The sequence below is a fragment of the Serratia sp. PF-27 genome, from assembly GCF_030053255.1.
Lineage (GTDB): Bacteria > Pseudomonadota > Gammaproteobacteria > Enterobacterales > Enterobacteriaceae > Serratia > Serratia bockelmannii.
Genome location: NZ_JASGBT010000021.1, coordinates 602,040 through 715,986, shown reverse-complemented (window position 1 = coordinate 715,986; position 113,947 = coordinate 602,040). Strand labels below are relative to the sequence as shown.

101 protein-coding genes and 2 tRNA genes (2 of these 103 only partly in view) are annotated in these 113,947 nt (G+C 59.4%); 57 read left to right on the top strand and 46 right to left on the bottom strand.

Annotated elements, in window-relative coordinates; all coding sequences use genetic code 11:
- The 4 genes from fruB to QMZ29_RS18410 all read left to right on the top strand — a co-directional run.
- Positions 1 to 1,024, top strand: the 3' portion of a protein-coding gene (fruB, locus tag QMZ29_RS18425; protein WP_049294865.1) for a fused PTS fructose transporter subunit IIA/HPr protein. The gene continues 110 nt to the left of window position 1, outside the view; only the last 1,024 of its 1,134 coding nucleotides appear in the window; its start codon lies off the left edge, out of view; it ends in the stop codon at positions 1,022 to 1,024.
- Complete coding sequence (gene fruK / locus QMZ29_RS18420; RefSeq protein ID WP_043136417.1) at positions 1,021 to 1,962, top strand: 1-phosphofructokinase; 942 nt, start codon at positions 1,021 to 1,023, stop codon at positions 1,960 to 1,962. The genes fruB and fruK overlap by 4 nt, the downstream gene beginning before the upstream one ends.
- Before the next feature lie 11 nt (positions 1,963 to 1,973).
- A complete protein-coding gene (gene fruA / locus QMZ29_RS18415; protein WP_197780993.1) occupies positions 1,974 to 3,659 on the top strand; it encodes a PTS fructose transporter subunit IIBC in 1,686 nt (561 codons plus the stop codon).
- A gap of 160 nt (positions 3,660 to 3,819) precedes the next feature.
- Positions 3,820 to 4,413: a DJ-1/PfpI family protein gene (locus QMZ29_RS18410; protein ID WP_197780990.1), complete on the top strand. Its 594-nt coding sequence runs from the start codon at positions 3,820 to 3,822 to the stop codon at positions 4,411 to 4,413.
- A gap of 19 nt (positions 4,414 to 4,432) precedes the next feature.
- Here the strand turns inward: QMZ29_RS18410 and nfo are convergent, their stop codons facing one another.
- The gene (gene nfo / locus QMZ29_RS18405; RefSeq protein WP_049205268.1) at positions 4,433 to 5,272 is read right to left on the bottom strand and encodes a deoxyribonuclease IV; all 840 of its coding nucleotides are present in this window, start codon (positions 5,270 to 5,272) and stop codon (positions 4,433 to 4,435) included.
- A gap of 98 nt (positions 5,273 to 5,370) precedes the next feature.
- A complete protein-coding gene (locus tag QMZ29_RS18400; RefSeq protein ID WP_049205269.1) occupies positions 5,371 to 6,444 on the bottom strand; it encodes a YeiH family putative sulfate export transporter in 1,074 nt (357 codons plus the stop codon).
- Positions 6,445 to 6,636: 192 nt separating this feature from the next.
- Between QMZ29_RS18400 and QMZ29_RS18395 the strand changes: the two genes are divergently transcribed.
- The 3 genes from QMZ29_RS18395 to QMZ29_RS18385 all read left to right on the top strand — a co-directional run bounded on the left by QMZ29_RS18395 (position 6,637) and on the right by QMZ29_RS18385 (position 9,495).
- On the top strand, positions 6,637 to 6,834 hold the full coding sequence (locus QMZ29_RS18395) for a hypothetical protein (RefSeq protein ID WP_043136401.1): 198 nt from the start codon (positions 6,637 to 6,639) through the stop codon (positions 6,832 to 6,834).
- Between the two features lie 97 nt (positions 6,835 to 6,931).
- Positions 6,932 to 7,798 carry a DNA-binding transcriptional regulator YeiE gene (gene yieE / locus QMZ29_RS18390; RefSeq protein WP_025303536.1) on the top strand — a complete coding sequence of 289 codons (867 nt, stop codon included), beginning with the start codon at positions 6,932 to 6,934 and terminating at the stop codon, positions 7,796 to 7,798.
- Positions 7,799 to 8,016: 218 nt separating this feature from the next.
- Positions 8,017 to 9,495, top strand: a complete 1,479-nt coding sequence (locus QMZ29_RS18385) for an amino acid permease (RefSeq protein WP_025303535.1) — start codon at positions 8,017 to 8,019, stop codon at positions 9,493 to 9,495.
- Positions 9,496 to 9,540: 45 nt separating this feature from the next.
- Here QMZ29_RS18385 and QMZ29_RS18380 read toward each other — a convergent pair whose 3' ends face one another.
- Complete coding sequence (locus tag QMZ29_RS18380) at positions 9,541 to 10,641, bottom strand: GGDEF domain-containing protein (protein ID WP_060433633.1); 1,101 nt, start codon at positions 10,639 to 10,641, stop codon at positions 9,541 to 9,543.
- A 364-nt stretch (positions 10,642 to 11,005) separates the two neighbouring features.
- Here QMZ29_RS18380 and QMZ29_RS18375 point away from each other — a divergent pair, with 364 nt between their 5' ends.
- Entirely contained in the window at positions 11,006 to 12,088 is a 1,083-nt protein-coding gene (locus QMZ29_RS18375; RefSeq protein WP_025303533.1) for a FecCD family ABC transporter permease, read from the top strand.
- Positions 12,085 to 12,873, top strand: a complete 789-nt coding sequence (locus tag QMZ29_RS18370; protein ID WP_004935663.1) for an ABC transporter ATP-binding protein — start codon at positions 12,085 to 12,087, stop codon at positions 12,871 to 12,873. The genes QMZ29_RS18375 and QMZ29_RS18370 overlap by 4 nt, the downstream gene beginning before the upstream one ends.
- A gap of 33 nt (positions 12,874 to 12,906) precedes the next feature.
- Here the strand turns inward: QMZ29_RS18370 and QMZ29_RS18365 are convergent, their stop codons facing one another.
- The 5 genes from QMZ29_RS18365 to puuR all read right to left on the bottom strand — a co-directional run bounded on the left by QMZ29_RS18365 (position 12,907) and on the right by puuR (position 19,365).
- A complete protein-coding gene (locus QMZ29_RS18365; protein WP_261426202.1) occupies positions 12,907 to 13,860 on the bottom strand; it encodes a siderophore ABC transporter substrate-binding protein in 954 nt (317 codons plus the stop codon).
- A 55-nt stretch (positions 13,861 to 13,915) separates the two neighbouring features.
- Complete coding sequence (locus QMZ29_RS18360; RefSeq protein ID WP_060433631.1) at positions 13,916 to 15,904, bottom strand: ligand-gated channel protein; 1,989 nt, start codon at positions 15,902 to 15,904, stop codon at positions 13,916 to 13,918.
- Between the two features lie 244 nt (positions 15,905 to 16,148).
- Positions 16,149 to 17,144, bottom strand: a complete 996-nt coding sequence (locus QMZ29_RS18355) for an ABC transporter permease (protein ID WP_099817478.1) — start codon at positions 17,142 to 17,144, stop codon at positions 16,149 to 16,151.
- On the bottom strand, positions 17,141 to 18,652 hold the full coding sequence (locus QMZ29_RS18350) for a sugar ABC transporter ATP-binding protein (protein ID WP_060433629.1): 1,512 nt from the start codon (positions 18,650 to 18,652) through the stop codon (positions 17,141 to 17,143). Before QMZ29_RS18350 ends, QMZ29_RS18355 begins: the two co-directional genes overlap by 4 nt.
- Positions 18,653 to 18,807: 155 nt before the next feature.
- Entirely contained in the window at positions 18,808 to 19,365 is a 558-nt protein-coding gene (gene puuR, locus QMZ29_RS18345) for an HTH-type transcriptional regulator PuuR (RefSeq protein ID WP_025303528.1), read from the bottom strand.
- A gap of 395 nt (positions 19,366 to 19,760) precedes the next feature.
- Between puuR and QMZ29_RS18340 the strand changes: the two genes are divergently transcribed.
- On the top strand, positions 19,761 to 21,179 hold the full coding sequence (locus QMZ29_RS18340) for a glutamine synthetase family protein (RefSeq protein WP_060433627.1): 1,419 nt from the start codon (positions 19,761 to 19,763) through the stop codon (positions 21,177 to 21,179).
- Positions 21,180 to 21,714: 535 nt separating this feature from the next.
- Positions 21,715 to 23,082 carry an APC family permease gene (locus QMZ29_RS18335; protein WP_025303526.1) on the top strand — a complete coding sequence of 456 codons (1,368 nt, stop codon included), beginning with the start codon at positions 21,715 to 21,717 and terminating at the stop codon, positions 23,080 to 23,082.
- A gap of 71 nt (positions 23,083 to 23,153) precedes the next feature.
- Here QMZ29_RS18335 and sbcB read toward each other — a convergent pair whose 3' ends face one another.
- The 3 genes from sbcB to QMZ29_RS18320 form a co-directional block, all read right to left on the bottom strand.
- Positions 23,154 to 24,581 carry an exodeoxyribonuclease I gene (gene sbcB / locus QMZ29_RS18330; RefSeq protein ID WP_025303525.1) on the bottom strand — a complete coding sequence of 476 codons (1,428 nt, stop codon included), beginning with the start codon at positions 24,579 to 24,581 and terminating at the stop codon, positions 23,154 to 23,156.
- 90 nt (positions 24,582 to 24,671) lie between these two features.
- Entirely contained in the window at positions 24,672 to 24,860 is a 189-nt protein-coding gene (locus QMZ29_RS18325; protein WP_025303524.1) for a DNA polymerase III subunit theta, read from the bottom strand.
- A gap of 54 nt (positions 24,861 to 24,914) precedes the next feature.
- Positions 24,915 to 25,121: a hypothetical protein gene (locus QMZ29_RS18320; RefSeq protein ID WP_164063959.1), complete on the bottom strand. Its 207-nt coding sequence runs from the start codon at positions 25,119 to 25,121 to the stop codon at positions 24,915 to 24,917.
- Between the two features lie 258 nt (positions 25,122 to 25,379).
- On the opposite strand from QMZ29_RS18320, the gene QMZ29_RS18315 reads away from it, so the two are divergent.
- Complete coding sequence (locus QMZ29_RS18315; RefSeq protein ID WP_025303522.1) at positions 25,380 to 26,489, top strand: SDR family oxidoreductase; 1,110 nt, start codon at positions 25,380 to 25,382, stop codon at positions 26,487 to 26,489.
- Between the two features lie 36 nt (positions 26,490 to 26,525).
- Here QMZ29_RS18315 and QMZ29_RS18310 read toward each other — a convergent pair whose 3' ends face one another.
- Entirely contained in the window at positions 26,526 to 27,272 is a 747-nt protein-coding gene (locus QMZ29_RS18310) for a S24 family peptidase (RefSeq protein ID WP_019453597.1), read from the bottom strand.
- A 176-nt stretch (positions 27,273 to 27,448) separates the two neighbouring features.
- Here QMZ29_RS18310 and QMZ29_RS18305 point away from each other — a divergent pair, with 176 nt between their 5' ends.
- The 10 genes from QMZ29_RS18305 to araD all read left to right on the top strand — a co-directional run bounded on the left by QMZ29_RS18305 (position 27,449) and on the right by araD (position 37,901).
- The gene (locus QMZ29_RS18305; RefSeq protein WP_025303521.1) at positions 27,449 to 28,216 is read left to right on the top strand and encodes an N-acetylmuramoyl-L-alanine amidase; all 768 of its coding nucleotides are present in this window, start codon (positions 27,449 to 27,451) and stop codon (positions 28,214 to 28,216) included.
- A 94-nt stretch (positions 28,217 to 28,310) separates the two neighbouring features.
- Positions 28,311 to 29,378, top strand: a complete 1,068-nt coding sequence (locus tag QMZ29_RS18300; protein WP_089181126.1) for an FUSC family protein — start codon at positions 28,311 to 28,313, stop codon at positions 29,376 to 29,378.
- Between the two features lie 160 nt (positions 29,379 to 29,538).
- Positions 29,539 to 29,856 (top strand): PTS system regulator TmaR, encoded by a 318-nt coding sequence (tmaR, locus tag QMZ29_RS18295; protein WP_004935612.1) that lies wholly within the window; start codon positions 29,539 to 29,541, stop codon positions 29,854 to 29,856.
- A 354-nt stretch (positions 29,857 to 30,210) separates the two neighbouring features.
- The gene (locus QMZ29_RS18290) at positions 30,211 to 31,278 is read left to right on the top strand and encodes an erythritol/L-threitol dehydrogenase (protein ID WP_016927009.1); all 1,068 of its coding nucleotides are present in this window, start codon (positions 30,211 to 30,213) and stop codon (positions 31,276 to 31,278) included.
- Positions 31,279 to 31,414: 136 nt separating this feature from the next.
- Positions 31,415 to 32,332: an ABC transporter substrate-binding protein gene (locus QMZ29_RS18285; RefSeq protein WP_115436290.1), complete on the top strand. Its 918-nt coding sequence runs from the start codon at positions 31,415 to 31,417 to the stop codon at positions 32,330 to 32,332.
- 54 nt (positions 32,333 to 32,386) lie between these two features.
- Complete coding sequence (locus QMZ29_RS18280) at positions 32,387 to 33,877, top strand: sugar ABC transporter ATP-binding protein (protein ID WP_046896377.1); 1,491 nt, start codon at positions 32,387 to 32,389, stop codon at positions 33,875 to 33,877.
- Positions 33,874 to 34,863: an ABC transporter permease gene (locus tag QMZ29_RS18275; RefSeq protein WP_049205093.1), complete on the top strand. Its 990-nt coding sequence runs from the start codon at positions 33,874 to 33,876 to the stop codon at positions 34,861 to 34,863. Before QMZ29_RS18280 ends, QMZ29_RS18275 begins: the two co-directional genes overlap by 4 nt.
- 8 nt (positions 34,864 to 34,871) lie before the next feature.
- Positions 34,872 to 36,359, top strand: a complete 1,488-nt coding sequence (locus tag QMZ29_RS18270) for an FGGY-family carbohydrate kinase (RefSeq protein ID WP_261426203.1) — start codon at positions 34,872 to 34,874, stop codon at positions 36,357 to 36,359.
- Positions 36,346 to 37,215: an L-ribulose-5-phosphate 3-epimerase gene (locus QMZ29_RS18265; protein WP_261426204.1), complete on the top strand. Its 870-nt coding sequence runs from the start codon at positions 36,346 to 36,348 to the stop codon at positions 37,213 to 37,215. Before QMZ29_RS18270 ends, QMZ29_RS18265 begins: the two co-directional genes overlap by 14 nt.
- The gene (gene araD / locus QMZ29_RS18260) at positions 37,209 to 37,901 is read left to right on the top strand and encodes an L-ribulose-5-phosphate 4-epimerase (RefSeq protein WP_261426205.1); all 693 of its coding nucleotides are present in this window, start codon (positions 37,209 to 37,211) and stop codon (positions 37,899 to 37,901) included. The genes QMZ29_RS18265 and araD overlap by 7 nt, the downstream gene beginning before the upstream one ends.
- 6 nt (positions 37,902 to 37,907) lie before the next feature.
- On the opposite strand, the gene QMZ29_RS18255 is transcribed toward araD, so the two are convergent.
- Positions 37,908 to 38,912: a LacI family DNA-binding transcriptional regulator gene (locus QMZ29_RS18255; RefSeq protein WP_004935582.1), complete on the bottom strand. Its 1,005-nt coding sequence runs from the start codon at positions 38,910 to 38,912 to the stop codon at positions 37,908 to 37,910.
- 494 nt (positions 38,913 to 39,406) lie between these two features.
- On the opposite strand from QMZ29_RS18255, the gene QMZ29_RS18250 reads away from it, so the two are divergent.
- From QMZ29_RS18250 to QMZ29_RS18240, 3 genes are all read left to right on the top strand, one after another.
- A complete protein-coding gene (locus QMZ29_RS18250; protein ID WP_197785693.1) occupies positions 39,407 to 40,618 on the top strand; it encodes a DUF4297 family anti-phage-associated protein in 1,212 nt (403 codons plus the stop codon).
- Positions 40,619 to 40,634: 16 nt separating this feature from the next.
- The gene (locus tag QMZ29_RS18245; RefSeq protein ID WP_197785695.1) at positions 40,635 to 42,317 is read left to right on the top strand and encodes an ATP-binding protein; all 1,683 of its coding nucleotides are present in this window, start codon (positions 40,635 to 40,637) and stop codon (positions 42,315 to 42,317) included.
- Positions 42,318 to 42,437: 120 nt separating this feature from the next.
- A complete protein-coding gene (locus QMZ29_RS18240) occupies positions 42,438 to 43,346 on the top strand; it encodes an SIR2 family protein (protein ID WP_282994226.1) in 909 nt (302 codons plus the stop codon).
- Between the two features lie 266 nt (positions 43,347 to 43,612).
- Here the strand turns inward: QMZ29_RS18240 and QMZ29_RS18235 are convergent, their stop codons facing one another.
- Positions 43,613 to 44,506, bottom strand: coding sequence for a LysR family transcriptional regulator (locus QMZ29_RS18235; protein ID WP_261427058.1), 894 nt, complete (start codon positions 44,504 to 44,506; stop codon positions 43,613 to 43,615).
- A gap of 107 nt (positions 44,507 to 44,613) precedes the next feature.
- Between QMZ29_RS18235 and QMZ29_RS18230 the strand changes: the two genes are divergently transcribed.
- Positions 44,614 to 45,921, top strand: coding sequence for a serine hydrolase domain-containing protein (locus tag QMZ29_RS18230; RefSeq protein WP_261427059.1), 1,308 nt, complete (start codon positions 44,614 to 44,616; stop codon positions 45,919 to 45,921).
- A 67-nt stretch (positions 45,922 to 45,988) separates the two neighbouring features.
- On the opposite strand, the gene QMZ29_RS18225 is transcribed toward QMZ29_RS18230, so the two are convergent.
- The 8 genes from QMZ29_RS18225 to QMZ29_RS18190 all read right to left on the bottom strand — a co-directional run bounded on the left by QMZ29_RS18225 (position 45,989) and on the right by QMZ29_RS18190 (position 53,430).
- Positions 45,989 to 46,738 carry a glycosyltransferase family 2 protein gene (locus tag QMZ29_RS18225; protein ID WP_043143064.1) on the bottom strand — a complete coding sequence of 250 codons (750 nt, stop codon included), beginning with the start codon at positions 46,736 to 46,738 and terminating at the stop codon, positions 45,989 to 45,991.
- A 103-nt stretch (positions 46,739 to 46,841) separates the two neighbouring features.
- On the bottom strand, positions 46,842 to 47,921 hold the full coding sequence (gene lptG, locus QMZ29_RS18220) for an LPS export ABC transporter permease LptG (protein WP_261427061.1): 1,080 nt from the start codon (positions 47,919 to 47,921) through the stop codon (positions 46,842 to 46,844).
- Positions 47,918 to 48,988, bottom strand: coding sequence for an LPS export ABC transporter permease LptF (gene lptF, locus QMZ29_RS18215; protein ID WP_261427063.1), 1,071 nt, complete (start codon positions 48,986 to 48,988; stop codon positions 47,918 to 47,920). Before lptF ends, lptG begins: the two co-directional genes overlap by 4 nt.
- A gap of 28 nt (positions 48,989 to 49,016) precedes the next feature.
- Positions 49,017 to 49,583 (bottom strand): YtfJ family protein, encoded by a 567-nt coding sequence (locus QMZ29_RS18210; RefSeq protein WP_025303506.1) that lies wholly within the window; start codon positions 49,581 to 49,583, stop codon positions 49,017 to 49,019.
- Between the two features lie 20 nt (positions 49,584 to 49,603).
- Positions 49,604 to 50,473 carry a hypothetical protein gene (locus tag QMZ29_RS18205; protein ID WP_025303505.1) on the bottom strand — a complete coding sequence of 290 codons (870 nt, stop codon included), beginning with the start codon at positions 50,471 to 50,473 and terminating at the stop codon, positions 49,604 to 49,606.
- Positions 50,470 to 51,807, bottom strand: coding sequence for a lipopolysaccharide biosynthesis protein (locus QMZ29_RS18200; RefSeq protein WP_004935553.1), 1,338 nt, complete (start codon positions 51,805 to 51,807; stop codon positions 50,470 to 50,472). The genes QMZ29_RS18205 and QMZ29_RS18200 overlap by 4 nt, the downstream gene beginning before the upstream one ends.
- 72 nt (positions 51,808 to 51,879) lie before the next feature.
- Entirely contained in the window at positions 51,880 to 52,674 is a 795-nt protein-coding gene (locus tag QMZ29_RS18195) for a nucleoside/nucleotide kinase family protein (protein WP_043143074.1), read from the bottom strand.
- A 30-nt stretch (positions 52,675 to 52,704) separates the two neighbouring features.
- Positions 52,705 to 53,430: a nucleoside/nucleotide kinase family protein gene (locus QMZ29_RS18190; protein ID WP_145957810.1), complete on the bottom strand. Its 726-nt coding sequence runs from the start codon at positions 53,428 to 53,430 to the stop codon at positions 52,705 to 52,707.
- Positions 53,431 to 53,801: 371 nt separating this feature from the next.
- Here QMZ29_RS18190 and QMZ29_RS18185 point away from each other — a divergent pair, with 371 nt between their 5' ends.
- Entirely contained in the window at positions 53,802 to 54,533 is a 732-nt protein-coding gene (locus QMZ29_RS18185) for a nucleoside/nucleotide kinase family protein (RefSeq protein WP_261427065.1), read from the top strand.
- Positions 54,534 to 54,603: 70 nt separating this feature from the next.
- Here the strand turns inward: QMZ29_RS18185 and spt are convergent, their stop codons facing one another.
- The 4 genes from spt to QMZ29_RS18165 are packed head-to-tail and all read right to left on the bottom strand — an operon-like array spanning position 54,604 to position 58,705.
- Positions 54,604 to 55,776 carry a serine palmitoyltransferase gene (spt, locus tag QMZ29_RS18180; RefSeq protein ID WP_282981229.1) on the bottom strand — a complete coding sequence of 391 codons (1,173 nt, stop codon included), beginning with the start codon at positions 55,774 to 55,776 and terminating at the stop codon, positions 54,604 to 54,606.
- Positions 55,763 to 56,023: an acyl carrier protein gene (locus QMZ29_RS18175; RefSeq protein ID WP_015378483.1), complete on the bottom strand. Its 261-nt coding sequence runs from the start codon at positions 56,021 to 56,023 to the stop codon at positions 55,763 to 55,765. The genes spt and QMZ29_RS18175 overlap by 14 nt, the downstream gene beginning before the upstream one ends.
- 31 nt (positions 56,024 to 56,054) lie before the next feature.
- Positions 56,055 to 56,969 (bottom strand): NAD-dependent epimerase/dehydratase family protein, encoded by a 915-nt coding sequence (locus tag QMZ29_RS18170; protein WP_043143080.1) that lies wholly within the window; start codon positions 56,967 to 56,969, stop codon positions 56,055 to 56,057.
- Complete coding sequence (locus QMZ29_RS18165; protein ID WP_261427069.1) at positions 56,966 to 58,705, bottom strand: fatty acyl-AMP ligase; 1,740 nt, start codon at positions 58,703 to 58,705, stop codon at positions 56,966 to 56,968. Before QMZ29_RS18165 ends, QMZ29_RS18170 begins: the two co-directional genes overlap by 4 nt.
- A gap of 738 nt (positions 58,706 to 59,443) precedes the next feature.
- Here QMZ29_RS18165 and QMZ29_RS18160 point away from each other — a divergent pair.
- The 3 genes from QMZ29_RS18160 to psrA all read left to right on the top strand — a co-directional run bounded on the left by QMZ29_RS18160 (position 59,444) and on the right by psrA (position 62,156).
- Positions 59,444 to 60,568: a hypothetical protein gene (locus QMZ29_RS18160; protein ID WP_060433592.1), complete on the top strand. Its 1,125-nt coding sequence runs from the start codon at positions 59,444 to 59,446 to the stop codon at positions 60,566 to 60,568.
- A gap of 219 nt (positions 60,569 to 60,787) precedes the next feature.
- Positions 60,788 to 61,153, top strand: a complete 366-nt coding sequence (locus QMZ29_RS18155) for a diacylglycerol kinase (RefSeq protein ID WP_004935528.1) — start codon at positions 60,788 to 60,790, stop codon at positions 61,151 to 61,153.
- A gap of 103 nt (positions 61,154 to 61,256) precedes the next feature.
- A complete protein-coding gene (gene psrA, locus QMZ29_RS18150) occupies positions 61,257 to 62,156 on the top strand; it encodes an L-proline-binding transcription factor PsrA (RefSeq protein ID WP_043143085.1) in 900 nt (299 codons plus the stop codon).
- Here the strand turns inward: psrA and QMZ29_RS18145 are convergent.
- Positions 62,131 to 62,937, bottom strand: coding sequence for a substrate-binding domain-containing protein (locus tag QMZ29_RS18145; protein ID WP_261427087.1), 807 nt, complete (start codon positions 62,935 to 62,937; stop codon positions 62,131 to 62,133). The two genes, psrA and QMZ29_RS18145, sit on opposite strands and share 26 nt — an antisense overlap.
- Before the next feature lie 26 nt (positions 62,938 to 62,963).
- On the bottom strand, positions 62,964 to 64,259 hold the full coding sequence (locus QMZ29_RS18140) for an MFS transporter (RefSeq protein WP_261427089.1): 1,296 nt from the start codon (positions 64,257 to 64,259) through the stop codon (positions 62,964 to 62,966).
- A 438-nt stretch (positions 64,260 to 64,697) separates the two neighbouring features.
- On the opposite strand from QMZ29_RS18140, the gene QMZ29_RS18135 reads away from it, so the two are divergent.
- The 3 genes from QMZ29_RS18135 to QMZ29_RS18125 all read left to right on the top strand — a co-directional run bounded on the left by QMZ29_RS18135 (position 64,698) and on the right by QMZ29_RS18125 (position 66,992).
- Positions 64,698 to 65,051 carry a type II toxin-antitoxin system RelE/ParE family toxin gene (locus QMZ29_RS18135; RefSeq protein ID WP_025303493.1) on the top strand — a complete coding sequence of 118 codons (354 nt, stop codon included), beginning with the start codon at positions 64,698 to 64,700 and terminating at the stop codon, positions 65,049 to 65,051.
- Positions 65,052 to 65,055: 4 nt separating this feature from the next.
- On the top strand, positions 65,056 to 65,358 hold the full coding sequence (gene proR / locus QMZ29_RS18130) for a transcriptional regulator ProR (protein ID WP_016927038.1): 303 nt from the start codon (positions 65,056 to 65,058) through the stop codon (positions 65,356 to 65,358).
- 425 nt (positions 65,359 to 65,783) lie between these two features.
- Entirely contained in the window at positions 65,784 to 66,992 is a 1,209-nt protein-coding gene (locus QMZ29_RS18125; RefSeq protein ID WP_060433584.1) for an aldose 1-epimerase family protein, read from the top strand.
- A 73-nt stretch (positions 66,993 to 67,065) separates the two neighbouring features.
- Here the strand turns inward: QMZ29_RS18125 and QMZ29_RS18120 are convergent.
- A tRNA-Asn gene (locus QMZ29_RS18120) sits at positions 67,066 to 67,141 on the bottom strand.
- 456 nt (positions 67,142 to 67,597) lie between these two features.
- Here QMZ29_RS18120 and QMZ29_RS18115 point away from each other — a divergent pair.
- From QMZ29_RS18115 to QMZ29_RS18095, 5 genes are all read left to right on the top strand, one after another.
- Complete coding sequence (locus QMZ29_RS18115; RefSeq protein ID WP_197810485.1) at positions 67,598 to 68,716, top strand: branched-chain amino acid ABC transporter substrate-binding protein; 1,119 nt, start codon at positions 67,598 to 67,600, stop codon at positions 68,714 to 68,716.
- Positions 68,717 to 68,841: 125 nt separating this feature from the next.
- Positions 68,842 to 69,756 carry an ABC transporter permease subunit gene (locus QMZ29_RS18110; RefSeq protein WP_004928592.1) on the top strand — a complete coding sequence of 305 codons (915 nt, stop codon included), beginning with the start codon at positions 68,842 to 68,844 and terminating at the stop codon, positions 69,754 to 69,756.
- Positions 69,757 to 69,766: 10 nt separating this feature from the next.
- Positions 69,767 to 71,053 carry a high-affinity branched-chain amino acid ABC transporter permease LivM gene (gene livM, locus QMZ29_RS18105; RefSeq protein ID WP_261427094.1) on the top strand — a complete coding sequence of 429 codons (1,287 nt, stop codon included), beginning with the start codon at positions 69,767 to 69,769 and terminating at the stop codon, positions 71,051 to 71,053.
- On the top strand, positions 71,050 to 71,925 hold the full coding sequence (locus tag QMZ29_RS18100; protein ID WP_025303490.1) for an ABC transporter ATP-binding protein: 876 nt from the start codon (positions 71,050 to 71,052) through the stop codon (positions 71,923 to 71,925). Before livM ends, QMZ29_RS18100 begins: the two co-directional genes overlap by 4 nt.
- Complete coding sequence (locus QMZ29_RS18095; RefSeq protein ID WP_025303489.1) at positions 71,922 to 72,638, top strand: ABC transporter ATP-binding protein; 717 nt, start codon at positions 71,922 to 71,924, stop codon at positions 72,636 to 72,638. Before QMZ29_RS18100 ends, QMZ29_RS18095 begins: the two co-directional genes overlap by 4 nt.
- Positions 72,639 to 72,668: 30 nt before the next feature.
- On the opposite strand, the gene QMZ29_RS18090 is transcribed toward QMZ29_RS18095, so the two are convergent.
- Positions 72,669 to 73,091 (bottom strand): winged helix-turn-helix transcriptional regulator, encoded by a 423-nt coding sequence (locus tag QMZ29_RS18090; RefSeq protein ID WP_060433579.1) that lies wholly within the window; start codon positions 73,089 to 73,091, stop codon positions 72,669 to 72,671.
- 86 nt (positions 73,092 to 73,177) lie between these two features.
- Between QMZ29_RS18090 and QMZ29_RS18085 the strand changes: the two genes are divergently transcribed.
- Positions 73,178 to 74,125 carry an aromatic alcohol reductase gene (locus tag QMZ29_RS18085; protein WP_089196052.1) on the top strand — a complete coding sequence of 316 codons (948 nt, stop codon included), beginning with the start codon at positions 73,178 to 73,180 and terminating at the stop codon, positions 74,123 to 74,125.
- 17 nt (positions 74,126 to 74,142) lie between these two features.
- Here QMZ29_RS18085 and QMZ29_RS18080 read toward each other — a convergent pair whose 3' ends face one another.
- Positions 74,143 to 74,829, bottom strand: coding sequence for an aspartyl/asparaginyl beta-hydroxylase domain-containing protein (locus QMZ29_RS18080; RefSeq protein ID WP_060433575.1), 687 nt, complete (start codon positions 74,827 to 74,829; stop codon positions 74,143 to 74,145).
- Positions 74,830 to 75,097: 268 nt separating this feature from the next.
- On the opposite strand from QMZ29_RS18080, the gene QMZ29_RS18075 reads away from it, so the two are divergent.
- The 6 genes from QMZ29_RS18075 (at position 75,098) to QMZ29_RS18050 (ending at position 82,017) form a co-directional block, all read left to right on the top strand.
- Positions 75,098 to 76,288 (top strand): sugar transporter, encoded by a 1,191-nt coding sequence (locus tag QMZ29_RS18075; RefSeq protein WP_261427096.1) that lies wholly within the window; start codon positions 75,098 to 75,100, stop codon positions 76,286 to 76,288.
- Positions 76,289 to 76,462: 174 nt separating this feature from the next.
- Positions 76,463 to 77,857, top strand: a complete 1,395-nt coding sequence (locus QMZ29_RS18070) for an MFS transporter (protein ID WP_187181963.1) — start codon at positions 76,463 to 76,465, stop codon at positions 77,855 to 77,857.
- Positions 77,858 to 77,999: 142 nt separating this feature from the next.
- On the top strand, positions 78,000 to 78,830 hold the full coding sequence (locus QMZ29_RS18065) for an alpha/beta fold hydrolase (RefSeq protein WP_060433574.1): 831 nt from the start codon (positions 78,000 to 78,002) through the stop codon (positions 78,828 to 78,830).
- 9 nt (positions 78,831 to 78,839) lie between these two features.
- Positions 78,840 to 79,265 (top strand): DoxX family protein, encoded by a 426-nt coding sequence (locus QMZ29_RS18060; RefSeq protein ID WP_060433572.1) that lies wholly within the window; start codon positions 78,840 to 78,842, stop codon positions 79,263 to 79,265.
- Positions 79,258 to 80,868 (top strand): MFS transporter, encoded by a 1,611-nt coding sequence (locus QMZ29_RS18055; RefSeq protein WP_049203315.1) that lies wholly within the window; start codon positions 79,258 to 79,260, stop codon positions 80,866 to 80,868. The genes QMZ29_RS18060 and QMZ29_RS18055 overlap by 8 nt, the downstream gene beginning before the upstream one ends.
- Before the next feature lie 96 nt (positions 80,869 to 80,964).
- Complete coding sequence (locus QMZ29_RS18050; RefSeq protein ID WP_283225788.1) at positions 80,965 to 82,017, top strand: NAD(P)H-dependent flavin oxidoreductase; 1,053 nt, start codon at positions 80,965 to 80,967, stop codon at positions 82,015 to 82,017.
- Positions 82,018 to 82,184: 167 nt separating this feature from the next.
- Here QMZ29_RS18050 and QMZ29_RS18045 read toward each other — a convergent pair whose 3' ends face one another.
- The 8 genes from QMZ29_RS18045 to QMZ29_RS18010 form a co-directional block, all read right to left on the bottom strand.
- Entirely contained in the window at positions 82,185 to 82,460 is a 276-nt protein-coding gene (locus tag QMZ29_RS18045) for a hypothetical protein (protein WP_071796825.1), read from the bottom strand.
- Between the two features lie 15 nt (positions 82,461 to 82,475).
- Entirely contained in the window at positions 82,476 to 84,020 is a 1,545-nt protein-coding gene (locus QMZ29_RS18040) for an S-type pyocin domain-containing protein (RefSeq protein WP_502950684.1), read from the bottom strand.
- An 841-nt stretch (positions 84,021 to 84,861) separates the two neighbouring features.
- On the bottom strand, positions 84,862 to 86,022 hold the full coding sequence (locus tag QMZ29_RS18035) for a tail fiber domain-containing protein (protein ID WP_060433568.1): 1,161 nt from the start codon (positions 86,020 to 86,022) through the stop codon (positions 84,862 to 84,864).
- Positions 86,023 to 86,441: 419 nt separating this feature from the next.
- A complete protein-coding gene (locus tag QMZ29_RS18030) occupies positions 86,442 to 87,824 on the bottom strand; it encodes a serralysin family metalloprotease (RefSeq protein WP_261427097.1) in 1,383 nt (460 codons plus the stop codon).
- A gap of 502 nt (positions 87,825 to 88,326) precedes the next feature.
- Positions 88,327 to 89,616 carry an alginate export family protein gene (locus QMZ29_RS18025; RefSeq protein ID WP_060433564.1) on the bottom strand — a complete coding sequence of 430 codons (1,290 nt, stop codon included), beginning with the start codon at positions 89,614 to 89,616 and terminating at the stop codon, positions 88,327 to 88,329.
- Positions 89,617 to 89,657: 41 nt separating this feature from the next.
- Positions 89,658 to 90,455, bottom strand: a complete 798-nt coding sequence (locus QMZ29_RS18020) for a VOC family protein (RefSeq protein WP_222706560.1) — start codon at positions 90,453 to 90,455, stop codon at positions 89,658 to 89,660.
- A 630-nt stretch (positions 90,456 to 91,085) separates the two neighbouring features.
- Positions 91,086 to 93,281, bottom strand: a complete 2,196-nt coding sequence (gene katG, locus QMZ29_RS18015) for a catalase/peroxidase HPI (RefSeq protein WP_261427098.1) — start codon at positions 93,279 to 93,281, stop codon at positions 91,086 to 91,088.
- A gap of 259 nt (positions 93,282 to 93,540) precedes the next feature.
- Entirely contained in the window at positions 93,541 to 94,944 is a 1,404-nt protein-coding gene (locus tag QMZ29_RS18010; protein ID WP_261427099.1) for a coniferyl aldehyde dehydrogenase, read from the bottom strand.
- 220 nt (positions 94,945 to 95,164) lie between these two features.
- On the opposite strand from QMZ29_RS18010, the gene QMZ29_RS18005 reads away from it, so the two are divergent.
- Together QMZ29_RS18005 and QMZ29_RS18000 are read left to right on the top strand one after the other, a co-directional pair.
- The gene (locus QMZ29_RS18005) at positions 95,165 to 95,995 is read left to right on the top strand and encodes an alpha/beta fold hydrolase (RefSeq protein WP_025303474.1); all 831 of its coding nucleotides are present in this window, start codon (positions 95,165 to 95,167) and stop codon (positions 95,993 to 95,995) included.
- 67 nt (positions 95,996 to 96,062) lie between these two features.
- Positions 96,063 to 97,007 carry an NAD-dependent epimerase/dehydratase family protein gene (locus QMZ29_RS18000; protein ID WP_060433554.1) on the top strand — a complete coding sequence of 315 codons (945 nt, stop codon included), beginning with the start codon at positions 96,063 to 96,065 and terminating at the stop codon, positions 97,005 to 97,007.
- 120 nt (positions 97,008 to 97,127) lie between these two features.
- Here QMZ29_RS18000 and QMZ29_RS17995 read toward each other — a convergent pair whose 3' ends face one another.
- Both QMZ29_RS17995 and amiA read right to left on the bottom strand, forming a co-directional pair.
- Positions 97,128 to 98,180 (bottom strand): porin, encoded by a 1,053-nt coding sequence (locus tag QMZ29_RS17995; protein WP_060433552.1) that lies wholly within the window; start codon positions 98,178 to 98,180, stop codon positions 97,128 to 97,130.
- Between the two features lie 54 nt (positions 98,181 to 98,234).
- The gene (gene amiA, locus QMZ29_RS17990; RefSeq protein ID WP_043143191.1) at positions 98,235 to 99,077 is read right to left on the bottom strand and encodes an N-acetylmuramoyl-L-alanine amidase AmiA; all 843 of its coding nucleotides are present in this window, start codon (positions 99,075 to 99,077) and stop codon (positions 98,235 to 98,237) included.
- A 334-nt stretch (positions 99,078 to 99,411) separates the two neighbouring features.
- On the opposite strand from amiA, the gene QMZ29_RS17985 reads away from it, so the two are divergent.
- From QMZ29_RS17985 to QMZ29_RS17955, 7 genes are all read left to right on the top strand, one after another.
- Positions 99,412 to 100,782: an MFS transporter gene (locus tag QMZ29_RS17985; protein ID WP_049203302.1), complete on the top strand. Its 1,371-nt coding sequence runs from the start codon at positions 99,412 to 99,414 to the stop codon at positions 100,780 to 100,782.
- Positions 100,783 to 100,834: 52 nt separating this feature from the next.
- Complete coding sequence (locus tag QMZ29_RS17980) at positions 100,835 to 101,197, top strand: hypothetical protein (protein WP_016927066.1); 363 nt, start codon at positions 100,835 to 100,837, stop codon at positions 101,195 to 101,197.
- 46 nt (positions 101,198 to 101,243) lie between these two features.
- On the top strand, positions 101,244 to 102,320 hold the full coding sequence (locus QMZ29_RS17975) for an ABC transporter substrate-binding protein (protein WP_230201398.1): 1,077 nt from the start codon (positions 101,244 to 101,246) through the stop codon (positions 102,318 to 102,320).
- A gap of 42 nt (positions 102,321 to 102,362) precedes the next feature.
- Positions 102,363 to 103,373 (top strand): FecCD family ABC transporter permease, encoded by a 1,011-nt coding sequence (locus tag QMZ29_RS17970; RefSeq protein WP_060433550.1) that lies wholly within the window; start codon positions 102,363 to 102,365, stop codon positions 103,371 to 103,373.
- The gene (locus QMZ29_RS17965) at positions 103,360 to 104,127 is read left to right on the top strand and encodes an ABC transporter ATP-binding protein (RefSeq protein WP_025303466.1); all 768 of its coding nucleotides are present in this window, start codon (positions 103,360 to 103,362) and stop codon (positions 104,125 to 104,127) included. The genes QMZ29_RS17970 and QMZ29_RS17965 overlap by 14 nt, the downstream gene beginning before the upstream one ends.
- A 102-nt stretch (positions 104,128 to 104,229) precedes the next feature.
- Positions 104,230 to 105,105: a glyoxalase III HchA gene (hchA, locus tag QMZ29_RS17960; RefSeq protein ID WP_016927070.1), complete on the top strand. Its 876-nt coding sequence runs from the start codon at positions 104,230 to 104,232 to the stop codon at positions 105,103 to 105,105.
- On the top strand, positions 105,102 to 105,830 hold the full coding sequence (locus QMZ29_RS17955; RefSeq protein WP_261427100.1) for a PA1136 family autoinducer-binding transcriptional regulator: 729 nt from the start codon (positions 105,102 to 105,104) through the stop codon (positions 105,828 to 105,830). Before hchA ends, QMZ29_RS17955 begins: the two co-directional genes overlap by 4 nt.
- Here QMZ29_RS17955 and QMZ29_RS17950 read toward each other — a convergent pair.
- Positions 105,827 to 106,717, bottom strand: coding sequence for a LysR substrate-binding domain-containing protein (locus tag QMZ29_RS17950; protein WP_141998484.1), 891 nt, complete (start codon positions 106,715 to 106,717; stop codon positions 105,827 to 105,829). The two genes, QMZ29_RS17955 and QMZ29_RS17950, sit on opposite strands and share 4 nt — an antisense overlap.
- 129 nt (positions 106,718 to 106,846) lie before the next feature.
- Between QMZ29_RS17950 and QMZ29_RS17945 the strand changes: the two genes are divergently transcribed.
- Together QMZ29_RS17945 and QMZ29_RS17940 are read left to right on the top strand one after the other, a co-directional pair.
- A complete protein-coding gene (locus tag QMZ29_RS17945) occupies positions 106,847 to 107,419 on the top strand; it encodes a hypothetical protein (protein ID WP_261427101.1) in 573 nt (190 codons plus the stop codon).
- Between the two features lie 89 nt (positions 107,420 to 107,508).
- Entirely contained in the window at positions 107,509 to 108,111 is a 603-nt protein-coding gene (locus QMZ29_RS17940; protein ID WP_261427102.1) for a hypothetical protein, read from the top strand.
- Between the two features lie 112 nt (positions 108,112 to 108,223).
- On the opposite strand, the gene QMZ29_RS17935 is transcribed toward QMZ29_RS17940, so the two are convergent.
- Entirely contained in the window at positions 108,224 to 109,144 is a 921-nt protein-coding gene (locus tag QMZ29_RS17935) for an AraC family transcriptional regulator (protein WP_063989297.1), read from the bottom strand.
- 105 nt (positions 109,145 to 109,249) lie between these two features.
- Here QMZ29_RS17935 and QMZ29_RS17930 point away from each other — a divergent pair, with 105 nt between their 5' ends.
- Entirely contained in the window at positions 109,250 to 110,083 is an 834-nt protein-coding gene (locus QMZ29_RS17930) for an oxidoreductase (RefSeq protein ID WP_261427194.1), read from the top strand.
- A 96-nt stretch (positions 110,084 to 110,179) separates the two neighbouring features.
- On the opposite strand, the gene QMZ29_RS17925 is transcribed toward QMZ29_RS17930, so the two are convergent.
- The 3 genes from QMZ29_RS17925 to dpiA all read right to left on the bottom strand — a co-directional run.
- Positions 110,180 to 110,255, bottom strand: a tRNA-Asn gene (locus tag QMZ29_RS17925).
- A gap of 114 nt (positions 110,256 to 110,369) precedes the next feature.
- On the bottom strand, positions 110,370 to 113,459 hold the full coding sequence (locus QMZ29_RS17920) for a beta-galactosidase (protein WP_261427103.1): 3,090 nt from the start codon (positions 113,457 to 113,459) through the stop codon (positions 110,370 to 110,372).
- A 102-nt stretch (positions 113,460 to 113,561) separates the two neighbouring features.
- Positions 113,562 to 113,947: the 3' portion of a two-component response regulator DpiA gene (gene dpiA / locus QMZ29_RS17915; protein ID WP_021505854.1), read on the bottom strand. Its footprint extends 301 nt past the window's final position; the window shows 386 of its 687 coding nt (coding positions 302-687); its start codon lies off the right edge, out of view; its stop codon occupies positions 113,562 to 113,564.

The following is a 113,947-nucleotide window of genomic DNA, read 5'->3' as shown; positions in this document are numbered from 1 at the left end:
CGGTTACGTGGACGGCATGCTGCAGCGCGAACTGCAGACGTCCACCTACCTGGGCAACGGCATCGCCATTCCGCACGGCACCACCGATACCCGCGATCTGGTGTTGAAAACCGGCGTGCAGGTGTTCCAGTTCCCGCAGGGCATCGCGTGGGGGGAAGGCCAGACCGCCTATGTGGCGATCGGCATCGCCGCCCGTTCCGACGAGCATTTGGCACTGCTGCGTCAGCTCACCCACGTGCTGAGTGATGACAGCGTGGCGGAGCGGCTGGCGAAAACCACCTCCGCGGAAGAGCTGCGCAGCCTGTTGATGGGCGAACGGCAGAGCGCTGAATTCCAGTTCGACGTTTCGCTGATTGCGCTCGACGTCGCGGCCGACAGCCTGATGACGCTGCAGGCGCTGAACGCCGGCCGTTTGCAAAAAATCGGGGCGGTCAACGCGCAGTTCGTCAGCGATGTCATCACCCGCAGGCCGCTGAATCTGGGGCAGGGCATTTGGCTGAGCGACAGCGTTGAAGGCAACCTGGCCAGCGCGGCCACCGTCAGCCGCCCGGCGCAGGCTTTCGTGGAAGACGGCGAGCCGGTGGCGCTGCTGCTGACGGTGTCGGTCGCCGACGCGCAGCCGCTGGCGGTGCTCAACTACCTCAGCGATCTGCTGCTGGCCAACAAAGCTGAACGCTTGCTGAAGGCGGATGCCGCTGGGGTGCTGGCGCTGCTGACCAGCGACGTGGCGGAAGAGAGCAGCGTGCTGAGCGCCGAATTCGTGATCCGCAACGAGCACGGTCTGCACGCGCGGCCGGGCACGGCGCTGGTCAACGTGATCAAAAGTTTCAACAGTGACATCACCGTCACCAACCTGGACGGCAGCGGCAAGCCGGCCAACGGGCGCAGCCTGATGAAGGTGGTGGCGTTGGGCGTGAAGAAAGGGCATCACCTGCGCTTTACCGCCAATGGAGAAGATGCTGAAGCCGCGCTGAAGGCGATTGGCGAAGCGATTAATGAAGGACTGGGCGAGGGCGCAGCATGAGCAGAAGAGTAGCAACAATCACCCTGAACCCGGCGTACGATCTGGTGGGTTTCTGCCCGCAGATCGAGCGCGGGGAAGTCAACCGGGTAAAAACTGCCGGCCTGCACGCCGCCGGTAAGGGCATTAACGTCGCCAAAGTGTTGAAGGATTTAGGCATCGACGTCACCGTCGGCGGCTTCTTGGGCAAAGACAATCAGGACGGTTTCCAACTGCTGTTCAGCGATCTGGGGATCGCCAATCGCTTTCAGGTGGTGCCGGGCCGCACCCGCATCAACGTCAAGCTGACGGAAAAAGACGGCGAAGTGACCGATTTCAACTTCTCCGGTTTTGAAGTGACATCACAGGACTGGGATCGCTTCGTCAGCGACTCGCTGAGCTGGCTGGGCCAGTTCGACATGGTGGCGGTGAGCGGCAGTCTGCCAGCCGGCGTCGATCCCGACGCCTTTACCGACTGGATGACCCAGCTGCGCGCCAAGTGCCCGTGCATCATTTTCGACAGCAGCCGCGAAGCGCTGGTCGCCGGGCTGAAGGCCTCGCCGTGGCTGGTGAAGCCGAACCGCCGCGAGCTGGAAATCTGGGCCGGTCGCCCGCTGCCGACGCTGGCGGACGTGGTCGAGGCCGCGCATGCGCTGCGTGAACAGGGCATCGCCCACGTGGTCATCTCCCTCGGCGCGGAAGGCGCGCTGTGGGTTAACGCCTCCGGCGCCTGGATCGCCAAACCGCCGTCCTGTGAGGTGGTCAGCACCGTGGGCGCCGGCGATTCGATGGTCGGCGGCCTGATTTACGGCCTGCTGATGCGCGAATCCAGCGAACACACTCTGCGTCTGGCCACGGCGGTAGCGGCGCTGGCGGTCAGCCAAAGCAACGTCGGCGTGACCGATCGTCCCCAGTTGGCCGCGATGATGGCGCGCGTCGATCTGAAACCTTTCAATCAATAGCAGGAGGCAGAATGAAAACGCTGCTGATGGTAGACAGTTCGCTGGGGCAGGCCCGTGGCCACCTGGCGAAACGCATGCTGGAGGCCGCCGCGGCCAAAACTGGCCTGACGCTGGTCGAGTCACTGCAGGACGCCGAACTGGTGGTGGTGGCGGGGCAGGCTGCTCCTGCTGACGCCGGGCTGAACGGCAAATTGGTGTATGTGGGCGATGTCGAACAGGCGGTGCGGGAACCGGACGCTTTTCTGGCGCGTGCCAAGGCCGAAGCTGAAACCTATCAGGTGCCGCAGGCGGCGGCACCGGTGAAAGCCAATGGGCAAAAACGCATCGTGGCGATCACCGCTTGCCCAACCGGCGTGGCGCATACCTTTATGGCGGCCGAAGCCATTGAAAGTGAAGCCAAGAAACGCGGCTGGTGGGTGAAGGTGGAAACGCGCGGTTCCGTCGGCGCCGGCAACGCCATCACCCCGGAAGAAGTGGCGGCCGCGGATCTGGTGATCGTCGCGGCGGACATCGAAGTGGATCTGGACAAGTTTGCCGGTAAGCCGATGTATCGTACTTCCACCGGTCTGGCGCTGAAGAAAACCGCGCAGGAACTGGACAAGGCGCAGGCCGAGGCGGAGGTGTTCCAGCCGCAGCAGCGCGGTAGCGCGGCGCCGGCGGCGAAAAAGAAAGAGGGCAGCGGCCCGTATCGCCACCTGCTGACCGGCGTGTCCTACATGCTGCCGATGGTGGTGGCCGGCGGTCTGTGCATCGCGCTGTCGTTCGTGTTCGGCATCAAGGCGTTTGAAGTCAAAGGCACGTTGGCGGCGGCGCTGATGCAGATCGGCGGCGGCTCCGCCTTTGCGCTGATGGTGCCGGTGTTGGCCGGTTTTATCGCCTTCTCCATCGCGGATCGTCCGGGCCTGACGCCGGGCCTGATCGGCGGCATGCTGGCGGTGAGCACCGGCGCCGGGTTCCTCGGCGGCATCATCGCCGGCTTCCTGGCGGGTTATGTCGCCAAGGCGATCAGCAGCAAGCTGCGCCTGCCGCAAAGTATGGAAGCGCTGAAGCCCATCTTGATCATTCCGCTGGTCGCCAGCCTGATCACCGGCCTCATCATGATTTACGTGGTCGGCACGCCGGTGGCGAAAATCATGGAAGGTCTGACCCATTGGCTGCAATCGCTGGGCACCGCCAACGCCGTACTGCTGGGGGCAATCCTCGGCGGCATGATGTGTACCGACATGGGCGGCCCGGTGAACAAAGCGGCCTACGCGTTCGGCGTGGCGCTGCTCAGCTCTTCGGTGTATGCGCCGATGGCGGCGATCATGGCGGCGGGCATGGTGCCACCGCTGGCGATGGGTCTGGCGACACTGCTGGCGCGCCGCAAGTTCCCGAAATCCGAACAGGAAGGCGGCAAGGCGGCGTTGGTGCTGGGGCTGTGCTTCATCACCGAAGGGGCGATTCCGTTCGCCGCCCGCGACCCGATGCGCGTGCTGCCGTGCTGCATCGCCGGCGGGGCGCTGACCGGCGCGCTGTCGATGGCCTTCGGCGCCAAACTGATGGCACCGCACGGCGGGCTGTTCGTGCTGCTGATCCCGGGCGCGATTTCGCCGGTGTTGCTGTACCTGGTGGCGATCGCCGCCGGTACGCTGCTGGCGGGCGTAGCTTATGCCCTGCTGAAACGTGCTGAAGTACCGGTTACTGCCGCGGTGTAAGCCTCGCGATACCGCAAAACGCGCAGCCCCGAGCTGCGCGTTTTTGTTTGTGCCTTAGGCAGTTAGCACGATTTACCCCTGGTCAGAAACCACAACGCTTTCTAAGCTGATAGCGCGACTTTGTTCCTGCGAACAAGCAATGACTCAAGGAGATTCATCCGTGGCTAAAAAAGTGGCGATCGTACTGACACCCGGTTTCGCCGATTGGGAATACGCGCTGATTGCCGGCGTTGGCGGCCCGTTTTATGGGCTGGAGGTGGCGTTTTTTGCGCCGCAGGCCGGAACGTTTCGCTCACAGGGCGGGCTGACGGTAGAGGTTGAAAAAGGCGTGGCCGAATTGGCGGATTGGCGCCCCGAGGTGCTGGTGGTGGTCGGCGGCACTCTATGGGAAACCGAACGGGCACCGGATATCAGCGCATTGCTCAACGAGCAGTTTCAACGCGGCGCAACCCTGGCGGGCATTTGCGGCGGGACATTGGCGTTGGCGCGGACCGGCCTGTTGAACGGCAGGGCGCATACTTCCAACGCTGCCGAGTTCTTGACGCGCCATGTTGAGGGCTACACCGGGCAGCGCCATTTCGCGACGAGCGCCGCCGCCGTCGTGGATGACCGTGTCATTACGGCACCGGGCTCGGCGCCGGTCAGCTTTACCACCGCGGTGTTTAGGGCGGCGGGCCTGGATGAAGAAACGCTGCGTCAGTTCGGCGCCATGCTGGCGGCAGAGCACACGGTGGGGGAAACCGCTCGCGCATAGGCGAGCGGCCAAGGGAGGGTTACTGCTGTGCTTTCAGCCAGGCGATCTCTTCCGCCCAGATATCCGGGTTTACCGTTTCCAGAATCAGCGGAATATTGTCGAAGCGCGGATCGCGCATGATGTAGCTGAACACCGTTTTGCCGATGTTGCCTTCCCCCAGGCTGTGGTGGCGGTCGACGCGGCTGTTGAACTCGCTCTTGGCGTCATTCAGGTGCATGCCGCGCAGGTAGTTGAAGCCGACGATGTCGCCCAACTGCTTGAAGGTGTGCTCGCAGTCTTCTTCGGTACGCAGATCGTACCCGGCGGCGAAGGCGTGGCAGGTGTCGATGCAAACGCCGACGCGGCTCTTATCTTCCACGCCGTCGATGATCGCCGCCAGATGTTCGAATTTGAAGCCCAGGTTGCTGCCCTGGCCGGCGGTGTTCTCGATCACCGCCGTCACGCCAGCGGTTTTATCCAGCGCGATATTGATCGATTCGGCGATGCGCGCCAGGCACTTGTCTTCATCGATTTGCAGCAGGTGGCTGCCGGGATGGAAGTTCAGCAGCGTCAGCCCCAGCTGTTCGCAGCGCTGCAGTTCGTCGATAAACGCCTCGCGCGATTTTTCCAACGCCTCGGCCACCGGGTGGCCCAGATTGATCAGGTAGCTGTCGTGCGGCAGGATCTGCCCCGGCCCGAAGCCGTACTGGGCACATGCGCTCTTGAACTTATCGATCACGTCGGCGGCCAGCGGTGCGGCCTTCCATTGACGCTGATTTTTGGTGAACAGGGCGAACGCGGTCGCCTCCAATTCGTGCGCGCGGATAACCGCCTGATCCACGCCGCCTGACGCGCTGACATGTGCACCGACAAACTTCATCTTCATTCTCCTGTGTTATCGGTGACATTATGGCATTGATGGCGGGCGGATTGAATGGCGAAAAGCGGCGGCCCGCCGAAGCGGACCGCCGAGGGGGATTACAGCAGGTGTTGCACCAGTTGGTTTATCGCGCCGCCGCCGACCAGCAGCCAGACGAACAGCAGCGTCGCCAGCAGAATCGGTTTCATCCCGGCCTGGCGCACGGCGCTGATGTGGGTGGTCAACCCCAGCGCCGCCATCGCCATCGCCAGCATCCAGGTGTCGGCGGTGATCAGATGGCGCACCAGCGTGGCCGGCAGCAGGTTGAAGGAGTTCAGCCCGGCGACGGCGATAAACAGCACGGCGAACCACGGAATGGTGATGGCGGATTTTTCCGCCTTGCCTGCGCTGCCGCGGCTGATGTAGCCCGACAGCAGCAGCAGGAACGGCGCCAGCATCATCACGCGGATCATCTTGGCGATCACCGCCGCATTTTCGGCGTCCGGCCCGATGGCGTGCCCGGCGGCGACCACCTGAGCCACTTCGTGGATGGTGGAGCCGGCGTAAATGCCGAAGGTTTCCTGGCTGAACGGCAGCCACTGGAAGTGTTCATTCAACTGATACAGCCAGGGATAAACGAAAATAGCCAGGGTGCCGAATACCACCACGGTCGAGACCGCTACCGCCACTTTGCTGGAATCGGCCTTCAGCACCGGCTCGGTGGCCATCACCGCCGCCGCGCCGCAAATGCTGCTACCGGCGCCGATCAGTATCGCGGTCTGGCTGTCGATGCCGAACACTTTCTTGCCGAGCCAGCAGGCCAGCAGGAAAGTGGTGATCAGGGTCAGTGCGTCGATGATGATGCCGCTGGCGCCGACGTCGGCGATCTGCTGAAAGGTCAGCCGGAAGCCGTAAAGGATAATCCCCAGACGCAGCAGCCGCTGTTTGGCCAGCTGTACGCCGCTGTGACAAACGGTTTGCCAGTGGGGGTACAGCGTGTTGCCCACCAGAATGCCGAGCAGGATCGCCAGTGTCAGCGCCCCCAGCCCCAGCTCCGCCACCCAGGGAATATCGCCGGCCCAGACGGCCAACGCGGTGAGCGCGCCGGTCAGCGCCAGCCCCGGCACCAGCCGTGGCAGGCCAAACAGCGGAAAGCGTCGCTCGGGATAGGTGTGAGTGGTATCAGTCGCCATAAAAGTCAGTCCTTCAGTCTGTTTCTTGCTGCTAAGAGTACGTTTGGGCTGAATAAAAGAGAAATTGATTATATATTTATAACCTATCTGAATAAGTGGTATGGGATCAGGCATTGGCATAACGCCGCATTGCGGCTAGGGTGTGGAGGAGCGGCGAGCCGCCGTCAACTTTCCAACTAACAGGAGCAGGCGATGGATACCGACGATCAACGCAGAGAGCAGGTAGATCAGGAAGTGGGGCGCGCGGTGCGGCGGTTGATTGAAGAAAACAAGGCGATCGACCGCGATCACCTGGTGGCGATGCTGCAATTGATACTGCGGGACGAAGCCGGCACGCCGCGCGAGCCGGTGCTGGCCGCGGCGGCGCAGCTGGTCGCGTTGGGCAAATAGCGCGCCGATCTGGCCGCAAACAGGGTAGCCTGGCCGGGCTGCCCACATCACCATGTTGGGTTCTCTGGCAGAACCTTCTTTCAATACCGGGACGGCTATGCATATCACGTTGCGTCAACTGGAAGTTTTCACCGAAGTGCTGAAAAGCGGTTCGACCACTCAGGCCTCGGTGGTGCTGGCGCTGTCGCAGTCGGCGGTCAGCGCGGCGCTGGCGGATCTGGAGGGGCAGCTGGGCGTGCAGCTGTTCGATCGCGTCGGCAAACGGCTGGTGATCAACGAGCACGGCCGGTTGCTGTATCCCAAGGCGCTGGCGCTGTTGGAACAGGCGGGGGAGATAGAGCAGCTGTTCCGCCATGACGGCGGGGCGCTGCGCATCGCCGCCAGCAGCACCATCGGCAACTACATGCTGCCGGAGATGATCGCCCGTTACCGTCGGGATTTTCCGGCCACGCCGCTGGAGCTGAACGTTGGCAACAGCCAGGACGTGATCGTAGCGGTGGCGGATTTTCGCGTCGATTTGGGGCTGATCGAAGGGCCTTGCCATATGCCGGAGCTGGTGACGCAGCCGTGGCTGGAGGACGAGCTGGTGGTGTTTGCCGCGCCGGACAATCCCTTGACCCACCAACCGCCGACGCTGGAGGCGCTGGCCAATGCGCCTTGGATCCTGCGCGAGCGTGGTTCGGGCACCCGCGAGGTTCTGGATCATCTGCTGTTGGCGCACCTGCCGCACTTCCAGCTGGTGATGGAACTCGGCAACTCGGAGGCGATCAAGCACGCGGTGCGGCACGGTATCGGCATCAGCTGCCTGTCGCGGCGCGTGGTGGCAGAACAGCTGGCCAGCGGCGCACTGGTAGAACTGCCGGTGCCGCTGCCGCCGCTGCGGCGCACCCTGTACCTGATCCGCCATCGGCAAAAGCACATTTCCAACGCCTTGCAGCGTTTTCTCAGCTATTGCGCGCTGTAATCGACAGCGCGTCACGTCCTCTGCTGCTGCGCAGGCCGAAGAAAGCATAAAAACCTGCGCGCGCTCACATTAATGAGAGTAAGTAAGGCCATAAGGGCCGCGGCTAATAATTGCCTCTGAATTATGAAGCTATCTTATATCAGTGCAATGTTGCTAGTTCACCGGCGGGTATTTGTTACAATCCGCCCTCATTTTTTCAAAGAGCAGATAGGGTACGAATGGCTCAGCAGGATATAAAAACATCGGGGCAGCAAGCACCCGGATTGCGCCGCGAGCTGAAAGCCCGGCATTTGACCATGATCGCCATCGGCGGCTCCATCGGCACCGGCCTGTTTGTGGCCTCGGGGGCCACGGTTTCTCAGGCAGGCCCCGGCGGGGCGCTGCTGTCTTACGCTCTGATCGGTTTGATGGTGTACTTCCTGATGACCAGCTTGGGCGAACTGGCGGCCTTTATGCCGGTCTCCGGTTCATTCTCCACTTACGGCGCCAAATACGTGGAAGAAGGCTTCGGCTTCGCGCTGGGCTGGAACTACTGGTACAACTGGGCGGTGACCATCGCCGTTGACCTGGTGGCCTCGCAGTTGGTGATGAACTACTGGTTCCCGGACACCCCAGGTTGGATCTGGAGCGCCTTGTTCCTCGGTCTGATGTTCCTGCTGAACTACATTTCGGTGAAAGGGTTCGGCGAGGCGGAATACTGGTTCGCGTTAATCAAGGTCAGCACGGTGATTATCTTCATCGCCGTCGGTGTGCTGATGATCGTCGGCATTCTGAAGGGCGGCGAGCACGCCGGCTGGCAGAACTGGACGGTAGGAGACGCGCCGTTTGCCGGCGGCTTCTCGGCGATGATCGGCGTGGCCATGATCGTCGGCTTCTCGTTCCAGGGCACCGAGCTCATCGGTATCGCGGCCGGCGAATCGGAGAATCCGGGTAAAAACATCCCGCGCGCGGTGCGTCAGGTGTTCTGGCGTATCCTGCTGTTCTATATCTTCGCCATTCTGATCATCAGCCTGATCATTCCGTACACCGATCCGAGCCTGCTGCGCAACGACGTGAAAGACATCAGCGTCAGCCCGTTCACCCTGGTGTTCCAGCACGCCGGGCTGTTGTCGGCGGCGGCGGTGATGAACGCGGTGATCCTGACGGCGGTGCTGTCGGCCGGTAACTCGGGCATGTACGCATCGACCCGCATGTTGTACACCCTGGCGTCGGAAGGCAAGGCGCCGCGCATTTTCGCCAAGCTGTCGAAAGGCGGCGTGCCGCGTAACGCGCTGTATGCGACCTGCGTGGTGGCTGGCCTGTGCTTCCTGACGTCAATGTTCGGCAACCAGTCGGTTTACCTGTGGCTGCTCAATACCTCGGGCATGACCGGTTTCATCGCCTGGTTGGGCATCGCTATCAGCCACTACCGTTTCCGTCGCGGTTACATGCTGCAGGGGCGCGATCTGAACGATTTGCCGTACCGTTCCGGGTTCTTCCCACTGGGGCCGATCTTCGCCTTCGTGCTGTGCCTGATCATTACCCTGGGCCAGAACTACCAGGCCTTCCTGCAAGATAAGATCGACTGGTATGGCGTGACCGCGACCTACATCGGCATTCCATTGTTCCTGCTGATCTGGTTCGGTTACAAGCTGTCGCAAGGCACCCGTGTCGTGAAGTACAGCGAAATGGAATTCCCGAAGATGGACGTGAAGTAATTTTCGGTGAGTGATACGCGGCGGGGGTTCCCGCCGCGTTTGGCTTTACTTTTTCCCGCCTTTGGCTTCCGCCAGCGCCTGCTGCGCCGAACTCATCAAATCTTCCACCGTCGCATAATGCTGCGTCAGCGCCACAATGCCAGCGTTGAGCTGCATGTTCACCTCGCCGAACGCGCCAAAATCGTAAGGTGCCTCCAGCGGCGGCACGATGCGCGCCAGGAATTCGCTTTCCGCGCCGTAGGGCAGATCGTGCACCAGAATCAAAAACAGGCCGCCGGTATAGCGGCAGACGTAGTCGCTCGGGCGGATCAGCGTCTTGAGACGCTCGCCGACGGTGCGCAGTACGTCGTCGCCGATCTGGACGCCGTGGCTTTGGTAGAGCGCCGCCAGCGGACCGAACTCAAGAATGAACAGGTGAGAGATCGTCTGTGCCGCTGCGGGGCGGCAGATGCTGCGCATCACCACCTCGCCGCCCGCTCGGTTGAGGAAGCCGGTCAGGCGATCGCGGTGCGACGCCTGCTGCTTCTCCCAGGCCAGCGTGACGTGCTGCACCAGTTGGCGGTGGTAGCGTGCGATCATGCCATGGGCCAGCACCAGCCACAGCGGCGCGAGGTCCGCCAGGACAAACAGATTTTGCACGCGCGACAGCGGTGCCGCCAGCAGGTAAGGCAGCGTCAGCGCGATCACCTCAAGCAGCGCGAAGCGTGGCGCGGCGGCGTGGCGCTGCATCAGCCAGCAGGCCAGAGCGGTGATGGTGAGGCCGGCGAAAAGTATTAAAACGAAGCGGCCCGACAGCATCGCCAGCGCGGCGCTGGCGCCGACCAGCAGCGCCCACAGCAACACCGTCACCAGCATGGCGTCCGGCCAGGCGGGTTGACGCCGGCGCGCCAGCCAGGCTCGCCCGGCGGTCAACAGCAGCAACAGCAGCAGCAGGCCGATACCGACCAGCGGTCGGTTCAGCCAGGCGTACCCCACCAACAGCGCGACCGGCCCTGCGGCATTCAGCCAGGGAGTGAGAGGAGAGGGCGTCAGCGTGAGACGCAGCTGGCGTTGAAACGGCTCGTCATCGGCCTGCAGCGGGCTGTATAACAGCCAGTTCAGCAGCGCCGGACGTTTGGGCGTTGTCGCCGGAGATGGACTTCTCATTACAGCCTCGTCAATAAGGCCGCTCTTGCGGCGGCCTGAAGGTTTTTTGCACGCGCGGTGCTGTGGCTTTGGATTCTATGTGGTTTTGCCGTTATTTGTCAGAGTCTGGTCGGATCAGGGATCACTTTCAGAATAATGAACCTACTGGCCGCTGGCGGGGGTAAGCGTGGTGGTTTGAAAAATGGCGTGTAAAAACAAATTGTTACATTTCTATAACGCTGTTTTCACCGATTGATATGATTGATAAGTATTATCGTTTGCTTTATTGTGGACGGCTGCGCGCAGGCTGCTGCCGCACACTTTCCGGTTCACGGCGGACGCCTTCGCGCCGCTGTCATGATGGTTGTAACAGGTATCTTAACGAATGAGCGTATCCACCGATCCCATGACTGACGCCAAGGGGCAACCCAACGCCGGCGTGATGGGGCGTTATCAGCATATTCTTCGCCATCGCCTGATGATGATGGGCGTGTTGGCACTGGCGATCCTGGGCTCGCTGCTGCTGGATTTCACCATGGGGCCGTCCGGCCTGTCGCTGTCGTCTTTATGGCACACGCTGCTTGACCCCGCCGCGGCCGATGCCGGCACGCGGGTGATCGTCTGGGACATCCGATTGCCTTACGCGCTGATGGCGGTGGTGGTGGGCTTTGCGCTCGGCCTGGCCGGGGCGGAGATGCAGACCATCCTGAATAACCCGCTGGCCAGCCCCTTTACCCTCGGGGTCTCTTCCGCCGCGGCCTTTGGCGCCGCGCTGGCGATCGTGCTTGGCATCGGCATTCCGGGGATTCCCGACCAGTGGTTCATCTCCGCCAACGCCTTTATCTTCGCGCTGTTCGCTGCGCTGATGCTCGACGGCATCACGCGCTGGACGCGGGTCGCCACCTCCGGCGTGGTGCTGTTCGGCATCGCGCTGGTGTTTACCTTCAACGCGCTGGTCTCGATGATGCAATTTATCGCCAGCGAGGACACGCTGCAGGGGCTGGTGTTCTGGACCATGGGCAGCCTGGCGCGCGCCTCGTGGGACAAACTGGGCATTCTGTTCGGGGTGTTCGCCGTGCTGCTGCCGCTGTCGATGATGAGCTCGTGGAAACTGACCGCGCTGCGTCTGGGTGAAGACCGGGCGGTGAGCTTCGGCATCGACGTGCGTCGGCTGCGTTTGACCACGCTGCTGCGCATCAGCATGCTCTCGGCGCTGGCGGTGGCTTTCGTCGGGCCGATCGGCTTTATCGGTCTGGTGGCGCCGCACATCGCCCGCATGATCTTCGGCGAAGATCACCGTTTCTACCTGCCGGCCAGTGCGCTGATTGGCGCGCTGGTGTTGTCGATGGCCTCGGTGGCGTCGAAAAACCTGGTGCCTGGGGTAATCATCCCGGTGGGGATCGTCACGTCGCTGGTCGGGGTGCCGTTCTTCCTGAGCATTATTCTGCGCCACCGGGGGAACGTATGAGCCAGGGTTTACGGATAGAAAACTTCTCGGCGGGTTACCCGAAACGCCAGGTGATCGACAATCTCTCGGTGCCGATGCTGCCGCGCGGGCAAATCACCGTGCTGCTGGGGCCGAATGGCAGCGGCAAATCGACGCTGCTGCGCTCGCTGGCCGGGCTGAACCCGGCGCAGGGCAAGCTGTGGCTGGACGACGGCGATCTGATGCAGATGCCGTTCGCCCGTCGGGCGGAGAAAGTGGTGTACCTGCCGCAGTCGCTGCCCGCCGGAGTGCATCTGCACGTGCTGGAGTCGATCATCGTGGCGCAGCGCGCCTCGGGCGGCCGCAGCAACGCCGGCAGCGAAGCGGAAGTGATGGCTTTGCTGGAACAGCTGGGCATCGCCCACCTGGCGCTGAGCTATCTCGATCAGCTGTCCGGCGGCCAGAAACAGCTGGTGGGGTTGGCGCAGTCGCTGATCCGTCAGCCGTCGCTGCTGCTGCTGGATGAGCCGCTGAGCGCGCTCGATCTCAACTACCAGTTCCACGTGATGGATTTGGTGCGCCGCGAAACCCGCAAGCGCAATATCGTGACGGTGGTGGTGGTGCATGACATCAACATCGCGCTGCGTCACGGCGACCACGTGCTGATGCTGCAGGATGGCGATCTGATCGCCGATGGCGCGCCGGATCAGGTGATTACGCCGCAGAGCCTGGCGCGGGTCTACGGCGTGCGCGGGCGCATCGAGCGTTGCTCGCAGGGCACGCCGCAGGTGCTGATAGACGGTCTGGTGAACCAGCCGACGATTTAACCCAAGAAAAAGCCCGGCATCGCCGGGCTTTCTTTATCGCGCAGCGTGGTTTAGGGCCTCGCTCACGCGTTCGACGACGTGCTGGGCGGTGACGATGCCGCCGGACAGATACACCTCGGCTGCCGGCAGGTAGACCACCTGGCCTTTTTTCACCGCCGTGGTTTTCTTCAGCGCGGTGCCGGTGAGGATTTTCTGCGGTGCCACCGCGTTCGGCCGCCCGGTCGCGGCGTCTCTGTCGATGACGAACAGCCAGTCCGGATTCAGTTTGGCGACCTGCTCAGGTGTCAGCTTGTTGCCGCGCACGTCTTTTTCGTCGGACTGCAGCGCGGACGAGAAGCCGAGGGCGTCATAGACGAAGCTGAAACGGCTCTTGGGCGCGTAAGCGCTGATCTTGCCGCCGGAGAACAGCACCACCAGCCCAAGCCCGGCCTGGGTGGCCTGTGGTTTGACTGCGGCGATCTGCGCATCCAGCTTATCGATCGCCGCCTGCGCCTGTTGCTGCTTATCGAACAGCTCGCCCAACTGCAGGGTGCGCTGTTTCAGGCTGCCCAACTGATCCTGCTGATCGACGGACATGTTCAGCGTCGGTGCCAGCGCGTTCAGCTCGTCATAAGCTTTGGACGCCCGGCCGGCGATCAGGATCAGGTCCGGCTTGGCGGCGCGCAGCACGGCCATATCCGGTTCGAACAGGGTGCCGGCATTGAGGTATTTGTCATCCTGATAGCGCTTCAGGCTATCCGGCAAGTTCTTGCGGTTGCCGGGCAGCGCCAGCGGTTCGACGCCCAGCAGCTGCAGCGTTTCCAACGACGCGTAATCCAGCACCACGATGCGCTGCGGGTGCTTCTTCACCTCGGTGCTGCCGTTCAGGTGCTGGACGTTGACGGTGGCCGGGGTAGCGGCTACCGGCGTATCGGTTTTGCTGTGGCAACCCGCCAGCGCCATTGCGGCCAGCAGGGCGATCATCAGGGGGGAGCGGCGTAATCTCATGGAGCTTCCTCACGGTGATGGAATGAAAAGGGCGCGCAGTGCGCGCCCAAGGGCATCAGAAGTTGTAGGTCATGCCGACGGTGTAACGGCGGCCGTCCAGCGTGGTACGGTAGTGATCGTAATCCACGGTTTTGTCGAGGATGTTGTAAACCCCGCCGGTCAGCTGCAGGTTTTTCGCCGCCTGGTAGCTCAGGCCCGCATCGACGAAGGTGTAGGATGGCGTGCTGGTCGCCATCGAGGTGCGGCTCAGATATTGTGAGGTTTTGCTGCGGAAGTTAACGCGCGACCACAGGCTGAGGTCCTGCGTGGCACGCCAGTCCAGCACGGTATTCAGCATGTGCTTAGGCATCTGGTTGAGCGCCTTGCCCTGGAACTCGCCGCTCTTCTGCTCGGAAGAGGTGTAGGTGTAGTTGGTGTTCCACTTCCAGTCTTTGTTGATCTGCCAGCCGAAGGTGGCCTCTACGCCGCGCATATTGGCTTTGTCGACGTTGACGCGATCGCTGATAAAGTCGTAGGACGTGCCGCCGATGGTGCAATCCGGCGTGTCTTCACAGCGGCGCACTTCGGTGATTTTGTCTTTAAAGTCGGTGTTGAAGACCGTCACGCCGGCGTTAACGCCTTTCAGGCTATCCCACATCAGGCCGATTTCTTCGCTCAGGCTCTTCTCTGGCTGCAGATCCGGGTTGCCGACGATGATGCCTTTACGCACGCCGCCGCCGGTGACCTGCCCCCAGTTAGGGGAGGATTGGCGCAGATCCGGCGATTTGTAACCGGCGGAGACGCCGCCTTTCAGCGTCCACTGTTCGGTCAGGTGCCAGACACCGTACATGCGTGGGGTCCAGTGGCTGCCGAAGTTTTCATCACGGTCCATACGGATGCCGCTGGTCAGGCTAAAGTCGTTGGTCAGCGCCCATTCGTCTTCAGCGAACAATGCCCAGCTCCAGCGCGTCAGCTTGCTGAGACCTTGAGCCGATTCAAGCTGGTTGCCACCGTCGCCCAGTTTTTCATAGCGGTATTGGCCGCCGAGGTTCAGCATGTGGGAACCCAGCTCGAACTGGTTCTGGGTGTTGAAGATGGTGTTGTAGGCCTTCATGTTACGGCCCGGGTTACCGGTTTCTTCGCGCTGCACGTAGCTTGTGGAGTTGCCGAAGTCGTAATAGCCGTTGTGGGTCAGCGCGTAGTTGGTGCGAGTGTATAGGCTTTCGCTGACCTCGGTTGGTGTGCACTTGCCTTTGCTGCAGCGCTCCGCCACTACCGATTTGCCCGGCGTGCTGTTGCGATCCTGCAGCGAGCGGCCGATTTCGAAATCGAATTCGTTTTTCTCGTCCGGCGTCAGGGTGAACACCGCGGTGCCGCTGCGCATGCGCTGTTCGTTGTAACCGTTGACGATTTTATCTTCCGCGCGGCGCGACAGCAGGCCGTTGACCCGCAGGCCGAGCAGGCCTTCAACCAGCGGGCCGGAGGCGTAGGCGTTGGTCTGGAACAGATCGCCGGAATCGCGGTTTTCCTGAACGGTGGCGTCACCGTGCAGCGAGCCTTTCCACTCGGTGCGTGAGGTTTTGCGGGTGATGACGTTGATCACGCCGCCCATGGCGTCGGAACCGTACAGCGAAGACATCGGCCCGCGCACCACTTCGATGCGTTCGATGGCTTCCAGCGGCGGCAGCCAGCCCTGTTCGATGCCGGCGTTGTCGCTGTTCGGGCGGGTGCTGCGGGTGTCGACGCGCTTGCCGTCCACCAGGATCAGCGTGTACTTGGAGGACATGCCGCGGATGCTGATGTCACTGCTGCTGGCGCCGCCAGTGACCACCACGCCCGGCACGTCTTTCAGTGCATCGGTCACGTCGCGATAGGCCTTATCTTCGATCTGCTGGCGCGGGATCACCGAGATGGACGCGGCGGAGTCCTGAATTTTTTGCTGGAAGCCGGAGGCGGTGACGACCATGGTGTCCTGGGTGTCGTTCTGCGGCGCGGCCAGTGCGGCGGTGGCGCTGAGTGAGGCAATCACCAGAGCGGCGAGCTTGCTGTAACGTGGCGTTTCCATGAGGTGAACCTTTCCTGGATTGAAGTGAAAGTAATTAACCAATTGAATTTCTAATGAAATTATTCATCGTTCGCTGAGAAGTACTTCGCTTCGTCAGCGTTGCGTGAGGGTATTGTAAGGATTTTTTACTGAATGTAAACGCTAATGATAATTCATATCATTTGTATGCTTGTTATACTGACGGGAAAGGGTAACCGGATGAATTAAAGGGAAAAGCGGCGCAGCGGGCGTGCGCCGGGGAGGATCAGCGTTTCTGGATGTAGGTGATGGCCAGCGCCAGCGCCAGCACCAGGCCTTTGATAATATCCATGGCGTAGTAGGGCACCGACAGCATCACCAGGCCGTTTTGCAGCACGCCGAGGATCACTGCGCCGATCAGGGTGCCGAGCGCATTGGGTTTGCCGGAGCCCGCCAGCGAGAAACCGATATAGGCCGCCGCCACCGCATCCATCAGATAGCCGCCGCCGGCATTGACCTGCGAAGAGCCGATACGTGACGCCAGCAAGATGCCGCCAAGCGCCGCCAGCCAGGAAGAAATGACGTAAGCGGCAACCCTGTAACGTACGGTGCGGATACCCGACAGACGCGCAGCCTCGGGGTTGCCGCCGATGGCGTACATCCGGCGGCCGTGCTTGGTCAACGAGAGGAACAGCTGTACCGCCACGGTGACCGCCAACATGATCAGCACGATCACCGGCACCTGGCCGAGGGCGGAAAACACCTCTGGGATCAGGCCTTCCGCCATGTCGCCATTCGGCAGCACCATGTTTTGGGTGATGGAGCCGCCGTAGCTGTAGGTCATCGCCACGCCCTGGATCACGAACAGGCTGGCCAGCGTCGCCAGCATGTCGGGGATTTTGAGCACCACGATCAGCAGGGCGTTGAACAGGCCGACCAGCGTGCACAGCAGCAGCGTCACCACGATGGCGCCGGTGGTGCCGAACCCGTGCCAGACGAACAGTGAAATCACCAGCGCGTTGGCCAGCGAGGCGGTCGAGCCGACCGAAAGATCGAAACCGCCGACCGACAGCGAGATAGAGACGCCGATGGCGATCACCGTCACGATGGCGATCGAACGCAGGATATTGATGATGTTATTGGCATCGAGAAAGTTGTCCGACGCCAGGCCAAACAGGGCGATCAGTGCCGCGACGGTCAACAGCATGCCCCACTTGTAGAGGAAATCAAACAGCTGTTGACGCCAGGGCAGCGCAGGCCGCAAGGCAAATTCTTTACTCACGCAGGGGTTCCTCCGGTGGAATAGAGCAATAAGGTTTCTTCGTCGATGTCGGCGGCGTTCAACTCCGCCACGATGCGGCCGTCCCACAGCACGCAGATGCGATCGCACAGGCCAATCAGCTCGGCGAACTCGCCGGAGGCGTAAATCACGCCTTTGCCGGCGTGAGCCAGGCCGTCGATCAGGCTGAACAGCTCCTGCTTGGCCTTGATGTCCACGCCCTTGGTCGGCTCATCGAAGATCAGCACCTCGGCGTTGCCGCGCAGCCACTTGCCGATCGCCACTTTTTGCTGATTGCCGCCGGACAGGCGTGCCAGCCGCTGTTGCGGGCCGGAGGCGCGAATGTTCAGACGCTGCATGATCTCGCGCGCCCAGCGCAGCTCTTGCCGCCGGCTGAACAGGCTCCAGCGCGAGAAGCTGTCGTCGGCGCTGACGCTCAGGTTCATCGGGATCGCCTCATCGATGAAAATGCCCTCTTTGCGGCGCTCTTCCGGCACCAGCGCCAATCCTTGTTCGACCGACAGGTGCGGCGCGCGTGGCGCCCAGGGCTGCCCGCGCAGTTCGCCGCGCTCGAGCTGCACGGTGCTGGCGCCGAACAATGCCTTGCACAGTTCGGTTTTGCCCGCTCCGGCCAGCCCGGCGATGCCGAGGATCTCTCCTTCATGCAGCCGCAGCGAAACGTCGCGCAGCTTATAGCGATCGCGCAAGCCCTCCACCTGCAGCAGCTTACGCCCAGCGTGCGGCGGGCGCGGCGGCGGGAAAATGTCGTCCAGCCGATGGCCGAGCATTTTCTCGACGATCTGTTCGCCGCTCAGCCCGCGCATGGCGTCTTCGCTGACGCGCCGCCCGTCGCGCAGCACCGTCAGCCGATCGCAAATGTCGCTCAGTTCGTGGATGCGGTGAGAAATGAACACGATGCCGATGCCTTCGGATTGCAGGCGGCGCACCACGTTGAACAGGCGCTCGCTCTCGGCGCGATCGAGCGGCGCGGTCGGTTCATCGAGCACCAGAAAACGGCAGCGGTGCGACAGCGCGCGCGCCAGCAGCACCTGCTGTTTTTCCGCCAGCGTGCAGTCCGCCAGGCGTCTGCGCGGGTTGAGCGGCAGCGCCCATTGCTGCAGCAGCTGTGCGGCGCGGCGGTGCAGTTCCGCCCAGTTCAGCCAGTGGCCCGGTTCGTTCAGCCAGTCCAGCATGATGTTTTCCGCCACCGACAGCGTGGGGATCAGCGCGACGTCGACCTCTTGCTGTACCACGTGAATGCCGTGGCGGCGCGCCTGCAGCGGGGAATGAATTTCCACTGCCCGGCCGTCGATCAGGATCTCGCCGCGGTAGTGATCGTGGGCGCCGGAGAGGATCGCCATCAGCGTCGACTTGCCCGCGCCGTTGGCGCCGACCAGCGCATGGATTGAACCGCCCTGCAGCGTGAAGTCCACGTCCTGCAGCGCGTTGAAGCCGGCGAAGGCGATCGAGATATTGCGCATCTCGAGGCGTGAAGGCGTTGCGGTTGACATAGGGTAGTAAGGCCGTTTAGATGTTTAGATGGCTGTTTTGCTCTGTTGTAACACAGATTGCGCCGTTGGCAACCAACAAAATGGCATAACGGCGATGAAAAACGTGGAGAGGCAGGGGCGCAACCCGCGTCAGGCTGCGCCGGTGCGAGAAGCGGTCAGAAGGTGGTAGGGGTGTGTGCGCTGACGATGCGGCAAATGCGCGCCGAGGTATTGCTGAAGCTGTGCGGAATGCCGGTGTTGATGGCGTAACTCTGACCGGCGGTCAGGCAGTAGCTCTGGCCGTTGATGGTTAGCACAATCTCGCCCTCCAGCAGGGTGCCTATCTCTTCGCCCTGGTGCTTGATCTTTTCACCGGTGGTGGTGCCGGGCTGGTAGGTTTCCAGCATCATCGCCAGGTTGCGCGTCGGGCTGCCGTTGTGCACCAGCTTCATCGACACCCCCTGGCTGCCGATCTCAATCAGGTCCTCGGCGTCGATCACCACGCGCGGTTCGTCGGCGGCTTCCGGTTCGGCAAAGAATTCAGACAGCGACAGGCCATACACCTTCAGCAGCTTTTGCAGCGTGCTGATGGCCGGGCTGACCTTGTCCTGTTCGATGGTGCTGATCGCACTGTGGGTTAACCCGGACAGTTCGGCGACCCGGCGCTGTGACAAACCCAATTGCTGACGGATCTGCGACAGGCGTTTGCCCGGTGCCAAGCTGACTTCGCTCATAGCGGTACTTCCTTCTGGTAAGGGCGACAGGCAGAAATGAAGATCGCTATCGGGTGCCTGTCTGGTCGATAACGATACTGCATGATATCGGTAGTTAGGGTGGGTTTGGAAAATATATTGCCCATGTTCACTCTTGGTGCGTTGGACAAAATAGTTGACGTGAAAATGGCAGTAAGGCCTTTTCGGTCAATATTTTATCAATTTAGCAGTCGCTGGCGAATAATCAAACAGGATTGTAACATTTGCAAACCCATTCTGTTAATACTATGTTTCATATTGTGGATGTTATTTTGAGCGCCCGGCAGCGGCGCGGCCTGACGAGAAATCCAATCATGTGTTGAATCGAACGGTGGACGGGCGCCAACGCGCCTTCAGAGCATAATGGCGGGTGACGTATGCAAACCAATAGCGCAGCAGTTGAACATTTTGCACAGCATCATGAAGAGAGGCGAAGTAGCGCGTTCCAAAATGAGGTTGCTCATTATTTGGAACGCCATCCCGCCACGCAGTATGTCGATATCCTTCTCACCGATCTTAATGGTTCCTTCCGCGGCAAACGCATACCCGTCTCTGGGTTAAAAAAACTGGAAAAAGGCAGCTACTTCCCCGCGTCGGTGTTCGCCATGGACATCCTTGGCAACGTGGTGGAGGAGACCGGCCTTGGGCAGGAGCTCGGCGAACCGGACCGCATTTGCCTGCCGGTGCCCGGTTCGCTGACGCCGTCAGCCGCCGATCCGGAGCACATCGGCCAGGTGCTGCTCACCATGTTGGATGAAGATGGCACTCCCTTTGACGTTGAACCCCGCAATGTGCTGAACCGCGTGTGGCAGGCGCTGCGACAGCGCGGTTTGTTTCCGGTGGCAGCGGTAGAGCTGGAGTTTTATCTCATCGATAGGCTGCGCGACGCGGAAGGCGATCTGCAGCCGCCGTGTGCGCCCGGCACTCAGGAACGCAACACCCAAAGCCAGGTGTACTCCGTCGATAACCTGAACCATTTCGCCGAGGTGCTGAACGATATCGACGCGCTGGCGAAGCTGCAGGGGCTGCCGGCGGACGGCGCGGTGGCGGAGGCGTCGCCGGGGCAGTTCGAGGTCAACCTGCGTCATACCGACGACATCCTGCTGGCCTGCGACCACGCGCTGGCGCTGAAGCGGCTGGTGCGGCTGGTGGCCGAGAACCACGACATGCACGCCACCTTTATGGCCAAACCCTATGAGGATTACGCCGGTAGCGGCATGCACGTGCATGTCAGCATGCAGGATAGTGCGGGCAACAACCTGTTTGCCGACGCCAAAGGCGAGGATTCGCCGCTCTTGAAACAGGCATTGGCCGGGATGATCACCCTGATGCCGGCGTCGATGGCGCTGCTGGCGCCGAACGTCAACGCCTACCGGCGCTTCCAGCCGGGGATGTATGTGCCGATCCAGGCCGCCTGGGGCCACAACAACCGCACTGTGGCGCTGCGCATTCCCTGCGGCGAACCGGAGAACCACCGGGTGGAGTACCGCGTGGCCGGCGCCGATGCCAATCCTTATCTGGTGATGGCGGCGATCCTGGCCGGCATGCTGTACGGGCTGGACAACCTACTGCCGCTGCCTGAGCCGGTGACCGGCAACGGGCTGGAGCAGGAAGGGCTGCCGCTGCCGATCCGCCAGAGCGACGCGCTGTACGAGTTTGAACATCAGCACGCCCTGACGCACTATCTGGGCGAGCGTTTCACCCAGGTGTATCACGCCTGCAAGACCGACGAACTGCTGCAGTTTGAACGGCGGGTGACGGAAACCGAGATCGACTGGATGTTGAAAAATGCCTGAATGGGCGTATAAAGTAAGAGGTATGTGCGGGTGACTGGCCTGCCGGCAGCGGAATAATTCGCCTGCCGGGCTGGTTTTCCGTGCGATCGACAAAAAGAATTTGTATTTGAGGGTTTCCGGATCTTGTCATTCGGAGGCATTCTGGTGCAAAATATCTCAAATGCAGATAGCCGACGTTTTGAAAGCGTCGGTTATTTTTTTTGCATTATGTTTTACCAACGTAGCGTTTCATACACCAAGCGAGGCCGGACACCGATCCGGATAGATAAATAGTTTCGTGCACGATCAAACAAAACTTTATGGTCGTGACTCATGAGGATTAGAAAGATGGGGCAATTTTTCACTTTAGCGCCGGTGCCCGCCGGTTTCCGCTGTGGCCGCAGCGACTATGGAGCAGCCGAGGTTTCCTCGACCCGTTATCCAGCTTACAACCCCCTTCTTTTAGAATTAAGTCGCTCGTTGCGAAGTTTCCCCGCAACCTTAAGTCTTGGCGTGTCCGCCATCCGCAAGGCTCAAGGTAAGGGGGGGCTGACCAATGTCCGATAACACCATCAACGCCGCTCCGGCTCAGCGCACTCAGCTGCGTAAAACCCTGACATTAGTTCCGGTAGTGATGATGGGCTTGGCTTACCTGCAGCCAATGACCATTTTCGATACCTTCGGCATCGTATCCGGCTTGACCGATGGTCACGTCGCGACCGCGTACGCCTTCGCTCTGCTGGCGATCCTGTTTACCGCCCTGAGCTATGGCAAGCTGGTGAAGAAATTCCCTTCCGCCGGTTCCGCCTACACCTACGCCCAGAAAGCCATCAGCCCGCACGTCGGCTTTATGGTGGGCTGGTCATCGCTGCTGGACTACCTGTTCATGCCGATGATCAACATTTTGCTGGCCAAGATTTACCTGGAAGCGATCTTCCCGGGCGTACCGTCCTGGATCTTCGTGGCGGTGCTGGTCGGTTTGATGACGATTTTCAACCTGCGCGGCATCAAGCTGGTGGCCAACCTGAACTCCATCATCGTGGTGGTGCAGGTGGCGATCATGATCGTGTTCCTCGGCCTGGTGATCAACGGCATTTACCACGGCGAAGGCGCCGGTACGCTGGTCAGCAGCCGCCCGTTCTGGTCCGATAACGCCCACGTGGTGCCGATGATTACCGGCGCGACCATCCTGTGCTTCTCGTTCCTGGGCTTTGACGGCATCAGCTCGCTGTCCGAAGAGACCAAAGACGCAGAGAAAGTGATCCCGAAAGCCATTTTCCTGACGGCGCTGATCGGCGGCATCATCTTTATCGTGGTGTCTTACTTCGTGCAGCTGTACTTCCCGGACATCTCGCGCTTCAAGGATCCGGACGCCTCACAGCCTGAAATCATGCTGTACGTGGCAGGCAAGTTCTTCCAGTCGGTGATCCTGGTGTTCTCCTGCGTGACGGTATTGGCGTCGGGCATGGCGGCGCACGCGGGCGTTTCGCGTCTGATGTACGTGATGGGCCGCGACGGCGTGTTCCCGACTCGCTTCTTCGGCTATGTGCATCCGAAGTGGCGTACCCCGGCGCTGAACGTGCTCCTGGTTGGCGCCATCGCGCTGTCCGCGGTGTCGTTTGACCTGGTGACCGCGACCGCGCTGATCAACTTCGGTGCGCTGGTGGCCTTCACCTTCGTCAACCTGTCGGTGATCTCGCAGTTCTATATTCGCGACAAGATGAACCGCACCGTGAAGGACACGTTTAACTACCTGATCCTGCCTGTGATGGGCGCACTGACCGTCGGCGCGCTGTGGATCAACCTGGAAGCCAGCTCGATGACGCTGGGCCTGGTTTGGGCGGCCATCGGCCTGATCTACCTGGCCTTCGTCACCCGCAGCTTCCGTCTGCCGGTGCCGCAAGCGAGCGAAGACGCCGCCTAAGCGCGAGCCGTCTCCTCAGCCACAAAAAAGGCCGCTTTCGCGGCCTTTTCCTTTTCTGCTTGCTGCGGGGTTTATCCCACCAACTCTTTGCCGTAATCGAACAGCGCTTTCAACAGGGCGGTTTTCTCTTTGTCGCCTTCGTGCAGGTTATACAGCGATTCGAGCTGCAGCAGGTAACTCTGCACGCGCTCTGCGCTCAGCGCTTCCTGGCGGTGTTGCAGCCAGCGACGCTGCTCGGCGTCGTCCAGCGTATTCGGATAGTTGCGCGCGCGGAAGCGGAACAGCAGCTCTTTCATGCGGCCGTCGCTGAAGGCCAGATCCAGCGCCGGCAGGTTCTGCGGTTTGGTCTGTTGGATAATCCTCATCGCCGCCTTGTCGGCGTCGCTGAAGAAACCGTCGTACAAGCGGGCGTCGACGTCGTCGGCGCCTTTGAACGGCTCGGCTTCGGCGAACAGCGCGACCACTTTCTCGCGCACTTCCGGATGCTGTTTCAGCAGCTGCAGATTTTGCAGACACGCCTGACGATCGATGCCCAGCCGCTCGGCATTCTCCGGCAGCAGGGTTTTGGCCGGCGCCAGCACCGGGCATTTGTTGATGTGCACCAGCTTGATCGGCACCGGTGCCTGATCCGGCGCCAGATCGTCACGGCGGGTATACAGCCGTTCACGCAGCTGCTCGGCGCTCAGCGTCAACAGCGGCGTCATGTCGCCGGCCAGATCGCACATGATCACCGCGTTCTTGTTGTCCGGGTGCCAGGCCAGCGGCGACACCCAGCTGGTATTGCCGCGCGCCGCGCCGAACATGCCGGAGACGTGCACCAGCGGCGTCATGTCGGCGACGTCGATCAGGGCGTTCAGCTTGTGCTTGTTGCGGTGCTGCAGCAGGAAATCGAACAGCCGCGGCTGTGCCTGTTTGACCAGCTTGGCCATGGCGATAGTGGCGTAAACGTCCGACATCGCGTCGTGAGCCTGCGTGTGCTCGACGCCGTTGGCGCGCGTCAGATGTTCCAGGCGGAAGCTGGGGAAACCGTCTTCGTTTTCCGGCCAAACGATGCCGTCCGGGCGCAGAGCGTAGCAGGCGCGCATCACATCCAGCAGATCCCAGCGCGAGTTGCCGTTTTGCCAGCTGTAGGCGTAGGGATCGTAGAAGTTGCGATAGAAGATATTGCGGCTCACTTCGTCATCGAAGCGGATGTTGTTGTAACCGAGAATGCAGGTGCCGGCCACGCTGAAGGCCTGATGGATTTGGCGGGTGAACTCGGCCTCGTTAACCCCTTTGGCACGCGCCACCTGTGGCGTGATGCCGGTGATCATCACCGCCTCGGGTTCCGGCAGGTAGTCATCGGCCGGGGCGCAGTAGATGACCAGCGGCTCTTCGATAATGTTGAAATCCATATCGGTGCGCACGCCGGCGAACTGCGCCGGGCGGTCCAGCGACGGGCTCTTGCCGAAGGTCTCGTAATCGTGGATATAAAATGTGGCCGGTGCCTTGCTGCTCAAAATCGCGTCTCTTCAGTGGCGGATACAATATGCCTCTATTGTAACGGCGTAGGGAGCGATGCCAAGCGGCGGTTAGCGAAATGCGCGCAATTACGCACGGCGATAGAAATCCAGCCGCTGGTGAAAGTAGGGGAGCAGGTGGTCGGGGATCTGTCGTTCTGTTTCCGCCTGGGTCGAAGCGATGCCGTAGCGCTCGTTGTAGATCACGCTGATGGCCAGCAAATCGGCTTCTATTTTCTCGCGTTGCGCCTGCGGTAAGCTATCCAGCTTTCGAACCATCGTTATCTCCCTGTTAACCTTAGGGTATAATAGGATCGTTAGCGGGTCTTGTCCCTACCCATTCCGAGGGGAGGTGGACGCCTGCGCGCTTTGCTTCGAGCTGGGGGCCAGACTGTGGCGCGCGGCGAACTCGTTCTGCGCCTGGTGCGCATTGAGGCGATCTGCCCGGTTATACAGCGAACAGGCGCCGCTTATCACCGCCCCCCAAAACAGGGCGCACAGCAGTAAAACCCCCAACCAGATTTTTTGGTTATAGGTCATAGGTCCTCCACGGACGAGAAGAGAAATAACATTGACCGTTAAATTAAATCAGGCACTACATCAATGGTATTTAAACGGCAGAGATTAATCATCCAATCTACGCGCTTCTTTTGTTACTAAAGCCACGATGGATGTTTCAAAAGATTCCTTAAGATAATATTAAGAAAAGTGATTATGGGCGCCGTAATTCTATTTAATATTTGTTTAAATATCCGCAGATACAATCTCCCACATTCAATACCAATGTGGGTGACAATGATGAAAACGCTACTGTTAACCGGCGCTACCGGCTTTCTCGGTGGTGCAGTTCTTGAAAAATTATTGATTGAAAATCAGTCCATTAATTATCTTCTACTGGTGCGCGCCGATGATGCGCAGCAAGGATTGGCTCGTATTCGCACGAATATGGAAAAGTTTAATATCGACGCGAATCTGCTGTCTAAAATTACGATAGAAAATATATTGTTGGGCGACCTTTCCGAGCCGGCCGAGTTTTTAACTGACGCACGTATTAACAATGTCACGCACGTTATTAACTGTGCGGCCGTTGCTTCATTTGGTAATAACCCGCTCATTTGGAAGGTAAACGTAGAAGGCACCCTGGCCTTTGCCGAAAGAATGGCGCAGGTGCCGGGATTAAAACGCTTTCTGCATGTTGGTACCGCCATGTCCTGTTCCCCGGAACCGGGTTCGCTGGTGGCGGAGAGCGGCGAATTTGAGGAAGATGCCGAGCATCTGGTGGAATATACGCGTTCCAAATCCACCATCGAACAGCTGATGCGCCAACGCTGCCCGCAAATGCCGCTGACCATCGCTCGTCCGTCGATTGTCGTGGGCCACACCCGCCTGGGCTGCCAGCCTTCGAGCAGCATTTTCTGGGTGTTTGGCATGGCGCTGATGCTGCGCAAGTTTATGTGCTCGCTGCAGGACAATATCGACGTGATCCCGGTGGACTACTGTGCGGATGCGCTGGTGATGCTGATGAACAGCGAAACGCTGGAGAACGACGTTTATCACATCTCCGCCGGTGAAGAGCGCAGCGTCAGCTTTGCCGAAATCGACCGCGCCATGGCGGCAGCGCTGGAAAAAGCGCCGGTGGGCGATGAGTATGCGCAGGTGACGTATGACGCATTGGTGAAAATGCGCCGTCAGCTGAAAGACATTTTCGGCCCGTGCAACGAGCGGCTGATGCTGAAGGCGATGCGCCTGTACGGCTCGTTCGCCATGCTCAACGTGCGTTTCAGCAACGAGAAGATCCTCAAGCTGGGCATGCCGAAACCGCCGCGCTTCACCGACTACATCGCCGGTTGCGTGCAGTCGACTCGCGGGTTGTCTATCCAGCAGCAGATGGTGGTGGACTTCAAATAACCGCCGGGCGCAGCAGGCGCCCGACGTTGTCGTCCGTTACCAGGACGAAGAGGACCAGAAGACGCGGCCGAGCACCACCAGTTGCTCTTTGCGCTGCTGATAGCTGAGGTGCTCGTCCTGGTACTCTTCCCGGTTGAGGGAGCGGATGATGACGCCGCCGTCCGGCTGCTCGATCAGCACCTTCACCCGCAGCAAATTGCCGTGGCGGATGGCATAGGTCTTGCCTTCGCGGATGCGCGTGTCGTCGGTGTTGATGCCGACCACGTCGCCGTCCTGCAGACGCGGTTCCATGCTGGAGCCGGAGATGCGGATAATGCGCGCGGCGTTGACCGCCACCCCCATCTTGTGCAGGTAGTAACGGCGGAAGATCAGCGAAAATTCCTCGCGATCGACGATTTCGTAGCAGCCGTCGCCGGCGGAAAAATCAATATCCAGCAGCGGGATCTCCACAAACTCTTCCTTGTCCTGTTCGGTATCTTCCCATACCACCGGTTTTAAACGGGCGGGCTGGAAGTCCGACTCCGCCGCCACGTTGTCAAACGGGCGCACCAGCTGCTTTTCATGAAACACGTCGAACCAGCCCTTGGGCAAATTCAGCCTGGCCTCGATCCGCCTGGCCAGATTGTCGCCAAGATTGCGGGAGGATTTTTCCCCGATGATTTGGCTCAGCGTTGGCGCGGAAGACTCAACCAGCGTGGCGAATTCATTCTGGTTGACGCCTTGCCGGGCGTAGCGGGCCATCAATTCGCGCAGATTGTTGCGCCTGATTTCTTTAGTTTCCATCGTGTAATGATCGCACTCTTTAGCAAAAAGGTAAATAACGATTTTGCTAAAAAATACTTGCGCATGATTTAGCAATTAGCTAAAACAAAAAGAGTGAGCCAAAGGTTCACCCGTGCGGGGCGGCCTGTCATGATGAGGGGCCGCTCAGTGAAATCAAACGAGAGAGGGACTTTACGATGTACAAGATTGATTACAATAGCTACCGATCGGTCGCCAGCTTCGGCCACCGCGTGCGCTTTCTGGTGCTGCACTACACGGCGCAAAACTTCGCCGACTCGGTGAAGTCGTTGACCGGAAAATCGGTCAGCGCGCACTATCTGGTGCCGGATCCGACCGAGGCCACCTATCAGGCCGCCGGCTTCAGCGGCGTGCGCATTTTCAACCTGGTGGACGAGAACGAGCGCGCCTGGCATGCCGGCACCAGCCAGTGGGGCACCCGCAGCAATATCAACGACACCTCGATCGGTATCGAGATCGTTAACCTGGCGAGCGGCGACGGTGGAAACATCACCTTCCCGCCGTTCAATCCGCAGCAGATCGAAGCGGTCACCCAGCTGGCGCAGAACATCCTGCAGCGTTATCCGGACATCTCGCCGGTGAACGTGGTGGCGCACTCCGATATCGCGCCGGGCCGCAAGAGCGATCCGGGCCCGCAGTTCCCGTGGCAGCAGCTGTATCAGGCCGGCGTCGGCGCCTGGTATGACGAAGCGACCAAGCAGCAGCGCCAGCAGGAATACTGCAGCCAGGGCCTGCCGGCGCAGGCCGATTTGCTGAAACTGTTCGCCCAATATGGCTACGACACCTCGGCGGCGAACACCGCAGAAGGCTATCGCCAGCTGGTGCGCGCGTTCCAGCTGCACTTCCGTCAGCAGAAGTATGACGGCGTGATGGATGTCGAAACCGCCGCCGTTCTGCGCGCGCTGGTCGACAAGTACGCCGCCTGAGCCTGACCGCGAATGGGGGACGCCTCATTCGCCTTTTCCTCGCCGGGCTTCCTCCGCTAAAATAACGGCCTGGCTGGTCTTTATCGGAGGCATCGTGCGCCTCGATCGAAAAATCTCTTCCCTTGAACTGCTGACCTATCGCCACTACCGCATCGTACACGGCGTGCGCATCGGGCTGGCGTTTATTCTGACCTTTCTGCTGATCCGCCTGCTGGCGGTGCCCGAAGGCACCTGGCCGCTGATCACCCTGGTGGTGGTGATGGGGCCGATCTCGTTTTGGGGCAACGTGCTGCAGCGGGCGCTGCAACGCATTGCCGGCACGGTGTTCGGCGCCGCGTCCGGCCTGATCGCCCTGTATCTGGAACTCTATTCGCTGCCGCTGATGCTGGCTTGGTGCGGCGTGGTGATGTTCGTCTGCGGTTACCTGACGCTCGGCAAACGGCCGTATATGGCGCTGCTGGTGGGGATCACGCTGGCGGTGGTATGCGGCGCGGGCGCCGGTGACATGCACACCGCGCTGTGGCGCAGCGGCGACGTGATCTTCGGCTCGTTGCTGGCGCTGCTGTTCACCAGCATCTACCCACAGCGCGCCTACATTCTGTGGCGCATGCAAATGGCGGACTGCCTGCAAACCGCCGCCCGCCTCTACGGCGCGTATTTTTCGCCGAACGTTATCGAGCGGCCGCGGCTGGAGCCGCAGCTCAAGGATCTGTTGAATCAGGTGGTGAAGCTGCGCAGCCTGATCGTGCCCGCCAGCAAGGAAACCCGCATCCCCAAAGCGGTGTTCGAGGCGGTGCAAACCCTCAGCCGCAATTTGGTGTGTACACTGGAGCTGATGGCCGACGCCTACTGGGCCTCGCGCGAAACGCACTTCATCATGTTGAACGCCCGCACGCTGCGCAGTACCCAACTGCTGACGCTGAGCTCGCTGGAATCGCTGGCGGTGCTGATGCGCGAAGGGCCGCAGGCGCAGCGGCAGGCGGTGGCGGGGCAGTTGGCGGAGATCGCCGGCGAGCTGAAAACGCTGATGCAGGAGGTCAGCCTCGGCCAGCACGGCGAAGCGCCGATTTACGGCTACGTTTGGCTCAGCATGGAGCTGGCGCAGCAGCTGGAAGAGTTGGGGGATCTGCTCCAGGTTTGTACCGCCGCCGAGCGTGAATAGGGGGTCAGATCATGAAGGCGGCGCTTTGGGTTTTGGCCGCCGGGGCAAAGTGGGTAAGATAAGGCAATCACTGTTGTGCCGGACCGCCACAAACCTGTATCTTGGTGCCATGTGGCCGTAAGCAAATGAATCTGTGTATTACTAAAGCAAGGGTATAAAGATGGATAATGCAAATAAGCCGAGTTTCCAGGACGTGCTGGAGTTTGTGCGTATGTTCCGCCGCAAAAACAAACTGCAACGCGAGATCGTCGACAACGAAAAGAAAATTCGTGATAACCAGAAGCGCGTGCTGCTGCTCGACAACCTGAGCGAGTACATCAAGCCCGGCATGAGCATTGAAGACATTCAGGGCATCATCGCCAACATGCGCAGCGACTACGAAGATCGCGTTGATGACTACATCATCAAAAATGCCGATCTGTCCAAAGAGCGCCGCGAGCTGTCCAAAAAGCTGAAAGCGATGGGCGAAGTGAAGTAACCCGCTTTATCGGGCCGGGTGCGATGCCTGGCCCGCATTCCTGCCAATCATCTTCTTCCCGCCGTTTCGATCATCTCCCGATCCTCATCGATCCTTTAAATGGGATCGCGATCCGCATTTGTAGCATTTTTAGCCGCAATGTTAACGAACTGTGATTTTGCTCAAACAATTATTTTTGCAGCTTTGGTTATATGTCGATCAATGTTCACGTTGTCATTTTGAGTTTTCGGGATTTTTGATGATTAATTCATTGAAATTTATCATGTTGTTTCGTTACTTGTTTTTTGTTGGATAAAAATGACAACGTCAACATTAAGAAAATTCAAGCGTTTAACGAGTGTATTGGAGGGAGAGATGAGCCAGTTGCCGGAAAAAATGCGCGCGGTCGTTTGCCACGGCCCGCAGGATTATCGTTTCGAACAGGTGCCTACGCCGCTGCCGAAGGCGCGCGAGCTGGTGATCAAGGTGGAAGGCTGCGGCATCTGCGCCGGCGACTGCAAATGCAAGAACGGCGCACAGATGTTTTGGGGGGAGAATCCGTGGGTCAAACCGCCGGTGGTGCCGGGGCATGAGTTCTACGGCCGCATCGCCGCGCTGGGCGAGGGCGCGGAAGGCAAATACCGGATCGGCGAGCGGGTGATCGCCGAGCAGATCGTACCGTGCTGGGAGTGCCGCTACTGCAAATCCGGCAGCTACTGGATGTGTGAGACGCATAACATTTACGGCTTCCAGAAAGACGTGGCGGAGGGCGGCATGGCGGAGTACATGCGTTTTTCCGAGAACGCCATCGTGCACAAGATCCCGGAAAGCCTGAGCCATGAAGACGCGGTATTGATTGAGCCGATGGCCTGCGCCATTCACACCGTGGCGCGCGGCGACATCCAGCTGGACGACGTGGTGGTGTTGGCCGGCGCCGGGCCGCTGGGGCTGTGCATGGTGCAGGTGGCGCGCCTGAAAACGCCGAAGAAACTGATCGTGATCGACGCCATCGACGAGCGGCTGGCGCTGGCGAAGGAATTTGGCGCCGACGTGGTGATCAACCCGCTGAAGGAAGACGCCGACCAGATCGTCAAATCGCTGACCGGCGGCTATGGCTGCGACGTCTACATCGAGGCCACCGGCGCGCCGATCGGCGTCACCCAGGGGCTGCAGATGATCCGCAAGCTGGGCCGCTTCGTGGAGTTCAGCGTGTTCGGTAAGGAAACCACCGTCGATTGGTCCATCATCGGCGATCGCAAAGAGCTGGACATTCGCGGCGCGCACCTGGCGCCCTACAGCTATGAAATCGCCATCGATCTGTTCGAGCGCGGGCTGGTGACTTCCAACGGCGTGGTCACCCACAGCTATTCATTGAACGACTGGGACGAAGCCTTCGCCCTGGCGGACTCGACCGACTCCATCAAGGTGATCCTGGTTCCCTGACCCTCCCGCCGTACCGCTGTTGCAGTCACGACCGCCGGCCCATCCGCAACGGGGGGGCCGCCCGGTCGGCCAAACGTAAAGACATGCTGTTGCTCTGATAACCACAACAAGAAGCTTCCCTACAGGAGAATTGGCTATGTTTTCATTATTCAAAAAGACCCTGCCTTTTATCGTCGCCGGTGGAATGTTGGCGGCCAGCCATGTGGCGCTGGCCAAGCAAATCACTATCGGCATGTCGTTCCAGGAAATGAACAACGACTACTTCGTCACCATGAAGCAGGCGCTGGATCAGGCGGCGGCGGATATCGGCGCCAAGGTGTACGTGGCCGATGCGCGCCATGACGTCGCCAAACAGATCGGCGACGTGGAAGACATGCTGCAGAAGAAGGTGGATATCCTGCTGATCAACCCGACCGACTCGGTGGGGGTACAGTCGGCGGTGATCTCCGCCCATAAGGCCGGCGCGGTGGTGGTGGCGATCGACGCGCAGGCCGAAGGGCCGCTCGATTCGTTCGTCGGCTCGGAAAACTACGACGCCGGCTTCCAGGCTGGCGAGTACCTGGCGAAAGCGCTGGGTGGCAAAGGCAAGGTGGCGATCCTCGACGGCATCCCGGTGGTGCCGATCCTGGAGCGCGTGCGCGGCTTTGAAGCGGCGATGAAAAAATACCCCGACATCAAGATCGTCACCAAGCAAAACGGCAAGCAGGAACGTGACACCGCGCTGACCGTGACCGAAAACATGCTGCAGTCGGCGCCGGATCTGGCGGGCATCTTCAGCGTCAACGACGTCGGCGCGCTCGGCGCCCTGGCGGCGATCGAAAGCAACGGCGCCAAGGTCAAGCTGGTGAGCGTCGACGGCCAGCCGGAAGCCATCAAAGAGATCCTCAAGCCGAATTCGCCGTTCATCGCCACCTCGGCGCAGTTCCCACGCGACCAGCTGCGCATTGCGCTCGGCATTGCGCTGGCCCGCTACTGGGGCGCCACGGTGCCGAAAACCGTGCCGGTCAAAGTGAAGCTGATCGACCGCAGCAATGCGGCCGGCTTTAGCTGGTAACAGCGGCCGGGTTCGCCCCGCTGCGGCGGGGCGTTCGGCGCGGAGGGCAATGCGGTGACACCTTTACTGGAACTGAAGCGAATAAAAAAGAGCTTTCCCGGCGTGAAGGCGCTGGACGGCATCGACCTGGCCATTCAACGCGGCGAGGTGCACGCCCTGCTGGGCGAAAACGGCGCCGGCAAATCGACGCTGGTGAAAATCATGTGCGGTATCTATCAGCCGGACGAGGGCGATATTTTTATCGACGGCGAGCAGCGCCGCTTTAACAACTATCGCCAGGCGATCGAGGCCGGGGTCGGCATTATTTTTCAGGAATTCTCGTTGATTCCCTACATGAGCGCCATCGACAACATCTTCCTCAACCGGGAGATCAGGAACCGCTGGGGCCTGCTGGATCGGCGGGCGATGCGGCGCAAGGCCGAGGCCATTTTCAAGCGGCTGACGGTGGCTATCGATCTCGATTGCCCGGTGGAGCAGCTGAGCGTGGCGCAGCAGCAGTTCGTTGAAATTGCCAAGGCGCTGTCGCTGGAGGCGCGGGTGCTGGTGCTGGACGAACCGACCGCCACGCTGACGCCGGGCGAGGCCGAGCACCTGTTCAGCGTGATGAACGATCTGCGGCTGCTGGGCGTCGGCATGGTGTTTATCTCGCACCACCTGGACGAGATCTTCACCATCTGCGATCGCATCACCGTGCTGCGCGACGGCGCCTACATCGAAACGCTGGCCACCGGCGACACCAACGTGGAAGAGCTGGTGCGGCTGATGGTCGGGCGCAAAATCGAGAACGCCTTCCCGGTGAAACAGCACCCGGTCGATACCGCGACGGTGCTGCTGGAGGCGGAGATCCAGCGCGAGAAGCACGGCGCAACCGACCGCTTCCACCTGCACAAGGGCGAGATCCTCGGCTTCGCCGGGCTGGTAGGCTCCGGGCGCACCGAGACCGTCTCCGCGCTGATCGGCGCCAGCCGCTGCCACCGCAAACGCGTCCGCCTCGGCGGCCAACCGGCGGCGCTGCGCTCCCCGGCGCAGGCGCTGGCGCAGGGTATCGGCCTGCTGCCGGAGAGCCGCAAAACCGAGGGCCTGGTGCTGCCGTTCTCGGTGGCGCAGAACATCACCCTCAACCGGCACCACCGGCGCGGCAAGATCTTCGTCAGCGCCCGCAAGGATCGCGACGTGGTGCAGCGGCTGATCCGCGCCGTGGGCGTGAAAACCCCGGACGCCGAGACCGCCGTCAGCACCCTGAGCGGCGGCAACCAGCAGAAGGTGGTGATCGCCCGCTGGCTCAACAACGACTGCAACATCCTGATCTTCGACGAACCGACGCGCGGCATCGACGTGGGCGCCAAGGCCGAGATCTACCAGCTGATGCAGCAACTGACCCAGCAGGGCATCTCCATCATCATGATTTCCTCCGAACTGCCGGAGATCATCGGCGTGTGCGACCGCGTGCTGGTGTTTCGCGGCGGCCACATCGTCGCCGAGCTGACCGGCGACGACATCGAATCCAACCACATCATGCTTCACGCGACCGGGAGTGCCTTATGATCGGAATTGAACAACCCGCCGTGGCGCGCCGCGCCGCCGGCCCCAGCCTCGGCAAGCGCTGTGAAAAACTGCTGCATCACCCGGCGGTCTTGCCGTTTATCGGCTTCGTAATTTTGTTCGTATTGATGAGCCTGCTGAACGACAGCTTCCTCAGCGTCAACAACCTGACCAACGTGGCACGCCAGGTGTCGATCAACGCCATCATCGCGGTGGGCATGACCTGCGCCATCCTGACCGGCGGCATCGATCTCTCGGTGGGGCCGGTAATGGCGCTGGCCGGCTCGGTCGCCGCCGGGCTGATGCTGGCGGCGGTGCCGATCCCGCTGGCGATGGTGGCGGCGCTGGCGGTCGGCGCGCTGTTCGGCCTGGCCAACGGCGCCTGCATCGCCTACCTGCGCATGCCGCCGATCATCGTCACCCTGGCGTCGATGGGCATCGCCCGTGGCCTGGCGCTGCTCTATACCGGCGGCTACCCAATCTCCGGCCTGCCCGACGTCTTCTCCTTCTTCGGCCGCGGCACGGTGCTGGGCATTCAGGTGCCGATCCTGATCATGCTCGGCGTGTACGTGCTGGCCTGGCTGATGCTCAATCAGCTGCCGTTCGGCCGCTACGTCTACGCGATGGGCGGCAACGAAGAGGCGGCGCGCCTGAGCGGCATCCGCGTGCCGCGTTACAAGATGCTGGTGTACGTGATCAGCGGCCTGACCGCCGCGCTGGCCGGGCTGGTGCTGACCTCGCGCCTGATGAGCGGGCAGCCCAACGCCGGCGAAGGCTTCGAGCTGGACGCTATCGCCGCCGTAGTGCTGGGCGGGGCGGCGATCTCCGGCGGGCGCGGCGCCATCGTCGGCACGCTGGTGGGGGCGATGATGCTCGGGGTGCTCAACAACGGCCTCAATCTGATGAACGTGTCGCCGTATATCCAGAACGTGGTGAAGGGCGGCATCATCCTGGCCGCCATCTACCTCAGCTCTGTGCGGCGCAAATAGGAGGCGCGATGTCAGTCTTTCTTGGCATAGACGTCGGCGGCACGGTGATCAAGGCCGGGCTGTACCGGGCAAGCGGCGAAGAGCTGGCGATCGCCGAGCGCGACGGCGCGGCGATTGCCGCCCAGCCGGGCTTCAGCGAACGCAATATGGACGCGTTGTGGGATGACGTTTGCGCGGCGATCCGCCAGACGCTGCACGCGGCGGGGCTGGAGGCCGGGCAGGTGCGCGGCGTCAGTTTCTCGGCGCACGGCAAAGGGCTGTACGCCATCGACCGCCACGGCAAACCGGTCGGCAACGGCATCCTCTCTTCGGACAACCGCGCGGCGGCCACGGCGGCTGAGCTGCGCCGCGCCGGCGTGGACGCGCAGACCTACCCGCGCAGCCTGCAGCCGCTGTGGCCCAGCCACCCGGCACTGCTGCTGCGCTGGCTGAAGCAGCGGCAACCGGGGCAGTACGCCGCCGTCGATCGCATCCTGATGGCGCACGACTACCTGCGCTTTCGCCTCACCGGCGAGGCGGCGGCCGAGGTGACCAACATCTCCGGCAGCAACCTGTTTAACCAGCACAGCGGCGCTTACGATCCGGCGCTGATGGCGGCCTTCGGCATCGAAGAGGCGCAGGAGAAGACCGCGCCAACGATCGGCTCGGCGCAGCTGGCCGGGCGGGTGACGGCCTCTGCGGCGGCACAGTGCGGCCTGCGAACGGGCACTGCGGTGTACGGCGGCCTGTTCGACGTGGTGGGTGCGGCGCTCAGCTCCGGCGTGGCCGACGATCGCACGCTCAGCGCGGTGGCGGGCACCTGGTCGATCGCCACCTGCGTGACCGAGCGCATCATTCCTGCCGATTACCCCTACGCCTGGGGGCGCTACTGCATCGACGGACGCTATTTCGTGCACGAAGGCAGCCCGACCTCGGCCGGCAACCTGGCCTGGTTCCTGCGCCAGTTCTGCGCCGACGACCGGCAGCGCTACGCCCAGTTTAACGCCTGGGTGGCCGAGCGCCACGAGCAGCCGAGCGGGCTGCTGTTCCTGCCTTATCTGTACGGCTCCAACCTCGGCGGCAACACGCCGGGCGGGCTGATCGGCCTGAGCGCCCACCACGAGATGGCGGACGTGGTGCAGGCGATCTACCAGGGCATCGTGTTCTCGCACCTGATCCATCAGGAGCGCATGGTGCAGCTGAACCCGCGCATCGAGCGGGTGCGCATGACCGGCGGGCCGACGCAGTCCGAGGTCTGGATGCAGATGTACGCCGACGCCGGCAACCTGCCGCTCGAGGTGGTGGAAACGCGCCAGAGCGGCTGCCGCGCCGCCGCCCTGTGCGCCGCCGTCGGCGCCGGGGAGTACGCCGGGTTCGCCGAAGCGATCGTCGCCGCGCCGCCCAAACTGCGTTGTTATTATCCCGCGACCGCCGCCCATCGGCGCCTGCGCGCCCAGCAGGCGCGCTATCTGGCGGTCGCCCAGGCTTTGAGTGAGGTGACTGATGCAAACGACTAACGCCGCCTGTCTGGGGCTGTATGAAAAGGCGCTGCCCGCCGATATGAGCTGGCCGCAGCGGCTGGCCACCGCCGCCGAGCTGGGCTTTGAGTTCGTGGAGATGTCGATCGACGAGCAGCCGGCGCGCCAGCAGCGGCTGGATTGGGATCGCCGCCAGCGGCTGGCGTTTATCCAGGCGCGACTCGACAGCGGGGTGACGGTGCCGAGCCTGTGCCTGTCGGCGCACCGGCGCGACCCGTTCGGCAGCGCCGACGCCGCCACCCGCGAGCGGGCGCGGGTGCTGATGAGCAAAGCGCTGGAACTGGCGACGGATCTCGGCATCCGCAACATCCAACTGGCGGGCTACGACGTCTATTACGAACCCGCCGATCGCCACAGCCGCGAGCGCTTTATCGAGGGCATGCAGTGGGCGGCGGCGCAGGCCGCCAGGGCGCAGGTGATGCTGTCGGTGGAGGTGATGGACACGCCGTTCATCAACAGCATCAGCAAATGGCGCGACATCGCCCGCCACGTCAACAGCCCGTGGTTCACGGTGTATCCCGATCTCGGCAACCTCAGCGCCTGGGGCAACGACGTCGCCGCCGAGCTGGCGCTGGGCATCGGCAGCATCACCGCCGTGCACCTCAAAGACACCGTCGCGGTGGGGCCGGGCAGCGCCGGGCAATTCCGCGACGTGCCGTTCGGCGAGGGCTGCGTGGACTTCGCCCACGCCTTTTCCGTGCTCAACGCGCTCGGCTATCGCGGCCCCTACCTGCTGGAGATGTGGGCGCGCGAAGACGGGCAGGATAAGAAACGCATCGCCCAGGCCAAGGCCTGGATCGAACAACAGATGATCGAGGGAGGCATCGCATGCTGAACGAACTCAAGCGGCAGGTGCTGGCCGCCAACCTCAGCCTGCCGGCATACGGGCTGGTGACCTTTACCTGGGGCAACGTCTCGGCGATCGACCGCCAGAGCGGGCTGGTGGTGATCAAGCCTTCAGGCATCGCCTACGAGGCGATGACGCTGGAGGATCTGGTGGTGGTGGATCTGGAGGGCAAGGTGCGCGAAGGGCACCGCAAGCCTTCATCCGACACCGACACCCACCTGGCGCTGTACCGCGCCTTCGCCGATATCGGCGGCGTGGTGCACACCCACAGCCGCAACGCCACCATCTGGGCGCAGGCCGGGCAGCCGATCCCGGCGCTGGGCACCACCCACGCCGACTACTTTTACGGCGACATTCCCTGCACCCGGCCGATGAGCGAGGCGGAGATCGCCGGCGATTACGAAGGGGAAACCGGCAAGGTGATCATCGAGACCTTCAATCAGGCGGGGCGCGATCCGCAGCAGGTGCCGGGAGTGTTGGTTTACTCCCACGGCCCGTTCGCCTGGGGCAAGGACGCGGCGGATGCGGTGCACAATGCGGTGGTGCTGGAAGAGGTGGCGATCATGGCGATGGCGACGCGCCAGCTGGCGCCGGCCATCGCCCCGATGCAGCCGGAGCTGCTGGACAAACATTTCCTGCGCAAGCACGGCAAACACGCCTACTACGGGCAATAGCGCCCGTCAGCGATTTAACAGCGAGCCGGTGAAGAACTCTCTGCGCACCGGCAACTCGCCGCGCGGGCTGTTAATGGCGCTGAACAGCAGCTCCGCGGCGATCTCCCCCAGTTTCTGCGTATCGTGATACACCCCCGGAATGTGCAGGCCGTAAGCGCCGGCGCGCGGCGGTTCGTCTATTGAAAAGAACTTCACCTGCTGATAAAGCCCCATCTCGTGGCAGATGGCGATGGCGCCCAGCGTGATGATGCCATTCAGGCCGATGATGTAATCCGGGCGATTCTCCGGCTGCGCCAGATAGGCGCGCACCTCGCTCTCTTGCGAGGTGAAATCATAATCGCCGTTGATGATATGAATCTCACGCCCGCTGCCCTGCAGCGCCGCGACGATGCCGGCGGTGCGCGTTAAGGTAATTTCCGAATCCGCCGGGCCGCCGATAATCAGCAGCTTCTGCTCCGGCTGCTCCGCCAGATAACGCCCGGCCAGCACGCCGATCTCGCGGTTATCGAGGAACACGCCGCTCAGCTGCTGATCGTAGAGATCGCGGTCGATAAGGATCAGTGGCACGCCGTACACCTCGGCCAGCTCGAGATAGGCGGGGCGGTAGCGCTTGTCGTCGCGCACCGCCGACAGCAGGATGCCGCGCGCCTTGTAGCCGAACAGCGCCTGAATGGCGCGCATTTCCGCCTCTTCGCTGCCGTCGGTGTCGAACAGCATGATCTGGTAGCCCTGCTGGCGCGCAATGCGCGACACGGTCTTGATCAGGCCGGAATAGAACGGGTTGTACATGCTGCTGGTGACGATGCCGATAATCTGGCTGCTGCTGCTTTTCAGCCCCTGCGCGAACGCATTGGGCACATAGTTCAGCTCTTTGGCGATGGCGTGAATGCGCTCGCGGGTTTCCGGCTTGACCAGCTCGGGCTTATTGAAGGCGCGGGAAACGGTGATATTGGTCACCCTGGCGCGGCGGGCGATATCCACGATAGTGGCATTGGGATTGGCTTTCGACACCGTCTTTCCTTGCGTTATGCCTCAACAGATCCCTTATTGTAGGGAAAGGGCGGGGGCGGTGCTAGGGGGAGTTGGGGGGAGGGAAAATAATGGAATGAATATAGAGGTAATAATGTCGTTAGTTTATTAATTGTAAGTTTAATCATTTTATGTGGCTATATTTTGTTGGCGGGGAGTTTGATAAGGTGTGTTTCATGGTCGAAGTTAGGTATCAATGGCTGCTTTGTGCCAAGAGCGGACTTCGCTAACTCGCATACTGCATAGGGAGTAAATCAATGAGCTGATGTTATCTAGTTCTCATTTTCTGACTACGAATAGCACTCTGTAGGATATTAAGAGGTATAATTATCGAAGGCTTTCATGGATGCTTATTCGAAAATACTAGTTGCTGGGATTTTTCATGATCGGAAATTGAGCTGTGCATCTAATTTTAACATACTGAAAAACATGAGAGTTAATATTAAAACACATCAACGAAAACTATTGGATACATCATGGCCGACAGAAGCGCAGTTGATACAATACGAGGTTATTTTTATCAATTTGATCTGACTATTCTCAGCATCTTAAAATTAACATCCTTAGACGAATCTGTTGAAATCGAATGCATTGAGGACATTGATATTCGAACTGCAACTGACGTCACTGCCACACAATGCAAGTATTATGCCAAGACTGAATACAATCACTCTGTCATAAAAGATGCGATTAAGCATATGCTATCACATTTTAAGGAAACGCTGGTAGGTACGAAGCAAAAAATGTTGTATTCCATTTACGGACATTATGCGTATGGACAAGAAAAACTAGATATAGAGATAGACATTGATTTCCTAAAGAAGCACTTTCTTACCTACACCAAAGAAAAAATTACCTACCATCATCATCAGGATTTACAACTTACCGATGCAGATCTTGAAGAGTTTCTGAAGCGGTTAACTATAAACATTAGAGCAGTGGATTTTGATACACAGTTTCGTGAAGTGATCGATGTTCTAAAATCAATATTTAATACTAAGTCGTTTTCAGCTGAATACTTTTATTACAATAACTCTCTAGCTGTTATACGCGAGCTTTCAATAGGGGCTACTCAAAAAAAACGCTCAATTACCAAGGGCGATTTCCTGAAAAAGATTAACACTTCTAGTATTCTCTTCAATGAGTGGTTCGTAGAGAAGAAAGGAAAGAAAACACATTTTTCAGCCCTGCGTAATGAATATTTCTCAGAAGTGAATATATCTCCTTTCGAACGTTTCTTTCTAGTAGAGCTAGATGCGACTTCTTACGTCAGATACGAGCTCAAGAATCTTTTTTTTGAGATTTCCCGTAAGTGGTCAAAATTGTCGAAGCGAGAGCCTTCTCCGTTCTGTCCGTACATTTATGTGCATGGAGTACCAGAAAGTGAGTTACTTGCACTAAAAAATGAACTCAGCATCGAAGGTTTTAAGATCATTGACGGTCACGACTTTCATGGTGCTGAGTTTAATTGTCAATCGATTATGCTGAAAGCCACGCATGGCAATGGTATCCAGCTTAAGGTTATGAATACTCTTCAAAATGTTATAAATACTATTGATGCCATTACTAAAACTCGGCGTATTTACCAATTCCACATAGGCCCTAGCTTTTTTGAATACGAAAAACCAGCAGTCCAACACGTCAAAATTCAGATAGAACAACTTTCAGATATTAAATCAATAATCTAGTTGAAGGAAAATGAAAATGAACCACAGACAAGAAGAACAGATCAATGCCCAAGTCATTGCCGTTTTCCCAGATAAAGTACGTATAGTTGTGGATGACCTCGAAAACTTTAAGATAGCGGAAGAATCATTGAAAGTTGGTTCTTACGTCAAAATTGCTGACAACGAAAACGCAGTTCTCATCGCAATCATTGAAAACTTCCAGATTGCAGTTAGCGTTGATGGAAAGCGGGATCATATCATTGAAGCTTTTCCTTTAGGCATCTTAAGAAATGGTAAGTTTGAGCGTGGTGGTGATTCTCTAGCTATTCCGCCAAAAGAAGTTCAGCCAGCAACCATCGCTGATATAAAGAAAATCTATGAAGACTCAGTTCCTAAAGAGGCATCTTTCCGTTTTGCTACATTAGCCTCAAATATCAGTGTTCCTGTTCCCGTCAACGGAAATAAATTTTTTAATAAGCATATTGCAGTTGTCGGTTCCACCGGTTCCGGAAAATCACATACTTTAGCGACTATTATTCAGAAAGCTGTCTCCGAAAAAGGAGGTGATTTCTCACTAAATAATTCACATGTAATTATATTCGACATCCACTCTGAGTACAAATCAGCATTTCCATATGCAAATCACATTGACATATCCAATTTAGCCTTACCATATTGGATGCTGAACAGTGAAGAGCTGGAAGAATTTTTCCTTGATACTGAGGCCAATGATCACAACCAGAGAAATATTTTTAAAGAAGCTATAGTAAAAGATAGACTTGCGAAATTCTCTGGTTCAGATGCTGAAAAACAAAATATCCACCTCGACACTCCTATCCTGTTCGATATTCAGGAAGTCCTTGCATACACGATCGCAAAAAATGAAGAGATGATTGATACTGGAGAAGTTTACGCGGCAAGCAATAAAGAAAAAGCGGGACAGCCAAAATATACGCAGGGTAGTCTCCATGGAAAATTGACGAACTTTGTAAATCGACTTGAAAACAAACTAAATGACAGTAGATTAAATTTCTTTCTTGGTGAAAAATCCATGAAAACCACATTTGAAGAAACCCTCAAAAATCTGCTGGGATACTCTTCGAAGAGTGAATCGAACGTAACCGTTATTGACCTAAGTGGAGTTCCTTTCGAAGTTTTGAGCATAACAGTATCCCTTATTTCACGCCTCGTCTTCGAATATGGTTATATATATAAGCGCATGCGTTGCGCCAGAAACCCTAATGAGAAAATCAATAATGATATTCCTATTTTATTAGTTTATGAAGAAGCACACAAATATGTCCCTAATAGTGATTTGTCGAAGTATCGTTCTTCAAAAGTAGCCATAGAGCGAATTGCAAAGGAGGGTAGAAAATATGGTGTGACGCTACTGCTAGCAAGTCAACGTCCGTCCGAGATATCCGAAACAATATTTTCACAGTGCAGCAACTTTATTGCTATGCGGTTAACCAACCCAGCGGACCAAGGATATGTTAAAAAATTACTTCCAGACTCGCTCGGTTCTTTGATCGATAAAATGACATCGTTCCGTCAAGGGGAAGCATTACTAGTTGGTGAATCTATAATTCTCCCCTCAATAGTTCAAATTGAACCATGTACTCACTCCCCATCGTCAAATGATATTCCTTATTGGCAACTCTGGAAGGAGGAATGGAAATTGATGGATTTTGGTGCCATTAAGGCTGAGTGGTATAAATAACCGTAACATGTTCTGTTATCAAGTGAATTTCATGTGTTTATAGTTTGAGTCGGTTTGTCCTGCATCGGCTCAAAGTATAGGCGCTGATGGCTAGTTTTAATTCAAATAAAAGGGATGGAAATGCGCGAATATTCACTACTTATTGGAAATGGCATAAATAATATTACAAATGGAAACTCTTGGTTTGATGTTTTAAATAGTCTAGGGGAAATATATGGAATAAAAATTGACACACATGGAAAACCATTTCCACTAGCCTATGAGGAGATTTATTTTAATGTTTCAAGTAATCAAATGAATGGATTTTCAGAAAATAAAATAAAAGATTCAATTGCATCAAAGATGAATACAATAAAACCAAATGAAATTCATCAAAAAATAATAGAGTTAGAGTGCAATAACATTTTAACAACAAACTATGACTTGGCTTTTGAATATTGTCTGGATGACAACATTAGGCCTGAGGATTTAAAAAACGAAGGTGTGATAAAAGAAAGTAAATACAATGTTTTCAGACATCACAAGGTGAAAAACAAAAACATATGGCATATACATGGAGCATTGAATAATCCAGGTTCAATAATCCTTGGCTATGAGCATTACAGTGGTTATTTGCAAAGCATGCGGGGTTATACAACTACCGGAAGTCAGTATTCCAATAACTTATTCAACGAGCCGCTTACAAAACGGCTGCAAAGAAATGATGTTGGTAATAGTTGGATCGATGATTTTTTTACTAAGGATATATATATCTTAGGCTTGAATTTAGATTTTGTTGAGATTGATCTTTGGTGGTTGCTTACATTCAGAGAAAGAAATAGGATTACAAATAAAATAACCTTGCAACATAAGGTAACATATTACATTCCTAATCATTATTATAATGACTCTGCTTCCAAACCAAAAATCGATCTTTTAAAAAGCGTTGGGGTTATAATTAATCATGGGTTCGGATTAGTGTTCAAAGGGAAGGAGAAAGAGTATTACCTAAATGTAATCAATGACATTAATAATAGAACTAATAGATAATCTTTTTTTTCTGTAAAGAGAACGATCAAATGAAAATATTCTTTGACCGCTGAGATAAGCATTTAGTCCGCTCCTCGCTCAAAGTCGCCCCTCAAATGCCGTCGTTTAAAGCAATAAACCAGCGCTAGCAGCGCTGGAGCGACGGCGGTGAGGGACTCACTGGGGAAAACAACAATCCCCGCCTAAGAACAATCGAATAAGCAACGCAGACGATGAGCTCTAGTATCGACTATCGGTAACAACACCGCTAATCTGGCAGCAACTTTTCACTCCCCAACTCCCCGCCACAACCCCGGCAATAGTCCCAATGTCTCATCAATCAGCGCCCGCCGGTCATTGCCCGGCTTCCAGATGGTCACTATGGTTTGGCTGATCCCCTGGCTGCCCACTTCAGTGCGCAGCGTGTTGACGTTTTTCCACCGTTCCGCATGCATATGCGTCGGCAGGAATCCCCAGCCGCAGCCCTGTTCGAGCAGGGCGCGCAGCATCTCCAGCTCGTTGGTAAATATTGTATGCCCGGAAATTTGCAGGCGGCGCGCCACGGGTTCGTCAGAATCCGGGTGCATGATCACCTGTGGCGTGAGCGAGAGTTCCAGTAGCGAAAGCGGCTGTTCCGCGCTGGGGAAAAGCGCTTTAGACGCGTAAAAATCCATCTCTATCGCCCCTAAGGCGCGCCACTCCATGGCGTCGCCTACGCTGCGATGGCGCGCCTGGCAGATGCCCAGATCGGCCTGGCCGTTTGCCAGCAGCCTTTCCGCTTCGTCGCGCGAGGCGTTAATCAGGCTCAGGCGCGTGTTGCGCTGGGCCATCGCGGCAATCAGCGCCTGCAGCAGCGCGCGGGGCGTGAAGGGATCGTAGACCAACGAGATTTCCTGCGCCGCGCTCTTGGGCACGTCTTTGGCAAACGCCTCAAACGCTTTCACCTGGCGCATCAGCAGGTGCGCCTGGCGCTGCAGCTGTTCGCCTTCCGGCGTCAGGTGCAGGCTGCGCCCCTCGCGCAGGAACAGCACATAGCCCAATCCATCCTCGAGAAAATCAATCAAATCACGCAGCGTCGTGCGGTCTTTGCCCAGCTTGAGCGCGGCTTTCGCCAGGCTGCCGTGCTCGGCCACGGCGGTGAAGGCTTCCAGTTGGGCAAAGGAATAAATCAGGCTCGGCACGCGGTTCTCCCGTCGATTTTGCGGGGGATTTTCCCCCATCAGGCGTTTTTTATTATAGGCCGCGTTTTTTTAAGCTGAACGCCTTCCTGAGCTAAGCGAGAAAAAATATGAAAAGCAAAGTGTTTAACCGCAGCCTGCTGGCGGGCGTTGTCATCAGTCTCTGCAGCGGCCTGTTGGTACCCGCTGCGCTGGCCGCCTGTGCGGGCACCGAACTCAGCGCCTGTCCCGCACCTTTCGATGCCCAATTGCCGGACACGCACAAGATGCTCACCTGGAGCCAGAGCGACCGGGTGATCGGTTTTCGTAACGACTACCGCAACTATGCGGGGGATGTATTTCACCACGGCAACGCTGCGCCGCTGCCGGCTGCCGCTAAACCGTTAAAGGACGCCAGTTATCGGGTGAATGGCAAAACCTACAGCCTGCAGGACTATCTGCAGCGCCAGAACGTCAGCGGCATGCTGGTATTGAAAGACGGCAAAATCGCCTGGAAATATCTTGGGGAGGGCAATACCGACGCCACCCTGTGGACGTCGCGCTCGGTGGGCAAATCCGTGGTCGCCACGCTGGTGGGCGTGGCGATTAAACAGGGCAAAATCCGCTCGCTCGACGATCTCATCACGCAATACGAACCCGATCTGAAAGGCACCGCGTGGGACGGCGTGACCCTCAGGCAGCTGATCACCCACACCTCCGGCGTGGCGTGGAATGAGGATTACACCAACCCGAAATCGGACTTCGCGCAGCTGACCGAGTGTGAAGCCAGGCCCGGCACCTACGCCTGCGTGCGCAAGCTGGTGGCCGGCTTGCAGCGTGCGCACCCTGCCGGGCAGAACTGGTCTTACTCCTCCGGCGGCGCGTGGCTGCTGGGCGACGTGCTGGAGCGCGCCACCGGCATGCCGCTGGCGGCCTATCTGCAGCAAAGCATCTGGCAGCCGTACGGCATGGCCAGCGACGGCGTGTGGCATGCCTACGCCAAAGGCCAGCACGACGTGGGCGCGCACGGCTTCAACGCCACGCTGGAAGACTGGGGGCGCTTCGGTGAGTTCATTCTGCATAACGGGACGCTGCCGAACGGCAAACAGATCTTGCCGGAAAATTGGGTAGCCCAGTCGGCCAACTGGACGCAGGCGGCGGGCTCGGTGTCGGCGGCGCATCCCAACGGCATTTACGGATTCCAATGGTGGAACAACGAAGTGCCGGCCAATGCGGCCAACGTAGAACCCACTCCGCAGGCCTCCCTCAAGCATTCTCTGTGGGCGCTGGGGATCTTCGGCCAGATGATTATGGTCAATCAGGCGGAGAATCTGGTGATCGTCCAGTGGTCCACCTGGCCGCAGGCGGAGCCGTCTTTCAGCGCGCAACCGCTGGAGGCGTCGCTGATGTTTAGCGTGATAGCGAAGGAGTTGCGTTAACGTCGGCTGGGCAAGCAGGGGCTGGATGGCGGTTGTCATTCAGCCCCTATTTCTGCCCTTAACGCTATCAATCTTTGCCATACCAGGATTTAAAATACTTTAGGAAACTGTAGGCCACGGCATAAAACCCAGTGACGGCGCCGACTTTGCCTTCTTTCCATGCGCCGCTCAGTACGTACCATTTGAAAAACGCGCCGATCGCGCTTACGACGCCACGAAATATCGAGGGCCTGATGTCTCGGTATTTGACTACCCTTGTCGTATAGCTATTGAGCTTATTGAGTATTTCATGGAGAGAATAAAAAGTATCGTGCTTAACATTGCCGGGAATGACCGACGTGTGAATATAGCCTTCAGCGGCATCATCTACCGGAGCATCATTGAACCTGACCTGTGTTCTATTGAACAGTCGAACGGGGTAGTCCGGTGAGGAGATGGGATAAATCGTTCTGACTGGCTGTCCGAGTACAAACCAATTCCTTTTTATTCTATAGGCTTGCTGTGGTGGCGGGTTTGCCTGCGATTTGAATGTTAAAATGGACGCTATGGTTTCGGCATCAAGGATTTCGTCGCTGTCCAGGCACAGTACCCAATCATGGTGAGATTGAGAAATCGCAAAGTTCATTTGTCGTCCATGCGTTTCGAAACGATGGTAAATAGGGCTTATTCCAAAGCTTTGGCAAATAGACAGCGTTTTATCCGTACTTCCGGAGTCCACCACAATCCACTCATCCGCAATGCCCATGAGTGGAGAAAGCACCTCGTGTAATAAACGAGAGGAGTTAAAAGTCAGTATACAAACAGCTATCTTTGCCATTAACTAACATCCTTAAAAATCGCTGAGCAGGTGAGCGCGTAATGTTTTCTCTGGAATGGAAATTGCGATTCTCTTCTTATCCCTTATCAACCTCGGAAAATGCCTAACCCCGCCGATCAAACCGATAAACCAGCGCCAGCGACAATGCCAGGAGTAAAAGCGGCGGGGCGAGGGCGGTGAAGGGCGCGTTGAGGGCGAACAGCAACCCCAGATTGAGGACGATCTGGTAAGCGATGTAGGTCAGCAGCCCGATGATGACGCCGAGCGCTAATCGGCTGCCCATGCCGGGCGCGCGCGGGGCGGTGAAGGTAAACGGGATGGCCAGCAAAATCATCGCCAGCACCAGCAGGGGCTGGCCGAGTTTTTTCCACAGCGCCAGGCGGTATTCGGTGCTGGGTTGCCCAGAGCCCTGCAGATAATCGATATAGCGATCCAGCTGTTGGAGCGAGAAGCTGCCGGCCGGCAGGGTCAGCTCTTTCAGGCTCGGCACGGCGAACAGCGAGCGCCAGAGCAGGCTATCTTGCCGCTGAATCGTCTCCTTTCTGCCTTGCCAGCTTTTTTGCATCACGTTGTGCAGCAGCCAGCTGCCGTCGGCGGCGGTGCTGGCGCTGTCGGCGTAAAGGTAAGATTCCAGCGCGCGGTTGGCCTGATAACGGAAGATCTCAATGCCGTGGGGCTGGTCGTTCTCATCGACGGTTTTGACCGTCACAAACTCGTTGCCGCGCCGCGCCCACAGCGGGTTCACGGTGACGTCGTTATCGTTCGACTGCGCCAGGGCGTTGTTCTTCATTTGCAGCGCGCGTTGCTGCAGCGGCGAAGCGGCCCATTCATCGAGGGCGCCGAGCGAGAGGTTCATCAGCAGCCCGGCGGCGAGCATCACCAGCGCGATGCGGAATATCGACATCCCGGCGGAGCGGATCGCCGTCAGCTCCAGGGTTTTAGACAGCTGCCCCAGCCCGACGATGCCGCCGAGCAGCGCGATAAACGGCCCCAGATCGACCAGGCTGCGCGGCAGGGTCATCACGGTCACCAGCAGCGCCTGCTGCCAGCGGTAGCCGCCCGGAGTGACGTCCTCCAGCTCGTTGATCAGCGTAAAGGTGGTGAACAGCGGGATGAGCAACCCGGCCGCGGCGGCGAAGCCGATGAACACGTTGCGCATTAGGTAGCGGCTAAAAATGGTCATCGGGAGGGTTTCCGCAGCAGTGATAAGTCGCGCGCCAGCAGCAGGGCGATGCCGACAGCCATCGCTATCGGCACCAGCCAAACGCCGGGGATCGGTGGCAGAGAGCCGTTGGCCACCAGCGTGCGGCAAATGTTGCCGCCATAGAAAATCACGGTAAACAGCACCGTCAGGGGCAACAGCGCGGCGTAGCGCCCCTGTCGCGGCTTGATGCGGCTAAAGGGGATCGCTAGCAGCACCATCAGCACGGTGGTCAGCCCGCGGCTCTCGCGCCATTGCAGTTCGGCGGCGTCGCCCGGATCGGCGGAACGCGCCAGCTCCGCCGGCGAGGCCGACTTGTGCCGGCTTTCGGCGCTGGGCACGAACGGTTTAAGCGCGATATCAAAGTTGTCGTAGTTCTGCCCGTTGTCGTCGGCGCCCTCACGATCCAGCACATAGGCAGTGCCGGTTTTCAGCCGCACGGCGGGGCTGGCGGGGGAGGCGTCGAGCACCTCCACCGACTGCGCGCGATACAGGTTGGTGTGATGGCCGCCGCGCACATAAATCAGGGCGTCCGTCAGGTGGTTGGCCGTTTTGTCGACGTGATTGGCGAGGATCATGCGGCCGTTGCCGCTGACGTTGAATTTGTCGGCCTGCAGGTGGCTCACGTCCAGCACCGATTGCGACTGTTGTTGCAGTTGATAAATATTGGCGTACGCCCAGGGTCTGCCATACAGCGACAGCAGCGTGACCGCTATCGCCAGCGGCACGGTGAGCAGCAGCACCGCCTTGTACAGACGCAGCGGGCTGGCGCCGGCGGCCAGCATGGCGGTGATCTCCGCATCGCTGTACATCTGGCTCAGCGCCACCGCCACCGAGACATACAGCGCGACGGGCAATATCATCTCCAGCGCGATCAGCGATTTATAGAAAACCACGTCGGCCACCACCCGCAGCGCCAGCGTGCCGTTGGCGGCGTCGGTCAGGTAGCGCTGGGCGGAGTAGCTGGCGAACATAAAGATCAGAAACCCGGCGATCATCATCACCAGGCGGCGGATCTCAACCGTGATATAGCGTTCAATCAAAGGCATGCGTCATCGGCTCCCGGCGGCGTGCGCTTCATGGCGTCTCCTGCGCGATCAGGGTGCGCAGCAGGGCGATCACCTGGTCAACTTCCTGCGGGGTGAGTGCGCCGTCCTTCGCCCACTGCACGCGCCCGGCCTTATCCAGCACCACGATGGTGGAGCTCTCCTCCGGCAGCCGCCAGGCCATGCGCCCCAGCCCGTCGCTGTCGACGATGAACTGCGCCCAGGGGTAATGGCGTTTGTTTTTCTCGATCTTGCCGCGCACGAAGAAGCCGGAGCCCGGTATCGCGTCGTCGGTGTTAACGATGGTGGTCGGCTGGAAGCGATCGCCCGGCAGGTTCGCGTCCTTAACGGCGTTGATCAGCAGCGAGTTCTTCTTTTTGGCTGAGGTGCGCCCGGCGATGTACTGGATCACCCGCACCTTGCCCGCCAGTTTTGCGCTGTTCCACGGCCGGTAGCTGAAATCGCCGTTGCGCAGCAGCAGCTCGCCGCGATCGGCGATGGCGATCGGCGCCACCGGCCGGCCCTGCACGAAGTTATGCGCCGGCGCCGCCAGCGGCGACAGCAGCAGCGCAAGGGCCAGCAAGCGAGGTAACGTCATCATGGCTACGGGCAACGCGCTTATCTGCCGGCCGCGACGGCCGACGGGGAAAACGACAGCGGAAAGCGCGCCAGCAGCAGCTCCAGGCGCTGGCGGATGTCGATATCCAGGATCGCCGGCCGATCATAGATATCGCCGCCGGCCAGCTTGTCCGCCACCATCACGTCATGCCGGTCACCCATCAGGCCGTTAATCGCCGCCAGGAAGCGCGAGATCTGCCGGGCTTCGCGGTTGTCGGGATCGATCGATCTCAGCGTGTCGTAAAACGAGACCTGGCGGCTGACGATTTTGCGCACGTCATGGAACTGATGCCCGGTCAGCGCCGGGCCAGCGATCAGCGTTTGCAACTGGCGCATCTGCTCCTGGCGGTAGGTGATAAAGCCCTGTGCGCTTTCCAGGCGGGTGTGGCGCAGCGCATAACGCACGTATGACCACACCGGCTTGCTGAGCAGCAGCCGCAGCAGGTTGCCGTACAGCGTGAGGTTCTTCTGGTTGCCGTTGCGAAACGCGTCCTGAAAATGGCCGAGTACCACGGTGGTGGTGTGGAACAGGCGGTTGGCGCGGTGGGGGGCGCCGTACAGCTGCTGGGCGAAGCGCAGGTGCTTGTAGCGGGCGCGGATATATTTGTAGCGCATGCGGGTAGCCGCCGCCAACTGCGGGTCTTGCAGGAAACCGTTCACCAATTGCAGCAGCTCGCGGCGGGAAAAACCGTCTTCCCAAAACTGCAGGCACAGCGCGTAGTTGTCCCGAATGCTCTCGGGGGAGCATTCCAGATCGATCTGCTGCGGCAGGCTGATATTCGCCTCGACCAGGTCATCCTCTTCCACCGCGACAAACAGCGCCTGGGTGGTTTCGGCGGAGAACTTCTTCCAATTCGTGATAGCGGTCATTGATTACTCTCTTTGGGCACATTCAGCCCCAACATAAAGCGATTGCGGTAGGCGCCGATCGTCGGTATCAGGGATAACAGCACGTCTAAACATTGCCCCAGTAAATAAGCGAAGGCGGCGCCCTGCACGCCGAAGGCATACGCCATCGACACCAGCAGCGCAATGTAGGCCGCCGAGGCCGTCGCCTGCGCGATCAGGAAAGCGCGCTGCTTGCCTGCCATAAACAGTAAGGATTCCTGCGGGAAGCCCATCATGGAGACGATGATCGCGCCCAGCATGATTTGAATCAGGTCATAGGCTTCCAGGTATTGCTGCCCGAAGACGGCGGAAATGAGCGGTTTGCCCACCAGCAACATCAACACCGCGACGGCCAGGCCGATGCCGCCGGCCAGCAGCGAGGAGCGCAGGCCCAGCAGCCACGGGGTCTTGGTGCGCGGATCCAGGCGCATGATCTCGGGATAGAAGCTTTTTTCCAGCAGCTTGGCCGGGGTGCCCGTCGCATCGAAGAAGGTCATGGCGATCTTGAACAGCCCGGCGGCGGCCGGCCCGAGCACCACGCCCACCAGCACGGTGGTGCAGGAGTTGCGCGCGGCCCAGATGGTATGGGCGATGTTGGTGGTCCAGACGAAGTTCCAGGCGCCCTCGATGCGGCGCGCGACGTTGAACAGGCGTGGCCTCAGCGCGCCGTGGATATCGCGGCGGCGCAGTTCGCGCGCGGTGAACCACCAAAACAGCGTGCCGCCGATCAGGTTAGAGGCGTACCAGGTGACGATAAAGCCGGGGAACCCCAGATCGAAATAATAGGAGATGACGCTGCCCACCGCCTGCAGGAACGGCTTGATCGCCTGCTGGATGGCGATGAGATCGAAGCGGTTGAAGGCGCGCAGCACGCCGGTCGGCGTGGACGAGGTCATCGACGGGATCAGGGTGCAGTACAGCATGGCGAGCCAGAAGCTTTCGCTGTCCAGCCCCAGGGCGTGAGACAAGAACGGCAGCATGATCATGCCGCCCAGCACGGCGATGACGCCGCTGGCGATATCTAGGCCAAAGGAGAAGGCGACGACGTCGCGGAAGCGCCCGGTATTTTGATGCTCCAGCGCCGGGGTGCCGAATTGCACCACAAACTGCCAGGTCTGGAATTTGATGAAATCGCTGACCGCTTTGGTGTAGGCCTGGATCACCACCAGCACGCCGAACATTTCAGGCGACATGCCTTTCCCGGCGCAGGAGAGCGCCAGCAGGCCGAGCAGCGCGCTGGCGACGCTGCCGGAGCCTAAATAGGCGGCATTACGTAAAATGGAGCGAAACGCGCCATCGGAAAACCACCGTTTCATAACCAAAACCAGCCGTTATCGTTGTTTTGCTGCACTTTTTGTTCCGCCGTCATGCGCTTGCCCTGTATGCGTTTAATAAACCTGAGTTTCTTCGCCGGCGTTTTCGCCGGGTTGCCCGATATCGCTCTGTGGGCGCTTCGCGGGATTCACTACGGCGGAAATGGCGTTGAGCGCGTTGCTCAGCACCTCGTCGTAAGGGGCTCTGGCGTCCAGCTCGATGATGCGCGCACCGTTGTACTGCAGGCGCACCATAGCGGCGATCTTGTCTTTCAGCTCTTCATAGCTGTGATCGGGCTTGCGGGAAAATGCCGTATCGACGTCGATATCAAGGCGAATGATCAGCGCCGGCCGATAGACGGCCATGCGTTGATATAAACGGCGTTCGCGCGCCGCCAGGCGGCTCAATAGCCAGCCTTTTGCGCGTTCCACGCCGATGCCGGGCCCATCGTAGTAAAAACCTGAAATTTCCGCCTGCGGGTAGCGATCGCTGACCACCAGCACGCCGCTCTGCGCCAGCCGTCGCACCTTGCGCAGGTTGGCGGCGCGCCACAGCGAAAAGCCGTACATGATCAGCGCCGCCCACAGCGCCGGCGGCCTGTTGCTCATGCGCTGGGTTTTATCGGATTTGGCCGCGAGGCGCCGTTCCAACCACACGCCGATGAACGGCAACTTCTTGATTTTGTCGCCGTCTTCGCCGGAGATCAGCCCCAAATAGCGGCGCTCCGTGGGGCGATGTTGCTGCAGGTTTTTCACCAGATCGGCGGTCAGCGTGGACTTGCCCGTGCCGTCGCTGCCCACCACGGCAATCAGCCCGGTGATGCAGGTGGGAGAGGTATCCTGTTCGGCGGTGAGTTTATTTTTTTTCATCTGTTTCGGTACGAAAAGGTTATTTGGCTGCTAGGCATTGGCGGCCCTCAGCGATATTTTAACGGCGCGCAGTGAGGCATCGAAAATACGGTTAGCCGGCTCGCGGCCGTCTAAATCCAATATGTTAGCGCCATTAAACGTCAGGTGCGGGATGACGGCGATCTTTTCACGCAACGCCGCCAGCGAGTGATCGGGTTTACGTGAATAGGCCGTTTGTTCGTCAATATCCAGCCGAATTAATAATAAGGGCTGATAAGACGCCATCCATTGGTACAGCTTTTGTTCGCGCTTTCTCAGCCCGCGGATCCAGCGATTGCCGCCGGCGGTTTTCGCCAGCTGCGGGCCATCGAAACGAAACCCCGCCACTTCGGCCTGCGGATAACGATCGGTGATCAGCAATGCGCCGCTGCGGCTTTTCTTCAGCATGCGACGGAATTTATAAACGCGCCAATAGGAGAGTAAAAAAATTACCAGCGCCGTGGCATTATCCGGCGGTGTGGAAGGGCGCTCATGCACGCGCTGCGATTTCTTCAGCAAATAACGCCCGAAGGGTGCGCCAATAATCGGCAGCGAACTGATCCATTCGCCGATGCGCCCGGAAGACTGGCCGAGATACAGCAGTTCGGCAGGTTCTTGTGCCGATAACGCGTTGACCAGGCTGGCAGCTAACGTGGATTTTCCCGAGCCGTCACAGCCGGTTATCGCTATTACGCGCACGGGCGAGCGATCAGATGAAGGTCTTATCTGCTGACTCACAATAATTGATCCAATGCGAAAAAAACTATTGTATTCCAATACGCCTTGGGTTCAAGATATTTATTGTGCTTTGCTGCGATAAAATAATGAGATTGGTATTCTTGTTCGCTATTTGAATTGATATTTATGGCGTTCGTTCTTGTTATTTTGTGCTAATTGTTCGTGCGTGCGCCGGTTTCGCTTTTTATGTTAATTCCCGGCAGGGCTCACGGTGAAAAAAGAGCAGAGGTTTTCAATTTTCGCTTAATATTTTGTGCTTTTTGGCGCCGCGCTACGGTAAATTTTTTCACGTAGCCGCCACGGCAATGATAAGCGATAGGTCGCTTCAAATATGGCACGCCGTTTCTGGTGTATTGAAAGAGAGTCTTATTATGAGTGCAAAATTTCCGCCGCTGATTGCGGTTATCGGCAGCGACGGATCGGGTAAGTCCACCGTTTGTGAACATCTGATCGCGTATATGAAACATTATGGCCCGGCGGTGCAAGTGCATCTGGGCAAACAGGCGGGCAACGTCGGCCGCGCGGCGGCGAAATTGCCGCTGCTCGGGCGCTCGGTGGGCAAGGCTATCGAGAGTAATACCAAAAAAGTCAAAACGAAAAAATCCCGCATCGGCCTGTTGCCGTCGGCGGTGATCATCGCTTTCGTGGGGCGGCGGCTGCTGCGTTTCCGCCGCATGCTGGCGTACCGTCGGCAAGGGTTCATCGTGTTGACCGACCGTTTTCCGCAGGCGCAAATCCCCGGCGCTTACGACGGTACGGTTTTTCCCGTCGACGTGGAAGGGAGCCGTTTCGTCCGTTGGCTGGCGGCGCGCGAGCGGGCGGCGTTCCAATGGATGGCGGGGCAAAAACCGGATCTGGTGCTCAAACTGAATGTCAGTCTGGACGTGGCCTGCGCGCGCAAACCCGATCACCGCAAAGCGGCGCTGGAGAAGAAGATCGCCGTCACGCCGTTATTGACGTTCGAAGGCGCCGACATCGTGGATCTCGATGCCGATCGGCCGATTGGAGAAGTGCTTTCGGCGGCGGAAAAAGCCATCGCGGAATTTATGGCGGCGCAGGGTTATCGCTATTCGGCTGATGGGGCATCAACGGCTGCGCACTGAGGTGCGCAGCGATTCGGCAGGGCGGTGATGCCATTTTCGGCACCGCCGCCGCGGCCGAGAGGGAAAAGCTTTATTTTTTCAGCGCCGCAAAGGCGCGCACGATGGCGTCGATCTCTTCATCGCTGTGCGCGGCATTGACGCTGCAGCGCAACAGGGTGACGCCCGCCGGCGCGGCCGGTGGCAGCACCAGGTTTACATACACGCCGTGGGCGATCAGCTCGCGCCAGAAACGCAATCCTTCTTCCTTCGAACCGATCATCACCGGCACCACCGGGCTGATGCGTGGGCCCAGGGTATACCCCAGTTCGGCGAGGCCGTGGTACAGGCGGTGCGCGTTGCTCCACAGCTTTTCCCGCAGCTCGGGATGGCGCGCGATTTTTTGCAGCGCCGTGCGCACCGACGCGATGCTGGACGGCGACGGCGAAGCGGTAAAGATATACGGCCGGCTGCTGTAGCGCAGCACGTCCATTCCTTGGCCGCCGACGGCGAAACCGCCGATCGAAGCCAGGCTTTTGCTGAAGGTGCCCAGGATGATATCCACGTCTTGCTCGACGCCGAGCGCTTCGGCCAGGCCGCGGCCGTGCTCGCCCATCACGCCGAAGGAGTGCGCTTCGTCCACCAGCAGATAGCCGCCCAGCCGCCGCTTGATGTCGACGATCTCCACCAGCGGGGCGACGTCGCCCAGCATGCTGTAGATGCCTTCCACGATAATGATCGCCTCGCGGGCCCGCTCGCCCAGGCGCACCATGCGGCGCTCCAGATCGGCGGCGTCATTGTGGCGGAAGCGAATAATCTCTGCGCCGCCGAGGGCGCAGGCGTCGTAAATGCTCGCGTGGCTGTCTGCGTCGATCAACACCACGGAGCCTGGCCCTGCCAGCGTGCTGATGACGCCCAGGTTGGCGGTATAGCCGGTGGAGAACACGATGGCGCTCGGGCGATCGAAGAATGCCGCCAGCTCCCGTTCCAGCGTCAGGTGCGATCCGTAACTGCCGTTCGCCATGCGCGAGCCGGTGGTGCCGGTGCCGAGCGCGGCCAGGGCCGCCTGGCCGGTGGCGATCGCCTGGGCATCGAACGTCAGGCCAAGGTAATTATTGGTGCCGGCGAGGACAATCTTTTGATCGCCGATGCGCCCCTGGGTGGCGGAATAGACTTCGTCGATACAGGTGCCGAACGGATTCAGACCGGACGTTTGAAATTGTTCACGGTCATTGGCAAGCCGCGCAAACTTGTCATACAGTCCCATGGTTTTTCTCCAGATAAGGGCGCAGCGCGTCAAGCAGTTGCTCAGGCGTTCTGACATCAAGCAATATATTGATAGGAATGGAGATATCTAATTCATCTTCCAGCATCATCAGCAGATCCAATACTCTGATGGATTCCAGGCCAAGATCATTGACGAGATCGCTATCAGGTTTTATTTCCACTCCGCCTTCGACGATACCTTGCAAACACGTCAGGATATAATCCATTACAGCATCGCGATTTAGCATAAGAACGTTGACACACCTCTAATTGGAATAATTAAAACAGCCCTTCGCGCAGTGCGCGCTCCAAACTTACCTGTGGAAACCAATTAATCTGTTGCGACAGCGCGTGATTACTGGCGGACCAGTCGTGATGCGTTAATTCGCGTATTTTGCTGCGCGTCAGCATCGGCTCTTGTTTGACCAGGCGGTTCCACACCACGCTGATATCCGCCAGGGCTTTCAGCAGCGGCAGCGGAATGCCCACCAGACGCACCGGCCCGTGACGCACGGCGGCGCCGATGTCGCGCAGGCGCAGCCAGTTATAGCCTTCGGCCACGCCGTCGCACAGTTCGTAAATATTCGGCTGCGCGGGTTCGGCCTGCACCCATTGGCTGACCGCCTTTGCCAAATCGCTCACGTGCAGAAAAGTGAGCTTGGCCTCAGGCGCGCCCAGCCGGGGCAGTACGCCGCGCAGCAGGCCGTTGAACAGCGGTTTCAGCTCTTTATCGCCCGGCCCGTAAACCGCCGTTGGGCGGAAAATCCCCAGCGCGATATCGCCGGAGGCGGCGATGAGTTGCTGCTCGGCGGCCTGTTTTGAATGGGCGTACCAGGACAGCGCCGGATGGCGGGCCGCCAGCGACGACATGAACAAGAAACGATTGCAGCGGCCGTTTTGCCTGGCCGCCTGCATCAGGTTCAGGCTGCCGGTGACGTTGCAGCGGGTGAACACCGCTTCCGCATGCCCGCGCACCTGGCCCGCACAATGCACGACGTATTCTGCGCCGCGCACCAGCTCGGTGAGCGAGGGCCGATCTTCCAGCGCGCCGGGGATCCACTGCAGGTTGTCCGCAGCGGCTTTTCCGGCTTGCCGCGTCAGGGCGCGCACGTTAAACCCTTGCGCCAGCAGTTCCTGGACGATATGCCGGCCGATAAAGCCGGTCGCGCCCGTCACTGCGACGGTGCCGCTCATTGCGCGAAACCGGCCAGCTGCGGCATTTGCGGATAGAGCGAAGCGCTCAGCCAGCGTTTTTTGGCCTCCGCACGGGCGGGTTTGCCCGATGACGTGCGGGGAATGCTGTGCGGCGGCAGCAGCTCGATGTCCACCGCAATGCCGAACTCGCTTTGAATGCGCGCGCTCAGCGAATGCACGATTTGTTCCCGGCGTTCTTCCGAACTGACTCGGCACTGGATTTGCAAAATGATCCTGGCCGCTTCGTCGTGTTCTTCAGTCACGAAGGCAATCGCATCGCCGGAACGGATTTCCGGTTCGGATTCCGCGACGTACTCGATATCCTGTGGCCAGATATTGCGGCCGCGAATGATGATCAAGTCCTTCTTGCGGCCGGTGACGTACAGATAGCCGTCCAGCAGGTAGCCCAGATCGCCGGTATCCATCCAGCCGGTCACCTGAATTTGCTTCTGAGATTCATCGTCGCAGAAATAGCCGTTCATCAGGCTGGGGCCGGAAATCGTGATATGGCCGACCTGGCGCTCCGGCAGCGGTTGCCCGGTTTCGCTGCGGATCTCGATGCGGTGGCCGGGCAGCGCACGGCCGCAGTTGACGAAGGTCGAGACGGCGCGGGTTTTTTTGCCCGGCGCGACCGCTTTACCCTCGAACTCCAAAATATCGCGGTCGACCGCGTTGGTTTGCGGGCCGGAGCAAGGATCGGAAAAGCTCACCGCCAGGGTGTTCTCGGCCAGGCCGTAACACGGCATGAAGGCTTTGCTGTCGAAGTTGATGCTGCTGAAGTGTTCGCCAAACTGGCCGAGCAGCTCGGCCGGGATCGGCTCGGCGCCTACGCCGGCAACCCGCCAGCTGGAAAGATCCAGATCGGCCAGCTCTTTGGCGTTGCTGCGGCGTAGACACAGATCGTAGCCGAACGGCGGGGCGACGGACACCGTGCCGCGATTCTTGGCGATCAGTTTCAGCCACTGCATCGGGCGCATGGCGAAATCTTGCGTGCGCAGATAATCGACGGACAGCTGGGTCGCCACCGGCGTCAGCAGGAAACCGACCAGGCCCATGTCGTGATAGAAGGGCAGCCATGAAACGCAGCGATCGCCCGCACGCAGCTTGATCCCGTCGCGGCTGATCGCGTTCAGGTTCGCCATGGCCGCCCGCTGGGTAATGATCACGCCGCGCGGAAAGCGGGTGCTGCCCGAGGTGTATTGGAGGTAGGCGATATCGTCGGGCGAAGGCGCGGGCAACGCGATCTCCGGCTCCGGCAAGGCGTTAAAATCCTCGTCGCTGAGGATGTGCATCGCCGACGTGTTTTCCGTGGCCGACGCGATGAGCGGTGTCCACTCTTCGCTGCTGATGATCGCCGCCGGGTTGCAACTGGCGATCAGCCCTTTCAGTTTGGCGGTGTAGGAGTCGCGCTGGCCCACGCCCATCGGGATCGCCAACGGTACCGCCACCAGGCCGGCATATTGGCACGCAAAAAAGGCTTCGACGAATCCCGCGCTGGTTTCGGCGATAAGCGCCACGCGATCGCCTTTCTTGAGCTTCAGGGACAATAAGCGCCGCGCGCCCGAGATCGCTTTTTGCTGCAGCGTGCGATATTCGAGAACGGTCACGAGTTGATTGCGACGGTCGTAAAAATTCATTCCCGTATTGCCCAGCGCCGCGTAATCCAACGCGTCCACTAAAGTGGGGAAGTCCGCATAGCGCATAGGAAGAGAATGAACGGAACTTGTTTCAGACATAGACAAACTTAGCCATAGATTAAAAATCACCAAAAGAGAAAAATCACTCTTGGCGAGGTAATTGATGTTTTACTATGAATAGGTTTTTGAATAAGTTTGTTATTCAACCATCTTCATTCCGCGAACAGCGTATATTGCCGTGCTTGAGCGGCACGCCGGTTATTAACCGGTCAGAGCGCGAGTCGCCCGTGCTATCAGCCTGAACGGCACCCCGGCGATATACGAGAGGCTATTGTAATATCCGGGTTTCGCCGTTCTTTAGTCTGCATCTGTCGGGCAGGAAATAACTGTCGGCTCATAGGTTATGACCTCATGCATGGCTATCTTGGAACTTAAACACTTCCTAAACAGTATGCCGCAAGAAATCCAAAAGTGAACGATTCATTTAAGGCTAATCTTAAAAAGAGCATTAAGTGGTAAAGATGGCGGCACACCTCCTGATTAAAGTCGGTACACTAAAAACGGCGAGTTTCTTTTGCCATAACAGCACGAAATAATAAAAGAGCACCATTAGCGTAGCCTGGCTGCGCCGCTTTCTGTTTCCTTTTTTTATCAATTATGGACATCACAGGGTGAATGTAGAGCCAATAATGCGCTGATTCACAGGGGGTAATATTCGGTTTTTCTTATCATTGAACCGGAGGCAATACACAATCCAATAAAAGAGAACAGCATAAAAAATGCTAAAGGCGTTGTCGCGCGCTCATTTAATTATTTTATTAAAACGTAAGGCTATTTATGATCCGTATTGAGAAAGTTCTGGATAAACGCGAACTTAAAGAATTTATTGCTTTCCCCTCGCAACTGTTTCGCGATGATCCGAACTGGATTGAGCCGCTGCATGTCGAGCGCGAAGAGCACCTGTCAAAGAAGAATCCCGGCACCGACCATATTGAATGGCAGGCATGGGTGGCCAAAAAACATGGCAAAGTCGTTGGGCGCATCACGGCGCAAATCGATTCTCTGCACCGGGAGCTGCATGGCGAGGATACCGGCCACTTCGGCATGATTGACGCCGTTGACGATCCCGCCGTTTTCAGCACCTTATTCACGGTCGCGGAAGAGTGGCTGAGATCGAAAGGCGCGCGTAAAATCACCGGGCCATTCAGCCTCAATATCAATCAGGAAAGCGGCCTGTTGGTCGAAGGGTTCGATACCCCGCCTTCCGCCCTGATGACGCACGCGAAACCCTACTACGCGGCCCAGATAGCGCAACAGGGCTACAGCGAAGGGATTGATTTGCTTGCCTATTGGATGAAAAGAACCGATCTGCATTTTTCGCCGTCGCTGACCCGGATGATGGATCAGGTGCGCAAAAAGGTGACCGTGCGCCGTCTCAATCGCAAGCGCTTTCGCGAGGAGATGCAGGTGCTGCGCGAGGTGTTCAACTCCGGGTGGCAGCATAACTGGGGGTTTGTCCCGTTCACCGAGCATGAGTTCGCCACCATGGGGGATCAGCTGAAGTTTCTGGTGCCCGACGATATGATCCATATCGCCGAGGTGGATGGTGCCCCCTGCGCCTTTATTGTCGGCTTGCCAAACATCAACGAAGCGATTGCCGATCTGCAGGGGCGGTTATTGCCGTTCGGTTGGGCGAAGCTCTTGTGGCGGCTGAAAGTCAGCGGCGTGCGCACCGCGCGCGTGCCGTTGATGGGCGTGCGTCAGGAATATCAATTCAGCCGCATCGGGCCGATTATTGCGCTGTTGCTTATTGAGGCGCTGCGCGAGCCTTTCGCGAAGCGCAATATCGACGCGCTGGAAATGTCGTGGATCCTGGAAACCAATACCGGCATGCGGACGATTTTAGAACGCATCGGCGCAGTTCCCTATAAGCGCTACCGCTTGTTCGAGAAAACGCTTTAACCGGCTGATAACGCATCGCCTTTTCACGTTCTCAGAATAATAACCGCGGCAGGGTATTTTCGGGCGGTGCCGTTTCAGGGGCAGGGTGACGGCGCGTGAGGGAATGCATCGCCTCCTGGAAGAGAACAGTTAAGGTCCTTAATTAATAAACTCGTGATAAATTCACGCCGCGTTATTTATTCGCGAGTGATTGTCGCAGTCTTGACGAGAGCAGATTGTATGCCTGTGGAAAAGAAAAAAGGAATAAGCCGATTAACCTACAGCATAAGGAATTCCTGGGCCGGGTTTATTGACGCCGTGCTTACCGAAGATGCGTTCCGCCAATTATTGGTTATTAACGCCATTTTACTGGTTGTTACATTTGGTTTAGATATTACAAATATAGAGCGGCTGTTATTAATCACCTGCAGTTTTCTGCTATTGGTGGTTGAACTGCTTAATACGGCGATTGAAACCGTGGTCGATCGCATTTCGCTGGAATTACATCCGTTATCCAAACGCGCCAAAGATTTGGGCGGCGCAGCGCAGCTGGTGGCCGTGGTGATGACTATCATTATTTGGGGAATGGTGCTGCTGGGGCGATAGGGGCTTTGGTGGCTCAACCAGCAAGCCGGTTGCCGTGGCGATATAAGCGGTTATCATCGTTGTTTTGCGTCCTCTGCCATTTCAGCAAGGAGAGTTGGCCGTTATGCCCGTGAATTTTGATCTCAACGATCTTTATGCGTTTCGCGCGCTGGTGGAGTACGGCAATTTTCGGCTGGCCGCAGAGTCCATCTGCCTGTCGCAGTCGGCATTGAGCCGCAGGATTGAGAAGCTGGAAAACGCGCTGGGCATCAAATTGTTCGACCGCACCACCCGGCGCGTGACCTTGACGCTGTACGGGCAGGCCTTCGCCGAACGTTCGGAGCAGTTACTGATGAACGTCGAAGCGGTGATGGCCGATATCGATAAGGTCAGCCAGGAGCGGGTGGGGCTGGTCACCGTCGCCACGGTGCCATCGGCGGCCTACTATTTCATGCCCGACGTGATACGCCGTTTCCGGCTTCGCTATCCGCGCGTGCGCGTTAAGCTGATCGACGGCAGCGCAGGCAATGTCATCGAGGCGGTCACCGGCGGCCAGGCCGATTTCGGCATCTGCTTCGCAGGGCGGCTGCAGCCTAATCTTGAGTTTGTGCCGTTGGTGGGGGACGTCTACGTGGCCGCCTGCCGGCGTGACCATTCGCTCGCAGGTAAAAAGAGCCTCACCTGGCGGGAGTTTTATCAGCAGGATTACGTGTCGCTGGATAAAACCTCCGGCAATCGCAATCTGCTCGATCAGCGCCTGGAACACCTCGTGCCGGAACGCCCCAGCGTGTGTGAAACTCGCCATGTGACGACCATGCTGGGCATGGTTGAGGCGGGCATCGGCATTGCCGCCGTGCCCGCCATGTCGATGCCCGCTTCAGAGCATTCAGTGTTGACGTCGGTGCCGCTGGTCGATCCGGTGGTGAAACGCACCGTAGGCCTCATCAGACGCGGCGGCCGCATGCAGTCTTTCGTCGCCGCCGAGTTGGAAAAGCTGATTACTGAACAGTATCACTCTGCCTGACCGGCTGCGGCGCCGGCACGGTTCGCATGCCGGTCGCGCGAATGGTCGGCTGCGCCTGAGAGGAGGCGAGGAAGTCCAGCAGCGCTTTGCCTTCGCGGCGGTGCTCCGCCTTGGCGGTCACCGCGCCCGCGAAGCGGGTGATGTACTGCACGTTTTCCGGCAGCTCGCCGATAAAGGTCACGCCCGCCACGGGCAGCAATTCGCTGACCTGCTGGAAACCCAGCGCGTATTTCCCCTGCGCCACTTCAGAGGCCACCGGGATGCGCTCAACCTTATGCGCCTTTCCTTTCACCTGTTCCTCGATGCCGAGCTTTTTGAACAGTTGGCCGCTGACATAGCGGCCGCTGGCGCTGTCGGAATAGGCGAAAGAGTCCGCCTGCAGCAGGACCTTGCGCAGGTCGGCATCCGTTTTTATCACCGGCTTGGGCGCGCCCTGTTTGACCACCATGCCGATCGGCGAATCGGCCAGCTCCACGCGCGAACCCGGCTGGGTCCAGCGCTCTTTTTCCAGTTGGGTGAGCGCGTCGCCCACCATGATCAGCACATCGGCTTTCTCTCCGCGCACCAGCCGCGCGGGGATCGCCTGCGGCGTTTTGCCCATGGAGGGGCCGGACACCAGAATGATTTTATCGCCGCTTTGGGCTTCATATTCCGGGGCCAGTTTCTCCAGTGCGGCTTTGAAGCCGCCGGAGATCATCACGGTCACGTCTTTGGCCAGCGCCGCCGTACTGCAGGAGGCGCACACCAGCAGGGTGAGGATCGAACGAGTGAGTTTCTGCATGACATGATTCCTTTTGAGATGGCGGCTTAGCGTGCGGTTTGCAGCGGCATGGCGATGCGGCGGTACAGATACAGCGTCGCCAGCAGGGCGCACAGCGCGGCGAAGCTCATCCAGTAACCCGGTGAAGCCTTGTCGCCGGTGTATTCGATCAGCGCGGTGGAGACCACCGGCGTAAAGCCGCCGAACACCGCCGTCGCCAGGCTGTAGGCCAGCGAGAAGCCGGCGACCCGCACCTCCGTTGGCATGATCTCCGTCAAGGCCGGGATCATCGCGCCGTTGTAGAGGCCGTAAATGAAGGACAGCCACAGCAGCACGGCCAGCATCATGCTGAAGCTGGGGGCGGCGGCGAGCAGGCTGAGCGCCGGGTAGGCGGTGGCCAGGGTCAGCAGCGCCATGGCGACCAACACCGGTTTGCGGCCGAAGCGATCCGACAGCGCGCCGCCGATGGGCAGCCAGATGAAGTTGGAAATCGCGACCAGTAAGGTGACCAGCAAGCTGTCGGAGGCGCTGAGCAGCAGCACCTTTTTGCCGAAGGTCGGCGCATAGACGGTGATCAGGTAAAACGCGGTGGTGGTCATGGCGACCATCAGCATGCCGGCGATGACCACCGGCCAGTTTTTCAGCAGGGTTTTAAACACGTCGCGCATCGCCAGGTGGTGACGTCGGGCGGTAAATTCCTGCGTCTCTTCCAGCTTGCGGCGCAGGAGGAAGATAAAGGGAACGATCAGGCAGCCGAACAGGAAAGGCAGGCGCCAGCCCCATTCGCGAATGGCGCTTTCTTCCAGCGCCGCATTGAGCGCGAAGCCCATGGCTGCCGCCACCATGATAGCCACCTGCTGGCTGCCGGACTGCCAGCTGGTGTAGAAGCCTTTACGGCCCGGCGTGGCGATTTCAGCCAGATAGACGGACACGCCACCCAGCTCCGCGCCCGCCGAGAAGCCTTGCAACAGACGCCCGCACAGCACCAGCAGCGGCGCCCAAAGCCCGATGCTTTGGTAAGAGGGGATCAGCACGATCAGGAAGGTGCCCGCGGCCATGATCGACAGGGTCACGATCAGCCCTTTGCGGCGGCCGACTTTATCGATGTAAGCACCTAGCACGACAGCGCCGATCGGGCGCATCAGAAAACCGGCGCCGAATACCGCGAAGGTCATCATCAGCGAGGCAAATTCGCTGCTGGCCGGGAAAAAGGTGTGTGCGATGTAGGTAGCGTAAAAGCCGAACAGGAAAAAATCGAACTGTTCTAAAAAGTTGCCGGAGGTGACGCGCAGTATCGCGCTGGCTCTGGCCCGGATGGTCATGGGTGAGGTAGAGGAATGCATCTTTATCTCCAGTTTGTTATTGGCGCTTGACGCCGCGCCTGTTGCTGAAGACTCGCTCAGGAAAATAAACTAAATAAGCGCAATAAACGCATGACGCGATGCGTTTGACGCATCAATCGGCGTTAACAATGTTGCCTAACCCGATGTAACGTGGCGTTAACAAGTTTGTCGCTCATTGCCCGCTGCGCAGAACGCCGAAAACGTTATGCGCTTTTTGTGACAGGGTTCATAAAGGGGCGGCGGGGAAGCGCCCCGTGCCTCTGAACGATTGTTCGATACCGTACGTAAAAAGATGAATACCTCGCACTACGTTTGCAAAATACGTGGATGTACGTTCAGCCTTGCAGTATCCACGTATGCCTTTGCATGTTATCCCTGCGCCTCTCTGCTATAGCTTTACATCTATATAGTTACTGATCTATATTTTAGGGAGGTCCCGTGTGGGAAATTAAAACAACGGATGCATTTGATCATTGGTACAGATCGCTCAGCGATGCCGATCGGGCCGGCGTACTTGCCGCATTGATGGTCCTGCGGGAAAAGGGGCCGGGTCTGCCCAGACCCTATGCCGATACGGTTAAAGGCTCACGTTACAGCAATATGAAAGAGTTGCGCATTCAGTGCCGAGGCGAACCGTTGCGGGCATTCTTCGCTTTCGATCCGTACCGTATTGGCATCGTGCTTTGCGCGGGCAATAAAGCTGGTAATGAAAAGCGTTTTTACGATCGGATGATCCAGGTTGCCGATCGGGAATTCACGAACTGGCTGAACACATTAAACGAGAAGGAGTGACGCGATGGGCAGAACGTTGGAACAGCTTATTGCGGATGAAAAGCCCGAGGTCGTGGCCAAAGCGCAGGCGCTGGCGGCGGACATCATGCTGAACATTCACCTTGCCGAGCTGCGTGAAAAAGTACAGAAAACGCAGGTTGAAATGGCGCAGGCGCTGGGGATCAGGCAGCCGACCGTTGCCGTGATGGAAAAACCGGGCCGCGATCTGAAACTGTCTTCGCTTAAACGCTATGTTGAGGCGGCCGGCGGCAAACTGCGCCTGGACATCGAACTGCCGGACGGCTCTCACTACGAGTTTGTGCTGTAAGCGCTAACGGCAGAAAGGCACAAAGCCCGCTCAGGTTCCCCGGAGCGGGCTTTATGCACCAGGGCTCCTTTGACACAAGCAGGCGGCCGTGAAAGCAAAGAGGCGCAAGACGGGCAGGCTGTCTGAGCACTTTCGTTTGGGCCGGATAGCGTTAAACAAGCCACGCGCACTCCCTTCGCGATGTCTTGCTTGCCCGTAACTGTCTCTTTGCTCCTTAGCTGAAACGATACAAATTATGTTGATAAATAGCTCGTTTTGTGTGCAAAAACTCAACGTCTTTCATTAAAACTGCGATGAAATTCGTATTTTTATCGCGCTATTTCGTCAAATACTCACCCGGTGAAGCTCATCACATTTCTTTAACCTGCTTAACAGTAGATTTTCCTTGCTTAGAAAAAAATCGATTCAGCTAAAGGGGAAGGGAAATGAAAAAGGCATGGGTGATGGCGGTGTTTTCGGCCCTGATTTCAGGACAGGCTGCGGCGCAGAGTTGGGTGCTGACCAGCGCTGAAGATGGCGTGGAGAAAGGAAACTGGAAGATTTCGAGCGAGGCGCTGAAGGTGAAGGATAAAACGTTCAGCATTGAGCAGAAAGTGTTGCACGGCGGCAAGCAAGAAGGCAGCAAAGTCGTCATTATCCGCAGCGAGGATGGCCTGACCATCACGCTGAGCCCCACCCGCGGCATGAACCTCCTGCGGGCAGAAGGCTTTGGCGCGAAAATGGGATGGGATTCCCCGGTCAAAGAGGTGGTCAATCCCGCCTTTATCAACCTGGAAAGCCGCAATGGGCTCGGTTGGCTGGAAGGTTTCAACGAGATGATGGTGCGTTGTGGCTATGAGTGGACCGGTCATCCGGTGACCGAAGGAGGGCAAATGTACACGTTGCACGGCAAAGCGGGCAATACGCCGGCCTCGCGGGTTGAGGTTGAGGTCGCGGATACGGCGCCGTATGAAATTCGTGTTCGCGGCCTGATCAAAGAGAGCACATTCAAAAAAGCCGATCTGCAAACCCTGACCGAATTGCGCTATGTGCCCGGCAGCAACAGTTTCCGCCTGCATGATGTGTTAACCAACCGGGCGGATTATCCCCATGACTACCAGATTATTTATCACAGCAATTTCGGCGCACCGATTCTGGAAAATGGCGCCCGCTTCCTGGCGCCGATGGCCAGCATCAGCCCGTTTAACGACTATGCCAAAGCCGGGCTGAAGACCTGGGCAACCTATGCCGGTCCAACCAAAGGGTTCGATGAAATGGTCTTTAACATTAAGCCCTTATCGGATCCAAATCATCAGACACTGGCGGCGCTGGTCAATAACGCGGGCGACAAAGGGGTGGCGATTCAGTTCGATACCCGCCAGTTGCCCGTCCTGACGCTGTGGAAGAATACCGATACGTTAAAACAGGGGTATGTCACGGGGATTGAGCCGGGCACCAGCTATGCCTACCCGGTCACTATCGAGCGCGAACAAAAACGCGTTAAGCAGCTGCAGCCAGGCGCCAGTGCGCAGTTTGATCTGACCTATACCTTGCTGCACAGCAAAGCGCAGGTGGCGGATCTGGAGCAGAAGATTGCGGATATTCAGGGCAAGGTAAAAATTGATGAGAATGACGCGCCGATAGCCAAAGAGTAACGCTGCCTGTCGATGCATTTAGCGTTAAAGCAAAAAGCCCGCTTAAGTTTCCTTAAGCGGGCTTCTCTAAATATGGCTCCTCTGACTGGACTCGAACCAGTGACATACGGATTAACAGTCCGCCGTTCTACCGACTGAACTACAGAGGAATCGTGTGAACGGGGCGAATAATAGCGGGGCGCCTGGGGTTTGTCAAAGCGCTAAACTGCAAAAAAAGTGCGTTTGCTGAGGGAATGAGCACCTTGCGCTGTTTTTCGGCATTTTCCATCGCTATGCGTTGATTTTTGCATCCCAAATCGTTTTGACGCCGCTTGCACAAGCCTTTGCACGGCGATGGTGCAGGGCCGTTCTCCCTCCCATACTTCCTCTCGCGCTAGCCGTATTGCCCAGTCTCCGGCTAACGCCGCCACACGCCGCGCCGCAACTGATATGTAGGATGAATAAGCAAACAATATGTATTCGTCGTCACAATGGCTGGATTTTTGCTTACCCATTTTTGGGGAATGCGACTGCGCTCTCAAGAAAATTATTTTCCCCGTCTACACATAAAGTGACTGATCCGCGCCCCAGGGCGTTTCGCTACAACAGTGCTGAGGAAGATAACAATGTCATCGAAATTGATAAAAAGTCCGCTCGCTGCTTTGCTCATCGGTTGTTTAGGTACGGCGTTTTCCGCGCAGGCCGATATTGTCATCGGCGTCGCCGGGCCGTTCTCCGGGCCGAACGCCACTTACGGCGATCAGTATTGGCGCGGGGCTTCGCAGGCGGCGGCGGATATCAACGCCGCCGGCGGCATCAAAGGGGAAAAAATCAAGCTGGTGCAGGGGGATGACGCCTGCGAACCGAAACAGGCGGTCGCGGTCGCCAACCGGCTGGTGGATCAGGACAAGGTCTCGGCGGTGGTCGGCCACTTCTGCTCCTCTTCCACCATGCCCGCCTCCGAGGTGTATGACGAGGCCGGCATCATCGCCATTACCCCCGGCTCCACCAACCCGCAGATCACCGAGCGCGGCATGAAGACGATGTTCCGCATGTGCGGGCGCGACGATCAGCAGGGGGTGATCGCCACCAACTACATGCTGGATACCCTGAAGGCCAAACGCATCGCGGTGATCCACGATAAAGACACCTACGGCCAGGGGCTGGCGGACGCAGCGAAGGCGGCAATGAACAAGCGCGGGGTCAAGGAAGTGCTGTATGAGGGGCTGTCGCGCGGTGAGAAAGACTTCAACGCGCTGGTGACCAAGATCGCCTCGGTCAAGCCGGACGTGGTCTACTTCGGCGGCTGCCATCCGGAAGCCGGGCCGCTGGTGCGCCAGATGCGCGAGCAGGGCGTGACCGCCAAGTTCTTCTCCGGCGACTGCGTGGTGACCGAAGAGCTGGTGACCGCCGCCGGCGGGCCGCAGTACACCAACGGCGTGCTGATGACCTTCGGCAACGATCCGCGTCAGATCGCGGAAGGCAAGGCGGTGATCGCCAAGTTCCGCGCCAGCGGTTTTGAACCGGAAGGGTACACCCTCTACTCCTATGCCTCGATCCAGACGATCGCCGCCGCCTTCAACGCCACCGGCGGCAAAGATAGCGCCAAGGCCGCCGAATGGCTGAAGTCGCACGATGTCGACACCGTGATGGGCAAAAAAGCCTGGGATCAGAAGGGCGACCTGAAGGTCTCGGACTACGTGGTCTATCAGTGGGATGACAAGGGCAAATATCACCAGCTTTGAACAACCCAATACTGACGTTGTGACTCTATGACAGACGGGCTCGCCGTCCTGGCGAGCCCGTTCCGCGATGACCTTTGGGCCGCGTCGGACGGCGTTGGCGGCCTTACCAGGCGAGACTGCTCATTATGGATGTATTCTTTCTGCAACAGCTGATCAACGGCCTGACCCTCGGTGCGGTGTATGGCCTGATCGCCATCGGCTACACCATGGTTTACGGCATCATCGGTATGATCAACTTCGCTCACGGCGAGGTGTACATGATCTCCGCCTACCTGTGCGCCATCGGTTTGGCGCTGCTGTCGTTCTTCGGGCTGCACTCGTTCCCGTTGCTGATCCTCGGCACGCTGGTGTTCACCATCGTTATCACCGGGGTGTACGGCTGGGTGATCGAGCGTATTGCCTACAAGCCGCTGCGCAACTCCACCCGCCTGGCGCCGCTGATCTCCGCCATCGGCATGTCGTTAATCCTGCAAAACTACGCGCAGATAAGCCAGGGGCCGCGCCAGCAGGGTATCCCTACGCTGCTGAGCGGCGTGTTCCGCCTGGAGTTCGACGGCGGCGTGGTGCAGATCACCTACACCAAGGTGTTCATTCTGGTGGCGTCACTGCTCGGCATGGCGATCCTCACCTACATCATTCAGCGTACCCGGCTGGGGCGCATCTGCCGCGCCACCCAGCAGGATCGCAAAATGGCCTCGATTCTCGGCATCAATACCGATCGGGTGATCTCGCTGGTGTTTGTGATCGGTGCTGCCATGGCCGGGCTGGCCGGGGTGCTGATCACCATGAACTACGGCACCTTCGATTTTTACGTCGGCTTTATCATCGGTATCAAGGCCTTCACCGCCGCGGTGCTGGGCGGCATCGGATCGCTGCCGGGCGCGATGCTGGGCGGGCTGCTGCTCGGGGTGGCGGAGGCGCAGTTCGCCGGCATGGTGAACTCGGATTACAAGGACGTGTTCTCCTTCGGGTTGCTGGTGGCGATCCTGATCTTCCGTCCGCAGGGGCTGCTCGGCCGGCCGCTGATCGCCAAGGTTTAAGGAGAACGCCATGTCGCAATCCGTGATCAACGGCGGGCTGGACGTTAAACGCAGCCTGCTGGACGCCGTCTTGGCCGGGCTGATCGCCCTGATCGTGTTCGGGCCGATCGTCGGCATCGTGCTGAACGGCTACAGCTTCAACTTCGAACCGCACCGGCTGGTGTGGATTATCGTCGCGGTGATGGTCGGGCGGCTGCTGCTGAGCCTGTTCCTGCAAACCGCGCCGGGGCGCAGAGTGCTGGCGCGCTTCGACGGCGGCAACGACGGCGTCTACGTACGGCCGCTGGGCGATAAATCCAACCTGCGCTGGTTCCTGCCGCTGATGGCGGCGATCGCGCTGCTGTTCCCGTTCGTCGCCACCAAATACCTGCTGACGGTGGCGATCCTCGGCCTGATCTACGTGCTGCTCGGGCTGGGGCTGAATATCGTGGTCGGGTTGGCGGGGCTGCTCGATCTGGGGTACGTGGCGTTTTACGCCATCGGCGCCTACGGGTTGGCGTTGGGCTACCAGTATCTCGGGCTGGGGTTTTGGGCGATGCTGCCGCTGGGGGCGCTGATGGCGGCGTTGGCGGGCGCGCTGCTGGGTTTCCCGGTGCTGCGCATGCACGGCGACTACCTGGCGATCGTCACGCTCGGGTTCGGCGAGATCATCCGGCTGGTGCTGAACAACTGGATGTCGCTCACCGGCGGGCCGAACGGCATTTCGGTGCCGGCGCCGACGGTGTTCGGCCTGGAATTCGGCCGGCGCGCCAAAGACGGCGGCGTGCCGATCCACGAGTTTCTCGGCATCGATTACAACCCGAATCTCAAGTTCATTTTCATCTACGCGGTGCTGTTTTTGGTGGTGCTGCTGGTGCTGTACATCAAGCACCGGCTGACGCGCATACCGATCGGCCGCGCCTGGGAGGCGCTGCGCGAAGATGAGATCGCCTGCCGCTCTCTCGGGCTGAACCACGTGCTGGTGAAGCTGTCGGCGTTTATGCTGGGCGCCTCTACCGCCGGGCTGGCGGGGGTGTTTTTCGCCACCTATCAGGGCTTTGTCAACCCGACCTCGTTCACCTTCTTCGAGTCGGCGCTGATCCTGGCGATCGTGGTATTGGGCGGCATGGGGTCTACCCTTGGCGTGGTGCTGGCGGCCTTCGTGCTGACGGTGGCGCCGGAGCTGCTGCGCAGCTTTGCCGAATACCGGGTGCTGTTGTTCGGCGTGCTGATGGTGGCGATGATGATCTGGCGGCCGCGCGGGCTGGTGCGCATCAGCCGCGCCAGCTTTGCGGAACGCAAGGGGGTGGCGCCATGAGCGACGCCATTTTGCGGGTGGAACACCTGATGATGCGCTTTGGCGGCATCAAGGCGCTGAACGACGTCAATCTGGAGGTGGAGCGCGGCTCCATCACCGCCCTGATCGGCCCCAACGGCGCCGGCAAGACCACGGTGTTCAACTGCCTGACCGGTTTTTACCGCGCCACCGGCGGCGCGATCCTGCTCAATACCCACAAGCGGCCAACCGATGTGATCCAGGTGCTGGGGCAGAAGTTTCGCGCCGGTGATTGGATACGCCCGAAGCGGCTCGGTTCGCGCCTCTATTACAAGATGTTCGGCGGCACCCACCTGGTCAACCGCGCCGGGCTGGCGCGTACCTTCCAGAATATCCGCCTGTTCCGCGAAATGTCGGTGGTGGAGAACCTGCTGGTGGCGCAGCACATGCAGAGTAACCGCAACCTGATCGCCGGGGTGCTGAATACGCCGGGCTACCGCCGGGCGGAAAGCGCCGCGCTCGATCACGCCTTCTACTGGCTGGAGGTGGTAGATCTGGTGGACTGCGCCAACCGGCTGGCGGGGGAGATGTCCTACGGCCAGCAGCGGCGGCTGGAGATCGCGCGCGCCATGTGCACCGCGCCGGAGATGATCTGCCTCGACGAGCCTGCCGCCGGGCTGAACCCGGTGGAGACGGCCACGCTGAGCCGCATTATCCGCTTCCTGCGCCAGCATCACGGCATCACGGTGCTGCTGATCGAGCATGATATGGGCATGGTGATGGAGATCTCCGATCGGGTGATCGTGCTCGATCACGGCGACGTGATCGCCCGCGGCACGCCGCAGGAGATCCAGCACAACGAGGCGGTGATCGCCGCCTACCTGGGCGCGGACGAAGAGGAGCTGGCGGGATGAGCGAGGCGATGCTGGAATTTCGCGAAGTGGACGTGTTTTACGGGCCGATCCAGGCGCTGCGCAAGGTGTCGTTGCAGGTTAACGCCGGGGAGACGGTGGCGCTGATCGGCGCCAACGGCGCGGGCAAATCCACGCTGTTGATGTCGATCTTCGGCCAGCCGCGCATCGCCGGCGGGCAGATCCTGTTTGGCGGCGAGGACATCAGCCGTCGCTCCACGCACTTTGTTGCCAGCAGCGGCATCGCGCAGGCGCCGGAAGGGCGGCGCATCTTTCCGGACATGAGCGTAGAGGAGAACCTGCTGATGGGCACCATCACCGTCGGCAATCGCTACCTGGAGGAGGATTTGCCGCGCATGTTCGAGCTGTTTCCGCGCCTGAAAGAGCGGCGCAACCAGCGGGCGATGACCATGTCCGGCGGTGAGCAGCAGATGTTGGCGATCGCCCGCGCGCTGATGAGCCGGCCGAAGCTACTGCTGTTGGACGAGCCGAGCCTGGGGCTGGCGCCGATCGTGGTGCGGCAGATCTTCGGCGTGCTGCGCGAGCTGACCCGCAGCGGCATGACGCTGTTTCTGGTGGAGCAGAACGCCAACCACGCGCTGAAGCTGTCCGATCGCGGTTATGTGATGGTCAACGGCCAGATCCGCCTCACCGGCAGCGGCCAGGAGCTGTTGAACGATCCGGAGGTGAGAAAGGCCTATCTGGGCGGCGGCTGAGCGCCGCCCCACGGGCAGGGATGCCCGCGTTCATCCCTCGATGGCGCTTCGTTCTTGATCGTCGTAGCGCGAGCGGGCCGCTCTGAAGGAGCCGGCGGAGGAGATAATCCACGACCAGAGCGGCAGCATGTTGAGCAGCATCTCTTCCCCCGCGTCGGTGATGGTGTAAACCACGCGGGGCAGTTTTTCCTGATAATCGCAGCGCGATATCAACCCGTCCCGCTCGAGATGGCGCAGCGTCCGCGTCAGCATTCTCTGCGTCACGCCCGCTAATTGGCGGCCTATCTCGCCGTGGCGCAGCGGCCCGTGGGTACCCAGGATATGCAATACCCCCAGCGACCAACGGTTGCCCGCATGCGCGAGGATCTCGCGCTTTAACCCTTCATCGTCGTTGCTCAATGCTTCACAGAACGCCTGTGAAAATTGCAGCAGCGCTTCCCGATCGTTCGTCATATTCCTCTCCGGTATCACGCGTGTACCTAATTGAACCCGTTTTTGTCAGCTGTCAGGATGGCGCAGTGTCAAGACAGGAGGCAAGAATGAAATCCACAAATCCATCTATCAATACCGTGCTCATCCTCGGCGCCGGTGAACTGGGGCTGCCGGTATTGCGTGCGATGAGCCGGCAGGCTCGGTTACACCATGCTTTAAAAATCAGCGTGCTGCTCCGGCCGGAGGCCGCCCGCGCCGTGAGCGGCCCGCATCGTGCGCGGCGGGATGCGCTGGCGCGGCTCGGTATCGCCGTGGTGGAAGGCGATCTGCAGCAAAACGGCGTGGAGGCGCTGAGTGCGCTATTCCGTTCCTTCGACGCGGTGATCAACTGTAGCGGCTTTGTCGGCGGGGCGGGCACGCAGATAAAGATCACCCAGGCCGTCTTGCAAGCGGGCGTGGCGCGCTACTTCCCGTGGCAGTTCGGCGTGGACTACGATGTTGTCGGCAAAGGCAGCGGGCAACAGGTGTGGGATGAACAGCTCGAGGTGCGTCACCTGTTGCGTGCGCAGAAGACGACGGAGTGGGTGATTGTTTCCACGGGCATTTTCACCAGCTACCTGTTTGACTCGAGCTTTGGCGTGGTGGACGCGGCAACCAAAACGGTGCGCGCGCTGGGCGACTGGCGCTACGCGGTGACGCTGACCACTCCCGCGGACATTGGCCGGCTGACGGCCGCGATTTTTTTCCATCGGCCCGCGTTTCGCAACCAGGTAGTCTATATCGCCGGGGACACGCTGACCTACCGCGAGCTTGCCGATGTCATGCAGGCGCACTGGGGCGTTGAGGTCAACAGAGTCTTGTTGGACAAAGAGCGGCTGCAGGAGGAGGTGCGGAACCATCCGCGCGACGTCGGCGCCAAATACCGGCTGGCTTTCGCCCGCCCCGACGGCGTGGCCTGGGATAAGGCGAAAACCTTCAATGCGCGCCAGGGCATAGCCACCACCACCGCCGAGCAGTGGCTGGCGCAGCAATGGCCGATCTCTCAGGACGGTTAGTCGCCTGAGCGCCGGAATCAGAACTGGCGCTGCATCCAGCGCACGTTCAGCCGCACCAGGGCGATGATGGCGCTGGAGAGCAGCCGCAGCCCGCCGGGCATGTCGCGGCGGCGGATGTCCAGCAGCAGTACGGTGCGCACCTGCGCGCTGTCGTTCCACACCTCGTGTTCGAAGGTATCGTCCCACAGCATGAACTCCCCCTCGTGCAGCCGGTATTCGCGGCCGTCCACTTTCAGCACCGCCGCCGGCACCCCGTCGGCGCGTTTGGGCATGTCCAGCACCAGATAGCCGCGCAGAATGCCGCGGAACGGCCCGCGGTGGGGCGGCACCTGTTTGCCGGGCGCCAGGAAGGAGAGCGAGGCGGACAGCACGTCCGGCGACGAAGCGATCAGCGCCGCCAGCGTCGGGCAACGCGCCAGGTTGCGGGCGATCGGCTGGCCGTAGGCCTTCATGATGAACATGCGCCAGTCGCGCGCGTCGTTGGCGGAGATCGACGCCTGCTGGATCATGATCTCGTGGAAGCGCGGAATATTGTGCAGATCGTGGGCGACGGTCAGCGCCTCTTCGCGGATCTGCCGCCATTGGGCGGTGAAACGTTCGGCGTCGGGGAACAGCGCGGCGCTGTCGAGCACCGGTTTGCCCTGAATGCGGCGATCGTAAACATTGCGCAATGCGAGCACGGACCAATCATAAATCGCGGACATAATGACCTCGCCTCAGAAAACGCCAAATGGACACTGCGCGCGGTTCTTCGGCGTGGCGCGTCGTCTGCGGGGGCCGGAAGGGAAGAGCGGCAGGAAAAATTGGTACGCTTCAAGAGATTAGCACAGCATTTGTGCAACCGTGTGTCTGCGAATGTGTCGAAATGCGGCGAAAAAAACCACACAATTAAAGTGTGACGCGTATCGCATTTAGCGGGCCGGTTGGTTAAAATATCGCTACTTGCCCGCACCTGTCCGGATTTTGTTTACCATGGAACACGCTCCCGTTTCGCGCTCAACCGCCTGGTTGCGCGTGGTTATCCTCGCCGTCTCGGCCTTTATCTTCAACACCACCGAATTTATCCCGGTCGGCCTGCTGAGCGATATCGCCGCCAGCTTCTCGATGCAAACCGAACAGGTCGGCCTGATCATCACCATTTACGCCTGGATTGTCGCCGCCGCCTCGTTGGCGTGCATGCTGCTGACCAGCAAAATCGAGCGCCGCAAGCTGCTGATCGGCGTGTTCATGCTGTTTATCGCCAGTCACATCCTGACCGCCGTGGCCTGGAACTTCACCACGCTGGTTATCTCGCGCGCCGGCGTGGCGCTGGCGCACTCGGTGTTCTGGTCGATCACCGCCTCGCTGGCGATCCGCGTGGCGCCGCCGGGCAAGAAAGCCCAGGCGCTGAGCCTGCTGGCGGGCGGCACCGCGCTGGCGATGGTGCTCGGGCTGCCGCTTGGGCGGGTGGTGGGGCAGCTGCTCGGTTGGCGCATGACCTTTATCGGCATCGCGGTGTGCGCCACCCTGGCGCTGGTGCTGCTGTGGCGCCTGCTGCCGGTGCTGAAAAGCGAGCACTCCGGTTCGCTGGCCAGCGTGCCGCTGCTGTTCAAACGCCCGGCGCTGGTGGCGCTGTACATGCTGACTATCATCGTGGTGACGGCGCACTTCACCGCCTACAGCTACATCGAGCCGTTTATCCAGACCGTGGCCGGGCTGTCGGAGAACTTCACCACGCTGATGCTGCTGCTGTTCGGCGCCGCCGGCATCGTCGGCAGCCTGCTGTTCAGCCGCTACAGCGAGCGGTTTCCTTCCGGCTTCTTTATCGGCGCCATCGTGCTGCTGGCCTTGAGCCTGCTGCTGCTGTTGCCGGCCGCCGGCAGCGAAAGCCACCTGACGGTGCTGTGCATCTTCTGGGGCATGGCGATCATGGCCATCGGCCTGTCGATGCAGGCCAAAGTGCTGAGCCTGGCGCCGGACGCCACCGACGTGGCGATGGCGATCTTCTCTGGCCTGTACAACTTCGGCATCGGCAGCGGCGCGCTGCTGGGCAACCAGGTGAGCCTGCATCTGGGCATGGGCAACATCGGCTTCGTCGCCGCGCCGTTGGCGCTGATCGCTCTCGGCTGGTGCCTGCTGAGCGTCTATCGCAGCGAACGGCTGCAGCAGCACCACAGTCGTTAATCCACCGATTCGGGATGCCGCTGCGGCATCCCGCGCTGCATTTTCCTGCTATAAAACAGGCTGCTGCAGCGTTTTATGCTTAACTTTTTTTCATAGTCTGCTAATTAAAAATTTAACTCCGACGCCGCTTCGCTAGCATAGAAAGTCATCAAAAATGTTAATGCGAGGTTAACGGTGAGTGAATCTGTAGCGGCGTCGCCGATCCATGCGCGGGATTTGGCGGCCAGAATTGACGCCTTGCCCGCGTCGGCCGGCCTGTGGCGCTTTATCATTCTGCTGTCGCTGGGCGGCTTTTTCGAACTCTACGATCTGTTCCAGACCGGCTATATCAGCACCGGCCTTATCGCCGACGGCATTTTCCACACCGGCGCGCAGGGCGTCTTCGGCGTATCGGATCAGGCGGCCTTTGCCTCCGCCACCTTTCTCGGCCTGTTCGTCGGCGCCAGCCTGCTGAGCCCGTACGCCGATCGCTTCGGCCGGCGTGCCACCTTTATGTTCGCCCTGATCTGGTATGGCGCGTTCTCGCTGCTGCTGGCGTTTCAACAGCAGGCGGAATGGGTGATCTTTCTGCGTTTTCTGGTGGGCGTTGGGCTCGGTATCGAGCTGGTGACCATCGACACTTACCTGACGGAATGGGTCCCCGCGCACTTGCGTACCCGGGCTTTCGCCTTCGCGTTCTTCGTGCAGTTTCTGTCGGTGCCGGCGGTGGCGCTGATGTCCTGGTGGCTGGTGCCGCAGACGATTTGGGGCCTGAGCGGCTGGCGCTACGTGGTGATCGCCGGCGCGCTGGCCTCACTGGTGATCTGGCTGGTGCGCAAGGGGCTGCCGGAGTCGCCGCGCTGGCTGGTGCAGCAGCGGCGCTATGCTCAGGCCCGGCAGGTGATGCGGGACATGGAGCGGCGCTGCGGCGTGGCGGTCACGGATTTTCCGTCGCGCCCGGTGGACGATGCCGAGGGGGCGCCGCTGCGCGGCCGCTTTCGCGACATCTGGGCGCCGCAGTATCGCGATCGCACGCTGATGCTGGTGGTGATGAACTTCTTTCAGGCCATCGGTTTCTTCGGCTTCGGCAACTGGCTACCGGCGCTGCTGTCGGGCAAGGGCGCTTCGGTCACCCACAGCCTGCTGTACGCTTTCTTCATCACGCTGGCTTACCCGCTGGGCTCGCTGCTGTGCAGCTTCTACGCCGACAAGATGGAGAACAAGTGGCAGATCGTGTTGTCCTGCCTGGTGACGGTGATCTTCGGCTCGCTGTTCGCACTGCAGAACAACCCGCTGTGGCTGATCCTGTGCGGCTTCTTCATCACCTGGTCCAACGCCTGGCTGACCTACAGCTACCACTCTTACCAGTCCGAGATCTTCCCGACCCATATCCGCGCCCGCGCCGTCGGCTTCTGCTACTCCTTCAGCCGCCTGTCGACGGTGTTCAGCAGCATCATCATCGGCATTATCTTGCAGTACGGCGGTTCGTTGGGGGTGATCGCGTTTATCGTCGCCAGCATGCTGATCGTGATGCTGGTGATCGGGCTGTTCGGCCCGAAAACGCGCGGCATCGATCTGGAAAACATCTGACGTTTTGCGCCGGCGGTGACGCCGGCTGCTTCAGCAAAAAAATTCGCGATCATGCGAAAATTATTCCGTTATCACTGCCTTTGCGCCTGCCGTACTGTTAACCCGTACAAAATCCAATTCGATACCGAGCGGGGAACACGTCATGAGCACCCTTACCGCGCCCGATGGCGCACGCATTTTCTATAAGGATTGGGGCCGCGGCCAGCCGATCCTGTTCTCCCACGGTTGGCCGCTGTCCGCCGACGCCTGGGACAACCAGCTGCTGTTTTTCGGCCAGAGCGGATTCCGCGTGATTGCCCACGATCGCCGCGGCCACGGCCGTTCCGATCAAACCTGGCACGGCAACGACATCAACCAATACGCCGACGATCTGGCTCTGCTGATCGAAACGCTGGATCTGCGCGATCTGATCCTGGTCGGCCATTCCACCGGCGGCGGCGAAGTGGCGCGCTACATCGGCCGTCACGGCAGCGATCGGGTGGCGAAGGTGGTGCTGGTCGGCGCCGTGCCGCCGCTGATGCTGCAAACGCCGGTCAACCCTGAGGGCACGCCGATGGCGGCCTTCGACGGCATTCGCAGCGGCGTGGCGGGCAACCGCTCGCAGTTCTTCAAAGATTTGGCGGTGCCGTTCTATGGCCTCCACTGCGACGAGGTGGAGAGCAATGCGGGGCTGATCGACCACTTCTGGCTGATGAGCATGCAGGGCGGCGTGAAAGGGCAGTACGAGTGTGTGCGCGCGTTCTCCGAAGTGGATTATACCGCCGATCTGCTGGCGATCGACAAGCCGACGCTGCTGGTGCACGGCGATGCCGATCAGATCGTGCCGATCGGTGCCTCGGCGCTGAAAGCCGCTAAGCTTATGCAACAGGCGGAGCTGAATGTTTACGCCGGCGGTTCTCACGGTTTGGCGCAGATCGATCCCGATCGCTTCAACGCCGATCTGCTGGCCTTCATCCAGAATTCGCCGTTTTAAGGGGGCGCGATGAACCTGACTGCTATCGCCGCCCGCTGCGTACAGCGGCTGAATGCGCCCGCGGTGCGCTGGCTGCTGCTGCTCGCGATTTGTACCGCCTATATTCAGGGCGGATTGGTCAAGGCGTTGAACGTTGAGGGCGCCATCGCCGAAATGACCCACTTCGGCCTGCAGCCGGCGGCGCTGTTCGCCGTGCTGGTGACGCTGCTGGAACTGGCGGCGTCGGCGCTGATCCTGAGCGGCTTTTATCGCTGGCTCGGCGCGTTGGCGCTGGCCGGTTTTACCCTGATGGCGACGCTGATGGCCAATCCGTTCTGGCAGTTCGACGGGGCGGAGCACGGCCAGATGATGAACGGATTTTTTGAACACCTCGGGCTGGCCGGCGCGCTGTTGCTGGTGGCATTTAACGATTTGAAGGAGCGAACGGATGGCTGAACAGACGGAAAACAAGGCGGCGGCGGGCGGCTTCGCGCCGCTGAAAATCCCATTATTTGCGGTGCTGTGGGGTGCCACGGTGCTCGGCAACGTCGGCAGCTTTATGCGTGACGTCGCCAGCTCGTGGCTGATCACCGACCTGTCGAGCAACCCTTCGGCGGTGGCGCTGATGCAGACCGCCGCCACGCTGCCGGTGTTCCTGCTGGCGATCCCGGCCGGGGTATTGTCGGACATCCTCGATCGGCGACGCTTTCTGATCTTCGTGCAAATTCTGCTGGCCTGCGTCAGCGGCAGCCTGTTGCTGCTGTCGCAGACCGGTGCGCTGACGGTGGAATACCTGCTGGCGCTGACCTTCGTCGGCGGCATCGGCGCGGCGCTGATGGGGCCGACCTGGCAGGCGATCGTGCCGGAGCTGGTACCGCGCACCGAGCTGAAAAACGCCGTGGCGCTGAACTCGCTGGGCATCAACATCGCCCGTTCCATCGGCCCGGCGGCCGGCGGTCTGCTGTTGGCCAGCTTCGGTGCCGGCGCGGCCTACGGCGCGGACGTGATGAGCTATGTGCTGGTGATCGCGGCGCTGCTGTGGTGGAAGCGGCCGAAGGCCGAGGACAGCGGGCTGTCGGAGCATTTCTTCGGTGCCTTCCGCGCCGGCCTGCGTTATGCCCGCTCCAGCCGCGAGCTGCACGTGGTGCTGCTGCGGGCGGCGGTGTTCTTCGCCTTCTCCAGCTCGGTTTGGGCGCTGTTGCCGCTGGTGGCGCGCCGCATGCTGGGCGGCAGCGCCGGTTTCTACGGCGTTCTGCTGGGGGCGGTAGGCGCCGGGGCGATCCTTGGGGCTATTGTGCTGCCGCGTCTGCGCCAGCGGCTGAATGCCGACGGGCTGGTGTTGCTGGCGGCGGTGCTCACCGCCGTGGTGATGGCGGCCCTGTCGCTGGCGCCGCCGCAGTGGCTGGCGGTGGTGCTGCTGCTGGTGCTGGGCGCCGGCTGGATTATCGCGCTGACCACGCTTAACGGCGCGGCGCAGGGCGTGCTGCCCAACTGGGTGCGCGGCCGTGGTCTGGCCATTTACCTGATGGTGTTCAACGGCGCGATGGCGGCGGGCAGCCTGCTGTGGGGACTGGTGGCGCAGGAGCTGGGCGTGGCCGCCACGCTGCTGGTCGGCGGCGTCGGCCTGTTGGCGGCGGGGCTGCTGTTCCACCGCTTGCGTCTGCCGACCGGTGAGGCCGATCTGCAGCCGTCGAACCATTGGCCGGAGCCGTTGGTTAACACGCCGGTTGAAAACGATCGCGGCCCGGTCATGATCCAGGTGGAGTACCGCATCCGCGAACAGGACCGGCCGCAGTTCTTGCGCACGCTGCTGATGCTGGAACGGGCGCGCCGCCGCGATGGCGCTTACGCCTGGGGCATCACCGAGCACACCGGCGATCCGGAATGCATCATGGAGTGGTTCCTGGTGGAGTCCTGGGCGGAGCACCTGCGGCAGCACCAGCGGGTGTCGCACGCCGACGCCGACCTGCAGCAGGAGGCGCTGCGCTTCCACATTGGCCCTGAGAAACCGGTGGTGCATCACTTCCTGTCGCTCGACCGGCGTCAGGTGAAGCATTAACTGCACGGCCAGGCGGCGAGAAGGTGCTATGCTTTTGGTCGGTTCGGCGGCGCGGCCGCCGTAAGACGAATGTAGTCAGCACAGGGAGACACATTGATGACGGCACCTTCTGCTTTTGCCCGCGAGCTTGGGCTGCGCTATCCGATCGTTCAGGGGCCGATGAACGGCGCGTCGCCGCCGGCGTTGGCGGTGGCGGTGAGCAACGCCGGGGCGCTGGGATCGTGCGCGGCGGCGCTGTTTTCACCGGCGGTGATCCTCGAACGGGTGCAGCAGATCCGCGCGCAGACCGCCGCGCCGTTCAACATCAATCTGTTTCTGCTCGATGAGCAGCACCCGGATCTCGCCGAGCTCAAGCGCGCCCAGCACCTGCTGCGGCCGTTCCGCGAAGCGCTGGGGCTGAGTGAGCCTCCCATGCCGACCCAATTCGCCGAAAACAACCGCGACCAGATCGCGGCCCTGTTGGAGGCGGCGCCGCCGGTGGTCAGCTTCACCTTCGGCGTGCTGCCGCGCGCCACGGTCACGCAGTTCAAGAAGGCCGGCTCGCGGGTGATCGGCACCGCCACCACGGGGGCGGAAGCCCGCGCCTGGGAAGAGGCGGGCGCCGACTTCGTGTGCGTCTCGGGCTCGGAGGCGGGCGGCCACCGCCCGACCTTCCTCGGCGACATTGAGCAATCCTGCGTCGGCCTGATGGCCCTGCTGCCGCAGGTGGTGGCGGCGGTGAAGATCCCGGCGATCGCCGCAGGCGGCATCATGAACGGGCGCGGCATCGCAGCGGCGCAATTGCTGGGCGCGCAGGCGGCGCAGCTGGGCACCGCGTTCCTGTGCAGCCCGGAGTCGGGCATCGCCGAAGCCTGGCGGGCGGCGCTGAGCAACGCCGGCGATGACAGCACGCGCCTGACGCGCGCCTTCAGCGGCCGCCCGGCGCGCGGCATCGTCAATGATTTCATGCGGCAGATGCGCGCGGAAGAGGCGCAGATCCTGCCTTATCCGGTGCAGAACGCGCTTACCGGCGATATCCGCCAGGCGGCGGCCAAGGCCGGTCGCGGAGAGTTTATGTCGCTGTGGGCCGGGCAGGGCGTGGGCCTGGCGCGGCCGATGCCGGCGGCGGAGCTGGTCGCCACCCTGGCGGCGGAGCTGGAGGCGGTGTGACCTCGTCTGCGCGATTTGGGGGGAGCAACGGAGCCAAAACCGTTGTTTTCTGACCCTGGACTGGACTGAAAACCAATCTGGCGTGGAATTAGCCATCAACGAAAACGTCCAACAAACTCTCGTTTGTTGGACGCTGCTTAAAACGCACTTATGGAAGGCACTGGTAATTACTCAATACCGTATTTTTTCTCGGTTACGAATGCGGGTTCTTTCCAGTTTGGACCTCTTTTATAGCCACCTTTTCCATTAGATGATACATCCCCTTTTTCTCGCATACTTTTCACTAATGAAATCAGTTCAATGTTTGATATGCGTTTATTACCATACATAGTGCAATACCCATCTAATTGAGGATGAGATATCCCGTTTTCTTTTCGTCCCGACAAGAATAAAACTATGTCTCGGATTTGTTCATTTTCAAACATAGGTTTAAAATCAATCATATATAACCTCTAGATTTATTCATCACCAGCTTTTAATGCTTCTGGTGTATATAACAGAGAGCGATCGCTACTTAATTTGTAATCTTCCAACGTCGCTGTATGAGTGTTATTCCACGTAGCACCATCGTCATCAGGTGATATTCCATCAGGAACACCAACTGCTCTATAACGCTCCAATTCCCTGATTTCGTGGGTGTAAAAACGCTTGTCGGTATCGGTGGGCTGTACTTCTCCCTTCAGGATTTTTTCCAGGCGGTCAATCATCACCTTGTTATCGGGAGATTCGCCAAACCGCCCAGTATGCAGTTTCACCTTGTCCACGCCGGCGCGGTCAATGGTGGCGGTTTTCCAGTCCAGATTCTGAATTGGGCCACCGGCCTTGTCCGTGTTGTAGTCGCGACCACTGTATTGCCCTTTAGCGTTGGTTTCACCATAGATACCACTGAGCATGACATAGACAGGCTCAACGCCGGTCCCCGTTGCATCAGGCTGCCAGTAGATAAAATCCTGCAGTGGCATGTCATCTGCAGGGAACGTCGTCGTGACGATACTGTCGGCCTGCTTTATCTCCGTACCGGTATGCACCGGCGTTACCGGCGCTGCAGGCGAAGGATTGCCGGTATGCCACGGCCCCGACGGGGCAGTGCCCGGGTTTATCAAAATGGTTCGCCCCGGCGCACCGGCCACCGCCGGCAAGGTGATCCGGTCCAGGCCGGTTTTTTCATCGCGAACCGGCCGATACACCGGTACGGTAGCGGAGACGCCGCCCGTTCCTGTTTTGACCAGTATTACCTCTTGCTGACCGTTATTCTCCCGGCGAATAAACCCGCGCACCGGCAAATCGACCGTGGTCATTTCCGGCTGAATCTGTGTTTTCCCTGCGGCAACCAGGCTGGCCGGAACGGTAAACATCTGTGTCAAATCACGACCCAGCAATTTATCAATATCGCTCTGACTTTCACCGGCTTTCCCCGGCCAGAATCCGACAACGAAGGCGCCGACTGCCGGAGCTACCGCACTGAGCGTGGCAACCCGGGAAACTTCGACGGCGCCGCGCCACACTCCACCGGATACCCAGCCGGCCAGCTCACTGGCGCTGGTCATCACGCTGTTGATCCATGTCGATAATTGTACCATACCGCCCGCGCGGTTGAGCACCATGACCCCGACCGTGGCCATCGCGGCATTGGCCGCTTTTATCATGCCGGGTGTATAGACCGGGGCGTCCAGTACGCCGGCTTTGGCGAACAGCGCTTTCCGTACAGCCTCAGCTTTGCGGGCCTCTTCGGCTTTGCGGGCTTCCTCGGCCTTACGGGCTTCCTCTGCCTTACGGGCTTCTTCAGCTTTACGGGCCTCTTCGGCTTTGCGGGCTTCCTCGGCCTTACGGGCTTCCTCTGCCTTACGGGCTTCTTCAGCTTTACGGGCTTCCTCGGCTTTGCGGGCCTCTTCTGCCTTGGCCTTTGCCTCCGGAGTTTTGGCAGCAAGTTCCGTCTTAAGCTGGTTGATGCCATCATCGCTGAGGCCGCGCTTTTCCAGTTCGCTGATCAACACGCTCAGCACATACCGGTTTTGCTCGGTGTCTGCCATTAACCCGTAAAGCGTTTTCACCCCATTCCTGAAATCGCCGCGGTCGAGCTGGGCAAACGCTGGATTATACGTATCGGGTGCAGAGTGTCGGTATAAGGCGATTTGTAATGCGCGCCGCTCTTCCTCCGTGAGTTTCATGAAATGCGCCATTTTTTTGCGCAGATACATCAGATTTTTAAAGTTTTCTTTTGAAAACGCAGACGGCGGTGCGGTCACCATACCCGGGATATTGATTAACGGATATAGGACGTTGGGCAGACTATGATTAAACCGCGTCGTCGTGTTTCTGACGGTCACCTGCAGTGGCAGTTTTGCGCCGAACAGGTTGCCGCGCAGGTTGTTTTCGTTTTTCCTCATGGAATTCAACAACACACGGTCATTTTTCCAGTATTTGCAGTTTTCTCGCCCACAAACGGGGCAATGGTCATTATCGGACTTGTTCAGATACTCATCCAACACCGTACTGAATCCGATACCCAGCGTTTGACCGGACGGGTCAGGACGTGGTTCCAGTCGGTTTTGAACACCCATGCGGGAGATATCGGGGGCCGAATAAATATTAATGTTTGTGCCCCCGACAGGACCGGTCGGATTGGTATCATAGCCCAATCCATTCAATCGACCGGTTTCCTGGGGGCTAAAACCACTGTATACCCCCGGCAACTGACCGTTGCCAACGGCCCCTGACCCGGCATTGAGTTGCGGAGGTGGGTCAGAAAGCACCACCATTTCTTCTTCAGCAATATCTTGCGGCATTTTTTCATCCTTGTTTCATGGGGTTACACAGCGAACCAGCCAGACGACTGTTGCTGATTTACTTCTGCGCGAGTGCCTTTTCCAGCGTTACCAGTCGTGTTTCCAGCTCGATACGGGCTTTGCGCTCTGCATTACATTCGGCCTCTCGGAGCGCTCGTTCTTCCTTAAGCGCCTCAACCAGCAACGCCACTACGCCGTTGATATTGATGCTGCGGGCATCTTTCAGTACGCTGCCGTCATTGAGTTTCAGCTCGGTCTGGGCAACGGATTGGGGGAGAACCTCTTCCACTTCCTGTGCAATCACGCCGGCTTCCGGCACGCCCTGTTTGAGGTAGGTGTAGCCGCCGATGTTGGCCAGCTTGTCCAGGGCGCCGTCGATTGAGGTTATCTCCGTTTTCATACGGACGTCAGAGCTGATGTTCCACCCGCCGCCGGTGACGGCATAGCCGTCTTCTTTGAAAACGAACCAGCTATTTTTATTGCCGTCACTCACGTTAATGACCAGCTCGTTGTACTTCACATGGTCGTGATGATAAATTTTTACGTGTTTGTTACCTGGATTAGGTAAATAAAGCCCGTTGGTAATGGACTCCTGCGATTTATCGACATTCTCAGGCGGGCTTGCAGTGAACCAGCCGTGAGCGTTGCGTTTGGTCAGTTGCCCAACAGACAGCTCGGCATTGGGTTTGACCCGGAGTTCATTCCAGTTTCCCTGCCAATCGCGGTAAGAGAGCAGGCCATAATCCTCTTTGCCGGCGACCACGCGTGACCCCATCAACATGGCCGTAGTGACGTTACCGCTGGTGAAGTCGGTATGTACGGCAGCCGCATCATAGACCTGCCCATTAATAAGTGGGGCTGGACCGGTGGTCGCGGTGGAGATGCCGGCATTATGCGACACCATCGCCCCGCCGGAGATATCTACGCCGTTGCGCAGAGCCACCCGACCGGAAACCAGATTGAACGAGAAGGGGCGCAGCGTGTTCCACTGCCCGTCCTGGGCCTGCCCGTTTGGTGTGGTCAGGGCATAAAAATCTTTGCCATCGTTACGCAACATCACGCCGGTGTTGCCGTTGGCCAGTCGAAAGCCGTTGGCAGATTTTGAGACGATTTCACCGTCGCTGACGACCCGTTTGCGCAGTGTAGTCAGCGACTTTAGTTCGGTGATGTCGTCGTTGACGCCACTCTGTACCTGGGCATTTTTCTTTTGTTCAGCCATGATAATTCCTCGGTTTATTAATAAGTTCCTGCCATAGAAATGGCACATGGTAACGCTTTACAGACAGTTAACGACGCTGCACATTTAAGGCGAGGATGGTTAAAAATCACGAAAACTGTATGCATGAACAGTAGGTTATGAGCATCAGGAATAGATATCAAATGATAATGAATATCATTTGCTGTGTGATGGATGAGACAAGAAAGAAGAACGGATGATTTCTGGCGATGACGTGATAACTTTTTAATTTATAGATTAATAGTCATTTAAATTGACTGCTTAAGTGCGTTTGTTGTTCCGTTGCTCCCCACACCCATTTACTGCTTTGGCGATATGGGAACCGCGCAAAAAACGCCAGCGGCAGGCCTGAAAAGAAATAAACAGTCCGGCGTAAAGGCCGGACTGCGGGTTTGCCTTGGCTAGACGAGAATATCGGCGGAAGCGTCGACATGCCCAACGATTTTGACAAGGAAATCAGGTAATTGATTGCCGGAGAGATTGATGGCCAGATCGGTGACATTCTGCTGCGCGTCATAATTCAGCGCCGCTTCATACAACGAGCCGCTTAAACTATCCACGAAGTGCAGCTCGCTCCCGTCGGCCTTAGCCGTCTGGTTGAGCCACGACAGATCGATTTTATCCACCGCCGTCTGGAAATCGCGGATCCAATCCGGCGCGGCGGCTTGGCTGTCGCCGGCTTCGCGGAAGACGAAGGTGTCCGCGCCTGCATTGCCCCAGAGCTGATCGGCGCCGCCGGCACCGTAAATGATGTCGTTGCCTGCACCGCCTTTTAGCGTATTGTTCAACGCGTTGCCCACTAAAATGTCTGCGCCGCTGCCGCCGATGATATTTTCAATCTGCGCGCCGTAGGCGATGGCGATATTTGCCTTCAAGCCGCCCACATCAGAGAATGCGCCTTCGTTAATGTTGATGCGCTGATCCTGGCTGTAGCCTGAAAAATCCAGCGTGTCATTGCCGCCGGCATCCCAGATAGCCGCCACGATTTTGTCCGTGGACGCCTTAACGCTCAGAAAGTCTCTGTCCGTATTCGAGTTGAAACCATAGGTGGTATCGCCGGTGCGCGTGGTGGTATTCGCGCCGTAAAGCTTCTGTATGGCGGTAATATCATCCAGCTGCGGCCCTGATGGCCAAACGCCTTTATAGTCAGCGCTGGTGTATTGTTCGTTAAAATAGCTCATCAAAGAATATTGATGGTCGTCTTCATAATACTTCGCCGAGTTGGCGTAGGTGGGGTAGGTGGCATTTGACGCATCATAATTGCCGGGATGAGAAAGCCCCAACGCATGCCCTATTTCATGAGTCAGCGTATCCCTGGCGTAGTTATTGGTTTGCGGATTGGAGGCGTCGAAGCCGTTATTGCCGCTGATCCAAATGGTGCTTTTGAGATTGCTCTGCGTACTTTCATACGAGGTGTAATTACCCCCGCTGGCCGCCTTATAAAAACCAAACTTTATATCTGCATTTTTCGCGTCGTTGCCTTTAACCTCGGTGAACGTGATGTTGGCCACATCCGACCAGGATTGCAATGAAAGCTTGGTTTGGGCTTGCTGGGCGGCGGTAAGCTGCGCGGCGCCCGTCTTGTCGCTGCCGGTATAGACGGGGAAAGAGTAGGTCAAGGTAGCCGCATGGTCGGTCACGCCTTTGCCATTGGCGGAATAATGGCTCCTCAGCAGCAGATCTGAAACCTCTTGCGTGGTATATGACGGTTTACTGCTCCCCGCGTGATCGCCTCTTTCATAACGGGTTAAATAATCGGAAATCTTATCGGTCGCTAATGACATATCAAACTCCTTTGGACGTTGACAATATTGCACCTAACGCTCTATATGCTCGTACACAGGTTTGAAAATCAGGGGTAATTAATGTGATATCATTGGCTTGCCTCCTTGGTCCGGCTTGAATATTGCGTTCAAGCGGAATATATCCTTATCATTAATCACGGTGAGGAATTAATTGTGTACTGTGATTGAGTTAAAGCAGTATAAACACAATTATTTTATTAATGAGTTATTCTTATATGAATCTTTTACATAAGATATGCGTAAAAGGCGTGCTCAAATAACCAGGTGGAATTAAATTTTTATTTAATATTACACTGTAATTGGCTCGCGAAATTTACGTGATTGATTTATCTTTTTGCTTTTATTTAATTTTTATCTATGAATGGCGGCGAGTACCCTCCATTGCCGCAATGCATATGGGCGGCTACTCGCCGGCGCTCGGCATTAATTGAGTACGGGATTATTAAGGGCGTCCGCGTACACCGATTAACTTACCTGATACTTAAAAACTGTAGGTGCCCTGCGCCAGCACGAAGTTCATGTTTTTCAGCCCGGCATGTTGCTGCAGGCTGTTGCTGACGTCGAAGTAGACGTAGGCCACCTTGAACTGAAGATCGCTGCGCGGTGTCCAGGTCGTTTCAACCTGATACTGGTTGCCGATAAAGCGCGAGCCCTGCGCGCTGCCCTTCACCGGGCGCATTGGCCCGAGGTAGAAGGCATCCTCGCGGCGTTGCCGCCACAACGCGTCCCAGCTGAAGTCGATGGCCAGGGTTTGCCACGGCATAATCGTGACCGAAGGATGGATGGCGATCAGGTTAGCCGGCGCCACCAGCCCGTTCTCGGTCAGGTAGGGCAGCTTGGGGTACATGGCGTTAAAGGTGTTGAGCTGCCCATCGTGACCGTTTTTATCGCCGCTGGCGATGCCAATCTTGCCGCCGAAGCGCGGTTGCCAGCGCCAGTCGTTGACCGTATAGCCGGCGTGCGCCGACGCCGACCAGGCGCGGATGTCACGCTGTTCTACGCTGCCGAACTGCCAGGCGGCTTCATTATCCCAGTCGAACCCCTGTGCCGCGCCGAAAATGCGTGCGCCGACGGTATAGCGCCGCTCTTGCCCGCTGAGCTGCGCGTAGTGGACGTCGTGATCCTCAAAGCCGAAGGTGTAGAGATCGAGCGAGGAGGCCAGCGCTGCCAGCGGCGTGGTGCCGTACAGCCCCCAGACCTTTTGGCTGTTGTCAGTATCGTCGTCGAAACTGCCGGTTTTGAGGGTGACGGGATGGCCGATAAAGGCGTCGAGGCGGTTTTTATCCTTGGCCCAGCTGGCGCGGATAGCATCGAAGGAACGGCGCACGTTGGGGCCGTCGCGGGTGCCCAGCAGGTGCAGCGAGCCCAGCGCAATCTCCTGGCGGCCGATCCGCAGGGTGCCGAGGCCGTAGGCGGTGGGCAGTTTTAAGTCCACATAGCCCTGGCCGAGGTAGGCATGATCTTCGTCAGTCGGCTTGCGCCCGCGGTCGCGCGGGGTGGCCAGCGACGATCCCACCTGCACATAGGCGCCGACATAGTCGCCGTAGTCGAGGCGCGCGCCAACCAGCAAGCGCTGCATGAAAGTGTCGTCGCGTCCGCCGTTCAGATCCCGCTGATCCGTCCATTCATAGCGCTCGCGCAGTGAACCGTCGAAAGACAACGTGGCCGCATCGCCCAACGGGATGTTTTTCCAGGGGGAAGCGGCGGGCTCCGCCGCCAGCGCGGGTAGCGTGGAGAACAGCAACAGTGCGGGTAGCGTGCGTTTCATCATGGATATCCGAAGAAAAGAGCGCGCCGCAGCGCGCCTTGGGTTTATTTAGCCGTCTGGTGAATTTCGGCGATGTAGCCGCCGGGGAAACTCACCAGCGCCGAGGCGCGGCGTTCCGCCGCCGTCGAATGCCACAGCACCTGCGCGCCGCTGGCCGTCGCTTTGGCCAGCGTGGCCGACAGATCGTCGACGCCATAGCCGGTGCGCTCATGGCCGAACGGATAAGGCAGATGCCCGTCGGTGACGAAAATGCGCGTTTTGCCGAAGTGGGAGTCCAGCTCGATCTGGCGGACCTTGCCGTTGTCGCTGCGGCCGATCGCCGTATCGCTGACCTGTTCGTCGCTCACGACCTTGCCGTGTGAGAACGCCTGGTAGCTTTTCAGGAAATCGTCGACGCGGTAGGCGGAGAGATACAGGCGGTTTTCCGGCACGCTCAGCAGCGGCTTGTAGTCAGGCGCCTTGGTGTGCCAATAGAGCTGCATGTTGACGCCGCCGGGCCATTGGATCACCGCGTCGCGGCCGATCGGATCGTCGAAAGGCGCAACCTGCACATCGGCGCCGGCGGCCCTGGCCTGCCGGATGGCGGCGTCCATATCCCTGACCAGAAAACCGTTGCGCTCGGCGCCGAACGGGTACGGGATCGGCGTTTTGAAATCGAACACCGAGAAGCTGCCGGCCGGCGTCAGTATCAGCTGGGAATAGGTTTCACTCGGCGTGGGCGTGACGTTGACCAGCACGCGTTCGGTACTGGTGCCGCCGAAGGTTTTCAGGATGCTGTCGACAAAGGCGTCCATCTTGCCGCGTTCGACGTAGACATGGGTGGTGTCATATTGCGGCCCCACGGCAAGAGGCGCCGTATCGGCCGCCCATGATACGGCAGGGAGCAGTAGCGCAAGGGCCGATATCCTCAGCCGACGAGAAGAAATGCCGATAATATGTTGCATGATGACCTCCAGGTAGCGGTTATTTTCCTGAGTGAAGCGTAATTTCCTATGAGCTTTCCCGTCGGCTGAAAAATAAAAACGAAAAACGCAATGTGCGTCGTGAAACATTAAATAAGGGCGATGTTCTGGCGCCTAAGCGAAGATCGCGCAGGTGCAAAATATCTCTTTTTATGGGCGTAGAACGGTGGGGCGCCTTTGCCGGCTCAGCCCGCTATCGCTAAGGCATGGCGATGGTCATGAGGCCCGCTTCGCCGCGTGTTGAGGTGAATCGAGGATAATCCATAACGGTGTTCTCCTAGATGGGATATATCGCATGAGCCAGCTGAGTTTACGGTCTTCATTGCCGTCTAAATATAAATACAGCATTAAAAGAATTGCCGCCCATCAAATTTTTATATGACTTGTTGAGTAAATACGAATAAGCGGGGAAAGAGAATATCGCGGCGCCTGACAGGGCTGACGTGGAGCGGAAGCGGTGTTGATCTCGGGAGAAAAAACGGCCCGCCGAAGTAGGCCGTTGGGGGGACGTTACGCCAGATCGAAACGATCGAGGTTCATCACTTTGTTCCAGGCGGCGACGAAGTCGTGGGCGAACTTCTCCTGCGCGTCGGCGCTGCCGTAGACTTCGGCCAGCGCGCGCAGCTGCGCGTGCGAACCGAACACCAGATCGACGCGGGTGCCGGTCCACTTGACCGCGCCGCTGCGGCGATCGCGGCCTTCGAACAGGCCGTCTTCACCGATCGGGTGCCAGGTGGTGCCCATGTCGAGCAGGTTGACGAAGAAGTCGTTGGTCAGCGCCTGCGGCCGCTGGGTGAACACGCCGTGCTGCGTGCCGCCGACGTTGGCGCCGAGCACGCGCAGCCCGCCGACCAGCACCGTCATTTCCGGCGCGGTCAGGGTCAACAGCTGCGCTTTGTCGACCAGCAGCGTTTCGGCCGGCACGCGGTATTTGCCCTTCAGGAAGTTGCGGAATCCGTCGGCGAGCGGCTCCATCGCCTCGAAGGTGTCCACGTCGGTCTGTTCCTGCGAAGCGTCCATGCGGCCCGGCGCGAACGGCACCGTCAGGGCGAAACCGGCGTTCTTCGCCGCCTGTTCCACGCCCGCCGCGCCGGCCAGCACGATCAGATCCGCCAGCGAGACGCGCTTGCCGCCGGTCTGGGCATCGTTGAAGGCGCGTTGGATGCTCTCCAGCTTGGCCAGCGTCGCGGCGAGCTGCGCAGGTTGGTTGACCGCCCAGTCCTTTTGCGGCGCCAGGCGAATGCGCGCGCCGTTGGCGCCGCCGCGTTTGTCGGAACCGCGGAAGCTGGAAGCCGAAGCCCAGGCGGTGGAGACCAGTGTGGACACCGGCAGGCCGGAAGCCAGCACGGCGTTTTTCAGCGCGGCGATGTCCTGCTCGTCGATCAGCGGATGATCGACCGCTGGGATCGGATCCTGCCAAATCAGCTCTTCCTGCGGCACTTCCGGGCCGAGGTAGCGCGCGCGCGGCCCCATATCGCGGTGGGTCAGCTTGAACCAGGCGCGGGCGAAGGCGTCGGCCAACTCTTCCGGATGCTCATAGAAACGGCGCGAAATCTTCTCGTAGGCCGGATCGAAGCGCAGCGACAGGTCGGTGGTCAGCATGGTCGGGCGGCGTTTCTTGTTGGGATCGAAGGCGTCGGGAATGGTTTCACCGATGTCTTTCGCTACCCACTGATGCGCCCCGGCCGGGCTTTGGCTCAGCTCCCATTCGTATTCGAACAGGTGGCGGAAGAAGTCGTGGTTCCACTGGGTCGGGGTGGTGGTCCAGGTGACTTCCAGGCCGCTGGTGATGGCGTCTTTGCCAACGCCGGTGCCGAAGGTGCTGTGCCAGCCGAGGCCCTGCGACTCCAGCCCGGCGGCCTCCGGATCGGCGCCGACGTTAGACGCCGGGCCGGCGCCGTGGGTCTTGCCGAAGGTGTGGCCGCCGGCGATCAGCGCCACGGTTTCTTCGTCGTTCATCGCCATGCGGGCGAAGGTTTCACGGATGTCGCGTGCGGCGGCCACCGGATCGGGATTGCCGTCCGGGCCTTCCGGGTTGACGTAGATCAGGCCCATCTGCACTGCCGCCAGCGGGTCCTCCAGATCGCGGTCGCCCGAGTAACGGCTGTTTGGCCCGCCGCTCAGCTCCAGCCAGATCTTCTCAGAACCCCAGTAGACGTCGTCCGGCTCCCAGGTGTCGGCGCGGCCGCCGGCATAGCCGAAGGTTTTGAAGCCCATCGATTCCAGCGCCACGTTGCCGGTCAAGATAATCAGGTCGGCCCAGGAGAGGTTGCGGCCGTATTTCTGTTTGATTGGCCACAGCAGGCGACGCGCCTTGTCGAGGCTGACGTTGTCCGGCCAGCTGTTGAGCGGGGCGAAGCGCTGCTGGCCTTCGCCCGCGCCGCCGCGGCCGTCGCCGATGCGGTAGGTGCCGGCGCTGTGCCAGGCCATGCGGATGAACAGGCCGCCGTAGTGGCCGAAGTCTGCCGGCCACCATTCCTGCGAGTCGGTCATCAGGGCGTGCAGATCCTGTTTGACCGCCGCCAGATCGAGACTGTTGAAGGCATCGGCGTAGTTGAAGTCTTTATCCATCGGATCGGACAGGGGGGAATGTTGGTGCAGTGGTTTCAGGCTGAGCTGATTAGGCCACCAATCCTGATTGGTGGGGCCGTTCTGCGGTGCGGGCTGCTTGCCGCCCGAAAACGGGCATTTGCTTTCAGTTGTCATAATGCGCTCTCTGCTTCCATAAAGGTGCTCCAGCTGCCGGGCGTGGAGCGGTTAACAAGGCATGCGGGTAAGGCTTGCGTCGGGTGTTGCGCTAAATAACTGAACTCAATGGATTCGCATCGCCCCGGCCGCTAACGGGCAAAAGGCGACTCATGGCTAAGCTTAGTCAGCGGTGGCGGAGAGATAAAATAGGAATGAGTGAATATTGTGATAGCTTGCGGCGATTTATGGGTGTGCTATTGATAGTCAACACGCCGTGTTATCGGCGCCGCAGCATAACCTTGAGCACCGCGTCCGCCAGCTTGCCGAACGGCGCGCGCAGGAGGTCGGTAAAACGCCAGCGGCTCTGGATAAAGACGCCTTTGGCGTGGCTCAGCGCCCGAAATCCTTCGATGCCGTGACAGGCCCCCATGCCGCTGGGGCCGATGCCGCCGAACGGCAGATCGTCCTGGGCGAAATGCAGTAGGGTGGCGTTAACGCTGACGTTGCCGGAGGTGGTGCGCGCCAGCAGCCGGTCCCGATCCTCGCCCGGCGGACCGAAGTAGTAGAGCGCAAGCGGGCGCGGCCCGGCGTTGATAACGTCGATCGTTTCATCAAAGGCGGCGTAGGTGCGCAGCGGCAGCAGCGGCCCGAAGATCTCCTCTTGCATGATCCGGCTGTCGTCGGGGGCGCCGACGATCAGCGTGGGGGCGAGGGTTTTCGGCCGTTCAGACGCCGAGTCCGGGCGGTGGCCGACCGGATGGATTTGCGCGCCCCGCGCCTGGGCATCGGCGAGCAGATCGTGCAAGCGGTGGTAGTGCCTGTCGTTGATGATGGCGCCGTAGTCGTCGCCGGTTGGCCCGTCGGGATAAAAGCTTTTAACCGCCGCGTCATAGAGCGCCATGAAGCTTGCCAGATCGTCCTGATGAACCAGCAGGTAATCGGGCGCGATACAGGTTTGGCCCGCGTTTGACAGCTTGCCGAACGCCACGCTCTTGACGTTTCTGGCGTTAACCGCGCCGCGCGCCATGACGGCGGGGCTTTTGCCGCCCAGTTCAAGCGTTAACGGCACCAGATGTTTGCCGGCCGCCTGCATGACCTGACGGCCGATCGCCGTGCTGCCGGTGAACACCAGATGGTCGAACGCCAGCTCGCTGAATTTGGCCCCGACGTCCGGCCCGCCGGTCACGACGGCGACCTCATCGGCGGGAAACAGCGCCGCCAGCATCGTTTCGATGAGGCGGCTGGTATGTGGCGTGAGCTCCGAAGGTTTCAGCATCACGCGGTTGCCGGCGGCCAGGGCGGTGGCCAGCGGGATGAAGGTCAACGAGAAGGGATAGTTCCACGGCGCCATGATGCCAATAACCCCCTTGGGCTGATATTGCACATAGGCGCGTGCGGCCTGATACGGCAGGGCGACGTGGCGGCGCTCCGGCTTCATGAAGCGTCTCAGGTTGCGCAGCAGGTAATCGATCGCCTGAACGGTGACCAGAATCTCCAGGATGTCGGTTTCGTAAGGCGAGCGGTGGCCGAAGTCCGCGCTGACGGCCGCCGCCAGCGCGCCGCGCTGGGCCAGAATGGCGCTCCGCAGGCGGCGCAGGGCGGTTTTGCGCTGTTGCATCGTCGGCGCGCCGTCGCGCAGGAAGGCGTGGCGCTGGGCGGCAAGCCGCGGCTCCATCGTCATGAGGATGTCATCTCCCTGCACTTGAATTCTCCTGATGCCGAGTGAAAGCGGGAATGCGGTTTGCCGAATTGTGTTTGACCTTAAAGTGAACTTTAAACCTATACTCGTTAAACGATCAACGCAAGATCGTCGGCCAACCGGGATGAGGGAGCCAGAGATCCCGGCGCCGTGCGCAGTATAAACCTTCTTTTTTAACCATAGTGTAAACGGGAGAAACGACATGGGTTATGTAACGACCAGCGATGGCGTCGAGATTTTCTACAAGGATTGGGGCCCAAAAAACGGCAAGGTTATCTACTTCCACCACGGTTGGCCGCTGTCCAGCGATGACTGGGATGCCCAGATGCTGTTCTTCGTGAACAAAGGGTTCCGCGTGGTTGCGCACGATCGCCGCGGCCACGGCCGCTCCAGCCAGGTGTGGGAAGGGCACGACATGGATCATTACGCCGATGACGTCGCCGCGGTGGTAAAACACCTGGGCGTGCAGGGCGCCATGCACGTAGGCCACTCGACGGGCGGCGGCGAAGTGGTGCGCTACATCGTGCGCCACGGCGAGGACAAGGTGTCCAAAGCGGTGCTGATCAGCGCGGTGCCGCCGCTGATGGTGAAAACCGACGCCAATCCGCAGGGCACCCCAAAATCGGTATTCGATGATTTCCAGGCGCAGCTGGCCGCCAACCGGGCGCAGTTCTATTACGACGTGCCCGCAGGCCCGTTCTATGGCTATAACCGCCCGGGTGCCAAACCGTCGGAGGCGATTATCTGGAACTGGTGGCGGCAGGGCATGATGGGGGGCGCCAAGGCGCACTATGACGGCATCGTCGCCTTCTCGCAGACCGATTTCACCGAAGATCTCAAGAAGATTGCCATTCCGGTGCTGGTGATCCACGGCGATGACGACCAGGTGGTGCCTTATCAGGATTCCGGCGTGCTCTCGGCCAAGCTGGTGCAAAACGGCACGCTCCATACCTATAAGGGCGCGCCGCACGGCATCCCGACCACCCATGCCGATCAGGTCAACGCCGATCTGCTGGCGTTCGTGAACAGTTAAGCGCGAACAAGCACTTTTGCTCCGCCCTGAGTGGGCGGAGCTTTTTTCATTACGATGAGGAACGGAAATGCAAACGATCCTGGGCGCCAGTGGCCAGATCGCCCAAGAGCTGGCGCGTGAACTGAAGCGCGCGTACACCGATGATTTAAGATTGGTCAGCCGCAACCCGAAGAAGGTCAACGACAGCGATACGCTGGTCGCGGCCGACCTGCTCGATGCACAGCAGACCCTGGCGGCGGTGAAGGGCAGCGACGTGGTGTATTTCGCCGCCGGCCTGCCGCCGGATTCGGCGCTGTGGGAGCGGCAATTTCCGACCATGCTGCAGAATGCGTTGGACGCCAGCCGTACCGCGGGCGTGCCCTTTGTTTATTTCGACAATACTTACATGTATCCGCAGAACGGCGAGCCGCAGACGGAATCGACGCCGTTCGCGCCTCGGGGGCGCAAGGGACGGGTGCGCGCCCTGATGACCGAGAAGGTGCTCGACGAGATGGAGCGCAAGCAGATCCCCGTGCTGATCGGCCGTGCTCCTGAGTTTTATGGGCCGGGGAAAACACAGAGCTTCACCAACGCGTTGATCGTCGACAGGCTGAAAGCGGGGGAAAAACCGCGCGTGCCGGTTCGCGACGACAGGCTGCGCACGCTGATCTGGACGCCCGACGCCAGCCGCGGGTTAGCCCGGCTCGGCAATACGCCCGACGCGTTCGGCCAGACGTGGCATTTGCCGTGCTGCGACGAACGGCTCACCTATGCGCAGTTCGCCGCCTTGGCCTGCGAGGTGTTTGGGAAGGACATTTCATATTCCGTCATCGGCAAATGGGCGTTGATCGCCGCAGGGCTGGTTTCATCCGGGGCGCGTGAGATGCGCGAGCTGCTGCCGCGCTACGAGCACGACAACCTGTTCGACTCGACCAAGTTCAAGCAGCGCTTTCCCGACTTCGCCGTCACGACGTATCGCGCCGGGCTGGAAACGATTTGGCGGGAGTGGAAGAACGCGCAAGCGCCGCGTTAAGATGCCCGCCGCGCCAGGGCTAGCCATAGCGCGCTACGCTGGGCTGCCGGCCCACTCGAGCCATTAAGCGAGCCTCGCCCCTCACCGGGCGGGGCTTTTTATTGGCTGCGCGAAAGCGGATCACCAGTGATAGCTGATGCCCATATCGAGCTTGTCCGACGCATCGACGCCGGCCGCGTGCTGCGAAAGGTTATTGAATTCATAGTTAATAAACACCTGCATGTTGCTGTTGAGCAACCAGGTCACCCCCAGCTCCTCGTAGTTCAATAAGTCGGTGTTGCGGCCTGCCCGGGCCTGTATTAAACGGGTATAGCCGATGTTGGGCTGAATATGGTCCGTCAGCCGGTATTTGACGAGCGCTTCATAACTTGACGCCGAGCCGCGGTTAGCGGTTTGTTGTGGGCTGATGGCGTTGTCGCTTTGGGTGAACACGGCCGCAAGATAGATTTTTTTCGACGCATAGAGAACCCCTTCGGCCAGCGTATCGATGCGTCGGCGATAGCCGGCGGCGTGTTGCTGCCGCTGCGTGGTTTGAGACGCCGAGGCGGCGGCGATGAGGCTGAGCGTCGGCGTCAGCGCATAACGGAACGAGGCGCCGAAGCCGTTGCCGTTTTGTTTGCCCGGCGTTTGCCGATCGTCGCCGTCTTTGAACTGATATTGCAACGCGAGGGCGGCGCGCCGCTGAAACAGGCTGAAAGTTTGGCGGTAGGTGAGCAGGTTATGCGCCCGGCCGCGCATAAAGTTATCGATGTAGTTGTACGCCATTTCCCTAAACAGCGGGGAGCGATCGGTCAGGGCGGTCACATCATAAAGCACGCCCCAGTTGCGGCCGATATCGAGGCTGCCCAGGGTGGCGTTTTGCACGCCGATATAGGCGAGCCGGGTGCTGTTGCGAGTCGCGTCGGCGAAGCTGACGGTATATTCCCAGTGGGCGTAGGCCTGCCAGCGCGGCGCGATCTTTTTTTTGTCTATCAGGCCGAAATAGAGGTAGCTGCGGTCGCCGTCGTCGCGTTCGTTTTGGCCGCTGTAGCGTCTGGCGATAATCGTGCCGTAGAAATTCAGGCTGTTTTGCTGCGGTCCCGTCAACGACACGGCGAAGGCGCCGCGCGGCAACAGGGCCAGCAGGGGGAACAGCATGCCCGCCGAAAAATAACGAGGATTGCGTTTTATCATGATGGCACCGTCCCTGTGCGCGGCAAGCCCGTGTGCTTGCCGCCCCGGCGAAGCTTAAGCGTGCGTTTCGCGTTTAAAGTAACTGACGATCCCCTGAGCGATCGCCGTGGCAATTTTATTTCGGAAGGCGGGGGTGCCGAGCAGCCTTTCTTCCTCAGGGTTGGTGATGAAAGAGGTTTCCACCAAGACGGAAGGAATATACGGGGACTTTAAGACCACGAAGGCCGCCTGTTCGGTATTTTTGGCATGCAAGTGATGGATGGGCGCAATATGCTGAATTAGGTGCGAGCCCAGCGCCAGGCTCTCTTTGATCGTTTCCGTCTGCTCCAAATCAAACAGTATCTTCTGCAAATAGCGGTCTTTCTTGATGACGTTGGGGCCGGCGAGATCGTCCGCCGCGTTTTCACTGTTCGATAAGTATTTCGCCATCGCGCTGCTGGCGCCTTTATTGGAAAGCGCAAAAACCGACGCGCCGCAGGCACTGGGGCAGGTAAAGCCGTCGGCGTGGATGGACATGAAAAGATCGGCGCCATGCCGGTGCGCGATCTCCACCCGATCGTACAGCGGAATAAAAACGTCGCTGTCGCGCGTCAGGCGGGCATCGATGCCGTGTCGATCAAGCTGTGCACGCACATTTCTGGCGATCGCCAGAACGACATGTTTTTCCAGCGAACCGGTGTGGCCAATGGCGCCGGAGTCGATGCCGCCATGACCGGGATCCAACATGACCAGGAATCTTTTTCGCGCCCCCTGAGGGCCGTTCTGCTTTTTGGGACGTGGCAGGCCGTGGGCGTGAGCCAGCGGGGAAACGGCGCCGTTCAGCGCCAGGGCCGCCAACCCTGCCAACATCATTCTGCGGCGAGATAACCGGGTGTTCAAAAGGTCCGTCTTAGCCATAAGGTTAACCAGCATAAAAGGAAAGGGTGTTTTTGTTATAACATAACAATTTCACGCGCCGGCGGGGTTGTCTGTTAGCGGCTGTTACTTTTAATGTCATTCCTTAAATTCACTGGTTTTTTATACTGCATTTATTTTGTTTATTGAATGTTTGTATTGATATTAATTTGTTTTGCAATTGTTAATTCTTATTTTGACACACTATTTAATCTAATATTTCAAATGAGATTTATTCTCCTCTTTAATTGATATGTTATAACGTAAACATTAAAACGGATAAAAAGCGGGGTCTTTGCCGCCGGCATGAAGCTACTCACGTTTTTGGAGCGTTAACATGACTTTTAAACACCAGGAAAAAGAGACACTAAATATATTCGCCGTTCTCGCGGTCTCGTTAAGCACGGTCATCGCCATGCTCGACAGTACCATCGCCAACGTGGCATTGCCGGTGATCGCCAAAGATTTCGGCGTTTCCGAATCGGCCTCCATCATGATTATTAATGCCTACCAGTTTGCCGTTGTCGCCTCTTTGATGCCCTTCGCGGCGCTGGGCCGCGCGGTGGGCAATAAAAAGATCTTTATAGCCGGGGTGGTGCTGTTCGCTTTTTCATCCTTGGGCTGCGCGCTGTCCACGACGCTGTCGATGCTGACGGCATTCAGGGTGATACAGGGCTTCGGTGCGGCGGCGGTGCTCAGCGTCAATGCGGCGCTAATCAAGGAGATATACCCGGAAAGGCTGCTGGGGCGCGGCCTGGGGATCAATGTGATGGTGGTGTCGGTTTCCGCCGCCGCCGGGCCGTCCATCGCCTCGGCGATACTTTCTCAGACGAGCTGGAACTGGCTGTTTACCATCAATGTTCCCATCGCCTGCCTGTCGCTGCTGCTGAGCCTGATCTTCCTGGCCCCCCGCGAGCGGCGCAGCGTTGGATTCGACAGCGGGGGGGCTCTGTTGGTGTTTGTGCTGTTTATCGCTTTCTCGCTCAGCACGATGAGCATGACCACCCACCATCTGCCGGCGGCGGCGCTCAGCTTTGCGGTATTCGCCGGGCTGGCCGGGTGGCTGTACATCAATCAGAAAAGAAAGGCCAACGCCGCGCTGATCCCGATCGCGATGCTGCATAACCCGACGCTGTCATTGTCTTTGCTGATGTCGATGCTGTCTTACAGCACCCAGCTTTTGGCTTTTGTATCGCTGCCTTTCTATTTCCACAATGTCCTGCAAAGAAACGTGGTGGACATCGGTCTGCTGCTGACCGCCTGGCCGCTGGCCACCATGGCGTCTTCGCTAATTTCCGGCGATTTGGCCAAGAAATACGATCCCAATCTTGTTGCCCTCTCGGGCCTCGCCTGTCTGCTGGCAGGCATGCTGCTGATGGCCAATTTGCCGAGCGATCCGTCGAATGGGGCGATCGTATGGCGTGTGGCGCTGTGCGGCATCGGTTTCGGCCTGTTTCAATCACCGAACAACCTGCTGATCATGACCTCGGTCTCGCACGAAAACAGCAGCATCGCCAGCGGCCTGTTGGGCAGCTCCCGGTTGATCGGGCAAATCGTCGGTTCGGCGTTAGTGGCGATTTTCTTCAATATGCGCGGCGCGCAAGCGACGAATATCAGTTTAATGGCGGGGGCGGCATTCTCGTTCCTTTCTCTGGTCGTGAGCTATATGCGCTTCAAGTCCGCCGTTACGTTAAAAACCAGCAAATAGAAGCACGAGGTTTCCCATGCGATTTATCCCATTAGTGCCGTTGGTTATCGGGATGGCGGCGTTTTCCCTTGCCGGTTGCACGACCTACCACGACGTGGCGTTGCAACAAAAAGAGGCGGGGCTCAATAGCCCGTATTACCTGCTGCAGCCGCCGGTCTATGTCGGCGACCAGTTGAAATATGGCCTGAAGGACGGCAGCGGCGGCGAGCTGAAGGTGGCGAAGGTGGAACCTAAAGACATCGTCGCCGACAGCGGAAAAATCATTCCCCTGGCAGAGCTTTCTTTCCTGCAACGAAAAGACCTTTCCACGGGAAAAACCGCCGCGTTGGTTGGCGGCGGCGCGGTAGCCACCACGGCAATCGTCTTTGTGGCCGGGATAACCATTATGGCAGCAGGCATCGCCGCGTCGGCCTAATACAGCCCATCGACGCGCGCCGCCGAGCGTGCGCGCAGGAGGCACCATGTGCGTAACAGTGAAATTTATCGCCACCGCGCTGCTGGCCCTATTTGCCTTGCCGACGGTGCCTTGCGCCGGCGCCAGCCTGCCGGCGGCGGTCGAGCCGTTGCAAAGCGTGGCGACGCAAACGCTGCCCGGCAGCTACCCGCGGATCGTCATCACCGGCAACTGCCCCTTCGGCGTGATCCTGGCGAACGAGGCGGCCTATCGGCACGTCGTCGGCGTGGGGCCCTGGGCGTTCATGCATGCCGATAGGCATGTGTTGAAGGACATGAAGCCGGATATCGGCAGGATCACGTCCGATTTCATCAATAAAGACTATCGGGTCAACATGGAGTCGTTAATGAATCTGCGGCCCGACATCATTTATTACTACGGCAAAAGCCAGGACGATCGGCTGGAAAGGGCGGGCGTGATGACCGTCGATCTGGACGCCGGCGGGAAGACCAAATACCAGCCGATGGTCACCCAGGTGTATTGGGAAAATACCTTCGCCGACACCCTCGGCCTGCCGCGCACGCATAAATTCAAAGACGCCTGGGAAAAGACCCTGAAGCAGATCCGCCCCTATGCCGCCGCCATCCGCGCGCAGCACGTCAGGGCGTTATATCTGGAAGAAAGCGACGGCAGGCAGCTGAAGGTGAGCGGCCCACACACCTACGGCGACACCTATCTGAAAATGGCCGGCATGGACAACGTCGCCGGGGATTTGCCGGTGAAGGGGGATGCCGGCAGGTACATCAACGTTTCGATGGAGCAAATCATGGCCTGGGACCCGGATGTGATTTTCGTGGTGTTCGGCAGCGCCAAAGCGCTGCTGCACGGGGGGATCCCCGGCCAGGCGTGGGAGACGCTCAGGGCGGTGAAAAACGGCAAGGTTTTCTCGACGCCGGTGGGCATTCACAACTGGGGGGGCCTGTCGGCGGAAACGTCACTGCTGCCGCTGTTTATGATCAACCGGTATGCCCCTGAAGACATTAGCGACAAAACGCTGCGGGAGGAGACGCGTCGCTATTATCAGACGATGTTCTCTTATGCGATCCCGGACCGGTTGCTGGATGAGGTGCTGGCGCAACGCTAGTGCCACGGTTGAATAGCGTGAGTTCGTTGGAGGAGCTTAGGGATGCCGGGCAGAGGAAAATATGTGGCGATCATGGCGGGATTGTTTATTTCGCTCTGTGTGGTCGCCTTCGCATCGCTGTTTGCCGGCCGCTACGCCTTGTCGGCCCATGATGTGGTGCAGATTTTATGGCAGGGGAACATGCCGGGGGAAAACCAGGTCCGCTACTCGGTGATTTTTAACCTGCGCGCGCCGCGGGTGGTGGCGGTGATGCTGGTGGGCGGTGGGTTGGCGGTCGCCGGTGCGACCTTTCAGGCGGTGCTGAAAAACGCGCTGGCCAGCCCGGACGTGCTGGGCACCTCTTCCGCCTCCGCCTTTGGCGCGGCGCTGGGCATTTTGTTGAGTTTGCCTTTTGCCCTGAGTTCCCTACTGTCGTTTCTTTTCGGCGTGGTGAGCTTGCTGCTGGTGCTGGGCATCTGCCGCCTCAAACGCCGGCAGGATGCACTCACCACGATTTTGTCCGGCATGATTATCGCGTCGCTGTTTATCGCGTTTGTCTCGGTCATAAAATATGTCGCCGATCCGCAGGATACCTTGCCGGCGATCGTCTTCTGGCTGATGGGCAGCTTCGCTTCGGTAGCGAAAGCGCAGGTTTATTGGCTGATCCCGCTGTTTGCGGCGTGTTACCTGACTATCTACCGGCTCAGGTGGAACATGAACATTCTCTCGCTGGGAGACGACGAGGCGCGCATCGCCGGCCTGAATCCGCCTCGGCTGAAGATCCTGTTGCTGATCGCCGCCTCTTTGCTGGTTTCCGCCTCGGTGAGCTTGGCCGGCGTGGTGGGGTGGGTCGGCTTGGTGATCCCGCATTTGGTGAGAAGCGTGTTGGGGTATAACCACGGCCGCCTGATCCCCGCTTCGGCGCTGAGCGGGGCGCTGTTTTTGCTGGCGATCGACAATATCGCCAGAGGGGCCACCTATGCTGAAATCCCGATCGGCATCCTGACCGCGCTGATCGGCGCGCCGCTTTTCGCTCTCCTTTTTGTTATGAGCAGCAAACATGATCACAGTTAACCAGCTGACCCTGGGTTTCAAGGGGCGAGAACCCCTTCTCGACAACGTCAGTTTTCATCTGGCGCGGGGCGAGATCCTCAGCGTGCTCGGGCCGAACGGCGCCGGTAAAACCACGTTGCTGAGACACATCGCGGGCCTGTGCCGGCCCCTGTCTGGCGTGTGCCAGATCGGCCGCATCGACAATCGGCCCGCCCGGTTGGCCTATGTGCCGCAGGCGAAAACGCCGCATTTCGCTTATGGGGTGCTCGATTTTGTCACTTTCGGCTGTGCTCGCCAGGCGGGGTGGTTCGCCAGGCCGCGGCGGCAAGATGTCGCCAAGGCGCAGGCGGTGTTACACGCGCTGGAGATCGCGCCGCTGGCGCAGAAAAATATCAACCAGATCAGCGGTGGAGAACTGCAGATGTGTTATTTCGCCAAGGCGCTGGCGGCGGATCCCGACGTCATGATCCTCGACGAACCGGAATCGAATCTGGATTTTTACAATCAGGCTAAAATGATCGAGATGCTCTGGCGCCTCGCCAAAGAGCGGCAGATGACGATCGTGCTGAATACGCATTTTCTGCATTATGCCGATCGCATCTCCGACAAGTGCCTGCTGATGAATAAGCGACAGTGCATGTTTGGCGATAAAAACGCCTTGCTGCAAGAGGATATCCTGGAGCGTTACTTCCAGGTACCGGTGAGAAAGTGCCGGTACGAATATGCCGGCGTCAGCGAAGAAACGTTCATTGTCGCGCTACCGCACCCCGCTTGAGCGCCGCCAGCGCGAGGGTGATTGAGGGATATCCCTCATTGCGGCCCCGCCGGCGGTTATTTAAGCTGAAAGAGAAATGCAACGGTGAATATGGAGATAATCATGACTGATTCAGTATCCAACGATCGTAATCCCACCCCGGATGTGGCGGAAGACAACGCATTCTTCCCATCGCCTTACTCCCTCAGCCAGTACACCTCGTCCAAAACCGACTTCACGGGTGCCAGCTACCCGAACGCCTATCGCGGCGGCAAGTGGAAGGTGCTGATGATCGCCTCGCAGGAGCGTTACCTGCTGATGCAAAACGGCAAGTTCTTCTCCACCGGCAACCATCCGGTCGAGATGCTGCTGCCGATGTATCACCTGGATCTCGCCGGTTTCGAGATCGACATCGCCACGCCGTCCGGCGATCCGGTGAAGCTGGAGATGTGGGCGTTCCCGCATGAAGATGAAGCGGTCAAGGCCACCTACGAGAAGTACCGCAGCCAACTCAAGCAGCCGAAAAAGTTGACGGAAGTGGTGAAGGATCTGGATGGCGGCAACTACCTCGGCGTTTTCATTCCCGGCGGCCACGGCGTGCTCAATGATATCCCGTTCAGCGAAGAGGTGAAAAAGACCCTGCACTGGGCGCATGACAACGATCGGTACGTGATTTCGCTGTGCCACGGGCCGGCCGGTTTGCTGGCGGCGGGCATCGGCGAGAACAAAGAGGATTTCCTCTATCGTGGCTATGAGATGTGCGTGTTCCCGGACTCGCTCGATACCGGCGCCAACATCGACATCGGCTATATTCCCGGTCCGATGCCCTGGCTGGTGGGCGAACGCCTGCGCGAGCGGGGCGTTAAGATCGTCAACGCCGACATCACCGGCAAGGTGCATAAAGATCGGCGCCTGCTGACCGGCGACAGCCCGCTGGCTTCCAACAACCTCGGCAAACTGGCGGCAGAGACGCTGCTGGCCGACGTCGCCACGCGATGAGCGACGAGATCGCGCAGCACGCTTTCCAGACGGCGCTGGCGATGGACCACGAGCGAACCCTGTCCGCCATTCAGGGGCGGGTTCGCGCCTTCGCCGCGCCGTTCGGCTTCGATCGCTTTGTGCTGTTTTCCGCTTCCGCCACGGCGGAGGCGGGGATCGAGCATATCTACTGGGTCGAGGGCGACTGGTTCGGCGACGGCGAGGCCGTCGATGCGTTGACCTACGTGCGGCACTGCCCGGTGACCCGGCACATGCTGCGGGCCAGCGAGCCGTTCTTCTGGACTAAAACCCGGGCGCAGCAGGGCGAGCGCTATCGGATTGTGCGCACGCCGCGCGGCGCCGGCCTGCACGGCGTGCAGATCCCGGTGTTTGGCCCGGCCGGTTTGGAGGGGGCCGTCAGCCTGGGGGGCGAGCGCATCGACACCTCGCCGCCGGTGCGGCTGGCGCTGTCGCTCGTGGGTTCGGCGGCCTTTCTGGCGGCGCGGCGGCTGTTCGAACCGGCAGCCGGTGAGGGGGGGAGCCGGCTGTCGGCGCGCGAGCGCGAGGTGCTTAGCTGGACCGCCATTGGCCGGCGGCAGGCGGATATCGCCGCGATGCTCGGCCTGTCTGAACGCACGGTGGAAAACCACCTGCGGCGTATTCGCCAATGCCTCGGCGCCGCCACCACCGCGCAGGCGATCGGCGTGGCGATCCGCCTGGGGGAGATCGCCCCCGAGCGCCGTTAGCCCGTCGCCATTTGCCGCAGCAACCATTCGCGCAGCGCAATGATATCGGGGCGCTGCGCAGTTTCTTCGGTGGCCATCAGATAGTAGTTGGCGCCGGGTAACGCCATCTCGAACGGCGCGGCCAACACGCCGCGCTGCAACAAATCGCGTGCCAGCAGCCGGCTGGCGATCACTACCCCCTGGCCGGCCACCGCCGCCTGCAGCGCATGGGTTTCGTCGCTGAAGGTCAGCCCGGCTTCCACATTCAACCCTTCCGGCCCGTAGCGCCGCCGCCAGTTTTCCCAGGTCGGCGCGTCGGCGGGCACCTGCCGATGTTCCACGTGAAACAGCGTCACCCGCTGCAAATCTTCGATGCGCTCCAGCGCCAGCGCCGGGCTGGCCACCACGATAAAACGATCCTCATGCAGCAAGGTGCAGTGCAGATCGCTTTCCGGTGTTTCGCGGTAGCGGATGGCGACGTCCACGGTGCGCTGGCTGAGATCGACCCGCTCGACGCTGGTGTGCAGGCGCAGATCGATGGCAGGAAACTCCGCCTTGAAATCGGCCAGGCGCGGCACCAGCCAGTGGGTGAGAAAATTGGAGGTGGTGGTGACGGTCAGCGCCGGCGGCTGCTGGGCGCGGGTGATTTGGGCGACGGACTGCTCCAGCGCGGCGAAGGCGCGCTGGGTGCCGGCATACAGGATCTCGCCGGTCTCGGTCAGGCTGACGCCCTGCGCGCTGCGCTCGCACACTCGGCATTCCAGCACCGACTCCAGCAGCTTGATCTGGTGGCTGACTGCCGTCGCGCTGACGCCCAGCGCTTCGGCGGCATGTTTAAAGCTGCGGCAGCCGGCCACGGCGTGGAAGGCGCGCAGCGCGCCCAGCGGCGGCAAACGGGTTTTTCTCATGGCTGAATTATTCTCATCCAAGGCTGAAAACTATGAGTTTGTCTGAGCGATTATACAAGAGATAGGCTACTGACATGTGAACAGGGAAATGAATTTATTTCATCATTTCCATCATGTCGGGAGTGAACGATGAGCCTTTATATCAACAACGGTGCCCTGGGCGCCATGGCACACACGGGAGCGGCGGCGAGCGCCCTGGCGCTCAGCGTGCCGGCCGCGGCAGGCGCCTTGCTGCTGAAGACCGAAAATCTGCTGGGCATCAGCGCGCCCCTGATGCTGCTAACGGCATTGGCGCTGGCGTTTCTCGGCGGCGCCGCACTGGCCCGTCTACGGCCGCTGCGGAACCGGCCTGCGCTGGCGATTCTCCGCTACGGCTTTTTACTGGCAGCGGTGGGGTGGCTATTGACGCTGCTGATGCTGTTCGGCGGCCATGATTGGCCGGCCCTGCTGGCGGGCATCGTCCTCGGCGGTCTGGGGCAGGGCGTCGCCTACCGCACGGCAGTGGGGGAGAAAGCGGCGTTCGCCGTGGCGTGCAGGCTGACGACGGTGGTGACTAGCGTGGCCGTAGTGGTTGCCGTTTCGCTGGTGCAAACCTATGCCGCGCCGGGGATAAAGGGAGCCTGTTTCGCGCTGGCGTTGCTGGTCGACCTGGCGCTGCTGGGGGCATTGATGGCGCGGGTTGCGGAGCGGGATGGGGCCTGAGACATTGCGGAGGGATAAAGGCCTGCCTGGGGGCGGGCCTTTTGGTGCTTGTGGAGATTGTTGAGTAGGTGATCCGCCGGGGCAGTTTTGTGCCAGGAGCGGACACCGTAAAAACCAAGCATATTGATTACTTAGCGGCAGTTCAGAATCACGAAAAGCACATTAAAGATTGGCACGAGGTATCAGTAGAGCTTACAGTTGCTGCCATAATTTTTACCAAGCAATTGGGGGGGGGAATGGCACGCCGAATTGAATTGCAGGGCATAGCTAATGCTCTTAATGAGAGCTTTGTGAGCCGTAACAACGATTTTAAAGGATACTGGGCTATTGGTCAGTTAAAGTTATTGGCTATCAATAACAAACTCACTACGATAGATTTTTTCCTTACTCCCCCTAAAAGCTTACCGCACTTTAATCTGAGACATTATGTTGAACTCCACTATGTAGGCATGCTTGGACATTTGTTAAGAAAGCAACAAATTCCTGATATTTGGGTCAGTGAAGCTAGTATTACGCTCGATTTTAACGTTAATGCTAAACACGAGCAGTTGAATAAATGCTCAACCGCAGGTGAGCCTTTTCAGTGCCGTTGTCAGATAATTGATGACACTGGTCGCTGTTACTCTTCGGTTGTTTATGGTCGGAGCCAAGTTCACTCATCTGTAAAAGAACTAAAACGACTCGAAAAATAACTGTATAAAAATCAGCTGAAGTTCCACTCCTCGCTCATAGCGGATTTTCTCTCCAAGTGCTGGTCCGCCTGGCGCCAGAAGCGAACTATCGTTTTGCCATACCAAATAAGCCTCAGTGCGATGAAACAAATACCGACGCAGGCTGCGCGGGCGGAATGGCGAAGTGACGCTGCATGCGTTTTATCTCCTCTGCCGGTGGCAGGCCAAAAAGACGCTTGAATTCGCGGTTAAATTGCGATGGGCTTTCATAGCCAACGGCGTAACTCGCGGCGGCGGCGGTGATTTGTTGGCGCACCATCAGCATTCGTGCCTGGTGCAGGCGTACCGATTTCACATACTGCATTGGCGGCATCTGCGTTATCGCTTTGAAATGGCTATGAAAGGTCGGCACGCTCATGCCGGCCATCATCGCCAGCTGCGTCAGCGTTAACGGCTCCGCGTAAGCGGCATGGATGTGCTGCAACGCTTTACCGATTTTGCCAAACTGCCCCTGCAAGGCCAGCGCGGCACGCATTGCGTTGCCCTGTGCGCCTGTCAGCACGCGGAAATAAAGCTCACGCACCCGCGCCGGGCCGAGGATCGCCGCCTCAAGCGGGTTGGTCAGGACGTCAAGTAAGCGAAGTACGGCCATTTTTACCGCGCCGTCCATGGGGCTCGACATCATGCTTTGCGGCGCGACGGGAGGATGCGGGGCGCCATGCTGTTCAATCTGCAACATCAGTTCCGCGGCAAGCTGAAAATCCAGATGCATATAAATCGCCAGCAGCGGATGTGCTGCCGACGCGTCGGTTTCCATCACAAACGGCACCGGCACCGAAACCGCCAGGTAGTGCTGCTCATCATATAAATAGGTCTGTTGACCGAAATAGCCGCGTTTGCTGCCCTGGCAGACGATCACGATCCCCGGATCGTAAAGCACCGGCGTTCTGGCAAGCGGGCGATCGGAACGCAAAATTCGCACATCAGGTAGGGCAGTGAGGTTGTACCCCTCTTGCACCGCAAGTCTATTCATCAGGGCAATCATGTCGGACATCCCGTCACCTCATAAAATCAGGCAAGAAAAAGAGAAAATACGGCCTAAAAATACGGCAGGGAAGAGAATACCATGCAACCTTCATGGTTCATGGGAGTTCTTTTTATGGCATCTGCAAAAACGATTTTAATTACCGGCGTCAGCAGTGGCTTTGGTCAGGCGCTGGCGCGAGAAGCCCTCGCCGTGGGGCATCGGATTGTAGGGACGGTGCGCAACAGCGAAGCACTGCAGGCTTTCGGTGCGCTCGATACGCAGCGGGCTTTTGGCTATCTGCTTGATGTCACGGACGTTGAACGTATTGATGAGGTGGTTGGAGAGATAGAGTCCGCCGTCGGTCCGATAGATGTGCTGGTGAACAATGCCGGTTACGGCCATGAAGGCATTCTGGAAGAATCCCCGCTTGCAGAGCTGCGCCGCCAGTTTGACGTCAATGTGTTTGGCGCGGTGGCGATGATCAAAGCCGTGCTACCGGGCATGCGCCAGCGCCGTCGCGGCCACATTATCAATATCACCTCAATGGGCAGTTTCATTACCTTACCCGGTATCAGCTATTACTGCGGCAGCAAATTTGCACTGGAAGGGATATCAGAAACGTTAAGTAAAGAGCTTGCCCCGTTCAACCTACACGTGACCGCAGTGGCGCCCGGCTCGTTTCGAACGGACTGGGCCGGGCGTTCAATGGTACGCAGCCCTCGCCGTGTCCCTGACTATGACGCGCTATTTGAACCTGTTCGTCAGGCGCGCCAGGAAAAAAGCGGCAAGCAACTCGGCGATCCGATTAAGGCGGCTCACGCCATGCTGGCATTGATCGAGAGCGGGAACCCGCCAACGCATCTGTTGTTAGGCAGTGACGCATTAAGTTTGGTGCGGCAAAAGCTCGAGGCGCTAGGTCAGGAAATTGAACAATGGGAGAAACTCACCCGTTCAACGGATGGCTGAACGGTGTCGGGTAGAGAGAGCGCAGGGGATAATTGAGTATAACCGCCCAACAGCAAAAAGCCCGCTCAGGTTTCCCTGAGCGGGCTTCTCTAAATATGGCTCCTCTGACTGGACTCGAACCAGTGACATACGGATTAACAGTCCGCCGTTCTACCGACTGAACTACAGAGGAATCGTGTGAACGGGGCGAATAATAGCGAGGCGCCGTCGGCATGTCAAAGGCGGATTACACATTCTGTGACTGTTTGCTTACAGAATGCGCAACCCGTTGAGTTTTTTGGCAGATTTAGCCCTCGGGCGCCCGCTGCAGGCGCAGCTGATAGCGGTAAACGCCGGCGGTGAGCAGGTAATCCCGGTGCACGCTCGGGCTCCAGGAATCGTCGCCGCCCACCCCCATGTGGAAGCCGTCCAGATGCAGCCAGGTGCCTGCTTCCGGCTGCAGCAGGTGCTGGTGGCTGCAGGCCATCAGCTGTTGCAGGCCGTAGCGGCTGAGCGAGAAGTGGAAGCGGCCGTCGATGCGCCAGCCGCCGTAGCGCAGGCTGCGGGTGTCGCAGCGCAGGCCGTTCTCGCCGGGGAAAATATACGGTGTGTGCAGTTCCGCCAGCGGCAGGCGCCAGCGCCCTTGCTGCGCGGCCAGGCGGCGATCCGGGTAGTTCTCGTGCGGGCCCAGGCCCAGCCATTCCGCCTGCGGCTGCACCGTTGCCAATTGGCAGTGCAGGCCGATGCGCGCCGGCGGCGGCAGGGCGTCGGCCACCTCGACCTCCACGCTCACGTTCACCGCGCCCAGCGCATCGAACAGCCACTGTTTGCGGCCGATCAGCAAAATTTGCCCGTCCACGCCGAACTGGTGTTCGCTCACCACCTGCACGCCGTTTTGCAGCGCATCGGCCTGCAGCCGCGTGCAGCGCTCCTCCAGCCGGTACAGGCCCGCCAGCTTCCAGCGTTCGACCCAGGCGTTGGGATCGATATGGTCCGCCTCGCTGACGCCGATGTCGTTATCGATCGGCGCGCGCACAAAGCCGTCGCGCAGCGGCGTCAGCAGCTGCGGCTGCTCGTTCTGCCACCACTGCGTCAGGTGGCCGCTGCTGCGCTCGAAGCGCCAGCGCTGGTCGCCGTGGGTAAGCGTCAGCCCCTGATCGTCTTCAGTCAGCGTGGGCGGCACGCCCTGCGCCGGCGGCGGCGCGGGATGCAGCGCGCGCGGCACCCGCCACTGATCCCAGGCGCAGCGGTGGTGCGCTTCGGACCAGTCGGTGGCCTGCGGCTGCACCACCTCCACGTTCAACCACAGTTCGCCGGGCTGATGCAGCATCGGCAGGCGATCGAGCAGGGTGAAGCGAGTGCTGCCCTGCGGCGGCAACGCCAGATCGAAGCTGCCGCTGGCGCGCTCCACGCCGTCCAGCTCCAGCCGCCAGTTGAGCTGCTCGTTGTCGGTATGGCGGAACAGGTAATCGCTGGTGACGGTCAGCGTCAGCGAGGCGGCGTCGAAGGCGAAGCGGAACAGCTGCTGCGCCCGCTGCGCTTCGAACAGCGCCGGGTGAGGGGTGCGATCCGCGAACACCAGCCCGTTCAGGCAGAATTGGCGATCGTTGGGGGTGTCGCCGAAGTCGCCGCCGTAGGCCCAGAACTCTTCGCCGCGCTCGTCGCGTTTGATCAACGCCTGATCGACCCAGTCCCAGACAAAGCCGCCCTGCAGGCGCGGATAGTGGTGGAATGCGCGCCAGTAGCGCTCGAAACCGCCGAAACTGTTGCCCATCGCATGGGCGTATTCGCACAGGATCAGCGGGCGCTGTTCCTCCGGCAGGCCGATCCACTTGCCGAGCGCCCATTTGGGCACCGCCGGGAACGGCTGATCCTGATCCACTCTGGCATACATCGGGCAGATGATGTCGGTAGCGGCGGTGTCAGCGCCGCCGCCTTCATATTGCACCGGGCGGGTCGGATCCTGGCTTTTCACCCAGCGGTACAGCGCATCGTGGTTCACGCCGTGGCCGGACTCGTTGCCCAGCGACCAGATAATGATGCAGGGGTGGTTGCGATCGCGCTGCACCATGCGGGTAACGCGCTCGCTCATCGCCGGCAGCCACAGCGGATCGTCAGCCAGGCGGTTCATCGGCTGCATGCCGTGGGTCTCGATATTGGCTTCGTCCACCACGTACAGCCCGTAACGGTCGCACAGCCGGTACCACAGCGGGTGATTGGGGTAATGCGAGCAGCGCACCGCGTTGAAGTTGTGCTGCTTCATCAGCAGGATGTCGTGGCGCATCGTCGCCTCGTCCATCACCTGGCCGTGGCGCGGGTGATGCTCGTGGCGGTTAACGCCGCGGATCAGCAGCGGCTGCCCGTTGAGCTTCAGCAACCCGCCGCTGATTTCCACCTGGCGGAAGCCGACGTCATAGGCCTCCACCTCGATAATCTCCCCCTCGGGCGAGAGCAGGGCGACGGTGGCGCGATACAGCGCGGGCGTTTCGGCGCTCCACAGCGCCGGGCGTTCCACCGGCAGGCGCAGCGTGACGCGATCGTTATAGGCGCCGCGCTCGTCCACGATCTTGCTGCCGAGCGGCTGGGTGCGTTCGGCTACCCGCGCGCCATCGCGCCACAGCTGAACCTGCACCTGCAGCGGGCCGGGCCGGTTGGCGCGCGCCGTCACCACCAGTTCGCCGCGGGTAAAGCGGTCATGCAGCGGCGTGGTGATGCACACATCGCTCAGGTGCGCGGCGGGTTTGTGCAGCAGGCTGACGTCGCGGAAGATGCCGCTCATGCGCCACATGTCCTGATCTTCGAGATAGCTGCCGTCGCACCAGCGCAGCACCATCACCGCCAGCCGGTTTTCTCCCGGCTGCAGCCACGGGCTGAGATCGAACTCTGCCGGCAGGCGGCTGTCCTGCGAATAGCCGACCCAGTTGCCGTTGCACCACAAATAGAATGCCGAGTTGACGCCGTCGAAGATGACGCGCGTCTGGCCGGCGGCCAGCCAGGCCGGATCGACGCTGAAGGTGCGCGAGTAGCAGCCGGTGGGGTTGTCTGCCGGCACGCGCGGCGGATCGACCGGGAACGGGTAGCGCACGTTGGTGTAAATCGGCGCATCGTAGCCGGCGAGCTGCCAGTTGCCCGGCACCGCCAGCGGGGCGGCGTCCGGCAGATCCTGCTGCAGCCAGCCTTCCGGCGCCGCCTCTGGGCGCGGGAAATAGCTGAAGCGCCACTCGCCGTTCAGCGACCGGCGGCTGGCGCTGGGGGCATCGTCGCGCGCGTCTTCCACCGTGCGCCAGCTGGCGAACGGCGGGTGAGCGTCCAGTCGGCGGTAGTGGGTGCAGGCCGGGTTTTGCCAGTCACGGCGGGCGAGGATCTCGGTCAGGGAAGCAAGGGGCGCAGCGGGCATCGGCGATCGTCCAGTCGGCTAGGTGATGCTCACCAAGATGCTGACCGGCGCATAAAAAGTAAAGCGGTTACACGCAACCTTGCAAGGGCGATCAAATAACCGTTAATGCGGTTCGCCGGCGCGGTAGATCCGCTGTGGGCGGCCGACCTTGCCGTAAATGATCTCGGCGCGCAGCTGCTGCGCGGCGGTGCAAAACTCCAGATAACGGCGCGCGGTGGTGCGGCTGAGCCCCATTTTTTGCGCAACGCTTTCAGCGGTGTGGCGCGCGGCGGGTTCGGCAAACAGCGCGCGGACCTTGCCCAGCGTCAGCTCGTCGATGCCGGCGGGCAGCGCCGCCTGCTGTTCGCCGCGGGCGTAGGTGTTGAACATCTCGTCGATGCGGCGCTGGTTGAGGCGCGCTTTGTCCTTCAGCGCTTCGCGGCGCTGGCTGAAGCGCTGCAGGGTCTGGCTCAGCCGGTCATAGGCCAGCGGTTTGATCAGGTAGTCGA

What these genes read in the sequence shown, in the direction of transcription:
- fruK (WP_043136417.1), top strand. Translation starts at nt 1,021, where the DNA reads ATGAGCAGAAGAGTAGCAACAATCACCCTGAACCCGGCGTACGATCTG.
- fruA (WP_197780993.1), top strand. Translation starts at nt 1,974, where the DNA reads ATGAAAACGCTGCTGATGGTAGACAGTTCGCTGGGGCAGGCCCGTGGC.
- nfo (WP_049205268.1), bottom strand. Translation starts at nt 5,272, where the DNA reads ATGAAGTTTGTCGGTGCACATGTCAGCGCGTCAGGCGGCGTGGATCAG.
- QMZ29_RS18400 (WP_049205269.1), bottom strand. Translation starts at nt 6,444, where the DNA reads ATGGCGACTGATACCACTCACACCTATCCCGAGCGACGCTTTCCGCTG.
- QMZ29_RS18395 (WP_043136401.1), top strand. Translation starts at nt 6,637, where the DNA reads ATGGATACCGACGATCAACGCAGAGAGCAGGTAGATCAGGAAGTGGGG.
- yieE (WP_025303536.1), top strand. Translation starts at nt 6,932, where the DNA reads ATGCATATCACGTTGCGTCAACTGGAAGTTTTCACCGAAGTGCTGAAA.
- QMZ29_RS18385 (WP_025303535.1), top strand. Translation starts at nt 8,017, where the DNA reads ATGGCTCAGCAGGATATAAAAACATCGGGGCAGCAAGCACCCGGATTG.
- QMZ29_RS18380 (WP_060433633.1), bottom strand. Translation starts at nt 10,641, where the DNA reads ATGAGAAGTCCATCTCCGGCGACAACGCCCAAACGTCCGGCGCTGCTG.
- QMZ29_RS18375 (WP_025303533.1), top strand. Translation starts at nt 11,006, where the DNA reads ATGAGCGTATCCACCGATCCCATGACTGACGCCAAGGGGCAACCCAAC.
- QMZ29_RS18370 (WP_004935663.1), top strand. Translation starts at nt 12,085, where the DNA reads ATGAGCCAGGGTTTACGGATAGAAAACTTCTCGGCGGGTTACCCGAAA.
- QMZ29_RS18365 (WP_261426202.1), bottom strand. Translation starts at nt 13,860, where the DNA reads ATGAGATTACGCCGCTCCCCCCTGATGATCGCCCTGCTGGCCGCAATG.
- QMZ29_RS18360 (WP_060433631.1), bottom strand. Translation starts at nt 15,904, where the DNA reads ATGGAAACGCCACGTTACAGCAAGCTCGCCGCTCTGGTGATTGCCTCA.
- QMZ29_RS18350 (WP_060433629.1), bottom strand. Translation starts at nt 18,652, where the DNA reads ATGTCAACCGCAACGCCTTCACGCCTCGAGATGCGCAATATCTCGATC.
- puuR (WP_025303528.1), bottom strand. Translation starts at nt 19,365, where the DNA reads ATGAGCGAAGTCAGCTTGGCACCGGGCAAACGCCTGTCGCAGATCCGT.
- QMZ29_RS18340 (WP_060433627.1), top strand. Translation starts at nt 19,761, where the DNA reads ATGCAAACCAATAGCGCAGCAGTTGAACATTTTGCACAGCATCATGAA.
- QMZ29_RS18335 (WP_025303526.1), top strand. Translation starts at nt 21,715, where the DNA reads ATGTCCGATAACACCATCAACGCCGCTCCGGCTCAGCGCACTCAGCTG.
- QMZ29_RS18325 (WP_025303524.1), bottom strand. Translation starts at nt 24,860, where the DNA reads ATGGTTCGAAAGCTGGATAGCTTACCGCAGGCGCAACGCGAGAAAATA.
- QMZ29_RS18320 (WP_164063959.1), bottom strand. Translation starts at nt 25,121, where the DNA reads ATGACCTATAACCAAAAAATCTGGTTGGGGGTTTTACTGCTGTGCGCC.
- QMZ29_RS18315 (WP_025303522.1), top strand. Translation starts at nt 25,380, where the DNA reads ATGAAAACGCTACTGTTAACCGGCGCTACCGGCTTTCTCGGTGGTGCA.
- QMZ29_RS18310 (WP_019453597.1), bottom strand. Translation starts at nt 27,272, where the DNA reads ATGGAAACTAAAGAAATCAGGCGCAACAATCTGCGCGAATTGATGGCC.
- QMZ29_RS18305 (WP_025303521.1), top strand. Translation starts at nt 27,449, where the DNA reads ATGTACAAGATTGATTACAATAGCTACCGATCGGTCGCCAGCTTCGGC.
- tmaR (WP_004935612.1), top strand. Translation starts at nt 29,539, where the DNA reads ATGGATAATGCAAATAAGCCGAGTTTCCAGGACGTGCTGGAGTTTGTG.
- QMZ29_RS18290 (WP_016927009.1), top strand. Translation starts at nt 30,211, where the DNA reads ATGAGCCAGTTGCCGGAAAAAATGCGCGCGGTCGTTTGCCACGGCCCG.
- QMZ29_RS18285 (WP_115436290.1), top strand. Translation starts at nt 31,415, where the DNA reads ATGTTTTCATTATTCAAAAAGACCCTGCCTTTTATCGTCGCCGGTGGA.
- QMZ29_RS18275 (WP_049205093.1), top strand. Translation starts at nt 33,874, where the DNA reads ATGATCGGAATTGAACAACCCGCCGTGGCGCGCCGCGCCGCCGGCCCC.
- QMZ29_RS18270 (WP_261426203.1), top strand. Translation starts at nt 34,872, where the DNA reads ATGTCAGTCTTTCTTGGCATAGACGTCGGCGGCACGGTGATCAAGGCC.
- QMZ29_RS18265 (WP_261426204.1), top strand. Translation starts at nt 36,346, where the DNA reads ATGCAAACGACTAACGCCGCCTGTCTGGGGCTGTATGAAAAGGCGCTG.
- araD (WP_261426205.1), top strand. Translation starts at nt 37,209, where the DNA reads ATGCTGAACGAACTCAAGCGGCAGGTGCTGGCCGCCAACCTCAGCCTG.
- QMZ29_RS18250 (WP_197785693.1), top strand. Translation starts at nt 39,407, where the DNA reads ATGGCCGACAGAAGCGCAGTTGATACAATACGAGGTTATTTTTATCAA.
- QMZ29_RS18245 (WP_197785695.1), top strand. Translation starts at nt 40,635, where the DNA reads ATGAACCACAGACAAGAAGAACAGATCAATGCCCAAGTCATTGCCGTT.
- QMZ29_RS18240 (WP_282994226.1), top strand. Translation starts at nt 42,438, where the DNA reads ATGCGCGAATATTCACTACTTATTGGAAATGGCATAAATAATATTACA.
- QMZ29_RS18230 (WP_261427059.1), top strand. Translation starts at nt 44,614, where the DNA reads ATGAAAAGCAAAGTGTTTAACCGCAGCCTGCTGGCGGGCGTTGTCATC.
- QMZ29_RS18225 (WP_043143064.1), bottom strand. Translation starts at nt 46,738, where the DNA reads ATGGCAAAGATAGCTGTTTGTATACTGACTTTTAACTCCTCTCGTTTA.
- lptG (WP_261427061.1), bottom strand. Translation starts at nt 47,921, where the DNA reads ATGACCATTTTTAGCCGCTACCTAATGCGCAACGTGTTCATCGGCTTC.
- lptF (WP_261427063.1), bottom strand. Translation starts at nt 48,988, where the DNA reads ATGCCTTTGATTGAACGCTATATCACGGTTGAGATCCGCCGCCTGGTG.
- QMZ29_RS18210 (WP_025303506.1), bottom strand. Translation starts at nt 49,583, where the DNA reads ATGACGTTACCTCGCTTGCTGGCCCTTGCGCTGCTGCTGTCGCCGCTG.
- QMZ29_RS18205 (WP_025303505.1), bottom strand. Translation starts at nt 50,473, where the DNA reads ATGACCGCTATCACGAATTGGAAGAAGTTCTCCGCCGAAACCACCCAG.
- QMZ29_RS18200 (WP_004935553.1), bottom strand. Translation starts at nt 51,807, where the DNA reads ATGAAACGGTGGTTTTCCGATGGCGCGTTTCGCTCCATTTTACGTAAT.
- QMZ29_RS18195 (WP_043143074.1), bottom strand. Translation starts at nt 52,674, where the DNA reads ATGAAAAAAAATAAACTCACCGCCGAACAGGATACCTCTCCCACCTGC.
- QMZ29_RS18185 (WP_261427065.1), top strand. Translation starts at nt 53,802, where the DNA reads ATGAGTGCAAAATTTCCGCCGCTGATTGCGGTTATCGGCAGCGACGGA.
- spt (WP_282981229.1), bottom strand. Translation starts at nt 55,776, where the DNA reads ATGGGACTGTATGACAAGTTTGCGCGGCTTGCCAATGACCGTGAACAA.
- QMZ29_RS18175 (WP_015378483.1), bottom strand. Translation starts at nt 56,023, where the DNA reads ATGCTAAATCGCGATGCTGTAATGGATTATATCCTGACGTGTTTGCAA.
- QMZ29_RS18170 (WP_043143080.1), bottom strand. Translation starts at nt 56,969, where the DNA reads ATGAGCGGCACCGTCGCAGTGACGGGCGCGACCGGCTTTATCGGCCGG.
- QMZ29_RS18165 (WP_261427069.1), bottom strand. Translation starts at nt 58,705, where the DNA reads ATGTCTGAAACAAGTTCCGTTCATTCTCTTCCTATGCGCTATGCGGAC.
- QMZ29_RS18160 (WP_060433592.1), top strand. Translation starts at nt 59,444, where the DNA reads ATGATCCGTATTGAGAAAGTTCTGGATAAACGCGAACTTAAAGAATTT.
- QMZ29_RS18155 (WP_004935528.1), top strand. Translation starts at nt 60,788, where the DNA reads ATGCCTGTGGAAAAGAAAAAAGGAATAAGCCGATTAACCTACAGCATA.
- psrA (WP_043143085.1), top strand. Translation starts at nt 61,257, where the DNA reads ATGCCCGTGAATTTTGATCTCAACGATCTTTATGCGTTTCGCGCGCTG.
- QMZ29_RS18145 (WP_261427087.1), bottom strand. Translation starts at nt 62,937, where the DNA reads ATGCAGAAACTCACTCGTTCGATCCTCACCCTGCTGGTGTGCGCCTCC.
- QMZ29_RS18140 (WP_261427089.1), bottom strand. Translation starts at nt 64,259, where the DNA reads ATGCATTCCTCTACCTCACCCATGACCATCCGGGCCAGAGCCAGCGCG.
- proR (WP_016927038.1), top strand. Translation starts at nt 65,056, where the DNA reads ATGGGCAGAACGTTGGAACAGCTTATTGCGGATGAAAAGCCCGAGGTC.
- QMZ29_RS18125 (WP_060433584.1), top strand. Translation starts at nt 65,784, where the DNA reads ATGAAAAAGGCATGGGTGATGGCGGTGTTTTCGGCCCTGATTTCAGGA.
- QMZ29_RS18115 (WP_197810485.1), top strand. Translation starts at nt 67,598, where the DNA reads ATGTCATCGAAATTGATAAAAAGTCCGCTCGCTGCTTTGCTCATCGGT.
- QMZ29_RS18110 (WP_004928592.1), top strand. Translation starts at nt 68,842, where the DNA reads ATGGATGTATTCTTTCTGCAACAGCTGATCAACGGCCTGACCCTCGGT.
- livM (WP_261427094.1), top strand. Translation starts at nt 69,767, where the DNA reads ATGTCGCAATCCGTGATCAACGGCGGGCTGGACGTTAAACGCAGCCTG.
- QMZ29_RS18100 (WP_025303490.1), top strand. Translation starts at nt 71,050, where the DNA reads ATGAGCGACGCCATTTTGCGGGTGGAACACCTGATGATGCGCTTTGGC.
- QMZ29_RS18095 (WP_025303489.1), top strand. Translation starts at nt 71,922, where the DNA reads ATGAGCGAGGCGATGCTGGAATTTCGCGAAGTGGACGTGTTTTACGGG.
- QMZ29_RS18090 (WP_060433579.1), bottom strand. Translation starts at nt 73,091, where the DNA reads ATGACGAACGATCGGGAAGCGCTGCTGCAATTTTCACAGGCGTTCTGT.
- QMZ29_RS18085 (WP_089196052.1), top strand. Translation starts at nt 73,178, where the DNA reads ATGAAATCCACAAATCCATCTATCAATACCGTGCTCATCCTCGGCGCC.
- QMZ29_RS18080 (WP_060433575.1), bottom strand. Translation starts at nt 74,829, where the DNA reads ATGTCCGCGATTTATGATTGGTCCGTGCTCGCATTGCGCAATGTTTAC.
- QMZ29_RS18075 (WP_261427096.1), top strand. Translation starts at nt 75,098, where the DNA reads ATGGAACACGCTCCCGTTTCGCGCTCAACCGCCTGGTTGCGCGTGGTT.
- QMZ29_RS18065 (WP_060433574.1), top strand. Translation starts at nt 78,000, where the DNA reads ATGAGCACCCTTACCGCGCCCGATGGCGCACGCATTTTCTATAAGGAT.
- QMZ29_RS18060 (WP_060433572.1), top strand. Translation starts at nt 78,840, where the DNA reads ATGAACCTGACTGCTATCGCCGCCCGCTGCGTACAGCGGCTGAATGCG.
- QMZ29_RS18055 (WP_049203315.1), top strand. Translation starts at nt 79,258, where the DNA reads ATGGCTGAACAGACGGAAAACAAGGCGGCGGCGGGCGGCTTCGCGCCG.
- QMZ29_RS18050 (WP_283225788.1), top strand. Translation starts at nt 80,965, where the DNA reads ATGACGGCACCTTCTGCTTTTGCCCGCGAGCTTGGGCTGCGCTATCCG.
- QMZ29_RS18045 (WP_071796825.1), bottom strand. Translation starts at nt 82,460, where the DNA reads ATGATTGATTTTAAACCTATGTTTGAAAATGAACAAATCCGAGACATA.
- QMZ29_RS18035 (WP_060433568.1), bottom strand. Translation starts at nt 86,022, where the DNA reads ATGGCTGAACAAAAGAAAAATGCCCAGGTACAGAGTGGCGTCAACGAC.
- QMZ29_RS18030 (WP_261427097.1), bottom strand. Translation starts at nt 87,824, where the DNA reads ATGTCATTAGCGACCGATAAGATTTCCGATTATTTAACCCGTTATGAA.
- QMZ29_RS18025 (WP_060433564.1), bottom strand. Translation starts at nt 89,616, where the DNA reads ATGATGAAACGCACGCTACCCGCACTGTTGCTGTTCTCCACGCTACCC.
- katG (WP_261427098.1), bottom strand. Translation starts at nt 93,281, where the DNA reads ATGACAACTGAAAGCAAATGCCCGTTTTCGGGCGGCAAGCAGCCCGCA.
- QMZ29_RS18010 (WP_261427099.1), bottom strand. Translation starts at nt 94,944, where the DNA reads ATGACGATGGAGCCGCGGCTTGCCGCCCAGCGCCACGCCTTCCTGCGC.
- QMZ29_RS18005 (WP_025303474.1), top strand. Translation starts at nt 95,165, where the DNA reads ATGGGTTATGTAACGACCAGCGATGGCGTCGAGATTTTCTACAAGGAT.
- QMZ29_RS18000 (WP_060433554.1), top strand. Translation starts at nt 96,063, where the DNA reads ATGCAAACGATCCTGGGCGCCAGTGGCCAGATCGCCCAAGAGCTGGCG.
- QMZ29_RS17995 (WP_060433552.1), bottom strand. Translation starts at nt 98,180, where the DNA reads ATGATAAAACGCAATCCTCGTTATTTTTCGGCGGGCATGCTGTTCCCC.
- amiA (WP_043143191.1), bottom strand. Translation starts at nt 99,077, where the DNA reads ATGGCTAAGACGGACCTTTTGAACACCCGGTTATCTCGCCGCAGAATG.
- QMZ29_RS17985 (WP_049203302.1), top strand. Translation starts at nt 99,412, where the DNA reads ATGACTTTTAAACACCAGGAAAAAGAGACACTAAATATATTCGCCGTT.
- QMZ29_RS17980 (WP_016927066.1), top strand. Translation starts at nt 100,835, where the DNA reads ATGGCGGCGTTTTCCCTTGCCGGTTGCACGACCTACCACGACGTGGCG.
- QMZ29_RS17975 (WP_230201398.1), top strand. Translation starts at nt 101,244, where the DNA reads ATGTGCGTAACAGTGAAATTTATCGCCACCGCGCTGCTGGCCCTATTT.
- QMZ29_RS17970 (WP_060433550.1), top strand. Translation starts at nt 102,363, where the DNA reads ATGCCGGGCAGAGGAAAATATGTGGCGATCATGGCGGGATTGTTTATT.
- QMZ29_RS17965 (WP_025303466.1), top strand. Translation starts at nt 103,360, where the DNA reads ATGATCACAGTTAACCAGCTGACCCTGGGTTTCAAGGGGCGAGAACCC.
- hchA (WP_016927070.1), top strand. Translation starts at nt 104,230, where the DNA reads ATGACTGATTCAGTATCCAACGATCGTAATCCCACCCCGGATGTGGCG.
- QMZ29_RS17955 (WP_261427100.1), top strand. Translation starts at nt 105,102, where the DNA reads ATGAGCGACGAGATCGCGCAGCACGCTTTCCAGACGGCGCTGGCGATG.
- QMZ29_RS17950 (WP_141998484.1), bottom strand. Translation starts at nt 106,717, where the DNA reads ATGAGAAAAACCCGTTTGCCGCCGCTGGGCGCGCTGCGCGCCTTCCAC.
- QMZ29_RS17945 (WP_261427101.1), top strand. Translation starts at nt 106,847, where the DNA reads ATGAGCCTTTATATCAACAACGGTGCCCTGGGCGCCATGGCACACACG.
- QMZ29_RS17935 (WP_063989297.1), bottom strand. Translation starts at nt 109,144, where the DNA reads ATGTCCGACATGATTGCCCTGATGAATAGACTTGCGGTGCAAGAGGGG.
- QMZ29_RS17930 (WP_261427194.1), top strand. Translation starts at nt 109,250, where the DNA reads ATGGCATCTGCAAAAACGATTTTAATTACCGGCGTCAGCAGTGGCTTT.
- QMZ29_RS17920 (WP_261427103.1), bottom strand. Translation starts at nt 113,459, where the DNA reads ATGCCCGCTGCGCCCCTTGCTTCCCTGACCGAGATCCTCGCCCGCCGT.